The sequence below is a fragment of the Cribrihabitans neustonicus genome, assembly GCF_048820895.1.
In the GTDB taxonomy this organism is placed as follows: domain Bacteria; phylum Pseudomonadota; class Alphaproteobacteria; order Rhodobacterales; family Rhodobacteraceae; genus Cribrihabitans_A; species Cribrihabitans_A neustonicus.
The window spans coordinates 219,435-331,909 of the sequence record NZ_JBMERQ010000003.1; the positions used below are offsets into that span (position 1 = coordinate 219,435).

Annotated in this window: 104 protein-coding genes, 4 tRNA genes, 3 pseudogenes and 1 riboswitch (1 of these 112 only partly in view); of the genes and pseudogenes, 59 read left to right on the plus strand and 52 right to left on the minus strand. The window is 63.1% G+C overall.

Annotated features, from left to right (window positions below; all coding sequences use genetic code 11):
- Both ACOHWE_RS10530 and ACOHWE_RS10535 read right to left on the minus strand, forming a co-directional pair.
- Window positions 1-87, minus strand: the 5' portion of a protein-coding gene (locus tag ACOHWE_RS10530) for a peptidoglycan-binding domain-containing protein (protein ID WP_420666219.1). 456 nt of this gene lie to the left of the window's left edge; the window shows 87 of its 543 coding nt (coding positions 1-87); its start codon is at window positions 85-87; its stop codon lies beyond the left edge, outside the window.
- A 52-nt stretch (window positions 88-139) separates the two neighbouring features.
- Window positions 140-565 carry an OB-fold nucleic acid binding domain-containing protein gene (locus ACOHWE_RS10535; RefSeq protein WP_420666220.1) on the minus strand — a complete coding sequence of 142 codons (426 nt, stop codon included), beginning with the start codon at window positions 563-565 and terminating at the stop codon, window positions 140-142.
- 171 nt (window positions 566-736) lie between these two features.
- Between ACOHWE_RS10535 and ACOHWE_RS10540 the strand changes: the two genes are divergently transcribed.
- A complete protein-coding gene (locus ACOHWE_RS10540) occupies window positions 737-1,060 on the plus strand; it encodes a 2Fe-2S iron-sulfur cluster-binding protein (RefSeq protein WP_420666221.1) in 324 nt (107 codons plus the stop codon).
- On the plus strand, window positions 1,060-1,863 hold the full coding sequence (locus ACOHWE_RS10545; protein ID WP_420666222.1) for an FG-GAP repeat domain-containing protein: 804 nt from the start codon (window positions 1,060-1,062) through the stop codon (window positions 1,861-1,863). The genes ACOHWE_RS10540 and ACOHWE_RS10545 overlap by 1 nt, the downstream gene beginning before the upstream one ends.
- Before the next feature lie 173 nt (window positions 1,864-2,036).
- Here ACOHWE_RS10545 and ACOHWE_RS10550 read toward each other — a convergent pair whose 3' ends face one another.
- Window positions 2,037-2,915, minus strand: a complete 879-nt coding sequence (locus ACOHWE_RS10550) for a bestrophin family protein (RefSeq protein WP_420666223.1) — start codon at window positions 2,913-2,915, stop codon at window positions 2,037-2,039.
- A 248-nt stretch (window positions 2,916-3,163) separates the two neighbouring features.
- Window positions 3,164-4,429: a phosphoribosylamine--glycine ligase gene (gene purD, locus ACOHWE_RS10555; RefSeq protein ID WP_420666225.1), complete on the minus strand. Its 1,266-nt coding sequence runs from the start codon at window positions 4,427-4,429 to the stop codon at window positions 3,164-3,166.
- A 154-nt stretch (window positions 4,430-4,583) separates the two neighbouring features.
- Between purD and xseA the strand changes: the two genes are divergently transcribed.
- Entirely contained in the window at window positions 4,584-6,113 is a 1,530-nt protein-coding gene (gene xseA, locus ACOHWE_RS10560) for an exodeoxyribonuclease VII large subunit (protein WP_420666226.1), read from the plus strand.
- A 45-nt stretch (window positions 6,114-6,158) separates the two neighbouring features.
- On the opposite strand, the gene ACOHWE_RS10565 is transcribed toward xseA, so the two are convergent.
- Window positions 6,159-6,575: a hypothetical protein gene (locus tag ACOHWE_RS10565; protein WP_420666227.1), complete on the minus strand. Its 417-nt coding sequence runs from the start codon at window positions 6,573-6,575 to the stop codon at window positions 6,159-6,161.
- A 145-nt stretch (window positions 6,576-6,720) separates the two neighbouring features.
- On the opposite strand from ACOHWE_RS10565, the gene ACOHWE_RS10570 reads away from it, so the two are divergent.
- The 16 genes from ACOHWE_RS10570 (at window position 6,721) to ACOHWE_RS10645 (ending at window position 27,196) form a co-directional block, all read left to right on the plus strand.
- Window positions 6,721-7,377 (plus strand): lysoplasmalogenase family protein, encoded by a 657-nt coding sequence (locus ACOHWE_RS10570; protein WP_420666228.1) that lies wholly within the window; start codon window positions 6,721-6,723, stop codon window positions 7,375-7,377.
- 89 nt (window positions 7,378-7,466) lie between these two features.
- Window positions 7,467-8,651, plus strand: coding sequence for a signal recognition particle-docking protein FtsY (gene ftsY, locus ACOHWE_RS10575; RefSeq protein ID WP_420666229.1), 1,185 nt, complete (start codon window positions 7,467-7,469; stop codon window positions 8,649-8,651).
- A gap of 179 nt (window positions 8,652-8,830) precedes the next feature.
- Window positions 8,831-9,736: an EamA family transporter gene (locus ACOHWE_RS10580; protein ID WP_420666231.1), complete on the plus strand. Its 906-nt coding sequence runs from the start codon at window positions 8,831-8,833 to the stop codon at window positions 9,734-9,736.
- Window positions 9,737-9,783: 47 nt separating this feature from the next.
- Window positions 9,784-10,404 (plus strand): inner membrane-spanning protein YciB, encoded by a 621-nt coding sequence (locus ACOHWE_RS10585; protein ID WP_420666233.1) that lies wholly within the window; start codon window positions 9,784-9,786, stop codon window positions 10,402-10,404.
- Between the two features lie 70 nt (window positions 10,405-10,474).
- A riboswitch (SAM riboswitch) is annotated at window positions 10,475-10,553 on the plus strand.
- Between the two features lie 88 nt (window positions 10,554-10,641).
- A complete protein-coding gene (gene metZ, locus ACOHWE_RS10590; protein ID WP_420666235.1) occupies window positions 10,642-11,844 on the plus strand; it encodes an O-succinylhomoserine sulfhydrylase in 1,203 nt (400 codons plus the stop codon).
- 246 nt (window positions 11,845-12,090) lie between these two features.
- On the plus strand, window positions 12,091-13,224 hold the full coding sequence (folE2, locus tag ACOHWE_RS10595; RefSeq protein WP_420666237.1) for a GTP cyclohydrolase FolE2: 1,134 nt from the start codon (window positions 12,091-12,093) through the stop codon (window positions 13,222-13,224).
- 328 nt (window positions 13,225-13,552) lie between these two features.
- Complete coding sequence (locus tag ACOHWE_RS10600; RefSeq protein WP_420666238.1) at window positions 13,553-14,398, plus strand: hypothetical protein; 846 nt, start codon at window positions 13,553-13,555, stop codon at window positions 14,396-14,398.
- A 46-nt stretch (window positions 14,399-14,444) separates the two neighbouring features.
- Window positions 14,445-15,893 (plus strand): TrkH family potassium uptake protein, encoded by a 1,449-nt coding sequence (locus tag ACOHWE_RS10605; protein WP_420666240.1) that lies wholly within the window; start codon window positions 14,445-14,447, stop codon window positions 15,891-15,893.
- 122 nt (window positions 15,894-16,015) lie between these two features.
- Window positions 16,016-17,254 carry an aspartate kinase gene (locus ACOHWE_RS10610; RefSeq protein ID WP_420666241.1) on the plus strand — a complete coding sequence of 413 codons (1,239 nt, stop codon included), beginning with the start codon at window positions 16,016-16,018 and terminating at the stop codon, window positions 17,252-17,254.
- A gap of 279 nt (window positions 17,255-17,533) precedes the next feature.
- Window positions 17,534-19,774 (plus strand): phosphoenolpyruvate--protein phosphotransferase, encoded by a 2,241-nt coding sequence (gene ptsP, locus ACOHWE_RS10615; RefSeq protein WP_420666242.1) that lies wholly within the window; start codon window positions 17,534-17,536, stop codon window positions 19,772-19,774.
- Between the two features lie 219 nt (window positions 19,775-19,993).
- Window positions 19,994-22,288 carry a bifunctional salicylyl-CoA 5-hydroxylase/oxidoreductase gene (locus tag ACOHWE_RS10620; RefSeq protein WP_420666244.1) on the plus strand — a complete coding sequence of 765 codons (2,295 nt, stop codon included), beginning with the start codon at window positions 19,994-19,996 and terminating at the stop codon, window positions 22,286-22,288.
- On the plus strand, window positions 22,285-23,052 hold the full coding sequence (locus ACOHWE_RS10625; RefSeq protein WP_420666246.1) for an SDR family NAD(P)-dependent oxidoreductase: 768 nt from the start codon (window positions 22,285-22,287) through the stop codon (window positions 23,050-23,052). The genes ACOHWE_RS10620 and ACOHWE_RS10625 overlap by 4 nt, the downstream gene beginning before the upstream one ends.
- Entirely contained in the window at window positions 23,049-23,504 is a 456-nt protein-coding gene (locus ACOHWE_RS10630; protein WP_420666248.1) for a MarR family winged helix-turn-helix transcriptional regulator, read from the plus strand. Before ACOHWE_RS10625 ends, ACOHWE_RS10630 begins: the two co-directional genes overlap by 4 nt.
- Window positions 23,501-24,304, plus strand: a complete 804-nt coding sequence (locus ACOHWE_RS10635; protein WP_420666249.1) for an enoyl-CoA hydratase family protein — start codon at window positions 23,501-23,503, stop codon at window positions 24,302-24,304. Before ACOHWE_RS10630 ends, ACOHWE_RS10635 begins: the two co-directional genes overlap by 4 nt.
- A gap of 116 nt (window positions 24,305-24,420) precedes the next feature.
- A complete protein-coding gene (locus ACOHWE_RS10640; RefSeq protein WP_420666251.1) occupies window positions 24,421-25,581 on the plus strand; it encodes an acyl-CoA dehydrogenase family protein in 1,161 nt (386 codons plus the stop codon).
- Window position 25,582: 1 nt separating this feature from the next.
- The gene (locus ACOHWE_RS10645; RefSeq protein ID WP_420666252.1) at window positions 25,583-27,196 is read left to right on the plus strand and encodes an AMP-binding protein; all 1,614 of its coding nucleotides are present in this window, start codon (window positions 25,583-25,585) and stop codon (window positions 27,194-27,196) included.
- A gap of 74 nt (window positions 27,197-27,270) precedes the next feature.
- Here ACOHWE_RS10645 and ACOHWE_RS10650 read toward each other — a convergent pair whose 3' ends face one another.
- The 4 genes from ACOHWE_RS10650 to ACOHWE_RS10665 all read right to left on the minus strand — a co-directional run bounded on the left by ACOHWE_RS10650 (window position 27,271) and on the right by ACOHWE_RS10665 (window position 31,651).
- Entirely contained in the window at window positions 27,271-27,939 is a 669-nt protein-coding gene (locus tag ACOHWE_RS10650) for a DUF1236 domain-containing protein (protein ID WP_420666254.1), read from the minus strand.
- A gap of 314 nt (window positions 27,940-28,253) precedes the next feature.
- Window positions 28,254-28,985 carry a tryptophan-rich sensory protein gene (locus ACOHWE_RS10655; RefSeq protein ID WP_420666255.1) on the minus strand — a complete coding sequence of 244 codons (732 nt, stop codon included), beginning with the start codon at window positions 28,983-28,985 and terminating at the stop codon, window positions 28,254-28,256.
- Between the two features lie 75 nt (window positions 28,986-29,060).
- Window positions 29,061-30,617: a cisplatin damage response ATP-dependent DNA ligase gene (locus ACOHWE_RS10660; RefSeq protein ID WP_420666257.1), complete on the minus strand. Its 1,557-nt coding sequence runs from the start codon at window positions 30,615-30,617 to the stop codon at window positions 29,061-29,063.
- The gene (locus tag ACOHWE_RS10665; protein WP_420666259.1) at window positions 30,617-31,651 is read right to left on the minus strand and encodes a ligase-associated DNA damage response exonuclease; all 1,035 of its coding nucleotides are present in this window, start codon (window positions 31,649-31,651) and stop codon (window positions 30,617-30,619) included. Before ACOHWE_RS10665 ends, ACOHWE_RS10660 begins: the two co-directional genes overlap by 1 nt.
- Before the next feature lie 144 nt (window positions 31,652-31,795).
- Here ACOHWE_RS10665 and ACOHWE_RS10670 point away from each other — a divergent pair, with 144 nt between their 5' ends.
- On the plus strand, window positions 31,796-33,028 hold the full coding sequence (locus ACOHWE_RS10670; RefSeq protein ID WP_420666261.1) for a putative DNA modification/repair radical SAM protein: 1,233 nt from the start codon (window positions 31,796-31,798) through the stop codon (window positions 33,026-33,028).
- Window positions 33,028-34,503, plus strand: a complete 1,476-nt coding sequence (locus tag ACOHWE_RS10675; RefSeq protein ID WP_420666448.1) for a UdgX family uracil-DNA binding protein — start codon at window positions 33,028-33,030, stop codon at window positions 34,501-34,503. The genes ACOHWE_RS10670 and ACOHWE_RS10675 overlap by 1 nt, the downstream gene beginning before the upstream one ends.
- Here ACOHWE_RS10675 and ACOHWE_RS10680 read toward each other — a convergent pair.
- Window positions 34,500-35,336 carry a hypothetical protein gene (locus ACOHWE_RS10680; RefSeq protein ID WP_420666263.1) on the minus strand — a complete coding sequence of 279 codons (837 nt, stop codon included), beginning with the start codon at window positions 35,334-35,336 and terminating at the stop codon, window positions 34,500-34,502. The two genes, ACOHWE_RS10675 and ACOHWE_RS10680, sit on opposite strands and share 4 nt — an antisense overlap.
- 134 nt (window positions 35,337-35,470) lie before the next feature.
- On the opposite strand from ACOHWE_RS10680, the gene ACOHWE_RS10685 reads away from it, so the two are divergent.
- On the plus strand, window positions 35,471-35,668 hold the full coding sequence (locus tag ACOHWE_RS10685) for a CsbD family protein (protein ID WP_420666264.1): 198 nt from the start codon (window positions 35,471-35,473) through the stop codon (window positions 35,666-35,668).
- A gap of 195 nt (window positions 35,669-35,863) precedes the next feature.
- Window positions 35,864-37,114: a cation:proton antiporter gene (locus ACOHWE_RS10690; protein WP_420666266.1), complete on the plus strand. Its 1,251-nt coding sequence runs from the start codon at window positions 35,864-35,866 to the stop codon at window positions 37,112-37,114.
- Here ACOHWE_RS10690 and ACOHWE_RS10695 read toward each other — a convergent pair.
- From ACOHWE_RS10695 to ACOHWE_RS10710, 4 genes are all read right to left on the minus strand, one after another.
- Window positions 37,111-37,884: an ABC transporter permease gene (locus tag ACOHWE_RS10695; protein ID WP_420666267.1), complete on the minus strand. Its 774-nt coding sequence runs from the start codon at window positions 37,882-37,884 to the stop codon at window positions 37,111-37,113. The two genes, ACOHWE_RS10690 and ACOHWE_RS10695, sit on opposite strands and share 4 nt — an antisense overlap.
- Window positions 37,881-38,615, minus strand: coding sequence for an ABC transporter permease (locus ACOHWE_RS10700; protein WP_420666450.1), 735 nt, complete (start codon window positions 38,613-38,615; stop codon window positions 37,881-37,883). Before ACOHWE_RS10700 ends, ACOHWE_RS10695 begins: the two co-directional genes overlap by 4 nt.
- Before the next feature lie 27 nt (window positions 38,616-38,642).
- Complete coding sequence (locus ACOHWE_RS10705) at window positions 38,643-39,407, minus strand: transporter substrate-binding domain-containing protein (protein ID WP_420666269.1); 765 nt, start codon at window positions 39,405-39,407, stop codon at window positions 38,643-38,645.
- 69 nt (window positions 39,408-39,476) lie between these two features.
- Window positions 39,477-40,286: an ABC transporter ATP-binding protein gene (locus ACOHWE_RS10710; RefSeq protein WP_420666270.1), complete on the minus strand. Its 810-nt coding sequence runs from the start codon at window positions 40,284-40,286 to the stop codon at window positions 39,477-39,479.
- 93 nt (window positions 40,287-40,379) lie between these two features.
- On the opposite strand from ACOHWE_RS10710, the gene ACOHWE_RS10715 reads away from it, so the two are divergent.
- From ACOHWE_RS10715 to ACOHWE_RS10730, 4 genes are read left to right on the plus strand one after another with little or no spacing between them, the layout of a single operon-like run.
- On the plus strand, window positions 40,380-41,030 hold the full coding sequence (locus tag ACOHWE_RS10715) for a TetR family transcriptional regulator C-terminal domain-containing protein (protein ID WP_420666271.1): 651 nt from the start codon (window positions 40,380-40,382) through the stop codon (window positions 41,028-41,030).
- Window positions 41,027-42,214: a pyridoxal phosphate-dependent aminotransferase gene (locus tag ACOHWE_RS10720; RefSeq protein ID WP_420666272.1), complete on the plus strand. Its 1,188-nt coding sequence runs from the start codon at window positions 41,027-41,029 to the stop codon at window positions 42,212-42,214. The genes ACOHWE_RS10715 and ACOHWE_RS10720 overlap by 4 nt, the downstream gene beginning before the upstream one ends.
- Window positions 42,211-43,809, plus strand: coding sequence for a 5-guanidino-2-oxopentanoate decarboxylase (locus tag ACOHWE_RS10725; RefSeq protein WP_420666273.1), 1,599 nt, complete (start codon window positions 42,211-42,213; stop codon window positions 43,807-43,809). The genes ACOHWE_RS10720 and ACOHWE_RS10725 overlap by 4 nt, the downstream gene beginning before the upstream one ends.
- Window positions 43,810-43,815: 6 nt before the next feature.
- The gene (locus ACOHWE_RS10730; RefSeq protein ID WP_420666275.1) at window positions 43,816-44,598 is read left to right on the plus strand and encodes a dimethylarginine dimethylaminohydrolase family protein; all 783 of its coding nucleotides are present in this window, start codon (window positions 43,816-43,818) and stop codon (window positions 44,596-44,598) included.
- A gap of 41 nt (window positions 44,599-44,639) precedes the next feature.
- Here ACOHWE_RS10730 and ACOHWE_RS10735 read toward each other — a convergent pair whose 3' ends face one another.
- A complete protein-coding gene (locus ACOHWE_RS10735; RefSeq protein WP_420666276.1) occupies window positions 44,640-45,380 on the minus strand; it encodes a maleate cis-trans isomerase family protein in 741 nt (246 codons plus the stop codon).
- A 143-nt stretch (window positions 45,381-45,523) separates the two neighbouring features.
- On the opposite strand from ACOHWE_RS10735, the gene ACOHWE_RS10740 reads away from it, so the two are divergent.
- On the plus strand, window positions 45,524-45,973 hold the full coding sequence (locus tag ACOHWE_RS10740) for an Lrp/AsnC family transcriptional regulator (RefSeq protein ID WP_420666277.1): 450 nt from the start codon (window positions 45,524-45,526) through the stop codon (window positions 45,971-45,973).
- A gap of 86 nt (window positions 45,974-46,059) precedes the next feature.
- Here ACOHWE_RS10740 and thiD read toward each other — a convergent pair whose 3' ends face one another.
- Genes thiD through thiC form a run of 7 tightly spaced genes read right to left on the minus strand, consistent with a single transcriptional unit; the run spans window position 46,060 to window position 52,045 of the window.
- On the minus strand, window positions 46,060-46,764 hold the full coding sequence (gene thiD, locus ACOHWE_RS10745) for a bifunctional hydroxymethylpyrimidine kinase/phosphomethylpyrimidine kinase (RefSeq protein ID WP_420666279.1): 705 nt from the start codon (window positions 46,762-46,764) through the stop codon (window positions 46,060-46,062).
- Window positions 46,761-47,729: a ThiF family adenylyltransferase gene (locus ACOHWE_RS10750; protein ID WP_420666281.1), complete on the minus strand. Its 969-nt coding sequence runs from the start codon at window positions 47,727-47,729 to the stop codon at window positions 46,761-46,763. Before ACOHWE_RS10750 ends, thiD begins: the two co-directional genes overlap by 4 nt.
- Window positions 47,726-48,319: a thiamine phosphate synthase gene (locus ACOHWE_RS10755; RefSeq protein ID WP_420666282.1), complete on the minus strand. Its 594-nt coding sequence runs from the start codon at window positions 48,317-48,319 to the stop codon at window positions 47,726-47,728. The genes ACOHWE_RS10750 and ACOHWE_RS10755 overlap by 4 nt, the downstream gene beginning before the upstream one ends.
- A complete protein-coding gene (locus ACOHWE_RS10760) occupies window positions 48,319-49,086 on the minus strand; it encodes a thiazole synthase (protein WP_420666283.1) in 768 nt (255 codons plus the stop codon). Before ACOHWE_RS10760 ends, ACOHWE_RS10755 begins: the two co-directional genes overlap by 1 nt.
- A 1-nt stretch (window position 49,087) precedes the next feature.
- Window positions 49,088-49,285 (minus strand): sulfur carrier protein ThiS, encoded by a 198-nt coding sequence (thiS, locus tag ACOHWE_RS10765; RefSeq protein WP_420666284.1) that lies wholly within the window; start codon window positions 49,283-49,285, stop codon window positions 49,088-49,090.
- Entirely contained in the window at window positions 49,254-50,222 is a 969-nt protein-coding gene (locus ACOHWE_RS10770) for an FAD-dependent oxidoreductase (RefSeq protein ID WP_420666285.1), read from the minus strand. Before ACOHWE_RS10770 ends, thiS begins: the two co-directional genes overlap by 32 nt.
- On the minus strand, window positions 50,219-52,045 hold the full coding sequence (gene thiC, locus ACOHWE_RS10775; protein ID WP_420666287.1) for a phosphomethylpyrimidine synthase ThiC: 1,827 nt from the start codon (window positions 52,043-52,045) through the stop codon (window positions 50,219-50,221). The genes ACOHWE_RS10770 and thiC overlap by 4 nt, the downstream gene beginning before the upstream one ends.
- Window positions 52,046-52,510: 465 nt before the next feature.
- On the opposite strand from thiC, the gene bioB reads away from it, so the two are divergent.
- From bioB to ACOHWE_RS10850, 15 genes are all read left to right on the plus strand, one after another.
- Window positions 52,511-53,488: a biotin synthase BioB gene (gene bioB, locus ACOHWE_RS10780; RefSeq protein ID WP_420666288.1), complete on the plus strand. Its 978-nt coding sequence runs from the start codon at window positions 52,511-52,513 to the stop codon at window positions 53,486-53,488.
- A complete protein-coding gene (locus ACOHWE_RS10785) occupies window positions 53,488-54,627 on the plus strand; it encodes an 8-amino-7-oxononanoate synthase (protein ID WP_420666290.1) in 1,140 nt (379 codons plus the stop codon). The genes bioB and ACOHWE_RS10785 overlap by 1 nt, the downstream gene beginning before the upstream one ends.
- Window positions 54,624-55,250, plus strand: a complete 627-nt coding sequence (bioD, locus tag ACOHWE_RS10790; RefSeq protein WP_420666291.1) for a dethiobiotin synthase — start codon at window positions 54,624-54,626, stop codon at window positions 55,248-55,250. The genes ACOHWE_RS10785 and bioD overlap by 4 nt, the downstream gene beginning before the upstream one ends.
- Entirely contained in the window at window positions 55,247-56,545 is a 1,299-nt protein-coding gene (gene bioA, locus ACOHWE_RS10795; RefSeq protein ID WP_420666293.1) for an adenosylmethionine--8-amino-7-oxononanoate transaminase, read from the plus strand. The genes bioD and bioA overlap by 4 nt, the downstream gene beginning before the upstream one ends.
- Complete coding sequence (locus tag ACOHWE_RS10800; protein ID WP_420666294.1) at window positions 56,546-57,163, plus strand: pimeloyl-ACP methyl esterase BioG family protein; 618 nt, start codon at window positions 56,546-56,548, stop codon at window positions 57,161-57,163. It abuts the gene before it with no gap.
- Window positions 57,160-57,990, plus strand: a complete 831-nt coding sequence (locus ACOHWE_RS10805) for a methyltransferase domain-containing protein (RefSeq protein WP_420666295.1) — start codon at window positions 57,160-57,162, stop codon at window positions 57,988-57,990. The genes ACOHWE_RS10800 and ACOHWE_RS10805 overlap by 4 nt, the downstream gene beginning before the upstream one ends.
- A 170-nt stretch (window positions 57,991-58,160) precedes the next feature.
- Entirely contained in the window at window positions 58,161-59,129 is a 969-nt protein-coding gene (locus ACOHWE_RS10810) for an ABC transporter substrate-binding protein (RefSeq protein WP_420666296.1), read from the plus strand.
- Window positions 59,130-59,611: 482 nt separating this feature from the next.
- Window positions 59,612-60,577: an ABC transporter substrate-binding protein gene (locus ACOHWE_RS10815; protein ID WP_420666297.1), complete on the plus strand. Its 966-nt coding sequence runs from the start codon at window positions 59,612-59,614 to the stop codon at window positions 60,575-60,577.
- Window positions 60,578-60,587: 10 nt separating this feature from the next.
- On the plus strand, window positions 60,588-61,640 hold the full coding sequence (locus ACOHWE_RS10820) for a quaternary amine ABC transporter ATP-binding protein (RefSeq protein WP_420666299.1): 1,053 nt from the start codon (window positions 60,588-60,590) through the stop codon (window positions 61,638-61,640).
- Complete coding sequence (locus ACOHWE_RS10825; protein ID WP_420666301.1) at window positions 61,640-63,676, plus strand: ABC transporter permease; 2,037 nt, start codon at window positions 61,640-61,642, stop codon at window positions 63,674-63,676. Before ACOHWE_RS10820 ends, ACOHWE_RS10825 begins: the two co-directional genes overlap by 1 nt.
- A 263-nt stretch (window positions 63,677-63,939) precedes the next feature.
- Window positions 63,940-64,602 carry an NnrU family protein gene (locus ACOHWE_RS10830; protein WP_420666302.1) on the plus strand — a complete coding sequence of 221 codons (663 nt, stop codon included), beginning with the start codon at window positions 63,940-63,942 and terminating at the stop codon, window positions 64,600-64,602.
- Window positions 64,603-64,701: 99 nt separating this feature from the next.
- A complete protein-coding gene (locus ACOHWE_RS10835; RefSeq protein WP_420666303.1) occupies window positions 64,702-65,220 on the plus strand; it encodes a DUF2478 domain-containing protein in 519 nt (172 codons plus the stop codon).
- Between the two features lie 236 nt (window positions 65,221-65,456).
- The gene (locus tag ACOHWE_RS10840; RefSeq protein WP_420666305.1) at window positions 65,457-65,879 is read left to right on the plus strand and encodes a hypothetical protein; all 423 of its coding nucleotides are present in this window, start codon (window positions 65,457-65,459) and stop codon (window positions 65,877-65,879) included.
- Window positions 65,876-67,195 carry a relaxase/mobilization nuclease domain-containing protein gene (locus ACOHWE_RS10845; protein ID WP_420666307.1) on the plus strand — a complete coding sequence of 440 codons (1,320 nt, stop codon included), beginning with the start codon at window positions 65,876-65,878 and terminating at the stop codon, window positions 67,193-67,195. The genes ACOHWE_RS10840 and ACOHWE_RS10845 overlap by 4 nt, the downstream gene beginning before the upstream one ends.
- Before the next feature lie 15 nt (window positions 67,196-67,210).
- Window positions 67,211-67,432, plus strand: coding sequence for a hypothetical protein (locus ACOHWE_RS10850; protein WP_420666309.1), 222 nt, complete (start codon window positions 67,211-67,213; stop codon window positions 67,430-67,432).
- On the opposite strand, the gene ACOHWE_RS10855 is transcribed toward ACOHWE_RS10850, so the two are convergent.
- The gene (locus ACOHWE_RS10855) at window positions 67,429-67,752 is read right to left on the minus strand and encodes an H-NS histone family protein (protein WP_420666311.1); all 324 of its coding nucleotides are present in this window, start codon (window positions 67,750-67,752) and stop codon (window positions 67,429-67,431) included. The genes ACOHWE_RS10850 and ACOHWE_RS10855 overlap by 4 nt on opposite strands.
- Window positions 67,753-67,982: 230 nt before the next feature.
- Between ACOHWE_RS10855 and ACOHWE_RS10860 the strand changes: the two genes are divergently transcribed.
- Window positions 67,983-68,162 (plus strand): hypothetical protein, encoded by a 180-nt coding sequence (locus ACOHWE_RS10860; protein WP_420666312.1) that lies wholly within the window; start codon window positions 67,983-67,985, stop codon window positions 68,160-68,162.
- A gap of 98 nt (window positions 68,163-68,260) precedes the next feature.
- On the opposite strand, the gene ACOHWE_RS10865 is transcribed toward ACOHWE_RS10860, so the two are convergent.
- From ACOHWE_RS10865 to ACOHWE_RS10905, 9 genes and pseudogenes are all read right to left on the minus strand, one after another.
- Window positions 68,261-69,865, minus strand: a complete 1,605-nt coding sequence (locus ACOHWE_RS10865) for an RNA-directed DNA polymerase (protein ID WP_420666313.1) — start codon at window positions 69,863-69,865, stop codon at window positions 68,261-68,263.
- Window positions 69,866-69,924: 59 nt separating this feature from the next.
- Window positions 69,925-70,185, minus strand: a complete 261-nt coding sequence (locus ACOHWE_RS10870) for a hypothetical protein (RefSeq protein ID WP_420666314.1) — start codon at window positions 70,183-70,185, stop codon at window positions 69,925-69,927.
- Window positions 70,186-70,199: 14 nt separating this feature from the next.
- Window positions 70,200-71,006, minus strand: coding sequence for an antirestriction protein ArdA (locus ACOHWE_RS10875; RefSeq protein WP_420666316.1), 807 nt, complete (start codon window positions 71,004-71,006; stop codon window positions 70,200-70,202).
- Window positions 70,999-72,666: an AIPR family protein gene (locus tag ACOHWE_RS10880; RefSeq protein WP_420666317.1), complete on the minus strand. Its 1,668-nt coding sequence runs from the start codon at window positions 72,664-72,666 to the stop codon at window positions 70,999-71,001. Before ACOHWE_RS10880 ends, ACOHWE_RS10875 begins: the two co-directional genes overlap by 8 nt.
- A 314-nt stretch (window positions 72,667-72,980) precedes the next feature.
- Window positions 72,981-73,173 (minus strand): annotated as a pseudogene (locus tag ACOHWE_RS10885) (IS481 family transposase); the annotation flags it as partial.
- Between the two features lie 167 nt (window positions 73,174-73,340).
- A complete protein-coding gene (locus ACOHWE_RS10890) occupies window positions 73,341-74,348 on the minus strand; it encodes a DUF3616 domain-containing protein (protein WP_420666318.1) in 1,008 nt (335 codons plus the stop codon).
- A 113-nt stretch (window positions 74,349-74,461) separates the two neighbouring features.
- A complete protein-coding gene (locus ACOHWE_RS10895; RefSeq protein WP_420666319.1) occupies window positions 74,462-76,180 on the minus strand; it encodes a DUF2272 domain-containing protein in 1,719 nt (572 codons plus the stop codon).
- A gap of 261 nt (window positions 76,181-76,441) precedes the next feature.
- Window positions 76,442-77,089: a hypothetical protein gene (locus ACOHWE_RS10900; protein ID WP_420666320.1), complete on the minus strand. Its 648-nt coding sequence runs from the start codon at window positions 77,087-77,089 to the stop codon at window positions 76,442-76,444.
- 720 nt (window positions 77,090-77,809) lie between these two features.
- Complete coding sequence (locus ACOHWE_RS10905; protein ID WP_420666321.1) at window positions 77,810-78,598, minus strand: hypothetical protein; 789 nt, start codon at window positions 78,596-78,598, stop codon at window positions 77,810-77,812.
- 635 nt (window positions 78,599-79,233) lie between these two features.
- On the opposite strand from ACOHWE_RS10905, the gene ACOHWE_RS10910 reads away from it, so the two are divergent.
- On the plus strand, window positions 79,234-82,869 hold the full coding sequence (locus ACOHWE_RS10910; protein WP_420666322.1) for a M10 family metallopeptidase C-terminal domain-containing protein: 3,636 nt from the start codon (window positions 79,234-79,236) through the stop codon (window positions 82,867-82,869).
- Between the two features lie 28 nt (window positions 82,870-82,897).
- Here the strand turns inward: ACOHWE_RS10910 and ACOHWE_RS10915 are convergent, their stop codons facing one another.
- Both ACOHWE_RS10915 and ACOHWE_RS10920 read right to left on the minus strand, forming a co-directional pair.
- Window positions 82,898-83,047 carry a hypothetical protein gene (locus ACOHWE_RS10915; protein WP_420666324.1) on the minus strand — a complete coding sequence of 50 codons (150 nt, stop codon included), beginning with the start codon at window positions 83,045-83,047 and terminating at the stop codon, window positions 82,898-82,900.
- Between the two features lie 31 nt (window positions 83,048-83,078).
- Complete coding sequence (locus tag ACOHWE_RS10920) at window positions 83,079-83,648, minus strand: recombinase family protein (RefSeq protein WP_420666325.1); 570 nt, start codon at window positions 83,646-83,648, stop codon at window positions 83,079-83,081.
- Between the two features lie 153 nt (window positions 83,649-83,801).
- Here ACOHWE_RS10920 and ACOHWE_RS10925 point away from each other — a divergent pair, with 153 nt between their 5' ends.
- Window positions 83,802-84,155 carry a hypothetical protein gene (locus ACOHWE_RS10925; protein ID WP_420666326.1) on the plus strand — a complete coding sequence of 118 codons (354 nt, stop codon included), beginning with the start codon at window positions 83,802-83,804 and terminating at the stop codon, window positions 84,153-84,155.
- On the opposite strand, the gene ACOHWE_RS10930 is transcribed toward ACOHWE_RS10925, so the two are convergent.
- Complete coding sequence (locus ACOHWE_RS10930; RefSeq protein ID WP_420666327.1) at window positions 84,152-84,841, minus strand: hypothetical protein; 690 nt, start codon at window positions 84,839-84,841, stop codon at window positions 84,152-84,154. The two genes, ACOHWE_RS10925 and ACOHWE_RS10930, sit on opposite strands and share 4 nt — an antisense overlap.
- Before the next feature lie 652 nt (window positions 84,842-85,493).
- Here ACOHWE_RS10930 and ACOHWE_RS10935 point away from each other — a divergent pair.
- From ACOHWE_RS10935 to ACOHWE_RS10955, 5 genes and pseudogenes are all read left to right on the plus strand, one after another.
- On the plus strand, window positions 85,494-85,799 hold the full coding sequence (locus ACOHWE_RS10935; protein WP_420666329.1) for a hypothetical protein: 306 nt from the start codon (window positions 85,494-85,496) through the stop codon (window positions 85,797-85,799).
- A 30-nt stretch (window positions 85,800-85,829) separates the two neighbouring features.
- A complete protein-coding gene (locus ACOHWE_RS10940; RefSeq protein ID WP_420666330.1) occupies window positions 85,830-86,090 on the plus strand; it encodes a hypothetical protein in 261 nt (86 codons plus the stop codon).
- 271 nt (window positions 86,091-86,361) lie between these two features.
- Window positions 86,362-88,005, plus strand: a complete 1,644-nt coding sequence (locus tag ACOHWE_RS10945; RefSeq protein ID WP_420666331.1) for a type IV secretory system conjugative DNA transfer family protein — start codon at window positions 86,362-86,364, stop codon at window positions 88,003-88,005.
- Between the two features lie 306 nt (window positions 88,006-88,311).
- The gene (locus ACOHWE_RS10950; protein ID WP_420666332.1) at window positions 88,312-88,647 is read left to right on the plus strand and encodes a hypothetical protein; all 336 of its coding nucleotides are present in this window, start codon (window positions 88,312-88,314) and stop codon (window positions 88,645-88,647) included.
- A 45-nt stretch (window positions 88,648-88,692) separates the two neighbouring features.
- Window positions 88,693-89,706: pseudogene (locus tag ACOHWE_RS10955) on the plus strand (recombinase family protein); the annotation flags it as partial.
- Window positions 89,707-90,217: 511 nt separating this feature from the next.
- Here ACOHWE_RS10955 and ACOHWE_RS10960 read toward each other — a convergent pair.
- Window positions 90,218-90,301: transfer RNA gene (locus ACOHWE_RS10960), tRNA-Tyr, on the minus strand.
- 120 nt (window positions 90,302-90,421) lie between these two features.
- On the opposite strand from ACOHWE_RS10960, the gene rlmB reads away from it, so the two are divergent.
- The 3 genes from rlmB to ACOHWE_RS10975 all read left to right on the plus strand — a co-directional run bounded on the left by rlmB (window position 90,422) and on the right by ACOHWE_RS10975 (window position 92,469).
- A complete protein-coding gene (gene rlmB / locus ACOHWE_RS10965) occupies window positions 90,422-91,198 on the plus strand; it encodes a 23S rRNA (guanosine(2251)-2'-O)-methyltransferase RlmB (protein ID WP_420666334.1) in 777 nt (258 codons plus the stop codon).
- Window positions 91,199-91,318: 120 nt separating this feature from the next.
- Window positions 91,319-91,777 carry a YHS domain-containing (seleno)protein gene (locus ACOHWE_RS10970; protein WP_420666335.1) on the plus strand — a complete coding sequence of 153 codons (459 nt, stop codon included), beginning with the start codon at window positions 91,319-91,321 and terminating at the stop codon, window positions 91,775-91,777.
- Window positions 91,778-91,998: 221 nt separating this feature from the next.
- Window positions 91,999-92,469, plus strand: coding sequence for a CoA-binding protein (locus ACOHWE_RS10975; RefSeq protein ID WP_420666336.1), 471 nt, complete (start codon window positions 91,999-92,001; stop codon window positions 92,467-92,469).
- 80 nt (window positions 92,470-92,549) lie between these two features.
- Here ACOHWE_RS10975 and ACOHWE_RS10980 read toward each other — a convergent pair whose 3' ends face one another.
- The 3 genes from ACOHWE_RS10980 to hisA all read right to left on the minus strand — a co-directional run bounded on the left by ACOHWE_RS10980 (window position 92,550) and on the right by hisA (window position 94,481).
- Entirely contained in the window at window positions 92,550-92,867 is a 318-nt protein-coding gene (locus ACOHWE_RS10980) for a phosphoribosyl-ATP diphosphatase (RefSeq protein WP_420666337.1), read from the minus strand.
- Window positions 92,864-93,625, minus strand: a complete 762-nt coding sequence (gene hisF / locus ACOHWE_RS10985; RefSeq protein ID WP_420666338.1) for an imidazole glycerol phosphate synthase subunit HisF — start codon at window positions 93,623-93,625, stop codon at window positions 92,864-92,866. The genes ACOHWE_RS10980 and hisF overlap by 4 nt, the downstream gene beginning before the upstream one ends.
- 133 nt (window positions 93,626-93,758) lie before the next feature.
- Window positions 93,759-94,481 carry a 1-(5-phosphoribosyl)-5-[(5-phosphoribosylamino)methylideneamino]imidazole-4-carboxamide isomerase gene (hisA, locus tag ACOHWE_RS10990; protein ID WP_420666339.1) on the minus strand — a complete coding sequence of 241 codons (723 nt, stop codon included), beginning with the start codon at window positions 94,479-94,481 and terminating at the stop codon, window positions 93,759-93,761.
- 166 nt (window positions 94,482-94,647) lie between these two features.
- Between hisA and ACOHWE_RS10995 the strand changes: the two genes are divergently transcribed.
- A complete protein-coding gene (locus ACOHWE_RS10995) occupies window positions 94,648-95,043 on the plus strand; it encodes a DUF2147 domain-containing protein (RefSeq protein WP_420666341.1) in 396 nt (131 codons plus the stop codon).
- 2 nt (window positions 95,044-95,045) lie between these two features.
- On the opposite strand, the gene ACOHWE_RS11000 is transcribed toward ACOHWE_RS10995, so the two are convergent.
- The 3 genes from ACOHWE_RS11000 to hisB all read right to left on the minus strand — a co-directional run bounded on the left by ACOHWE_RS11000 (window position 95,046) and on the right by hisB (window position 97,113).
- Window positions 95,046-95,297 (minus strand): WGR domain-containing protein, encoded by a 252-nt coding sequence (locus ACOHWE_RS11000; protein ID WP_420666342.1) that lies wholly within the window; start codon window positions 95,295-95,297, stop codon window positions 95,046-95,048.
- Between the two features lie 532 nt (window positions 95,298-95,829).
- Window positions 95,830-96,468, minus strand: a complete 639-nt coding sequence (gene hisH, locus ACOHWE_RS11005) for an imidazole glycerol phosphate synthase subunit HisH (RefSeq protein WP_420666343.1) — start codon at window positions 96,466-96,468, stop codon at window positions 95,830-95,832.
- 57 nt (window positions 96,469-96,525) lie between these two features.
- Window positions 96,526-97,113 (minus strand): imidazoleglycerol-phosphate dehydratase HisB, encoded by a 588-nt coding sequence (hisB, locus tag ACOHWE_RS11010; protein WP_420666344.1) that lies wholly within the window; start codon window positions 97,111-97,113, stop codon window positions 96,526-96,528.
- 173 nt (window positions 97,114-97,286) lie between these two features.
- Between hisB and ACOHWE_RS11015 the strand changes: the two genes are divergently transcribed.
- Window positions 97,287-97,526, plus strand: coding sequence for an Lrp/AsnC family transcriptional regulator (locus ACOHWE_RS11015; RefSeq protein WP_420666345.1), 240 nt, complete (start codon window positions 97,287-97,289; stop codon window positions 97,524-97,526).
- Window positions 97,527-97,678: 152 nt separating this feature from the next.
- On the opposite strand, the pseudogene ACOHWE_RS11020 reads toward ACOHWE_RS11015, so the two are convergent.
- From ACOHWE_RS11020 to ACOHWE_RS11050, 7 genes and pseudogenes are all read right to left on the minus strand, one after another.
- Window positions 97,679-99,037 (minus strand): annotated as a pseudogene (locus ACOHWE_RS11020) (aminotransferase); the annotation flags it as partial.
- 164 nt (window positions 99,038-99,201) lie between these two features.
- Window positions 99,202-99,276 (minus strand) — tRNA-Gly (locus ACOHWE_RS11025).
- A 159-nt stretch (window positions 99,277-99,435) separates the two neighbouring features.
- Window positions 99,436-99,510, minus strand: a tRNA-Gly gene (locus ACOHWE_RS11030).
- A 90-nt stretch (window positions 99,511-99,600) separates the two neighbouring features.
- Entirely contained in the window at window positions 99,601-100,014 is a 414-nt protein-coding gene (locus tag ACOHWE_RS11035; protein ID WP_420666346.1) for a very short patch repair endonuclease, read from the minus strand.
- Window positions 99,999-100,901, minus strand: a complete 903-nt coding sequence (locus ACOHWE_RS11040) for a NaeI family type II restriction endonuclease (protein ID WP_420666347.1) — start codon at window positions 100,899-100,901, stop codon at window positions 99,999-100,001. The genes ACOHWE_RS11035 and ACOHWE_RS11040 overlap by 16 nt, the downstream gene beginning before the upstream one ends.
- A 57-nt stretch (window positions 100,902-100,958) precedes the next feature.
- The gene (locus tag ACOHWE_RS11045; RefSeq protein WP_420666348.1) at window positions 100,959-101,918 is read right to left on the minus strand and encodes a DNA cytosine methyltransferase; all 960 of its coding nucleotides are present in this window, start codon (window positions 101,916-101,918) and stop codon (window positions 100,959-100,961) included.
- A 133-nt stretch (window positions 101,919-102,051) separates the two neighbouring features.
- Window positions 102,052-102,126: transfer RNA gene (locus tag ACOHWE_RS11050), tRNA-Gly, on the minus strand.
- Between the two features lie 156 nt (window positions 102,127-102,282).
- On the opposite strand from ACOHWE_RS11050, the gene ACOHWE_RS11055 reads away from it, so the two are divergent.
- Entirely contained in the window at window positions 102,283-102,450 is a 168-nt protein-coding gene (locus ACOHWE_RS11055) for a hypothetical protein (RefSeq protein WP_420666350.1), read from the plus strand.
- Between the two features lie 125 nt (window positions 102,451-102,575).
- Here ACOHWE_RS11055 and ACOHWE_RS11060 read toward each other — a convergent pair whose 3' ends face one another.
- Window positions 102,576-106,016, minus strand: coding sequence for a pyruvate carboxylase (locus tag ACOHWE_RS11060; RefSeq protein WP_420666351.1), 3,441 nt, complete (start codon window positions 106,014-106,016; stop codon window positions 102,576-102,578).
- Between the two features lie 326 nt (window positions 106,017-106,342).
- Window positions 106,343-107,488, minus strand: coding sequence for an alpha-hydroxy acid oxidase (locus tag ACOHWE_RS11065; RefSeq protein ID WP_420666353.1), 1,146 nt, complete (start codon window positions 107,486-107,488; stop codon window positions 106,343-106,345).
- A 144-nt stretch (window positions 107,489-107,632) separates the two neighbouring features.
- Here ACOHWE_RS11065 and ACOHWE_RS11070 point away from each other — a divergent pair, with 144 nt between their 5' ends.
- A complete protein-coding gene (locus ACOHWE_RS11070; RefSeq protein WP_420666354.1) occupies window positions 107,633-110,002 on the plus strand; it encodes an ATP-dependent helicase in 2,370 nt (789 codons plus the stop codon).
- 376 nt (window positions 110,003-110,378) lie between these two features.
- On the opposite strand, the gene ACOHWE_RS11075 is transcribed toward ACOHWE_RS11070, so the two are convergent.
- Window positions 110,379-110,588 (minus strand): DUF1127 domain-containing protein, encoded by a 210-nt coding sequence (locus tag ACOHWE_RS11075; RefSeq protein WP_420666355.1) that lies wholly within the window; start codon window positions 110,586-110,588, stop codon window positions 110,379-110,381.
- 399 nt (window positions 110,589-110,987) lie between these two features.
- On the opposite strand from ACOHWE_RS11075, the gene ACOHWE_RS11080 reads away from it, so the two are divergent.
- Window positions 110,988-112,052, plus strand: a complete 1,065-nt coding sequence (locus ACOHWE_RS11080) for an Mrp/NBP35 family ATP-binding protein (RefSeq protein ID WP_420666357.1) — start codon at window positions 110,988-110,990, stop codon at window positions 112,050-112,052.
- The last annotated feature ends 423 nt before the right edge of the window (window positions 112,053-112,475 follow it).

Below are 112,475 nucleotides of genomic sequence, written 5' to 3' on the forward strand. Positions count from 1 at the left end.
CGTCAGCGCCGCCAGCAGCAGGACCGCCAGCGCGCCCTTCGGCAAGGCAGGCGGCAAGGGGCAGAGGGTGAATCGGCTCGGCGGCATGCGCGGGGTCCCGGGGGGCAGGCACGGCGCGCGCCTGCGGTTCGGCCGGACCCTAGCCCAGTTCCGGACCCGGCGCAAAGGCGGGATCGTCCTGCCGCCCCTGTTCGCTCAACAGGTGATCGAGCATCGGCGAGATGTCCTCAATGGATTCGGCGATCACATGGGTGACAGCATGCGCCCGCTGCAGCCGCCCGGTCACCCGCAGGAGACGCCCGGCAATCACCGCCCGGCGGAAGGTTTCGTAGATTTTGCGCCAGACAATCACGTTGACGATGCCGGTCTCGTCCTCGAGCGTGAGGAAGATCACCCCCTTGGCGGTGCCCGGCCGCTGCCGCAGGATCACCAGCCCGGCCACGGTAATGCGGGCGTTCTCCGGCGGCTCGCCCAGCCGCGCGGCGGGCAGGCAGGCCGGCGGGCGCGGCCAGGGGCCGCGCGGGGGCGGAACGGATACGGGCGGGAGCGGCGGTGCGGGCGGCATGGGGCCTCGGGGTGCGGGATGGTTGCGGGCGGGGACAGGCTGAGAACATATATAGAACATTTGCGCCGGGCGTCCAGCCGCGTCAGCCCGGGGTCGTAAATGGGACTGGCAGCGGCACGGCGGCTTGGCTACACAGTCCAGCAAGTACCGGAGAAGGGAAGAGAGCTGACGATGGCAAAGATCACCTATATCGAGCACAACGGCACCGAGCACGTTGTCGAGGTCGCCAGCGGGCTGACCGTGATGGAAGGCGCGCGCGACAACAACATTCCGGGCATCGAGGCCGATTGCGGCGGCGCCTGTGCCTGTTCGACCTGCCATGTCTATGTCGATGCCGCCTGGGTGGAGAAGCTGCCGGCGAAGGATGACATGGAGGAAGACATGCTGGACTTCGCCTACGAGCCCGACCCGGAGCGCTCGCGCCTGACCTGCCAGCTGAAGGTGACCGATGCGCTGGACGGGCTGATCGTGCATATGCCCGAAAAGCAGATCTGATGCGCAGGGAGGCGGGGGCGCGGCGTCTGCCGGTGCGCCCCTGGCTCCGCTCTGCCCGCCGCGCCGGGGCAGCGGCGCTCCTGTGGCTGACCGCTTCAGCGCTTCCGGCAGCGGGCGCCGAAACCCGCCGCTGCATCGAAGGCGGGGGGCAGTATCCGGCAAAGGCCTGCTACACAGGCAATCCGGAACAGGCGCCTTATGGCCACGGTGTGCTGGGCCGCACGCCCGAGTGGCAGCGGTTGGTCATTTTCCGCCCCAGGGGCGGGCAGCAGGAGATTTCGCAGCCGGATCATATCTTCGAGGACACCGCCCCGCGGCTCGCCGATGTGACCGGTGATGGCCGCCCGGAGATCCTGGCCGTGCAATCCAGCTTTTCTCTCGGCGCGAGGCTCGTGATCTATGGCCTCGAAGGCGGGCCGGAGCCGCTGGCCGCCACACCCTACATTGGCCGCCGCAATCGTTGGCTGGCTCCGGTGGGCGCGGCGGATCTGGATGGCGATGGCCATGTGGAGATTGCCTATGTGGACCGCCCCCATCTGGCGAAGGTACTGCGCATCTGGCGTTTCAAGGAGGGGGCTCTGACGGAAGTGGCGAGCCTCCCAGGCGTTACCAATCACCAAATCGGCCAGGAGGTCATAACCGCGGGCCTCCGGGCATGCGGCGCGGGACCTGAACTGCTGCTGGTCAGCGCGGATTGGAGAAGAATCGTCGCGGTCCGGCTGGCCGGCGGAGAGGCGGTTGCGCGGGAAGTCGGGCCGTTCCGCGCGGAGAAGGGCCTAAGCGGCGCGCTCGCCTGCCCGTAAGCGGTGCCTGCGTGGCGAGAGGGCCGAATGCAGGGAGTTTCCGGCAAATCAGGTTGGGCGCCAGGGCGGCATCAGCCTGAGCGGTCCGTCATGACAACCGAGCGCAGATGGCAGACCTGCCGGCCGCGCCCGCGCCAGGAAATGCCGGCCGGAGGCGCGGCAGGCGGCGCGCCTCAGTTCAGCACGTAGTTCGCAGGCCGCAGCGGCGGCGGATCCAGGTCCAGATGCGGCGCCAGCGAGATTTCCACTGTGCGGCGCATCGCGTCCAGCGGCAGCCCGTTGCCGGTGGCACCGAAGGGATGTGCGAGCTCCTCAGAAACCTCGGCCAGCCCGAAGAACACATAGGCCGCGATGGCAGTGAAAAGCGGTGTCAGCCAGCCCGCCGCGTCGAACAGAGCAAAGGGGATCAGAAGGCAGTAGAGATACGCCGTGCGGAACACCAGGAGCGAATAGACGTAAGGCAGCGGGGTTGCCGCGATGCGCTCGCAGCCTGCCTGCGCCAGGGAGAGATCTGCCAGCCGCTTCCCGAGAGCCTTGCGCCCGAAGCCGTCAGCGCCGGAGGCTGCAATCTCGGCCTCCATCCGGTCCAGTGCCGCGCAGGCGGAGCCAGGTGCGGGCTGCGGCAGGCCGGATGTCCAGGCGGCCGCCGCGCTGTCCAATGACAGGCCGCGCAGGTTCAGCCGGTGCAGGTGCAGGAAGGCCAGCGCCAGCCGCAGCAGGCGCCGGCCGCTGTCCTCGGAGGGAATGAAGATCGCCGTCTCCCGCCCCAGCGCGCGCAGCCCGGCTACCAGCTGGCCCCAAAGCCTGCGCGCCTCCCACCATCGGTCATAGGCGGCGTTGTTGCGGAACCCGAGGAACAGCGAGAGCGCCACGCCGAAGACGGCCATCGGCCCGGGGTCGAGGTGCGGCAGCGCGATCACGGCGCCATCGGCCCAGACCATCAGCGCGGCCAGGCCGGCCAGCGCAAGAATGCGCGGCAGGATACGCGGCAGGACGGATCCCTGCACCGCGAACAGGAGCTGAAACGCGCCAGGCTTTTCTCTCAGAATCATGCCGGTTTCCTTTGTTCCGTCCGGCTTCCAGGTGATAGGCATCAGGCCGGCGGCATATGGCTGCAAACGGCAGGTTGCGCGTGAATGCGGCATGGCAGCAGCCGCGCTCTGCTAAGGCTCTGCCGCGCAATGGTTCCGCCGGGCGCGCAAGCGCCCGGGCCACGGTTCAATTGCAAGGCCCTTCTGCCGGATGGGCCGACGCGGGCGGGGGCGCAACCGTTGCCGGAGGCGCGGCGATCAGGCGCGGATCAGCTCAGCGCCCGCCAGCCGATGTCCCGGCGGCAGAAGCCTTCGGGCCAGTTGATCGAATCCACCATCGCATAGGCGCGGTCGCGGGCTTCCTGCAGGCTGGCGCCGCGCGCTGTCACGTTCAGCACCCGGCCGCCCGCGGCCAGCACCTTGCCATCTTCGGCCCTGGTGCCCGCGTGGAACACCATGTTGCTGCTGTCCTCCGGCAGGCTCTCAAGCCCCTTGATCTCGGAACCCTTCTGGTAGGCACCGGGGTAGCCCTCGGCGGCCATGACCACGGTGATTGCGTGGTCTCCCGCCCAATTCACCCGCGCGCTGGCCAGGCGGCCCTCGGCCGCGGCGTGCATCAGATCAAGAGCTTGCGCGCCGAGGCGCATCATCAGCACCTGGCATTCGGGGTCGCCGAAGCGGACATTGTACTCCACCAGCCGCGGCTCGCCGTTCTGGATCATCAGACCGGCATAAAGCACGCCCTGGTAGGGCATGCCGCGCTCGGCCATCACCTTCATTGTGGGCTTCACAATCTCCTCGATCGCCTTCTCTTCGATTGCGGTGCTCAGCACCGGCGCGGGGGAATATGCGCCCATGCCGCCGGTGTTGGGGCCGCAGTCGCCTTCGCCCACGCGCTTGTGGTCCTGCGCGGTGCCGATCGGCAGCACCTCCTCGCCGTCCACCAGCACGAAGAGCGAAGCTTCTTCGCCTTCCATGAATTCCTCGATCACCACCTCGGCACCGGCCCCGCCGAAGGCGCCGCCGAACATCCCGTCAATCGCGTCGAGCGCCTCCTGCTCCTGCATCGCGACGATCACCCCTTTGCCGGCGGCGAGCCCATCGGCCTTGACCACAATCGGCGCGCCCTGCGCCCTTACATAGGTCTTCGCCGCTTCGGCATCGGTGAAATGGCCGTAACCTGCGGTGGGCGCGCCGGCGGCATCGCAAATCTCCTTGGTGAAGCGTTTGGAGGCCTCCAGCCGGGCCGCTGCCTCCGAAGGGCCGAAAACCAGGACACCTGCCTCGCGCAGCCGGTCGGCGACACCCGCCGCCAGCGGGGCCTCCGGCCCTATGATCACGAAATCGATGGCGTTTTCCTCTGCAAAGCCCGCTACCGCGCCGCCGTCCTCGATGTCGAGGCTCGCGCAATCGGCAATCTGGGCGATGCCAGCGTTGCCCGGCGCGACGATCAGCTTGTCGCACTTGGGGTTCTGCATCACCGCCCAGGCGAGGGCGTGTTCGCGCCCGCCGCCGCCGAGAATAAGGATGTTCATTGCCGCGCTCCGTTCTGCCGGCCGGGACCTGCCCCGGCGCCTTGCCGCCATTCCCCCCGGCCGCGCGGCCGGGGCTTGCCATGCTTGCGGCGGGTTCTATGCTGCGCGCCACTGCAAAACAAGAACCCCCAAGGCCGCAGGAGAGCAGAACCCCTTGTCCGACCTGTTTGATGACCCCCAGCCGGGACAGAACGCCCCCGAATTCACCGTTTCCGAGATCTCCGGCGCCGTAAAGCGCACACTGGAGGGCACCTTCGGCCGGATCCGGGTGCGCGGCGAGGTGGGCCGGGTGTTCAAGGCCCGCTCCGGGCACCTCTATTTCGACATCAAGGACGACCGCAACGTGCTGGCCTGCACCACTTGGAAGGGCCAGATCGCCGGGCTTTCCGTGGTGCCCGAGGAGGGGCTGGAAGTCGTCGTCACCGGCCGTCTCACGGCCTTCGGGGCCCAGTCCAAGTACAACCTCAATGTCGAGGAGGCCGCGGCGGCGGGGCAGGGCGCGCTGATGGCGCTTCTGGAGAAGCGCAAGAAGCAGCTGGAGGCGGAAGGGTTGTTCGCGCCGGCCCGCAAGAAGCCGCTGCCCTATCTGCCGCACATCATCGGCGTGGTCACCTCGCCCTCGGGGGCGGTGATCCGCGACATCCTGCACCGCCTGCGCGAACGGTTTCCGCGCAAGGTGCTGGTCTGGCCGGTGGCGGTGCAGGGCCGTACCTGCGCGCCCGAGGTGGCCCGTGCCATCGAGGGTTTCAACCGGCTCACGCCCGGCGGCGCGTTGCCGCGGCCCGATCTGATCATCGTCGCCCGCGGCGGCGGCTCGATCGAGGATCTCTGGGGCTTCAACGAGGAGATCGTCGCGCGCGCTGCGGCGGCCTCGGATATCCCGCTGATCTCGGCGGTGGGGCATGAGACCGACACCACGCTGATCGACTTTGTCTCCGACCGGCGGGCGCCCACTCCCACCGCCGCGGCGGAGCTGGCAGTACCGGTGCGGCTAGAGCGCTTGGGGTGGACGGAGAACCAGGGCGCGCGGCTGACCCGTGCCGCGGGCCAGGCGGTGCAGCTGCGCCGCCAGCGGCTGAGCGACCTCGCCCGTGCGCTGCCGCGCCCGGATACGTTGCTGGAAACTCCGCGCCAGCGGCTCGACCGGATCGCCACGCGGCTGCCGGATGCGCTCACCGCGGGGGTGCAGCGCCGCCGTCTGCACCTGAGCGAGGCCGCGGCCTCGCTGCGCCCTGCCACGCTGCGCGGGCTGGTACAAGCCCGCCGCGACCGGCTGCAGTACCTGTCCTCCCGGCTGAGCCTGCGGCCGATCCAGCGCGAGATGGCGCAGCAGAAAGACCGCATCGCCCAGCTCGGCCAGCGTCTGCAGGCGGCCGAGCGGATGCGCGCCGACCGCCGCCGCCAGAGCCTCGCCGCAACGGGCCGCCAGCTGGAGATCCTCAGCTACAAGGCAACGCTCGCGCGTGGCTACGCGGTGGTGCGTTCCCGAGGCGAGGTGCTGACGACCAGGGCCGCCGCCGCCAGCGCCGGTCCGCTGCAGATCGAATTTTCCGATGGCACGCTGGACCTGGACGGAAAGGCAGCGGGACCCGGCCCGTCCGGCACAGAGCCGACCAAACCTGCCGGAGAAGCGTCCCAACCTCCAAAGACCCCTCCCGAGGGCGGCCAGGGTTCGCTGTTCTGATCCGTGCTTGCGGGGCTGGCACGGTGCCCTGCCGCTCCGGGAGCCCTAAACCCCGGTGTCGGGCCCGTAGCAGAGCATTTTCTCACCGATATCTTCGGCCTCGTATAGTTCGGTCGCGTTGGGATCGTTCTCGAACCGCGCGGTCAGTCCGCGCGGGCTCAGCTCGAAGCTCCAGCACTGCGGCTCTTCGCGGTTGATGTAGATAAAGCAGATCTGGCCCGCGTCCTCGTACCAGCGGCCCTCCTGGCAATTGCCATCGAGGAAGGACCAAATCACCCGGCGGTCCGGCAGGTAGCGCTCCACTCCGTAAAGCGTGCCGCCGTAGCCATAGTAGAGCGTGCGCCCCTGCGTGTAGCGGTCAAACTCTTCGGCCCCCATCGGCGCCGCCACGGCGCGCCCGCCGCCCGGCCCCACCGGCCCAAGCAGCGCGGGAAGGAAGGGAATCAGCAACAGCCAGCGCATGAGCCCACTCTGCCAGAGCGCCGCGCCGTGGGCCAAGGACTATCGCCGCACGCGCAGGCAAGGCGGCTCCCGCAAGGTCACCTTTGACCCGCACTGCTTTGCCCGGGTTAGCTTGCCCCGCGCAAAGCGGCGAAGGAGGCAGGCAATGGAAGTATCGGCAGATCCCCGGATGCTCTGGGGTGGGGCGGCGGCGCTGGCGTTTTGGTACCTGCTTCTGGCAGCGCGCCCGCCGGGGTTCTGGCGCAGCGCCGCAAAAACCGGCGCCGTTCTGCTTCTGGCACTGGGTGCCTGGGCCTCCGGTGCGCCGGCTCCGCTGATTTCCGCGCTCGGCCTTTGCGCGCTGGGCGATCTCTTCTTGTCGCGCGACGGGGAGGGGGCTTTTCTCGCGGGTGTTGCAGCCTTTGCCGCCGGGCACCTTACCTATGCGGCGCTGTTCCTGACCCGGGACGCCAGCATGCCTGCGCGGATTCTGGAGCTTCCGGGGCTGGCGGCCGCCGCGGCGATGGTACTGGCCGGACTGGGGATGGCCGTGCTGCTTGCGCCCCGGGCCGGGCCGCTCAAGGGCGCGGTGCTGGGCTATGTCCCGGTGATCCTGGCAATGGGCTTTGCCGCACTGACCCTGCCCGGAGCCTTCGGCGCCGCCGTTTTTGCGGCCGCCTGCGCGTTCATGCTGTCGGACATCGTGCTGGCGTTCGAGACCTTCGTGCTGCCCCCGGCCCACCCCCTGCGGCGGGTCACCCCCTTCGCGGTCTGGGTGCTTTACTGGGGTGCGCAGGCCGGATTCACCGCCCTGTTTTCCTGACCCGCCCGCGCGCTTGCGCTTTGCACTCAGCCGGAAACCGCATTAGGTGAGGTGAAACCACCCTGCCAACCTTCTGTGCGGAGACCAAAATGGCGTTTTTCTCGAAGCTCAAGGACCGGCTGTTCAAATCCTCCTCCAAACTCGAGCAGGGGCTCGATGCGATCGTCGAGGAGGGAACGGCGGATGGCCCGGAGCAGGCGGCCGCGGCCCTGGCGGAGGCGCCTGCGCTGAGGCCGGAACAGCCCGCCCCGGCACCGGTCCCTTCCCCCGCGCCATCACCTGCGCCCGAACCGGAAGCCGCACCGGGTACCGCGCCCGCCCCGGCGCCGCAGCCGGCCCCCGCAGACCCCGCCCCGAGGCCTGCTCAGAAATCGCCCGCACAGAAATCGCCCGGGCTCCTCGGCCGCCTGATCGGCCGCGCCGCGCCGGAGGAGCCCCGCCGGGCGCTTGATGACGACATGCTGGAGCAGATCGAGGAGCTGCTGATCGCCGCCGACATGGGCGTCGACACCGCGCTGCGCGTCACCTCCAACCTGGCCGAGGGCCGTTTTGGCAAGCGCGTCTCCAGCCGCGAGATCAAGGAACTGCTGGCGCAGGAGATCGCCCGAATTATGGAACCGGTCGCCAAGCCGCTGCCGATCTACTCCAAACGCCCGCAGGTGGTGCTGGTGGTCGGCGTCAACGGCTCCGGCAAGACCACCACGATCGGCAAGCTCGCCAGCCAGTTCAAGGCGGCGGGCAAGCAGGTGGTGATCGCCGCGGGCGATACCTTCCGCGCTGCCGCGGTAGAGCAGCTGCAGGTCTGGGGAGAGCGCGCGGGCGTGCCGGTGCTGACCGCGCCCGAAGGCTCCGACCCGGCGTCGCTGGCGTTCGATGCGCTGACCAAGGCGCAGGAGGAAGGCGCTGACCTGCTGATGATCGACACGGCCGGCCGCCTGCAGAACCGCGCTGACTTGATGGAGGAGCTGGCCAAGATCGTCCGCGTGATCCGCAAGAAGGACGAAACCGCGCCTCACAATACACTTCTGGTGCTGGATGCCACCACCGGCCAGAACGCGCTGAGCCAGGTCGGCACCTTCCAGAAGCTGGCCGATGTCTCCGGCCTGGTGATGACCAAGCTCGACGGCACTGCCAAAGGCGGCGTGCTGGTGGCGCTGGCCGACAAGTTCGGCCTGCCGATCCACGCCATCGGGGTCGGAGAACAGATCGACGATCTCGCGCCCTTCGACCCGGAGGAATTTGCCGCCGCGCTTACCGGCCTGGAGAAATCTTGAGAACCCATTGCTCCGGCCGTGCCCGACCATTGGCGGCGGAGCGAAGCCGCGCAGAGGCCCGGCAAGATCCTGAGGAAAGCACGTCGTTTCTTCCAACCCCTTCCTCTTGCTGAAAATATCCCCAGGGGTCCGGGAGCAGGCAGCCCCCGGCGCACTAGTTTTGTACGAAGGCATTGAATTTGAGCGATTGGCTGATTTCCCTCGAAGGCACCCAGGCCGGGCAGCAGGTGGCGCTGTATCTCGCCGTGATGGCCGCCCTCCTGCACGCGGTCTTCGGGGCGCTGCAGAAGGGCCGCCATGACCCGTGGCTGTCGCGCGGGGCGATCGATTTCTCCTATGCCGCAATGGCGGCGCCATTTGCTTTCTTCGCAGTACCCTGGCCCGAGCCCCACATGTGGCTGATTTTCTTCGGAGCCTGGGTCATCCACGTGCTCTACAAGCTGTTTCAGGCGCTGGCCTATACCAAGGGCGCCTACACCGTGGTTTACCCGGTGGTGCGCGGCACCGGGCCGCTGTTTGCGGTGATCGGCGCCTACCTGCTGTTTGGCGAGACCTTCACGGTCACACAGTGGCTGGGCGTTGCGGTGCTGCTCGCCGGAATCTTCGGGCTCGCCATCTACAACTTCATTTTCCTGATTACCGCGCGGGAGACGCTGGGTATCGCCTTGGTGCTGGCAGTGATCACCGGGCTGTTCGTGGCGCTCTATACCACCTATGACGCCTACGGCATCCGGGCCACCGCCGACCCGTTCACCTTCCTTGCCTGGTTCTTCATGATCGACGGGCTGGTGTTCCCGGTTATCGCCTTTGCCCGCTGGCAGGGTATGGCCGAACCGCCCGCGCCGGGGCCGCTGATGGTTCGCGGCTTCTTCGGCGGGCTGGTGGCCTTTGCCTCCTTTGGGGCGATTATGCTGGCCACACGGCTCGACAAAGTGGGCGAGGCGGCGGTACTGCGCGAGACCTCCACCGTCTTTGCCGCGCTGATCGGCTGGCTGGTGCTGAAGGAGACCGTCGGCCCGCGGCGGATTGCCTTGATGGCTTTGATCGCGCTGGGCGCCGTGATAGTGGAAATGGGCAGCGCTTGAGCGCCGCCGGCAGCATGCAGACCGCCCGCAGCATATCAGGAGACCTAATGGCCGCCAAGAAGATCAACCCGACCCTCAAGATGGTCCTCGAACTGGGCCCGATCGTCCTGTTCTTCATCGGCTACCTGAAGCTGAAGGACGAGGTCTTCCTGCTCGGCGGAGAGGAATACCGCGGCTTCATCGTGGTGACCGCGGCCTTCATTCCGCTGATGATCGCCTCGACCCTGGCTTTGTGGAAGCTGACCGGGCACCTTTCCAGGATGCAGTTCGCGACGCTGGTGCTGGTGGTGCTGTTCGGCGGCATGTCGGTCTGGCTCAACGACGAGCGCTTTATCAAGATGAAACCGACGATGCTCTACCTGCTGTTCGGCGGGCTCTTGGGAGCGGGGCTTCTGCGCGGCAAGAGCTACCTCAAGGTTGTGATGGAGGAGGTGATGCCGCTCGAGCAGGAGGGCTGGATGATCCTGACCCGCCGCCTCTGCGGCTTCTTCCTGGCGCTGGCGGTGGCCAACGAGCTTATCTGGCGGTTGCAGAGCGAGGAGACCTGGGTCTATTTCAAGACCTTCGGCCTGCCGGTGGCGATGTTTGCCTTCTTCATGCTGCAAGGCGGGCTGCTGCAGAAATACGGCATCGAGGACGAGGAAGAGGAGGCAGGCCCGGCCGAATGAGCCGGCGCCTCCCGTACCGCGCGCGGCCTCTGGAGCTTGACGAAACCCGCGGCTGTGCGTATTGGGAACGGAGATTGACCGTGGCGATTTGTTACCGGATTGCGGGCCACGTTAAACATTCCCGCTAAAGAGGTCAGGACGTGAAGGACCCCCTTTCGCTTGGCCGATCGGGGGTTTTTTGTTGAAGCGCGTCCGGTCACTCCCGGCCGCCCGGCGCGCGAAGGAGACTGTGACGAGATGAGCGACAACGCAAGCAGCACCTGGAACAGCCGCACCAGCATGGTTCATGGCGGCACCCGCCGCAGCCAGTACAACGAGGTGAGCGAGGCGATCTTCCTGACCCAGGGCTTTGTCTACGACAGCGCCGAACAGGCCGAGGCGCGGTTCATCGAGACCGGCCCGGACGAGTTCATCTATGCCCGCTACGGCAACCCGACCGTGGCGATGTTCGAAGAGCGCATCGCCGCGCTGGAAGGGGCGGAGGACGCCTTCGCCACCGCCTCCGGCATGGCAGCGGTGAGCGGCGCGCTGACCTCGATGCTGAAGGCGGGCGACCACGTGGTGTCGGCCAAGGCGCTGTTCGGCTCCTGTCTCTATATCCTGGAAACCATCCTCGCCCGGTTCGGCGTCGAAGTGACATTTGTCGACGGCACCGACCTGGACCAGTGGCGCGCCGCGGTGCGCCCGGAGACCAAGGCTGTGTTCTTCGAGAGCATGTCGAACCCGACGTTGGAAGTGATCGACATCGCCGCGGTGGCTAAGATCGCCCATGCCGCAGGCGCCACCGTGGTAGTGGACAATGTCTTCTCCACCCCCGTCTTCTCCAACGCCATCGCGCAGGGCGCCGATGTGGTGGTGTATTCCGCGACCAAGCACATCGACGGCCAGGGCCGGGCCCTGGGCGGTGTGGTGCTGGGCACCCGCGACTTCATCCGCGGCACGCTGGAACCCTACATGAAGCACACCGGCGGCAGCCTCAGCCCGTTCAACGCATGGGTGATGCTGAAGGGTCTGGAGACCATCACGCTCAGGGTCAACGCCCAGGCCGAAACCGCGCTGAAGATCGCGGAAGCACTGGACAGCCACCCGGCACTGAACCGCACGATCTATCCCGGCCTCGCGTCCCACGCTCAGAACGCGTTGGTGCAGAGCCAGCTTGGCGGCAAGGGCGGCACCGTGCTGTCCTTGGACCTCAAGGGCGGCAAGAACGCCGCCTTCCGCTTTCTCAACGCGATGACTATCCCGGTGATATCCAACAATCTCGGCGATGCTAAGTCGATCGCAACGCACCCCGCCACCACCACCCACCAGCGCCTAAGCGACGAACTGAAGCAGGAGCTGGGTATTACCCCGGGACTTGTGCGCTTTTCGGTTGGCCTGGAGGACGCCGAAGACCTGATTGCCGATCTGAAGGCGGCGCTGCAGGCGGCGCAAGGCTAAGCCAGGCCGCCTGCCGGCAGCGATGGTTCACCTTTTGGAAATAACTCCTGTGATAGATTGGCCAAAAGGCGAAGCGGGGGCCGGCGCCCCCTACTGCCTGCAGCGTCCGGTTTGGGCGGTGCGGGGTCCGAATAGAAGCCATTCCTGCCGCATTTGACCGATCCGTTTTGAGTTTTGCGGCGTAACAGGGTAATACAGATGCCTGCCGGCTCCGTTCCGGGCCGGCCAGTGGAAGGACATGCGCCAATGAACATGCACCCCCGCGACGGCGGCGACTCCTCCGGACGTGAACACAGGGGACCCGGATCCCCCGACCGCGCCGCTGCAGCCGCCGCGCTGGACTTGCTGCGGGTCTGGGCGGCCAGCGCCAGCGAGACCGAGATTGCCGAGCTCCACCCGGCGGTGGCACGGCTCCTGCCGGGGCGCGCCGCCGCTAATTATCCGGAGCTGTCGCGCAGCTACCCCGCGGATTTCCGGGCTGGTGAGGCCTACCGTGCCACGCTGCCCGATTTGCAGAACGGCCCCACCAGCCTGATCCGCGGCGCCCGCCAGCAGATTCAGCATGTGGGGATTTCCAACTTCCGCCTGCCGATCCGCTTCCATACCCGCGACGGCGGCGATTTGACGCTGGAGACCAGCGTCACCGGCACCGTGAGCCTTGATGCCGAGAAGAAGGGCATCAACATGTCCCGCATCATGCGCTCTTTCTACAAGCACGCGGAGCGCACGTTCAGTTTCGAGGTGATGGAATCGGCGCTGGACGATTACCTCAGCGATCTTGACAGCCCCGACGCCCGGCTGCAGATGCGTTTCTCCTTCCCGCTGCAGGTCGAAAGTCTGCGCTCGGGCCTCAGCGGCTATCAGTATTACGACCTTGCGCTGGAGCTGTCGGACCATGACGGGGTGCGCGAGAAGATCATGCATCTCGACTATGTCTACTCCTCGACCTGTCCCTGCTCCCTGGAGTTGTCGGAACATGCGCGCCAGGCCCGCGGCCAGCTCGCCACCCCGCACTCGCAGCGTTCGGTGGCGCGGATTTCGGTACAATACGATCCGGACGGTCCCTGCCTTTGGTTTGAGGACTTGATCGACCATTGCCGCCGCGCCGTGCCGACCGAGACACAAGTCATGGTCAAGCGGGAGGACGAACAGGCCTTTGCCGAATTGAATGCCGCCAACCCGATCTTCGTGGAGGACGCGGCGAGGCTGTTCTGCGAAGCTCTGCAGAGCGATCCCCGGATCGGCGACTTCCGTGTCATTGCCAGTCACCAGGAAAGCCTGCACAGCCATGACGCGGTGAGCGTTATGACCCATGGCCCGCTGTTCAAGGCGGTGAGCCTTGATCCCAAGCTGTTTTCGACCCTGATTCATCAGGGCTGACCCGGAACGGAATGACCTCTGCGCCATGCCGCTCCGGGGGTAGGCGTAGATGCTTTCTGCGGCGGTTTTCCGCTTTTGCCGCGGCCGCTTCTGCGCTGCGGCATTTTTTATGCTGCCATGCGGAATTTCATGCTAGCCTGCCTTGGAACCGGCCGGGAATCCCCGGCGGGTTCCAATGGGGAGCCGATGCAGATGTGTTCGCGACCAACTGCCCGCAGCCGCCCTGCCTCCACATGCGGGGGCCGGCGGCCTGCTTCCCGCCGCTTGCCGGCCGCCGGACTCCGTATCGCGGCCAGGCGGGCCAAGTGCTAGATGTAAGGAGTATCGAATGACCCGCTCTCACGACCCCGAGGGGCTCTCTTTCCCGGCGCACCAATGGGCAGGCTACGCGGCCGGCGCGCAGATGAAGCTGTGGCGCCAGCTGGCCGAGGCTGCCATCGAAGTGCCTCTGCAGCAGATCCGGCTTGCGCACAGCCTTTTTGACGTGCAGCGCAGATTGATGGGATTCCCGGTGCCGCAGCAGCAGGGAGATGCGCCCGCGCGCGCAGAGCAGGCCTCTGTGGCGGCCACCGCTACCCCGGCCGCAAAGCCCGAAGCAGCGCCGGCCGCCGCGAAACCTGCGGCGCGCAAGCCCGTGAAGCGCAAGCCCGCTGCCCGCAAGACTGCGCGCCCGGCCGCAGCAACCGCGGCCACTACGGCACGGGCCGCAGAGGTTAAGCCTGCCGCCGGGAGCCCGTCCCGCAAAAGCTCCGAACCGGCTGCCAAGACCGCCGCGTCCAAGGCCGCCAAACCCGCCGGAAAGGCACCGGCGAAAAAGGCACGTGCTGGCGAAGCAAAGCCACAGACGGCCAAGCCCGCTGAGACCAAAGCGTCCAAGCCTGCAGAGGCGAAGGCAGCAGAACAGCCGAAGCCCGCGGCGGCCAAACCCGCCGCTTCCGCCGCGCCGGAACCTGCAGCGGCGGCCAAAACCGGGCGGGGGGCTGCCAGCACCGCAGGCGAGGATGCCATTGCCAGAGCCGCGGCCGCGGTTGCTTCCGCAACCACGAAGCCGGCGCAAGCGGCCCTGAATGGCAGCGAGGCCTCGCAAGCCAAACCCGGCCGCCCGCGCCAGCCCTCGGCACTGCCGCAGATGCCTGAGCGCAACGGCGCCAAGGACGGCGGCAACGACGGCTGAGCGGCAGGCTTGACAGTTCCGGCGCGCGGGCCCAACGCTGCGCGCCATGTTGGATCTGCGCCCGGTCGGGTATGTCATCGGCCTTCTGGTCGTCATTCTGGGAGCCACGATGGTCTTCCCGCTGCTGGTCGATCTCTATGATGGCCAGGGCCAGTGGCCGGTGTTCCTGCAAAGCATGGTCTTCACCGTGCTGGTCGGCGGGCTCCTCGCGCTCAGTTGCGCCAATGGCGTGCGCGAGGGGCTGAGCATCCGCCAGACCTTTCTGCTGACCACCACGGTCTGGCTGGCGCTGCCCCTGTTCGGGGCGGTGCCGCTGATGCTGGGGGCGACGGAGCTGCGCTTTGTCGATGCCTTCTTCGAGGCGATGTCGGGGCTGACCACTACCGGCTCCACGGTGATCACCGGGCTGGACAGCTTGCCGCGCGGTCTCCTTTTGTGGCGCGGCATCCTGCAGTGGCTGGGCGGCATCGGCATCATTGTTGTGGCGATGGTGTTCCTGCCCGAGCTGCGGGTCGGCGGTATGCAGATCTTCAAGTCCGAAGCTTTCGACACGATGGGCAAGATCCTGCCCCGCGCCCAGGCCATCGCCAAGCAGATCTCGCTGATCTACGTGGGCCTGACGCTGGCTTGCATGCTGGTCTACACGTCTCTGGGGATGGGGGTCTTCGACGCGCTGGTGCATGCGATGACGACATCCTCCACCGGCGGGTTCTCAAACTACGACGCGTCCTTTGGCACGTTTTCCGGCCCGCCCGAATATGCCGCTGCGGTTTTCATGATTCTCGCCGCTCTGCCATTCGTGCGCTACGTGCAGCTTCTGAACGGACATGCGGCGCCGTTGTACAGGGACAGTCAGGTCCGCACTTTCTTGATATCCATCGCTCTGCTGGTCAGCGTCACCGCCGCCGTATTGACCTACGTTTTCCCGCATCACCCCGAGCAGGCTCTGCGGGAAGCCCTATTTAATATCACCTCGATCATATCCGGCACCGGATATGCCAGCGTGGATTACATGGAATGGGGCAGTTTGCTGATCATGATCTTCTTCTTCGTCGGGTTGATAGGAGGCTGCGCGGGCTCGACGGCCTGTTCGGTAAAAGTATTCCGATACCAGATCCTGTTTTCCGCGATAAAGGTGCAGATCCTGCGCATCCGTTCGCCCCACGGTGTCTTCGTCCCGCGCTTCGACGGCCGCCCGGTAGGCGCGGACGTACTGAGCTCTGTAATCTCCTTCTTCATGTTCTTCGTCCTGACGCTTGGCATGATCGCCCTGGCGCTTGCGCTGACCGGGCTGGATTTTGTGACCGCCGTATCGGGGGCGGCCACGGCGGTGGCAAATGTCGGCCCCGGGCTGGGCGACATCATCGGCCCAGCTGGCAATTTTTCCACGCTGAACGACCCCGCCAAATGGATCCTGAGCGCGGCCATGCTGATCGGCCGGCTGGAGCTGATGGCGGTTTACGCGATCCTCACCGTCCGCTTCTGGCGGGCCTGAGGCGCGCGCCCCGGAGCCGTGAGGCCTCCGTGTATCGCTACAATGCGCCGCTTGCTCTTGCAGGGCGGCTCGCATAAGAGGCTCTGGATTATAACCCGCAAGCGCAGGGAGACGATTTCCTTATGCCCGTACTTGTGATGAAATTCGGCGGCACGTCGGTCGCCAATCTGGACCGCATCCGCCGCGCCGCAAAACGCGTCGGCGTTGAGGTGGCCAAGGGCTATGACGTGATTGTCATCGTCTCTGCCATGTCCGGCAAGACCAACGAGCTGGTCGGCTGGGTGGACGAGACCTCCCCGCTTTATGATGCGCGCGAATATGATGCCGTGGTGTCCTCGGGCGAGAACGTCACCGCGGGCCTGATGGCGCTGACCCTGCAGGAGATGGATGTCCCGGCGCGCAGCTGGCAGGGCTGGCAGGTGCCGCTCAAGACCAACTCGGCCCACAGCCAGGCCCGGATCGAGGAGATCCCGCCGGAGAACATCACCCAGAAGTTCAACGAGGGCATGAAAGTCGCGGTGGTCGCGGGTTTCCAGGGCATCAGCCCCGAAGGCCGCATCACCACGCTGGGCCGGGGCGGCTCGGACACCACGGCAGTCGCCTTTGCGGCCGCCTTCGAAGCTGAGCGCTGTGATATCTACACCGATGTGGACGGCGTCTACACCACCGACCCGCGCATCTGCGACAAGGCCCGCAAGCTGGACCGGATCGCGTTCGAGGAAATGCTGGAACTGGCTTCTCTCGGCGCCAAGGTTCTGCAGACCCGCTCCGTCGAACTGGCGATGCGCTACAAGGTGAAACTGCGCGTGCTGTCCAGTTTCGACGAACAAACCGACGAGGCCGGAACCCTGGTCTGCGACGAGGAGGAAATCATGGAATCCAATGTTGTGGCCGGTGTGGCCTATTCCCGTGACGAAGCCAAGCTGACCGTGCAGTCGGTGGCCGACCGCCCCGGCATCGCGGCCACCATCTTCACCACGCTCAGCGACGCGGGAGTGAACGTCGACATGATCGTGCAGGACATCTCGGAAGAGGGCCGCACCGACATGACCTTCTCCTGCCCGACCGACCAGGTCGCGCGCGCGGAGCAGGCTCTGATGGCGATCAAGGACAAGGGCGAGCTGAACTATGCCGAGCTGCTGGCCGACAAGAACGTCGCAAAGGTTTCGGTCGTGGGTATCGGCATGCGCTCGCAGTCGGGCGTGGCGGCCAAGATGTTCAAGGTGCTGTCGGATGAGGGCATCAACATCAAGGTGATCACCACCTCGGAAATCAAGATCTCGGTGCTGATTGACCGCAAGTATATGGAGCTGGCCGTGCAGGCGCTGCACGACGCCTTCGAGCTGGAAAAAGCCGGCTGAACGCCGCCGCATGCAGCCTCCGGAGACCAGAACCACAGCATAGGCGCCGTCAGGGCGCCTTTCTTTTGCGTGGCCGGAGCCGTGCCGGACGGTTTCTGCGCTGCGGCACCGTTTGCCGCCCAAGCTGGCGGCAGGACTGCAAAAAATCTTGGACTTTTTTCGCCGGGGTGGGACAAGTGGGTGGAGGAGAGACGGCTGGCGCACTACTTTGGGCGGTGCCCGCACAGGCACGGATTGTGCAGCTGAGGCGGAAGTGCGGTAGCCGGGGAAAGGGTGGCAATGGCTGAAACGATGGAATCCGAGAGCAGGAAGCTTCTGGTCCGCCTGCGCGAGGCTATGGCGGGCGATGACGCCGGCCAGGCCCGGCTGAACAAGATCACGCATTTGATCGCGGACAGCATGGGTACCGAAGTTTGCTCGGTCTATCTCTTCCGCGATGACGAGACTCTGGAGCTCTGCGCCACCGAAGGCTTGAACCTCGAATCGGTGCACCAGACCCGGATGCGCATCGGCGAAGGCCTGGTGGGCCGTGTTGCCCGGTTTGGCAAAGTCATAAACACCCCTGACGCTCCGCATGCCAAGGGTTTCCGCTACATGCCGGAGACCGGGGAAGAGCGTTATTCCTCTTTCCTCGGCGTGCCGATCCAGCGCCTGGGCGAGATGCTCGGCGTGCTGGTCGTCCAATCCAAGGAAGCGCGCGAGTTCTCCTCCGATGCGGTCTATGCCCTGGAAGTCGTGGCCATGGTGATCGCGGAGATGACGGAACTGGGTGCCTTTGTGGGCGAGGGCGCGGCACTGTCGCCGCTGCACCAGCAAGCCGTGATGATCCATGCGACCTCGGCGCAGGAAGGCGCCGCGGAAGGCCACGTCTGGCTGCACGAGCCGCGCGTCATCGTGACCAACCCGATTGCCGATGATCCTGACCGCGAGCTGGAGCGGCTTACTGCGGCAGTGGAAGAGCTGCGCGTCGGCGTCGACAAGATGCTGGAGGTCTCCCGCTCGGGCGATTCCGAACAGCTGCAGGTGCTCGAAGCCTACCGGATGTTTGCCAACTCCAAGGGCTGGATGCGGCGCATGGAAGAAGACATTGCCCGCGGCCTCAGCGCCGAAGCCGCGGTGGAGAAGGAACAGTCGCAGGCGCGTTCGCGCATGGCACAGGTGCAGGACGCATACCTGCGGGAACGTCTGAGCGACTTGGACGACCTCTCTAACCGCCTCTTGCGGATTCTGACCGGGCAGGGCTCCAACACCGGCGCCGAGCTGCCCGACGATCCGATTCTGGTCGCCCGCAACATCGGCCCCGGCGAGCTGCTGGAATATGGCCGCTCCCTGCGCGGCATCGTGCTGGAAGAAGGCTCGGTCGGCTCCCATGCCGCCATCGTGGCCCGGGCACTGGCGATTCCGCTGGTCGTGAATGCCAAGCGCATCACCACCGAGGCGCTGAACGGCGATCACCTGATGGTCGATGGCGACCAGGGCGTCGTGCACCTGCGCCCCGAGGACACCGTTGTCAGCGCCTTCCGCGACAAGATCGCTATGCAGGCCAAGGCGCAGGAGCGCTACGCCTCGATCCGGGACTGCCCCGCCGTCACCCGCGACGGCCAGCGCATCAACCTGATGATGAACGCCGGTCTGATGGCGGATCTGCCCTCTCTCGATGGCTCCGGCGCCGAAGGGGTGGGGCTGTTCCGCACCGAGCTGCAGTTTCTGGTGCGCAACCAGATGCCGAAACGCTCGGAGCTGGTGGCACTCTACCAGCGGGTGCTGGATGCCGCCCACGGCAAACCGGTGGTTTTCCGCACGCTGGACATCGGGTCGGACAAGGTGCTGCCCTACATGAAGCCCACGGACGAGCCGAACCCGGCACTGGGCTGGCGCGCGATCCGGGTCGGGCTGGACAAGCCGGGCATTATGCGGATGCAGCTGCAGGCGCTGATCCGCGCTGCCGACGGGCGGCCCCTGACGGTGATGTTCCCATTCGTCGCCCAGTTCGAAGAATACCGCGCTGCCCGTGCCGAGGTCGAAAAGACGCTGGAGCGGGAGCGCATCCTGGGCCACCCGCTGCCGTCGGAGCTGAAGGTGGGGGCGATGCTGGAGACGCCCTCGCTCGCCTTTGCGCCGCAGAAGTTCTTCGACGAAGTCGCCTTCCTGTCGATTGGCGGCAACGACCTCAAGCAGTTCTTCTTTGCAGCCGACCGCGAAAATGAGCGGGTGCGGCGGCGCTACGATACGTTAAACGTCAGCTTCCTCAGCCTGATCGAACGTATCGTGGAGCGCTGCGGCATCTCCGGCACTCCGCTCAGCTTCTGCGGCGAGGATGCGGGGCGCCCGATTGAGGCGGTCTGCCTCGCGGCCATGGGCATCCGCACGCTGTCGATGCGCCCGGCTTCCATCGGACCGGTGAAATCGCTGCTTTTGCGGGTCCATCTTGGCGAACTGCGTAAGATCATCGCCGACGCCCGCCACCGGGGCGATCAGGCGGTGCGCCCGGCGGTGATGCAGTACCTGCGCGAGCTCTGACCTTATGGCCCGTGCTGGTGCTGGCGGGGGCGGAATGATCATCAGAAGGGAAGAAACCGGGCCGCGGCACAGCCGCGTGCCCGCTTCCTGCGTGGGATTATCCGCGCATCCCACGGACCGGCCCGCTTTGTTTCAAGCATGAAATTTTAAGCTTGAAGTTTTAACCGGCCGCCTTATCCTGCTTCGCAACGGAAATGCGGATCGCAGAGAGGGAGTGCCATGAAGATCGCCTGTCTAGGGGGAGGGCCCGCCGGGCTGTATTTTGCCATTTCCATGAAATTGCGCCAGCCCGATGCCGAGGTCACTGTGATCGAGCGCAACAAGGCTGACGACACCTTTGGCTGGGGCGTTGTGCTTTCGGATGACGCGCTGGAGAACCTCAGCGCCAACGATCCGGTCAGCGCAGCGGCGATCCGCGAGAACTTTGCCTATTGGGATGACATCGCGGTGGTGCGGGGCGGTGAGCGCGTGGTTTCGGGCGGGCATGGTTTTGCGGGCATCGGGCGCAAGAAGATGCTGCTTCTGCTGCAGGACCGCGCGCGCGAACTGGGGGTTGATCTGCGTTTCGAGACGGAGGCGAAAACCGCGGCCGAATATCAGAAGGACTATGACGTGGTGGTGGGCTGCGACGGCCTCAACTCCCGCGTGCGCACCGAGTTTGCCGAGCACTTCAAGCCCGACATCGACGTGCGGCCCTGCAAGTTCATCTGGCTGGGCACCAAGCAGAAGTTCGACGACGCCTTCACCTTCATCTTTGAAAAGACCAAGCACGGCTGGATGTGGATCCACGCCTATCAATTCGACAAGGACACCGCGACGGTGATCGTGGAATGCTCGGCCGAGACCTGGGAGAAATGGGGTTTCGAGGGTATGTCCAAGGCGGAAATCATCCGTACCTGCGAGGAGATCTTCGCCGATCACCTGGGCGGCCATGAGTTGATCTCCAACGCCGCCCACTTGCGCGGTGCGGCGGTCTGGATCAATTTCCCCCGCGTGCTTTGCGAAAAATGGCACCACGAGAATGTGGTGCTGCTGGGCGATGCCTCCGCTACCGCGCATTTCTCGATCGGGTCGGGCACCCGGCTGGCCTTTGACAGTGCCATCGCGCTCGCGGAATTCCTGACCACCGAACCGACGCTGGAACGTGCTTTCGAGCGTTATCAGGAGGAACGCCGCCTCGACGTGCTGCGCCTGCAATCGGCGGCGCGCAACTCGCTTGAGTGGTTCGAGGAGGTTGAGCGCTACCTGGGCATGGACATGGCGCAGTTCAACTACTCGCTGCTCACCCGTTCGCAGCGTATCAGCCACGAGAACCTGCGCCTGCGCGATGCAGACTGGCTGAAATCGGCGGAGAAGTGGTTTCAGAACCGGGCCGGCGCGCCTGCCGATGCCCCGGTGCGGCCGCCGATGTTCGCGCCCTTCAAGCTGCGTGACATGGCGCTGAAGAACCGCATCGTGGTCTCGCCGATGGCACAGTACAAGGCGGAGGACGGCTGTCCGACCGACTGGCATCTGGTGCACCTGGGCGAGCGCGCCAAGGGCGGCGCCGGGCTGGTATACACCGAGATGACCTGCGTCAGCGCCGAAGGCCGGATCACACCGGGCTGCCCCGGTCTCTACGCGCCGGAGCATGAGGCCGCCTGGAAGCGCATTACCAGCTTCGTGCATGGAGAGACGCAGGCCAAGATCTGCTGCCAGATCGGCCACTCGGGCCGCAAGGGCTCGACCAATTTGGGCTGGGAAGGCATGGACAAGCCACTGGACAGCGGCAACTGGGAGATCCTCTCGGCCTCCGCGATTCCGTGGTCGGATGAGAACGCAACCCCACGCGCGATGACCCGTCAGGACATGGATCAGGTCACGGATGATTTCGTCTCCGCCGCCCTGATGGCCCAGCGTGCGGGCTTCGACATGATCGAGCTTCACGCGGCGCATGGCTACCTGATCTCCTCCTTTATCTCGCCCGTGTCCAACATCCGTGATGACGAATACGGCGGCAGCCTGGAAAACCGTCTGCGCTACCCGCTTGAGGTCTTCGCCGCCATGCGCGCGGTCTGGCCGGTCGGCAAACCAATGTCGGTGCGGATCTCGGCCAACGACTGGGTCGGCGAAGATGGTGTGACTCCCGAAGAAGCGGTGGACATCGCCAAGGCCTTCACCGAAGCGGGTGCCGACATCATCGACGTCTCTGCCGGCCAGACCACGACGGCGGCAAAGCCGGTCTACGGCCGCATGTTCCAGACCCCGTTCTCGGACCGCATCCGCAATGAGGCGGGCATCGCGACCATGGCGGTGGGCAACATCTACGAGGCCGACCACGCCAACTCGATCCTGATGGCGGGGCGGGCCGATTTGGTTGCCATCGCGCGCCCGCACCTGGCCGATCCCTATTGGACCCTGCACGAGGCCACCCGCATCGGCGACCGCCACGCCAGCTGGCCGCTGCCCTATGAAGCGGGCCGCGATCAGGCCTGGCGCCTGGCCGACCGCGAGGCAGAGGTGATCCGCGCATGAGCACGGCGGAAAATATCGCGGGCCGCCATGTGGTGATCTCCGGCGGCGGCTCCGGCGTGGGGGCGGAGCTTGCGGCGCAGTTTGCGCAAGCGGGCGCGTGCGTCACCATCCTCGGCCGCCGGCTGGACGCGCTGGAGGAGGTGGCCGCGCAGACCGGCGCGCATGTGGAAGTCTGCGACGTCACTGACCGCGCGAGCCTTGACGCCGCCATCGCCAGCGCGGTGGAGGCGCTAGGCCCGGTGCAGATTGCAATTGCCAATGCCGGTGCCGCGCCCTCCAAACCCTTCGAGCGGATGACAACGGGCGATTTCGAGGCGGCACTGGACGTGAACCTCACAGGGGTGTTCAATTTGTGGCAGGCGTGCCTGCCCGGCATGAAAGACACAGGCTGGGGGCGGCTTATCGCCATCGCCTCCACCGCGGGGCTGAAGGGTTACCCCTATGTCTCGGGCTATTGCGCAGCCAAGCACGGTGTCGTTGGGCTGACCCGCGCGCTCGCGGTGGAGCTTGCCCGCACCGGCGTCACCGTGAACGCGATCTGCCCGGGCTTCATCGAGACCCCCTTGCTGGAACGCTCGATCCGCAACATCGTGGAGAAGACGGGCATGAGCGAGGAGAAGGCCGCCAAGTCCCTGCGCGCGGGCAACCCGCAGGGCCGCTTCATCCAGCCGGGCGAAGTCGCCTCAGCGGCGCTGTGGCTGGCTAGCGAGGGCGCGGGCTCGGTCAATGGCAGCGCGCTGCCGGTTACCGGAGGTGAGATTTGAGCGATACATCCAAAGACAGGCTGCGGCTGTGGCTGAAGGTGCTGAAAGCGACCCGCGCGGTGGAAAGCGAGATCCGCGAGAACCTGCGCAACGACTTCGCCACCACGCTGCCGCGCTTTGATGTGATGGCGGCGCTGATGCAGCACGAGGACGGGCTGAAGATGAGCGAGTTGTCCGGCGTGCTGAAGGTCTCCAACGGCAACGTGACCGGCATCGTGGAGCGGCTGGTGGAGGACGGCCACGTGCTGCGTGAGAAGGTCGCGGGCGACCGCCGCGCAAGCCGCGTCCGGCTGACCGGGCAGGGGCGGGAGGAATTTACCCGCCAGGCCGCCGCGCACGAAGCCTGGATCGACCGCATTTTCCAGGACGTGAGCCACGAGGACGCGCAGCGGGTGGCTGCTGCATTGGATGCGGTCGCCCGCCAGACCGGCAAGGGGGAAAAGGACAGATGATGAATACCGATACCAAGCACTTCCTGTGCAGCATCGAGGGCGGCATCGCTACCGTCGCGCTGGACCGGCCCGAGCGCAAGAACCCGCTCACATTTGACAGCTACGCCGAGCTGCGCGACTGGTTCCGCGACCTGCACTACGACGATAGCGTAAAAGCGGTGGTGTTCTCGTCGAACGGCGGCAACTTCTCCTCGGGCGGCGATGTGCATGACATCATCGGGCCGCTGACCAGGATGAGCATGAAAGAGCTGCTCGCCTTCACCCGCATGACTGGCGATCTGGTCAAGGCGATGGTGAACTGCGGCAAGCCCATCATCGCCGCCATCGATGGAATCTGCGTCGGTGCCGGCGCGATCATCGCGATGGCCTCGGACATCCGGATCGCGACGCCGGAAGCCAAGACCGCCTTCCTGTTCACGCGGGTCGGGCTCGCGGGCTGCGACATGGGCGCCTGCGCGATCCTGCCCCGCATCATAGGTCAAGGCCGTGCGGCCGAGCTGCTGTATACCGGCCGCTCGATGAGCGCCGAGGAGGGCGCCGCCTGGGGCTTCCACAACAAGCTTGTGCCCGCGGCGGAGCTGGCGGGCGCGGCGCGGCAATGGGCCGAGCGAATCGCGGCGGGCCCGAACTTCGGCCACATGATGACCAAGACCATGCTGGCGCAGGAATGGTCGATGTCGATCGAGCAGGCGATCGAGGCCGAGGCCCAGGCGCAGGCCATCTGCATGCAGACCGCGGATTTCGAACGCGCCTACCATGCCTTCGTGAACAAGGACAAACCGGTCTTCGAGGGCGACTGAGGCGTGACGTAAAGGGCTTTCGCGCCGGAGGAGGGCGCGGGAGCCTCCGGCGGGGATATTTCGGGCAAGAGGAAGACCTGTGTGCAGGTCGCGACGGCCCAAGGGAGGAGAATATAATGGCGGACAAGAGCTTTCTGAGCTGGCCGTTCTTCGAAGACCGCCACCGCGCGCTGGCGGCAGAACTGGACGAGTGGGCCGCGGGCGCGCTTGCGGGGATCGACCATTCCGACACCGATGCCGCCTGCCGGTCGCTGGTGGCGGCGCTGGGCGAGGCGGGCTGGACCCGGCACAGCGGAGCGGAGGCGGGCGAGAGCCTGGATGTGCGCACGCTCTGCCTGATCCGTGAAACGCTGGCACGCCATGACGGGCTCGCGGATTTTGCCTTTGCCATGCAGGGGCTGGGGACCGGGGCGATCTCGCTCTTCGGCACGCCTGAGCAGCAGGCTGAATGGCTGCCGCTCACCCGCGCGGGCAAGGCGATCTCCGCCTTTGCGCTGACCGAGCCGCAGTCGGGCTCGGATGTCGCGAACTCCACCATGACGGCAGAGCCGGATGGCGATCATTACGTGCTGAACGGCGAGAAGACCTGGATCTCCAACGGCGGGATTGCCGATGTCTACACGCTGTTTGCCCGCACCGGCGAGGCCCCGGGCGCTAGGGGGCTGTCGGCCTTCATCGTTCCCGCCGGGCTGCCGGGGTTCGAGGTGGCAGAACGCCAGCAGGTGATCGCGCCTCATCCCTTGGCGACGCTGCGCTTCACTGACTGCCGGATCCCGAAATCTGCGCTCTTGGGCCAGCCCGGCGCGGGCTTCAAGATCGCGATGTCGGTGCTCGATGTGTTCCGCTCCACCGTGGCAGCCGCGGCGCTGGGCTTTGCCCGCCGGGCGCTGGACGAAGCGCTGGCTCGGGTCTCCACCCGGCAGGTCCAGGGTGCGCCCTTGTTCGACTTGCAGATGGTGCAGGGCCATATCGCCGACATGGCCCTGGATGTGGATGCCGCGGCGCTGCTGGTCTACCGTGCCGCCTGGGCCAAGGACTCCGGTGCGGCGCGTGTCACCCGCGAGGCCGCGATGGCAAAGCTGTTCTCCACCGACCAGGCGCAGCAGGTGATCGACAAGGCGGTGCAGCTGCATGGCGGCGACGGCGTGCGTTCGGGCCAGAAGGTGGAGGAGCTTTACCGCGATATCCGCGCGTTGCGCATTTACGAGGGCGCTTCGGATGTGCAGCGCGTGGTGATTGCCCGGCAGACGCTGGGCGCTTTCCAGGGAGGGCAATGAGATGCTGGGACCGTCTGCCCACGAGGATACTTTCACGCGCGACAACCTGCCGCCTGCGGAGCAATGGCCCGAGTTCCTGCTCGACGGTTTCGACTACCCCGAGCGGCTCAACGCCGCTGTGGAGCTGACCGACGCGATGGTTGCCAAGGGCTTTGGCGACCATACCGCGCTGATCGGCAACGGCCGCCGCCGCACTTACAAGGAACTGAGCGACTGGACCAACCGGCTGGCGCGCGCGCTGACCGAGGATCTGGGCGTGAAGCCCGGCAACCGGGTGCTGATCCGCTCCGCCAACAACCCGGCAATGGTGGCCTGCTGGCTGGCCGCGACCAAGGCGGGGGCGGTGGTGGTCAATACCATGCCGATGCTGCGTGCCGGAGAGCTGTCCAAGATTGTCGACAAGGCCGAGATCAGCCATGCCCTCTGCGACACCCGGCTGAAGGACGAGCTGGTTGCCTGCGCCAAGACCTCGAAGTTCCTGAAGACGGTGGTGGGCTTTGACGGCACCTCCAACCACGACGCCGAACTGGACCGGCTGGCGCTGCAGAAGCCGGTGACCTACGAGGCGGTGCCAACGGGCCGGGACGACGTGGCGCTTCTGGGCTTCACCTCGGGCACCACCGGATCGCCCAAGGCAACGATGCATTTCCACCGCGACTTGCTGATCATCGCCGACGGCTACGCCCGTGAGGTCCTGGACGTGCAGCCGGAGGATGTTTTTGTCGGCTCGCCGCCGCTGGCCTTTACCTTCGGGCTCGGGGGGCTCGCAATCTTCCCGCTGCGCTTCGGGGCGGCCGCGACGCTCCTGGAGAATGCCTCCCCCCCGAACCTGATCGAGATCATCGAGACCTACCGCGCCACCGTCTGCTTCACCGCGCCCACCGCCTACCGGGTGATGCTCAGGGCGATGGAGGAGGGGGCGGACCTATCCTCGCTGCGGGCCGCCGTGTCCGCCGGGGAGACGCTGCCCGCGCCGGTTTACGAGGACTGGATCGCCAAGACCGGCAAGCCGATGCTGGACGGGATCGGCGCCACCGAGATGCTGCATATCTTCATCACCAACCGCTTCGACGATCACCGCCCGGCCTGCACCGGCAAGCCCGTGGCCGGCTACCAGGTCAGAGTGCTGGATGCGGACGGCAACGAGGCGCCGCGCGGCGAGGTGGGGCGGCTTGCCGTGAAGGGGCCGACCGGCTGCCGTTACCTCGCTGATGACCGGCAGGCGGAGTACGTGCGGGACGGCTGGAACGTCACCGGCGACAGTTTCGTGATGGATACCGACGGCTACCTGCACTTTGCCGCGCGCAACGACGACATGATCGTTTCGGCCGGCTACAACATCGCGGGGCCGGAGGTGGAGGCGGCGCTGCTGGCGCATGAGGCGGTGGCCGAATGCGCGGTGATCGGCGCGCCGGATGACGCGCGGGGCGAGATCGTCGAGGCGCATGTGGTGCTGGCGGAAGGCCACACAGCCTCGGATGCGCTGGTCAAGCTGCTGCAGGATCACGTGAAGGCGACGATCGCGCCCTACAAGTATCCGCGGTCGGTGGTCTTCACCGAGGCGTTGCCGAAGACCGAAACCGGCAAGATACAGCGCTTCCGCCTGAAGCACTGACGCCCCGCGCAAGGGCAGGGCGGCGTCACGAAAAAGGGCAGCGCACTGGCGCTGCCCTTCGGTTGTCTGCTGCGTTAGCGGACGATGTGAACCACGGTGCGGTTCTCCGCTTCGACCAGTACGGGAACGTTGTTCACGTAGACGTAGCGGTACTCGGAGTCCGGGATTTCCTTCAGTTCCACGGTTTCCGGCAGCTGCACGCCGGTTACCACTTCACCTTCCAGGTAGACTGGCTCGACTTTGTTGGTGCGCACGTAGCTCACCACCTCCTCGGCCGGTTCGGCCAGCGCACCTGCGGTGCCGCCGATGATAGCGCCTGCTGCAGCGCCAACCGGGCCGCCGATCAGCGCGCCTGCGACTGCGCCGACGGTGCCGCTGCCGGCCACGGCGCCTGCGTGGTCTTCATTCTCGTAGGTCACGGTGCCGGTCTCGATGGTGGACTGGCTCGAGACCACGGGCACGAAAGTCTGGGTTTCAGCTTCTGCGTCTGCGCCGCCGAGGTACTCGCCGTAGGCCCAGCCGGTGGTGCCGTCATAGGTCACCTTGCACCATTTGCTGTCTTCCAGGCAGCCTTCGATGTCGGCGCTGGCGTCCTTTGTGATCACGCCGATCACTTCATGCTGGGGACCGGGGCCTGCGCGCAGGTTCAGGTCGGTCACGGCCATGGCGGAGGTGGCAGCCAGACCCGGGCCCGCAACAAGGGCCAGAGCGGAGGCGGCGAGGGTAAGGAACTGCTTCTGCATTGGTTTTCTCCTTTTGACTTCTCAGGACGGCAGGTTTTGCGCCGTTGCCGGGGGACAACTTCGCAAGACCGGGAGAGTTCCAAAGAATGTGTGCGCAGAGGAGGGCTATCAGCGGGAATCGCCGCACCGAAGGGCGGTCCAAGCGGCATGCTGCCGGTTCCCGGGACTATGGGCTGCCTTTACGCGCGACTGACGGCAGCAGCCCGTTGCCCGACGGGCTGTGAGCGCGGCCGGGCGGGTGCGGGCTTGCCCGCTTTCTGCGGTGCCGGGGGGCAGATCGAGCGGGCCGGCCAGCCCGAAACGCACAGCCAGCTTCAGGCCGGGGCTTGCCGGGCGTGCCGCACCACTCCGATTATTGCGCGCGCCGTAAGCAGTAAGAGGCCAAGCGCCGCCAAAACCTTGACAGGCTGGCTGTGGCCATCGGCTGCGTGGCCCACCAGGAGCGCAAACAGCGCCCAGCAGACCGCCGCGGTATAGGTCCAGGCAACGGGCCGCAGCGTCTGCACGATCACCGTCACCGCCAGCACCAGGGCGAGACAGAGGATGGCGGCAGCTTCCGCTCCCATGAGGCCGAAACCGGGCAGAACGATGCTGAGGGATACGCCCGAGGCTGCTGTCAGCCAGCCTGCGTAAAGCCCCACAGGCCCGCGTTTCCAGATCCTGTTGTGGATGTTGGCGCGCAGCACTGCGGCAATCGCGCCCGCCGTCATCAGCAGGATCATCACCGTCGCTGCTACCGGCGCGCTATTGGCGGCCGGCAGCCAGAATATCCCGAGCGCCAGGCTCAAGGCGAGGGGTTGACGCATCCGGTGCCAATTGCCGCTGCGTGGCGCTTTCCACGCCCCATAGCCCGCGCCGGCCAGCAGCCACAGGTAAATCAGCCCCCAGATCGAGAAGGCCCAGCCCGCCGGCTGCATTGGCGGGTTGGGCTGCGGGTAGGGCAGCTGTTCGGCGGAATATCCGGCGAAACCGCCGGTGAAGTAGGGCGCAAGCGCAAAGGCCAGCGCCAGAAAAAATACGCCATAGGCCAGGATCTTACGGGTCATTCCTGCTCCTCTGTAGGACCGCTTTCCGCGCTGCCGCGCCGTCTGCCTCCAGGGACGTAGCCTAGGCACGATTTCCTAAAGCAATTCTTTCAGTTCCGCCAATGTCCCGGCTTCTGATGCTGGTTTATCGCTGCGTATGCGGTTGATGCGGGGAAACCGCATGGCGACGCCGCTCTTGTGGCGGGAAGAGCGGTTCAGCCCCTCGAAGGCCACTTCCAGCACCAATTCCGGTTTCACGGCCCGCACCGGCCCGAATCGGTCGGTGGTGTTGTTGCGGACGAAGCGGTCGAGCGCTTTCAGCTCGGCATCGGTAAAGCCGAAATAGGCCTTGCCCACTGGCACCAGCGCCTCGCCGTCCCAGACCCCGAAGGTGAAATCCGAGTAATAACCCGAGCGCTTGCCGTGGCCGCGCTGGGCATAAAGCATCACCGCATCGACCAGCATCGGGTCCCGCTTCCACTTATACCAGTAGCCGCGCTTGCGCCCCGCAAGGTAGGCGCTGTCGCGGCGCTTGAGCATCACGCCCTCGATCACCGTCTCGGGCGGCGCGGCGCGCAGGGCCGCGAGTTCCTGCCAGGTGGCAAACGCCAATGGCGGCGAGATGTCGATGCGGGGGGAAGCGAGCTCCGCCACGCAGGCGTTAAGCGCCCGCAGCCGCGCCTCCAGCGGCTTGCCCCGCAGATCCTCGCCGTTCCAGACCAGGAGGTCATAGGCCCGAAGCGCGGCGGGATGGCTTTCCAGTAGCGACTTGCCCACCCGCTTTCGGCCCAGCCGTTTCTGCAAGTCGCCAAAGGCCGCGACCTCGCTGCCCCGCCTCACCAACAGTTCGCCGTCCAGCGTGCCGGAGAAATCCAGCGCCTCCGCAAGGTCGGGGAAGGCGGCCGAGATATCTTCGCCCGTGCGGGTATAGATCCGCCGCACGCCGCCGTCGTTGCTGGCCTGGACCCGGATGCCGTCCCACTTCCATTCCGAGATGAACTCGGCAGGCTCAAGCGTCTCCAGATCCTTTTCAGTGATGGGGGTGGAGAGCATCACCGGCCGGAATGGCGCCGCCGCGAGGCTTACGGGTTTTTCGCCGCCGTCGAGCCAGGCGAACAGCGGCCGGTAGGGCGGGGTGAGGGCGTGCCACAGTTCCTCGATCTCCTCCACCGCGACGCTGCCGTATTCGGCAAGCGCCGTCCGTGCCAGCCGCCCCGAGACGCCGACGCGCAGGCCGCCGGTGGCCAGTTTCAGATAGGCGTAACGCTCGGAGGGCAGCAGCGCCCCGAGCCGCCGTTCGATCAGCGCCGGCAAGGCGGCCTTTGGCGTGGCGGACAGTTCAGCCACCGCGTCCGGGAGGGTCAGTGGCACGGCTTCTGCCTGCTGCGGCCAGATCAGCGCAACGGTCTCCGCCAGATCACCGACAAATTCATAAGACAGCCGGAAAAGCTCGGGATCGGTGCGCTCCGCAACCAGCGTGCGGAGCAAGGAGGGCGTCACTTGCCGAAGGTTCAAATCCCCAGTGAAAGCCGCCAGAGCGTAGCCGCGCGCCGGGTCGCCCATCGAGGAGAAGGCGGTTTTCAGATGCGCGATCTTGCCGTTGCGCGACGGGGTGAAAGCAAGCTGCTCAAGAAGGCGGGCGAATTCCTGCATTACTCGGCCTCGTCTTCGTAACCGACCAGCCGCAGCGGCCGCGCGGCAATCTGGTTCAGCGCGCACCAGCGCACCAGCGCGTCCTCCCGCCCGTGGGTGACCCAGACCTCCCGCGGGGCGAGCTCCTTGATAGTGCGGGTGAGGCCGGTCCAGTCGGCATGATCGCTCAACACCAGGGGCAACTCCACTCCGCGCTGGCGGGCCCGGGCGCGCACCTGCATCCAGCCGCTTGCGAAGCACACCACCGGATCCGGGAAGCGCTGCGCCCAGGCGGCGGCAAAGGCGGATGGCGGCCCGAGGATGATTTGCCCTTTGAAGGCGTCCTTGCCGGTCTCCGCAGTGGCGGGGCGCAGCTCCCCCAGTTCGATCCCCTGCGAGATATAGTAGTCGCACAACCGTTGCAGCGCGCCATGCAGATAGACGGGCTTGTCCCAGCCAGCCGCGCGCAGGAGCGCGATCACCCGCTGCGCCTTTCCAAGCGCATAGGCCCCGACGAGGTGGCAGCGTTCCGGCTGGGCTGTGACAGACGTGAGGAGTTTTGCAATTTCTGCCATTGGGTCAGGGTGGTCGAAGACCGGCAGGCCGAAGGTCGCTTCCGTTACGAAAACATCGCAAGGGGCGGGCTCGTAAGGCGCGCAGGAGGGATTCTTGTCGCGGGCATAATCGCCGGAGACGGTGATCCGCGTCGCTCCGTCGCTCACTGTGATCTGACAGGAACCGAGCACATGCCCCGCAGGGGTGAAAGTGGCGGTGACGCCGTTCACCTGCACGGGGCCGTCAACCGGGATGGCTGTCTCGCAAAAGGCCTCGCCATAACGGATTGCCATGATGTCGAGCGTTTGGCGGCTGGCCCAGACGGTGCCGTGGCCTGCACGGGCGTGATCGGCGTGGCCGTGGGTGATCATCGCGCGCGGCACCGGATTCATCGGATCGATGTAAAAATCGCCGGGGGGACAATACAGTCCGGCAGGCCGGGGGTGCAGCAGCGCTGCGGGATCCGCCCTTTCCGCGTTTGCTGGGCCTGACTGGGCCAAATTGCACTCCTTCCCGGACGTGCGGCCTTTGCCCCGCTGTGCGGCCGCCCTGTCCTGGACTAACGCCGAAGCCGTGCGCAGGTTCCGGCCGGATGACGCACAGGGCAATTGCCTTTGCCTAAATGAGAACATATAGAGAACAGCATGGCACGTCAAACCTTACAACAGAAGCTCGAGATTCTGGCGGATGCGGCAAAATACGACGCCTCCTGTGCATCCTCGGGCACCGAAAAACGCGACAGCCGAAGCGGCGGGCTTGGCTCAAGCGGCGGCGCGGGCATCTGCCACGCCTATGCGCCCGACGGGCGCTGCATCAGCCTTTTGAAGATCCTGATGACGAACTTCTGTATCTACGACTGCTCCTACTGCATCAACCGGGTGTCCTCGGACGTGACCCGGGCGCGGTTCAGCGTCGACGAGGTGGTGAAGCTCACCATCGAGTTTTACCGCCGCAATTATATCGAGGGGCTGTTTCTTTCCTCCGGCATCATCCGCTCGCCTGACGATACGATGGGGGACATGGTGCGCATCGCCCGCAAACTGCGGGAGGAGGAGAACTTCCGCGGCTACATCCACCTGAAGACCATCCCCGATGCCGCGCCTGAGCTGATCGCCGAGGCGGGCCGCCTGGCAGACCGGCTGTCGATCAACGTGGAGCTGCCCACCGATGATGCCGTGCGCCGCCACGCGCCGGAGAAGAACCCGGCGCAGATCCGCAAGGCGATGGGTGAGGTGCGTCTGCGCCGCGAAGGCGCGAAGGAGACCAGCCACCGCGGCAAGCGGCCGCCGCGCTTTGCGCCCGCCGGACAGTCGACGCAGATGATCATCGGTGCAGATGGCTCTAATGATGCGGCGATCCTGGGGCAATCGGTGCGGCTTTATTCCAGCTACAAGCTGAAGCGGGTCTACTACTCCGCCTTCTCGCCGATCCCCGGCAGCTCGGCCCGGCTGCCGCTGGTGCGCCCGCCGCTGGTGCGCGAGCACCGGCTTTACCAGGCCGACTGGCTCTTGCGCTTCTACGGTTTCGGGCTGGAGGAGATCACTTCCGCCGCGCCGGGCGGCAACCTGGACCTGCACCTCGACCCCAAGCTGGCCTGGGCGCTGGCGAACCGGGCGCTGTTTCCGCTGGATGTGAACCGTGCCAGCAAGGAGATGCTCCTGCGAGTGCCGGGGTTCGGCGTGAAGACGGTGGACCGCATCCTCGCCACCCGCCGCCACCGCAGCCTGCGGTATGAGGATATCGCCCGAATGGGCGCTTCGATGAAGAAGGCCCGCGCCTTCATCACCGCGGGCGGCTGGACCCCGGGCGGGCTCACTGACAGCGCGGACCTGCGCGCGCGGTTTGCCCCGCCGCCGGAACAGCTGAGCCTGTTATGATGCAGCGCGCCGTTCTGCCCAGGATCGGCACTGCAGAGGCGTGGCGCGCTGCGGCGCGCGGGTTCCTGGCGGCGGGCGTTCCGCCCTCCGGCATCCTCTGGCGCAGCGCGGCGGAGGAGGGGGATGCGTCCGGCCCACCCGCGGCGGGGGACCTTTTCGCAGGCGCCGCTCCTGCCGCAGCACCGGCGGGGGAGGGCGTGGCAAGTGTGCCGCGCAGCTTTCTGGCGCTGGCGAACAGCGTGGTCTGGCATAGCGATCCGGAGCGGTTTGCGCGGCTTTATGCTTTCCTCTGGCGCCTGCGGGAGGCGCCTTGGCTGATGAGCGACCGCGGCGATCCCGGTCTCGCCCTGCTGCGGCGGATGGAGAAGGGTGTTCACCGCTGCCAGCACAAGATGAAGGCCTTCGTGCGCTTCCGCGAGGTGGGCAGCCCTGAGGCCCCGCGCCGCGCCTTTGCCGCCTGGTTCGAGCCGGAGCACCACACGGTGGAGCCCACCGCCGCCTTCTTTGCCCGCCGCTTCGGCGACATGGACTGGCGTATCCTCTCGCCGGACGTGAGCGCCATTTTCGAGGGCGGCACGCTGCGCTTCGAGCCGGGCCAGCCCCGGCCCGGCTTGCCGGAGGACGCGAGCGAAGCGCTGTGGCTCACTTACTTCCGCAGCACCTTCAACCCGGCGCGGCTGAACCTCCGGGCGATGCAGTCGGAAATGCCGAAGAAATACTGGAAGAACATGCCAGAGGCCGCGGCGATCCCGGAGCTTGCCGCGTCCGCCAGCGAACGGGTGCGGGCGATGGCGGCCGCCGCGCCGGTGCCGGTGCCTGCGCGTGCCGCCCGCATCCAGGCGCAGCTGCCGCCGGAGCAACCCGCGTGGCAGGGCACCGGTGGAGAGCTGGCCCAGGCCATCCGTGGCTGCATCCGCTGCCCGCTCTACCGCGACGCGACTCAGGCGGTGCCGGGGCAGGGGCCGGAGAATGCCGCGCTGATGATTGTGGGCGAGCAGCCGGGCGATCAGGAGGATCTTTCGGGCCTGCCGTTCACTGGGCCCGCCGGGCAACTGCTGGACCAGGTGGCGGCGCGCGCCGGGCTCGACCGCAAGGCCGCTTATGTCACTAATGCGGTCAAGCACTTCAAATTCAAGCCGCGCGGCAAGCGGCGTCTGCACGAGCGTCCGAATGCAGGCGAGGTGGCGCATTGTAAATGGTGGCTGGACGCCGAGCTCGCTCAGGTGCGGCCCCGGCTGGTGCTGGCGCTGGGCGCCACCGCGGCGGGTGCGCTTCTTGGCGAGGGCAGCAGCCTAAGATCCCGGCGCGGCACGGTGGAGCATACTGCCGCCGGCCTGCCGGTTCTGATCACTTTCCACCCGGCTTTTCTGCTGCGCCAGCAGTCCGCCGGGGAACGGCAAGCTGCAGAGGCGCTTTTCGAGGCCGACCTGCGCCTGGCCGCGCAGATGCTGTCCGGGGCCGGCAGCACCGCCTAGCCCATCCCGCGGCGCGCGCCTTTTTCTTTCCAGATGTAGCCCTGGGACCAGACCGCCAGAGCATCCAGGTAATCGTCATCCGATCTGCAGTCCCCAGCATCGAAATTCGGAAGCCCGCTCAGAATCACCCGCAGCCCGGTGAGGTTGCCCTTCTCGGCATGCCAGGCGCGGGCAAAGCGCAGCAGGCCCTCGGGCAGGCGGCGCTGCGCGTCGGCAGTGGAAAAATAGAGCGCATGCGGCTGGCTGTGCAGGTTTGCGGTCAGCTTCGCCAGAGTGTCCAGCATACCGCTGCGGTCCTGGCCCAGCTCGGCCTGCGCCTCCGCCGCGGCCAGGAAAGCCCGGCCCAGAGTCACCGACTGGGTGGTGTTCAAGACAAAGCTTACCGACAGCGTCAGCACTACCATGCCGTTTACACCCACCACCACCGAGATCAGCGCCCACAGCGGCCCGCCGGGCTGCACTATGCCGCCGCCCAGTGTTGAAAGCGCCTTGCCCACATAAGCAAGGTCCAGCGCCGGGCCGGCGGGCTGCTTGCCCTCGGTGAGAACCACCGCCTCCGTCGCAGCCTGAAACACCAGCAGCCAGCCAAGTGCGACCATGACAATCCAGAACACTGCGATCGAAGTCATAACTAGCGGCCCGATCGCGGTGCGGCTCCAGCCCGCCGATGGCAGGATCCTGGCAAGCCCCTTCCAGACCACCGCCGCCACCCAGCGGGATGGCAGCTTGCGGTCGGTGATACCAGTGGTGGTCAGAAGGAAGTCCGCCGCTGCAAATAGAAGTACGGCAAGTCCGGCCAGAGCAAAGATCATCGTCCCTCCCTCCAGCACCACTGTACTGCCTCCCGCCGGGACGCCCCACAGGCACCAGACAAATTGTGAAACCTGCGGAACTCTCGCCCAGGAAGATCGTTAATTCAATGCGAACAACGGCCGGTGCAGCCGGCTGCGGGCAAAAGGAGACAGCCATGAACTGGGACGAAGTCCAAGGCAAATGGAAAGAAATGAAAGGCAACGTGCGCTCCAAATGGGGCGAGCTGACCGAAGATGAGGTCGACCAGGTTGCCGGTGACCGCGAGGCGCTGGAAGGCAAGATTCAGCAAAAATACGGCCGCAGCAAGGAAGAGGCGCGCCGCGAGGTGGATGATTTCATCCGTACGCTCTGAGCGCAGCGGATTCAGGCAGACGGGCGGCCGCATCGGTCCGCCCGTTTTCTGATTCAGCAAGCTTGGCGAGGCTGGGTTCAGCAGGGTTGGCGGCGCTGAGTGCAGCCAGGGCCTCGGCAGGCGGCGGGGGACAAGCGCGGCCCGGCTTGTTAGGCTCGGCGGGGACTAGCCGGAATTTCCCATTGCGGAGGATTGATGGACGCGCATTCCCTCTTCGAATTCTCTCCCTATCACATCCTGATGGCTGGCGTGGGGGCGGTGATCATACTCGCCCACTGGGTGCCGCGGTTTTTCTCAACGCGTGAGCCGGTGGCGGCGCCGCTTCTGATCCTTCTAGGTATGGCGCTTTATCTACTGGTGCCGCAATTCCCGGCGCTGCCCGACCCGCGCGCCACCCCGAAACCCTGGGAGGTGGTGAGCGAGCTGACCGTGTTGGTAGCGCTCTTTGCCTCCGGCCTGAGGCTCGATGATCTGCGTCCTTGGAAGAAATGGGGCCGGACGCTCCGGCTTCTGCTGGTTGGCATGCCGCTTACCATATTGGCCGCAGCGCTCCTTGGGCTCGGCCTTGCGGGCATGACAGTCGCGGGCGCGCTCCTGGTCGGCGCGGTACTGTCCCCGACCGACCCGGTGCTTGCCGGCGACGTGCAGGTCGGCCCGCCGCACGAGGGCGACGAGGAAACCGTGCGCTTTACTCTCACCACCGAAGCCGCGCTGAATGACGGGCTCGCCTTTCCCTTTGTCTACCTTGGTCTTCTGGTTGCCGCCGAGGGGCTGAACCCGGCGGGCTGGATCGGCGAATGGCTCCTCGTGGATGTGGCCTACCGGATCGGTGTCGGGGCCCTGATGGGCATTGGGGGCGGCTGGGTGCTGGCTCAGATCCTCTTCGTGATCCCCAGCCATTCTGTCCTTGCCAACACTGGCTCCGGCGTGGTGGCTCTCGCCGGGGTGCTTCTATGTTACGGCACCACCGAGCTCGCCGAGGGCTATGGCTTCATTTCGGTTGCCACGATGGGGCTGACACTGCGGCGGGTGGAAAGCGACCACCGGTTTCACCGCCGCCTGCACGATTTCTGCACCACCATCGAACATGCGCTGACGGCAATTCTGCTGGTCGGCCTGGGCTGCGTGCTGCCGGTCTTGTTCAGCGAGCTCACGCCTGGATTGGTGCTGTTTGCAGTGCTGATGATCGTCCTTGTTCGCCCCTTGGCGGGCTGGCTGTCGCTCGCAGGCAGCCGGCTGGAACGCAACGACCGGCTGGTGGTCTCGGTCTACGGGGTCCGCGGGATCGGCTCGATCTACTACCTCTGCTACGCGGGGCTACACATGGAGTTCGTGAACGAGGCACAGATCTGGGCGCTGATCGGGCTTACCATACTGCTGTCGACCATGCTGCATGGGTTCACCGTGAGCCATGCGATGAAATACACGTCGCATCCCCCGCGCTAGCGGGCAGGCACCTGCTGCTCCAGCCGCCGGAAGGCCAATGAGATCAGCCCGGCAACCGCCATGTAGAAGGCTGCCAGCAGCAACAGCGGCTCATAGACCACGAAGGTATCGGCCCGCACCCGGGAAGAGACCGCATAGATCTCGATTACCGTTATGGTGGCGACCAGGGGGGTGGCCTTGAGCTGCAGGATGGTCTCGCCGCCGAGTGTCGGCAGCACGTTGCGCACCGCCTGCGGCAGCCAGATCCGGCGGAACATGGTGAAGCGCGGCATGCCGAAGGATTTCGCCGCCTCCAGCTGCCCCTTCGCGACGCCGGAAAACGCCCCCCGCATTACCTCGCCCTCATAGCCCGCGTAGGAGAGGGTCAGCGCCAGCACAGCATAGGGCCAGGCCTGCCGCAGGTAGGGCCAGAGCTCAGACGAGCGGATCCATGGGAACTGCGGGAACAGCGAGCCCAGCCCATAATACAACAGCCAGATCTGCAGAAGCAGCGGCGTGCCCCGGATTACGGTGCAAAAGGCGCGGGCCGGAGCGGCCAGGTACCAGGGCCCAACCGCCTGCGCGAGGCCCAGCGGCACCGCGAGCAGGAAGCCGAGCACCGTGGTCACCGCCAGGATCCAGACCGTGCGCCACATGCCTTCCAGGATCAGCGGCGCATAATCCGGTATCCAGTCCCAGCGCAGGGAGAGAGCGCACCAGATGACGAGCAGCGCAAACAGCGCCAGCAGCACGATCCGGTGCGGCTGAAGGAACTCCCGAACCCCGTTCATCCGCGCGCCTCCTTCAATGAGGGCTGGCCGCGGCGTGCCCATTTCTCGATCCGCGCAAATACCGCGCCGGAGCAGAGCGTCACCAGGAGATACAGCGCGCCCGCGGCAAGGAAGAAGGTGAAGTACGCCCGCGTGCTGCTGGCTGCCTGGCGGGTCTCCAGCGTCAGTTCGGAAAAGCCCACGATGGCTAGGAGCGCGGTGTCCTTGGTGGCGATCAGCCAGAGGTTCGCAAGCCCCGGCGTGGCAAAGGCCATCATCGCCGGGATGGTGACCCGGCGCATGATCATCAGACCGGGCATACCATAGGCCCGCGCCGCCTCGATCTGGCCCGCAGGCACCGCCTGGATCGCCCCGCGCAGCACTTCGGTGGCATAGGCGCCCTGCACGACACCCAGGACCCAGATCCCCGCGGCGACGCCGCTGATCTCCACCCGGCCGCCGCCCATCGCGGCGGACAGTTTATTGATGAGGTCACTGCCCACGTAATAGAGGATCAGGATCAGCACCAGTTCCGGTACCGCCCGGATCACCGTGGTGTAAATGGCGAGAAGGTCGCGCGTGACCTTCCCGCCATAAAGCTTGCCATAGGCCCCCAACAGCCCGATCACCAAGCCCACCCCGAAGGCGCCAAAGGCGATTTGCAGGGAGTTGGCCAGCCCGCGCAGCAGGTTGGCCCCCCAGCCGGGCGGCGAGAGCGACAGAAGTTCTGCACTGCGGGCCAGGCCGAGCATGTCGAGGACGGTATTCACAACAGCGCCTTAGTAGATGCTGGTGGTGAAATACTTGGCGGTGATCGCCTCATGGGTGCCATCGGCGAGGATTTGGGCGATGCCCTTGTTCAGCGCCTCGCGCAGGGCATCGTCGCCCTTCCGCACGCCCGCGCCGACGCCGCGGCCCAGAATCGCCGGATCGTCCGCGACGGCGCCCTTGATTTCGCAGCAGCCGCCCGCATCCGATGCGACGAAATCCGCCATCGCGATGCTGTCGGCCTGGGTTGCGTCGATGCGGCCGGCAAACAGGTCCTGGTTGGCCTCGTCCTGGGTCTGGTAGACGCGCAGCTCGGCGTCCTTGAAGTACTGCTGGGCATAAGCCTGGTGGATGGTGGCGGCCTGGATGCCGACGACCTTCCCGGCAAGCGACGCCGGGGTGGGCTCTATATCCAGAGACTTGTCCGCCACGATCACCGCAGGCGTGTTGTAATAGGGATCGCTGAAATCGATGGTCTTCATGCGCTCCTCGGTAATCGACATGGAGGCCATGATGGCGTCGATCTGCTTGCCCGTCAGCGAGGGAATAATGCCGTCCCAGGCGACCGGCGTAATCACACAATCGAGCTCGGCGGCCTTGCAGACCGCGCCGATCACCTCGATCTCCCAGCCGGTCCAGTTGCCTGCGGAATCGGGCGAGGCGAAGGGCGGGTAGGGTTCCGCGGCGATGCCGATCTTGACCTGTTCGGCGGCGGCGGCGCCCGCGGTAAGGGCTGCTGCGGCGGTGGCCGCGCCCAGAAGTGCCTTGAGTTTCATGGTATTCTCTCCCTGTTTTATGGTCTTGGTTGTTATCGGTCTTTTGTCGTGTGCGCGCCGGGCACAGCGTCAGTGCATCGAGGCCAGGAACTTCTGCAGCCGCGCTGACTTCGGGTTGCCAAAGACGTCCTCGGGCGCGCCCTGTTCCTCGATCCGGCCCTGGTGCAGGAACACCACGTGGTCGGCGACTTCGCAGGCAAATTTCATCTCATGCGTGACCAGCAGCATTGTGCGCCCTTCGGCGGCGAGCCCGCGGATCACCTGCAGCACCTCGCCGACCAGCTCGGGATCCAGCGCCGAGGTCGGCTCGTCGAACAGCATCGCCGAAGGGTCCACCGCCAGCGCCCGCGCAATCGCCGCGCGCTGCTGCTGGCCGCCCGAGAGATAGGCCGGGAAACTCTCCTCCCGGCCTTCCAGTCCGACGCGGGCGAGCAGGGCGCGGGCGCGTTCGATGGCCTCGGCGCGCGGCACCTTCAGCACATGCACCGGCACTTCGATCACGTTTTCCAGAAGCGTGCGGTGAGTCCACAAGTTGAACTGCTGGAACACCATCGCGAGCCGGGTGCGGATGCGCTCGATCTGGCGCCGGTTGGCGGGCGTCCCGTCGGCCCGCATCGCCACCTCCTCGCCGCCGATCACGATACGGCCCGCGCTGGGTGTTTCCAGAAAGTTGATGCAGCGCAGCATCGTCGACTTGCCCGAGCCGCTGCCGCCGATCACCGCCACCACGTCGCCCTTGCGCGCGGCGAGCGAGACGCCCTTCAGAACCTCCAGCGTGCCGAAAGATTTGTGAAGCCCTTCCACCCGGATCGCCTCTTCCCGGGAAGCTGGGTCTTCGATGGGCTCTGACGGCGGCGCGGCTCTGGCGGCGATGGGCATCTTCCGGCTTCCTCACTTTTCGGCTTGTAGTAAGGCCTGCCTCCAGTAATTATGCAAGTGTATAATTTCTCCGGCCCGCGAAAGGACCAGCCCGTGAGCGAAGACCGCCGCAAATTCAGGCGCGAGACGCCGGAGCAGCGCAAGCTCGCTCTGATCGAGGCGGCATTGGCGCTGGTGGCGGAAAAGGGTGTGCGGGGCGCGACCGTGCGCGCCATTGCGGAGCGGGCGGAGGTCACGCAAGGGCTGATCAGGCATTACTTTTCCTCCAAGGAGGAGCTGATCGCCGCCGCATACGAGCATCACATGACCTTCATGACCGATCTCACCGCAGCGCCGGCCGCCGCCGGAGGCGAGCGTTCGGCCCGGGACCGGCTGGCGGCCTTTGTGGTGGCCTCCCTGACGGCGCCGGTGGTGGATCCGCGCTCGATCGCGCTCTGGGCCAGCTTCCTCAACAAGGTGCAGCATGATCCGCAGATGCGGGCGACACACGCCCGCACCTATGCCGATTTCCGCGGCCGCCTCGGCGCGCTGGTCAGCGCGGCGCTGGAAGAGGCCGGCCGTCCGCCCCCGCCAGCGCAAGCGCATCGGCTTGCCATCGCCTGCAACGCGGTGATCGACGGGCTGTGGCTCGAGGGGGGCGCTTTGCCAGAGGCGTTCGAGCCGGGCGAGCTGCCGGGCATCGGACTCGATTCGATCGGCGCAATTATTGGACTCGACTTGCAACAGAGGGCGGAACGGCCATGAGAACGACTGCGATAACCGAACGCCTGGCGGGGCTGGGCGGCGACAAGTGGGAAGTGCATCTGAAGGCACGCGCGATGGCTGCCGCGGGCGCCGATGTGATCGAGATGACAATTGGCGAGCCGGATGTGGCGACCCCGCCCGAACTGATGCAGGCCGCCATGCAGGCGATGCAGGCCGGGCGCACCGGCTATTCTGACGGCCGCGGCGAGCTCGGCCTGCGCGAAGCGCTTGCAGAGTACTACACCTGCAGCCGCGGCCGCGCCTTCACTCCCGGCAACGTGCTCTGTTTCCCCGGCACGCAGACTGCACTCTACGCGGTGATGGCAGGCGTCGCCGGGCCAGGGGACGAGGTGCTGGTCGGCGATCCGATGTATGCCACCTACGAGGGCGTGGTGCGGGCCTCCGGTGCCGAAATGGTGCCGGTGCCGCTCCGCCCAGAGGCGGGCTTCCGCATGCAGGCCGGGGATCTCGCCGCCCGCATCACGCCGCAAACCCGCGCCATCCTGCTCACCACGCCCCACAATCCCACCGGAGCGATCCTTACGCCGGAGGATGTGGCCGAAATCGGCGCGCTCGCGCGGGAGCATGATCTCTGGATCATTTCGGACGAGGTCTACGAGCAGCTGATTTTCGACGGCGCCGCCTTCACCTCGCCGCTTGCCGATCCAGACCTGGCGGAACGGGTGATCGCGGTCTCCTCGATCTCCAAGTCCCACGCTGCGCCTGGCTTCCGCAGCGGCTGGTGCATCGCGTCCGAAGCCTTCTGCAACGCGCTGCTGCCGGTTTCGGAGACCATGCTGTTCGGCAATCAGCCCTTCATCGCGGACATGACCGAACAGGCGGTGCGCGAGGGCTCGCCCGTTGCCGCGGGAATGAGTGCGCGCTTTGCCGCCCGCGCAGGCCAACTGGCGGATCGGCTTGAGCGTGACACCGGCTTCACCGTGCACCGCCCCGATGCGGGGATGTTCGCGATGATCGACGTGGCATCCACCGGCCTCACCGGCGAGGCCTACGCGCTGGATCTGTTGGAAAACGGCGGCGTTGCGGTGATGCCCGGCGCGTCCTTCGGGGAAAGCCTGCCAACCTGGGTGCGGGTGGCGCTGACAATCGATGACGGGAAATTCGCCGCGGCACTCGACCGCATCGTGGCGCATGCAGAAGAACTGAAAAGGAAGGCGGCATGACGAGCACCGGCGAAGCACTGGTGGCCGCGCTGAAGCAACGCGGGGCGGACACCGTTTTTGGGATCCCGGGCGTACACACGGTGGAGCTCTACCGCGGGCTCGCGCACTCCGGCTTGCGCCACGTGACGCCGCGCCATGAACAGGGCGCGGGCTTCATGGCGGATGGCTATGCGCGGGTTTCGGGCAAGCCGGGGGTGGCTTTCGTGATTACCGGGCCGGGACTCACCAATACGCTCACGGCGATGGCGCAGGCGCGCGCTGATTCGGTGCCTATGCTGGTGGTTTCCGGTGCAAACCGGCAGGCGAGCCTGGGCCGCGGGTTCGGTCATCTGCACGAGCTGCCGGACCAGCATGCGCTGGCTTCCACCGTGGCGCTGGTGTCTGAGCATGTGGCGGCGCCTGATGACCTCCTGCCTGCGCTGGAGCGTGTCTTTGCCTCCTTTGCGGACGGCCGCCCAGGCCCGGCCCATATCCAGATACCGCTGGATGTGGCGGGAGAACCGCATGAAGCGGCCCCGGTAGAGAGCCGGCCCGCCCGTGCCGGTCCCGATCCGGCCCTGCTGGAACAGGCCGCCGCGCGGCTTGCCCGGTGCAAGCGGCCGGTGATCCTCGCCGGCGGCGGCGTCCGGCGCGACGGTGCGGCGCTCAGGGCGCTGGCCGAGCGGCTGGACGCGCCGGTGGTGCAGACGGTGAACGCCCGCGGCGTGATGTTCGGCCATCCGCTGGGCGTGCCCGCAAGCCCGAGCCTTGAAGCCGTCCGCGGCCTGATCGCGGGCGCCGACGCGGTTCTGGCGCTTGGTACCGAGCTCGGGCCCACCGACTACGACATGTACGACACCGGCCGGATGCCGGCCTTGGGCGCGCTGATCCGCGCCGATGTCTGCCCCGCGCAGCTCTCCCGCCATCCAGCCGAGGTCGCGATCGAAGCGGCAGCCGCGACGGTGATTGAGGCGCTTCTTGGCCTGCTGCCCCAGAATCCTGCGAGCCACGGCGGCGCCGGCCGAGCCGCCCAGGCCCGCGGCGCGGCGCTTGCGGAGATCGGCCCGGAGTACCGTACGCTGGTTGCCATACTGGAAGCGATGCGCGACGCGGTGCCCGGCGCGCTGATGGTGGGGGATTCCACCCAGCCGGTTTATGCGGGTAACCTCTATTACGATCACGACCGCGCGGGCGGCTGGTTCAATGCCGCCACCGGCTATGGCGCGCTAGGCTATGCGATCCCGGCCGCAATCGGCGCTTCAATTGCCGACCCCGCAGCGCGGGTGGTCTGCCTGGCAGGTGACGGTGGCGCGCAGTTCTCCCTGCCCGAGGTGATGGCGGCGGTGGACGAAAACCTGCCCGTCACCTTCGTGATCTGGAACAACTGCGGCTACCGCGAGATTGCCACCTCGATGCAGAACGCTGGTGTCAGCGTGGTCGGCTGCGACCCGACGCCGCCGGATTTCCAGGCCGCCGCCGCCTCCTTCGGCATTCCCTACAGCCGGTGCGATGCCGCACCGGAGGCCGCTGCCGATGCGCTGGCCGCCGCCGCGCGGCTGGACGGCCCCAGCATCCTGGAAATCACCGCGCCGCAATTTCAGCCCGCAAAGGATTGATCCCAAATGACCAACCCCGCCATCGACTTCACCCGCGCCATCATTCGCCGCCCGGCGCCGTCCATCGTCGACGGTCTGCGCGCCGAGGACACCGGCACCCCGGACCTCACTGCCATGCTGAAGGCGCATGAGACCTACGCCGCCGCGCTGAAAAGCACCGGCGCCGAGGTGATCGAACTGCCGCCGCTGGCGGACTTCCCCGATGCGGTCTTTGTCGAGGACACCGCGCTTTGCCTGCCCGAAGGCGCGGTGCTGATGCGCCCCGGCGCGCCTTCGCGGCTGGGCGAGGTGGCGGAAATGGCCCCCGCGATCCGGGCCTGCTTCGACGACGTGCGCCAGATCCGCGGCCCCGGCCATATCGAGGGCGGCGACATCCTGTTCACCGGCCGCGAGGTGCTGGTCGGCCGCTCCGCCCGCACCGATGCGGCGGGGGTGGCCGAACTGGCGGAAATCTGCGCCGAATGGGGCCGGCCCCTGCGCGAGGTGTTCACGCCCGAAGGCGTCCTGCACTTCAAGACCGACTGCTCGCTGATGGATGTGGATACGGTCCTGGCGACCCGGCGGCTCGACGCCTCGGGCTGTTTCGAAGGCTACCGCGTGCTGCACGTGCCTGAAGGCGAGGAGGCCGCGGCCAATGCGATCCGTTTCAACAACCTGGTGCTGATGGCGGCGGGTTTCCCGCGCACGGCAGAGATGCTGAGACGCGAGGGCTATGAGGTAGTGGAGATCGACAACACCGACTGCGCCAAGCTGGACGGCGGCATGTCCTGCCTGTCGCTGCGGTTCTGAGGTCAGGGAAGGCGGGTTGCCCGGATGCCCGGCCGCCCCGCTCAGGCCAGCAGCCGGCCGAAATCCGGGCGCCGGTCCTCAATGCCCGCCAGCCGCAGCATGTGCCAGGCCAGCGCCTGGTTGCTGGTGAGAACAGGCAGGCCGGTTTGCGCCTCGATTTGCGGGATCACGTCCAGGCAGCGCAGGCTGGTGCAGGAGATCACAAGCGCGTCGCAGGCGGCAGCCTCCGCGACGTGCAGGACACCCGCGGCGATGGCCTCCGGCGTGATCCGGCCCACCACCCGGTCGTCCTCGGCCTCGAAGGAGCCGAAGGCCGCGATCTCGAAACCGGCTTCCACCAGCCGCTCCCGCAACCGCTGCGAGACTTCAGCCGCATAGGGGCTGAGAAACCCGAGCCGCCGGACTCCCAGGTGCTGCCCGGCCGCGATGAGCGCCGCCAGCGGGTCAGTCACGCGGGCCTCCGGGCAGGTGGAGCGGATGGCGCGGGCGACGTTATCGGACCCGATCACCGCCGCCGCCGAGGTGCAGCCATAGCCAATCACACCGCGCGCGGCCGGCCCTGGCAACAGCCCTGCTGCCGCGGGCAGATCCGCTGCCATGCAGGTCAGAGTCTCCTGGCTGATGACCGGCGCCATCGGGATGCGGCTGTGATAGAGCGCAACCCCCGGCAGCCGGGTCAGCCGGGCGCTTTCCGCTTCCAGAGTCTCGTCCGCCGCCAGCACGATGAGCCCGAGCGCCGCCCGAGCGCCCAGCCCTGCATCCGTCTCATATTCCAGCCGCATTTGCCGTCTCCCGCCTGCTGCCGGCCTGCTTGCGCCGGGCCTGTTGCAAGAATACCGGACATCCCGGCGGCAGGATGGTAGGATACCGGCATTGCGCGACGGAATTCATCGCCCGGCAGCTTGCTTGCGAGGAGGAACGGAATTTGGATGCCAAGGACCAGGAGATCCTGCAGCTAGTGCAGGAGAACGCCCGCCTCACCGCCGAGACCATCGGGCAGGATGTCGGCCTGTCGCCCGCGGCGGTTCAGAAGCGGCTGCAGAAGCTGCGCGCGAGTGGCGTGATCGAGCGCGAGATCGCGGTGCTGAATCCGGCCAAGCTGGGCCGGGAGATGACAGTGATCGTGGAGGTGGTGCTGGAGCGCGAAAGCCGTGCGCATCTCGACGCCTTCAAGCGCCGCATGCGCCAGGCTCCAGCGGTGCAGCAATGCTACTACACCACGGGGGAGGCGGATTTCCTGCTCATCCTGACGGTTGCGGACATCAAGGAATACGAGGCGTTCACGCAGGATTATTTCTTTGATGAATCCAACATCAGCCGCTTCAAGACTTCGGTCGTGATGGACCGGGTGAAGGCCACCCTGAACGTGCTCTGACGGGCGGGGTGGGGCGCATGCTGGCGCGCTGAAAGCACGAATGCCGATCGCCGGTAACGGCTTTCTGCCCGCCCCGCTGGTGCGGTTTAGCCCGCAAGCCAGCGGCGGACCGCGGATTTGGCAGCGCGGCAGGCTTCTGCCAGAGTTTCGCCTTTGGCCAGGTGGCAGGCAATGGCGGTGGCGAGGCTGCATCCCGTACCGCGCCGCGACACTGCCAGCCGCGGCGCGGCAAAGACGTGCTCTTCGCCGCTGGCCGTGAACAAATGGTCGGTGCTGTCGCGCCCCGCACCGTGCCCGCCCTTGACCAGAATCGCCTGCACGCCCTCTGCCAGCAGCGTCTCCACCTGCGCCTCCATGCTGCCGCCGCGGCCGGAGAGTTCCGCAAGCTCCGGCAGGTTCGGGGTGATCAGGGCGGCCCTCTGCAACAGACCGTTAAAGCCGTCCGCCGGCATCAGGTCTCCCCCCGAACTCGCCTTCAGTACCGGGTCGAGGACCAGCGGGATCTCAAGTGGCAAAACCGCTGCCAGCGCCGCGGCCAGCGCCGGCGAGCCGATCATGCCTGTCTTCACCGCCCGCGGCCCGGGCGCGGTGGCAAGCGCGGCGAGGGCCTGGGCAGCCACCTCCTCGGGGGCAGCCGGGTAGACCGCTTCCACCGCGCAATCTGTCTGTGCCGTCACCGCGGTCACCACCGGGCGCAGCGAAACATCCAGTGCCGCCGCCATCGCCGCATCGCGGGTGAGCCCGGCACCGCCGCTGGAATCGGTGCCGCCCGCCGCCAGGATCGCTGTCATGCGGCCGTTCCGGCAGCGAGCAGGGCGAGGTTCTCATAGCCCGCCGCGCGCAGCTCTGCCGCGGCCCTCCAAGCCCGCAGGCCTGACTGGCAGCAGAGCACGATGCGCTTGTCGCGGGGCAGGGCGGCAGCGGACAGCGCTTCCCGCGGCAGCCGCAGCGCGCCGGGCACCGCGGGTTTCGGGGCCTCGGAGGGATCGCGCAGCTCCACCGCCAGATCCTCCGGAGTAAGCAGCGTGGCGGCGGTGAAAGGCAGGGGGCTGGAGGGCTCGCTGGCTTGGTCGAAACGGAAACTGCCTAACTCCAGCGATGCAAGACGCAACGTGAACATTTGCCCGAGTGGCGAGGGCGTCTGCCCCAGCAGGACCTGCAGGGCCATCTGGGCCTGCAGCGCGCCGATAGTACCCACCGCAGGCCCCATCACCCCGGCGCTGGCGCAGGTCGCGGCCTGAGCGGGCAGATCCGGGAACACGGCCCGCAGGGACGGCGCGCCGCCGCAGAAGCCCCCGGCATAACCGCTTTGCCCCAAAACCGAGGCCGAGATCAGCGGTTTTCCCTGCGCCAGGCATTCGTCTGACAGGATGTAGGAGACCGCGAAACTGTCCGCCGCATCCACCACCAGATCGGCATGGCGCACCGCCTGGCCCGCGTTGGCGGCATCGAGCGCGCGGGCGTGCGGGTGCAGCCGCACGCCCGGGTTGGCGGCAAGCAGGCGGCGGCGGGCGGCCTCAGCCTTGTAGGCGCCGATGTCCGCCATGGCGTAGAGCGGCTGGCGGTGCAGATTGCTCTCCTCCACCAAGTCCGGGTCCATTACGGTGATCTCGCCCACCCCGGCACCGGCCAGATATTGCAGCACCGGGCAGCCGAGCCCCCCGGCGCCAACGACCAGCACATGCGCACGGGCGAGCCGGGCCTGGCCTTCAGGGCCGACCTCGGGCAGCGCCGTCTGACGCGCGTAGCGGCTCATGCCCGGCAGGCCTCGACCCAGAGCCGCGTGCGCGCCTCGGGGTCCTCAGCAGTCTGGATGTCAGTCACCACCGCGGCGCTGTCGGCGCCCGCGGCAAAGACCCCGGGCAGCCGCTCCGGCGTGAGGCCGCCAATTGCGACCAGAGGTGTCGTGCCTGCCATTTGCTTCCAACGCTTAACCCGCTCCAGACCCTGCGGCGCCCATTTCATCTGCTTCAGGCGCGTCGGGTAGACCGGCCCCAGTGCCACGTAATCGGGGCCGGCCGAAAGTGCGCGCTCCAGCTCCGCTTCGTCATGGGTGGAAAGGCCCAGCCGCACGCCCTTGCGGCGCAGCGCGGCGAGGTCGGCGGTGTCCATGTCCTGCTGGCCGAGGTGAACAAAGCCGCAGTTCAGGTCCAGAGCGGCCTGCCAGTGGTCGTTCACCACAAGCCGGGAGTTATGCACCGCGCAGAAGTCGCGGGCGCGGGCAATCTGGCGGCGGACTTCGGCCTCCGGCTGATCTTTTATCCTGAGCTGCACCAGCTTCACGCCATGCGGCACCAGCAGCTCCAGCTGGCCGACGTGGCCCACGATCAGGTAGAAGCGCTCCATTACGCCAGCTCCGCCAGGCCCAGCACCGGGGTCGAGGGCACCGCCATGTCGCGCCGCTCCATCGGATCGGCCAGGAAGCCCGCGCGGCCCGCTTCGATCGCCTGCGCCATCGCTGCCGCCATGCGCACCGGGTCGCCCGCTTTTGCCACTGCGGTGTTGAGCAAAACCGCGTCCATCCCCAGCTCCATCGCCTGTGCGGCGTCCGAGGGCCGCCCTATGCCGGCATCGACGATCAGCGGCACACAGGGAAAATGCGCCCGCATGGCGCGCAGGGCGTCCGGGTTGCGCAGGCCCTGGCCCGAACCGATCGGTGCGCCCCAGGGCATCAGCACCTCGCAACCTGCTTCCAACAGCTTCTCCCCCACCACCAGGTCGTCAGTCATATAGGGAAAGACCTCGAATCCCTCGCTGCTGAGAATGCGCGCCGCTTCGACCAGCCCGAAGACGTCCGGCTGCAGCGTGTCGGCATGGCCGATCACCTCCAGCTTGATCCAGGGCGTTGCAAACAGCTCGCGCGCCATATGCGCCGTGGTCACCGCCTCTTGCACCGAATGGCAGCCCGCGGTGTTGGGCAGGATGCGGCAGCCGGTTTCCTTCAGGAGCTCCCAGAACCCCGCGCCCGAGCCGCCCGCGGTCTCGCGCCTGAGCGAGACGGTGACGATATCCGTGCCGCTGGCCTCGATCGCGGCGGACAAAGTGGCAGGGGAGGGGTATTGAGCCGTGCCCAGCAGCAGGCGCGAGGTAAGTTCGTGTCCGTAAAGCTGCATCTCAGCCTCCCTGCATCGGCGCCAGCACTTCCAGCCGGTCGCCCTCGGCGAGCGGCGTGTCGCCGCGCCGCTCGTAAGCCACAAACTGGCCGTTCAGCGCCGTGGCGGTGGCGGAACTGGCGAAGCCCAGCTCGTCCAGCGCCGCGGCCAAAGTGGCTGCGGTGATCTCAAAGGGTTGCGCGTTCACGTATATCTTCATCGCAGATCTCCGGTATCAGGCGGTCCGCCACTTGGGCGGCAATTGCGGGGGCCAGCAGGAAGCCGTGCCGGTAAAGCCCGTTGAGGTAGAGCGTGCCGTCCTTCTCCAGCACCATCGGCAGGTTGGCGGGGAAGGCGGGTCGAAGACCCGCGCCGGTCTCCACTACTGCCGCCTCGGCAAGGCCCGGGTGCAGGGCAAAGGCGGCGCTCAGCAGCTCGCTGAGCGAGCGCAGGCTTATGGGCCGGTCCGAACTGCTCTCGATCATGGTGGCGCCGATCATGTAGCGGCCCTCACCGCGGGGAACGAGGTAAAGCGGCATCCGCGGGTGCAGGAGGCGCAGCGTGCGGGTGATCTCCACTTCGGGGCAGTGCAGCACCGCCATCTCGCCGCGCACCGGGCGCAAGGACGGCAGCCCCCCCGCCATGCCGGTGCAGTCGAGCGTCACGCCCCGGGGCGCCGGGGTGGCGAGGCGGATCTCCACCCCCATTTCCTGCACCTTGGCCGCCAGATCGTTGAGCGCGCGGCGCGGGTCCAGGTGTGCTTCTTCCGGAAAGTGCAGCCCGGTGGCGAAGCGTCCGGCAAGCGCCGGTTCCAGCGCGGTAATCTGCGGTTCGCGCAGCAGCTGGAAATTGGCGGTGCGGCGGGCAAAGCGGGTGAGTTCGCCGCCGTCGCGGGCAGGTGCCACCACCAGCGTGCCGCGCCTGTGGACCGGTGTGATCCTGGCCCACCAGCCGAAGGCGCGGCTGCCGAGGGTGATCACCTCCTCCTCCGCGCTTTCCCGCTCGCACCAGGGCGAAAGCATGCCGCCGGCAAATCGCGACACGCTGTCTGCGCCCAAGGTATCGCTGCGCTCATAGACGGTGACCGCCGCACCCCGCTGCGCCAGTTCATAGGCGCAGGCGAGGCCCGCAAGGCCCGCGCCCGCGATGGTGATCATTCGGCCGGCTCCGCTGCCTCGGCTGCGGGGACGTACAATTCACCGCCCTCGCGGAACTTGGCGGCCATTGCCTCCATCCCCTCCTTCTGCGCCTCGGCGCGGATATCGTGGCTGATCCGCATGGAGCAGAACTTGGGCCCGCACATGGAACAGAAATGCGCGACCTTGTGGGCTTGTTTCGGCAGGGTCTGGTCGTGGAACTCGCGCGCGGTGTCCGGGTCGAGCGAGAGGTTGAACTGATCCTCCCAGCGGAACTCGAACCGCGCACGGCTCAGCGCATCATCGCGGCGCTGGGCGCCGGGCAGCCCCTTGGCGAGATCGGCGGCATGGGCGGCGATCTTGTAGGTGATCACCCCGATCTTCACGTCGTCGCGGTCGGGCAGGCCCAGGTGTTCCTTGGGGGTGACGTAACACAGCATCGCGCAGCCGAACCAGCCGATCATCGCCGCCCCGATGCCACTGGTGATGTGGTCATAGCCCGGCGCGATGTCGGTGGTCAGCGGCCCCAGCGTGTAGAACGGCGCCTCGTGGCAACACTCAAGCTGCTTGTCCATGTTCGCCTTGATCTTGTGCATGGCGACATGGCCCGGCCCCTCGATCATCACCTGGCAGTCCTTGGCCCAGGCAATTTTGGTGAGCTCCCCAAGTGTCTCCAGCTCGGCAAACTGCGCCTCGTCATTGGCGTCGGCGATGGAGCCGGGGCGCAGCCCGTCGCCCAGCGAGAAGGAAACATCATACTGGCGGCAGATGTCGCAGATTTCCTCGAAATGCTCATACAGGAACGATTCCTTGTGGTGATGCAGGCACCACTTCGCCATGATCGAGCCGCCACGCGAGACGATCCCCGTCACCCGGTTCACCGTCATCGGCACCATGTGCAGCCGCACGCCCGCGTGGATGGTAAAGTAATCGACGCCCTGCTCCGCCTGCTCGATCAGCGTGTCGCGGAACACCTCCCAGGTCAGGTCCTCGGCGATGCCGTTCACCTTCTCCAGCGCCTGGTAGATCGGGACTGTGCCAATTGGAACCGGCGAGTTGCGGATGATCCATTCGCGGGTGTTGTGGATGTTGCGCCCCGTCGAGAGGTCCATCACCGTGTCGGCCCCCCAGCGGATCGCCCAGACCAGCTTGTCGACTTCCTCCTCCATCGAGGAGGTGACAGCGGAGGTGCCCATGTTGGCGTTGATCTTCACCTTGAAATTGCGGCCGATGATCATCGGCTCAATTTCCGGGTGGTTGATGTTCGCAGGGATGATGGCGCGGCCGGCGGCGATTTCCGAGCGCACGAATTCCGGCGTTACGTAGTCGGGAATATTGGCGCCCCAATCATGGCCATCCCTGTGGCACGGCGACAGCTCGCGCAGCTGGTTCTCGCGGATCGCGACGAACTCCATTTCCGGCGTGATGATGCCTGCGCGGGCATAGGCCAGCTGGGTCGGCGCCTTGCCGCCCGTGCCGCGCAAGGGGGCGGGTTTCACCGGGAATTCCGGCACCAGCCGGTCGCCTTCGACGAATCCGTTGTCCTCGGGCTTCACGTCGCGGCCGCGGTATTCCTCCACATCGCTGCGCGCCAGGATCCAGTCGCGGCGCAGTGCCGGAAGGCCCTTGCGGATCGAGATCTCCGCCTCCGGGTCGGTGTAGGGACCGGAGCTGTCGTAGACCGGCAGCGGCGGCTCGCCCGCGGTAGGGTGGGTGGAAATCTCCCGCATCGGCACGCGGATCTGCGGATGCAGGCTGCCCGCGACGTGGATCTTGCGGGAGGCGGGCAGCGGCCCGGCCGTAATTTTCGGGGCGGGCGTGCTGCCTTCGGTCCGGATGGTCATGGTGGTGCTCCTCAAGCCGTTCACTCAAAAAGACACCAGGTGAGGTTTGGCTGGGAAACCTGCGGGCCGGGCCGGCGTGCCGGGGCCTGCGAGACGGAATGCACCTGCGCTGCGGCAACCCCACGAACAGGGGGCGGTGCGGTCCTAGCTTCCTACGCCAGTGTCAACTGGGTCAGGTTCTAAGGGTCGCGCCGCCGGCCCGGAGTTGCCCCGGACCCGTGCGCCTCTCAGTCCCCTTGGCGGGACTCCCCTGCGTGGCTTAAGGCCTAGGGGAGGCGGGGCGGTAGCGTCAACAGGTATTTTTGTAGATAGTTTTTTCCCTACGATATCATCGCGATACGTGGTTTTTCGCTGCGCCTTTGGCCTCCAGTATTTGCCCGCTTGCAAGCGGGATCGAAAATTATCTATAAAAATCCAAACGCCGAGGCGCTGCGCGCCGCGCGGTTCAAGCCAACAGGAGACAGTATGCTGGACGCAGCCCCCATCCGTACCGACTGGACCCGCGAGGAAGCGGAGAAGATCTACAACCAGCCTTTGATGGACCTGCTGTTCCAGGCCCAGAGCGTGCACCGCCAGCACTTCGACCCGAACCAGGTGCAGAAATCCAAGCTCTTGAGCATCAAGACCGGAGGCTGCGCCGAGGACTGCGCCTACTGCTCGCAGTCGGCGCGCAATGGCGCCAAGCTCTCCGCCTCCAAGCTGATTGAGGTGGAACGGGTGATTGCCGAGGCCCGCAAGGCCAAGGAAGGCGGCGCCACGCGCTACTGCATGGGGGCGGCCTGGCGCTCGCCCAAGGACCGCGACATGGCGGCGCTGGAGGCCATGGTGCAGGGCGTTAAGGCGCTGGGCATGGAGACTTGCATGACGCTCGGCATGCTGGACGACGACCAGGTATTCCGCCTGCGTGATGCCGGGCTCGACTACTACAACCACAATATCGACACCTCCGAGCGCTACTACTCCGAGATCATCACCACCCGCACCTTCGCCGACCGGATTGACACGCTGAACCGGGTGCGCGAGGCGGGAATCAAGGTTTGCGCCGGCGGCATCGTCGGCATGGGCGAACAGCAGATGGACCGCATCGACATGCTGCTGGCGCTCGCGACGCTGGAAGAACACCCGGATTCGGTGCCGGTGAACATGCTGATCCCGATTGCTGACACACCGCTTGCCGATGTTGCGAAGCTCGACTCGATCGAATTCGTGCGCACCGTGGCGCTGGCCCGCATTCTGATGCCGAAGAGCCACGTCCGCCTCTCCGCGGGCCGCACCGACATGTCGGACGAGATGCAGGCGATGTGCTTCTTCGCCGGGGCCAACTCGATCTTCGTGGGCGACACGCTGCTCACAGCGGACAACCCCGAGGAAGACAAGGACCAGCAGCTGTTCGACCGGCTCGGCATCACCGCGATGGCCGCCGGATGTGACGGCAGCCGCTGATGGCGGGCGCGTTCCCGAGGCATGAACGCGGGCTGGAGGAGCTGCGCGCACGCGGGCGCTACCGGCAGCTGATGCCGCGGGAAGGGCATGATTTTGCCTCCAACGATTACCTCGGCCTTGCGGGCAGCGATGTGCTGCGCGCCGCCGCAGCGGATGCGCTCGCCCGCGGCGTGCCGGTGGGCGCGGGCGGCTCGCGGCTTTTGCGCGGCAACGACGGCGAGCACCAGCGGCTGGAAGCCGAGGCCGCCGCCTTCTTCGGGACCGAAGCGGCGCTGTTGATGGGCGGCGGCTTCAACGCCAACCTCGCGATCTTCTCCACCTTGCCGCAGCAGGGCGATCTGGTGCTGCATGACGCGCTGATCCACGCCAGCACCCACGACGGTATGCGGCTAGGCCGGGCCGAGACCCGCAGGTTCGCCCACAACGACGCGGAAGACGCCGCCGCGGTGCTGCGCGACTGGCGCGCGGGCGGCGGGGACGGGCAGGTCTGGATCGCGGTGGAGGCGGTCTATTCCATGGACGGCGACCTCGCGCCGATTGAGGCTTTGCAGGCGCTGGCCGAAGCCGAGGACGCGGTGCTGGTGGTCGACGAAGCTCATGCCACCGGCGTCTTCGGCGATCAGGGCCGCGGCCTGGCGCACGGGATTGCGCAGCACCCCCGTGTGCTCACTTTGCACACCTGCGGCAAGGCGCTGGGCGTGTCCGGCGCGCTGATCTGCGGGGCGCAGGCGCTGATCGAGACCCTGATCAACAAGGCCCGCGGCTTCATCTACGCAACCGCTCCCTCGCCGCTGAATGCAGCACTTGTGCGGGCGGCGCTGAAGGAGCTGGCGGGCAATCCCACCCTGCGCGAGCGCGCCTGGGAAAATATCCGCCACGCCCAGTCCGAGGCGCAGCGGCTCTGCGGGCAGGAAGGCTGCCAAAGCCAGATCCTCCCCATCCCCATCGGCGGCGACAAGCGCACCATGGCGCTTGCGGCGGCAATGCAGGCGGCGGGCTACGACATCCGCGGCATCCGACCGCCCACCGTGCCCCGCGGCACCGCGCGGCTGCGGCTGCCCATCACCCTCAATGTCACCCCCGGGATCATCACCGGGATGTTCGAAACCCTCGCAATCCAATTGGAGGCCGCCGCATGAGCGCAGTCATCGTGACCGGAACCGACACCGGCATCGGCAAGACGGTCTTTTCCGCCGGGCTGGTGCAGGCGCTCCAGGCCACCTATTGGAAGCCGGTGCAATCGGGACTGGAGGAGGAAACCGACAGCCAGATCGTCCGCCGCCTTTCCGGCCGTCCGGCGCTGACCGAGGAATACCTGCTGCAGCTGCCCGCCTCGCCGCATCTGTCGGCCGAGGCCGAGGGGCGCGAGATCGACACCGCGAACCTGCGCCTGCCTGAGGTGGAAGGCCCCTTGGTGGTCGAGGGTGCGGGCGGTGTCATGGTGCCGCTGAACCGGCGCGAGCTTTACATCGACCTATTTGCCGCTTGGGGCGCGCCGGTGATTCTCTGTGCCAGCACCCGGCTCGGCACCATCAACCATTCGCTCCTGTCGCTGATCGCACTGCATGATCTGGGCTGCCCGGTCACCGGCATTGCCTTCATTGGCGACGCCGCGCCGGAGGTGGAGGAAACCATCATCCAGTTCGGCAACGTGCCGCACCTGGGGCGGCTGCCGCGGCTGGAGGCGCTCACGCCTGAGACGCTGGCAAAAGCCTTTGACGAAAACATCAACCTGGACCTGATCCGGGAGGCGCTGGCATGAGCGCGTCGAGGCTAAGCCCGCTGGAGTTTGACCAGAAACATCTCTGGCACCCTTATACGAACGTGGAGAGACCCGGACCCACCTACGTGGTGAAGGAGAGCGAGGGCCTCTATCTGACGCTGGACGACGGCAGCCGCCTGATTGACGCGATGTCTTCCTGGTGGTGCATGATGCACGGCCACCGCCATCCGGCCATCACCGGCGCCATCCGCGCCCAGCTCGACACGCTGCCGCATGTGATGTTCGGCGGGCTGACCCATGATCCGGCAATCGATCTGGGCCGTAAGCTCCTGGAGATCACGCCCGAAAGCCTCACCCGCATCTTCTACTGCGACAGCGGCTCGGTTTCTGTCGAGGTGGCGATGAAGATGGCGGTGCAGTACCAGCACGCGAAAGGGTATCCGGGCCGCAGCCAGTTCGCCACCATCCGCTCGGGCTACCACGGCGACACCTGGAAGGCGATGAGCGTCTGCGACCCGGACACCGGTATGCACCATCTGTTCCAGGGCGCGCTGAGCGTGCAGCATTTCGTCTCCCGCCCGCCCATCCGCATCCGCGAGGACTGGGTGGACGACCCGGCCCGCAACGGCCTGGGCGAGCTGCGCGCGGTGCTTGAGGCGAACGCAGAAAAGATCGCCGCTTTCATCCTTGAACCCGTCGTGCAGGGCACCGGCGGCATGTATTTCTACCACCCCGAATACCTGAACCAGGCGCGTGCGCTGTGTGACGAGTTCGGCATCCTGCTGATCTTCGATGAGATCGCCACCGGCTTCGGCCGCACGGGTGAGCTCTTCGCGACGGACTTCTGCACGGTGGAGCCCGATATCATCTGCCTCGGCAAGGGGCTCACTGGCGGGCATATCTCCTTTGCGTGCACCATGACCAGCGACCGTGTCGCGGAAGGCATCGGGGGCGGCAATCCGGGCATCTTCATGCACGGGCCGACCTATATGGCAAACCCGCTTGCCTGTGCCGCGGCCAAGGCGTCGCTCGACCTCCTCACCGGGCAGGACTGGCGCGGCACGGTGGCGGCGGTAGCCGAGCAGATGGCGGCCGAGCTGGCGCCGGCGCGTGATCTGCCCAATGTGGCCGATGTGCGGGTGCTGGGCGCAATCGGAGTGATCGAGATGCGGCACCGCGTCTCTGCCGATGCGGCGCACGCGCGGGCCAAGGAGATGGGGGTCTTCCTGCGCCCCTTCGGCAACAACATTTATTGCATGCCGCCGTTCGTCACCGGCCCCGAGGCGCTGAGCGAGATCACAGCAGGCATGCTGCGCCTGGCAGGGGAGCTGTAGGTGGAGGTCCGCTGGCTCAAGCAAGAAGGGGCGGAGGAGGCCATCGTGGTATTCGGCGGCTGGGCCATCGGGCCGGAGGTCTTCGATCATCTCAAAGGCCCGGAGGATATACTTTTTGTAAGCGGTTACAGTGACCTGCGTGCCGATCTGCCTGATCTCTCCTCCTACCGGAGGGTGCGGCTCCTGGCTTGGTCTTTCGGCGTCGCCTCATATGCCCATTGGCAGCAGGGCAGGGCGGATCCGTTTGCCGCCAAGGTGGCGGTGAACGGCAGCCTCCAGCCGGTCAGCCGTGCCGCAGGCATCGCGCCGCTGACCTTCCGCAAGACCGCCGAAAACCTCAGCCTCGACAGCTACCAGCAGTTCCTGACGCGCGCCTTCGGTGTTCCGCAGCCTGCGCGAATGCTCGACGTGGAGGCGCGCCGGGCCGAGCTGATCGCGGTGGAGCAGCGCGGGGACGCGCCACGGCTGCCCTTCGACCGCGTCTGGATCAGCGAGGATGACCGGATCTTCCCGCCGGCAAGCCTTTCCCGCGCCTGGGCCGGCCTGCCTGTGCGCCGCATCAAGGCCCCGCATGTGCCCTTTGCCCATTTCTCCGCCTGGGAGGAGCTGTTTCAATGAGAGACGTCCCCGCCCTTCAGACAGGCGCCCCGCAACCCGCTAGCCCGGCACAGTCCGGCTTCGACCAATCCCGTGTGCGGCAGAGTTTCCGCCGCGGCCTAAGCAGCTACCACCGCCACGCGACCGTTCAAGCCGAGATTGCCAGCCGTCTTGCCGCGCTTCTGGCGGACCAGGGCGCGCCCCGCCGGCTGGACGCTGCGCTGGAGTTCGGCTGCGGCACTGGCCATCTTACCGCATCGCTGGCAGAGCGGTTTGAGATCGGCCGTCTCACTCTCAATGACCTGGTGCCGGAGGCCGCCGCCGCGACAGCCCGCGCCGCGCGGCCGCATTACGGCGCGCTGGATATTCTGCCCGGCCCGGTAGAGGCGCTGCCGTTGCCTGCCGGGCTGGATCTGATTGCCTCGGCGTCGACAGTGCAATGGTTGGATGATCTGCCCGCGCTCATGGCGCGGCTCACGGCGCATTTGCGCCCGGGCGGCTGGCTTGCGCTTTCCGGGTTCGGCCGCCGCCAGTTCCGCGAGCTGGCAGCGCTTGGCTCCAATGCGGCGGCGCCCAGCTATCTGGATGCGCGGGAATGGCCTGCGATTCTGCCGGAGGGGCTGCGGCTCGTAGCCTTGGAGCAGCGTCCTATGGTCTTGGAATTCGGGAATATCCGCACCTTGCTGCGCCATCTCAGGCTGACTGGCGTCAACGGCAACGCGCGCCAGGGCTGGAGCCGGGCCAGGCTGCGCGAATTCGAGGCGGCGTATCAGGAACGCTTCGGCCGCGGGGGGCGCCTGCCGCTGAGTTATGATCCGGTCTGGCTGGTGGCCCGCAAGGAGGCCTGACGCTCCCGCCGATTTTTGCGGGGGATTTGCAAAATGCGGCGTAGTGCTGCGGATTTGCGCAGTATTCCGTTGCGTCCGGTTATCCTTTGTCAATCTCGCAAGGCTAGTTTCCCAGCAGGCGCGCGCCGCACCGGCCGCGGCTGTCATCTGGTACTACGGGAGAGACATTAATGAATTTCAAGGGGTTTGCGCTGGCGGTGGCGGCGGCGGTGCTGGCATTGCCTGCAGCGGCCGCGGATCTTGGCGATGTGAAGACGCCGATCCGCCTGGCCCTCAACAACTGGACCGGGCAGCAGATCTCCAGCTACATCGTGGGCGGGATGCTGGAACATGCGGGCTACACTGTCGAATACGTGGAAGCCGATCCCAACGGTATGTACGTGGACATGGCAACCGGAGGCCTGCACGCCGCGGTGGAGGTCTGGACCACCAGTTCGCCCGAAGCCTACTACGCCGCGCTGGAAGAGGGCAATGTGGTCTCCCTTGGCGACATGGGGCTGGAGGCGCGCAATGGCATCGTCTACCCCGCCTTCGTGTCGCAAATGTGCCCGGGCCTGCCCAAGTGGGAGGCGCTGCGTGACTGCGCGCACATTTTCTCCAAGGACGGCAAGGGCCCGAAAGGGCGCTACCTCGGCTACCCGGCCACCTGGGGCTCCCCGGGGGCGGACCGGATGCGCGCGCTGGAGCTGCCCTTCGAGTATGAGGTCGCCGAGTCCGAAGCCGCCATGATTGAGGAGTTCCGTGCCGCGATGACGGAAAAACGCCCGGTTATCGCTACCTTCTGGCAGCCGCACTGGGCGATGTCCTCCTACGCGCTGCAATTCGTGCGCCTGCCAAAGCCGGAACCTGCCTGCCACAGCGACCCCGCCTGGGGCCCGAACCCGAATGCCACCGGCGATTGCGACATCGTGCGCGGTGGCGTGGTGAAGGCCGGCTGGGTCGGCCTGAAGGACAAGTTCCCGGCTGCGCATCAGATCCTCAGCAACTTTACACTCAGTATCTGGGATCAGCAGCCGCTTCTGGGCATGGTGGACGTGAAAGGCGAATCCCACGCGGGTGCCGCCGCTGGCTGGCTGGCGGTCAACCGCGCCAAATGGGAGCCTCTGGTCGACAAGGCTACCGGCAAGTCCGGCACCTGAGCCTCCCGCCGCGCTCTGGCGCCTGCTGAGTCAGGCCCGCGGGCCGGAGGCGCGGCTGTGTCCCGGGCCTGCCGGGGAGGCGCAGCGGCCAAAACGGAAACCGCTTCCAGGAATGGGGGCGGTTTTTTCCGCGTCGCTGCCATACAGTGGTCCGGAAGCAGCCGGCCGGGGCGAAGCGAAGTCCCATGTCCGGCCGCCATTCTTGGCCCAGCGGTCCAATATTTGAAGCGCCGGTCAGAAAATCTGGGTGGAGGTGCCGTTTTTCGCTGGCAAACTGCCGCAAATCGGTCGAGAACTTGTGCAGGCCGCAGCCACAGTTGGCAGACAGGCTGACGCGGGCGCAAGGCCGGAACAGGAGACAAGCCGCCAGGATTGGGCTGCAGCGCCTTTGCACATTGTGGAGCCGCAGGCTCCGGCAGCAGGAGACAGGGCCGTTCCGTACCGAGGCTCGTTAGACTGGCGGCAACACAGGGAGAGATTTGATGAAATTGAACGCATTTGCCGCCGCTCTGGGCGCCACCGCGCTGAGCGCCGCCGCTGGCCTCGCCTCTGCGGCTGAGCTGGGCGATACCGGCACGCCGATCAAGCTGGCGCTGAACGAATGGACCGGCCAGCATGTGACCACCCATATCGCGGGCGAGATGCTGAAGGCTGCGGGCTATGACGTCGAATATGTCTCCGCCGGCATGATGAACCAGTTCCAGGCGATTGCCGACGGCGACATCCACGCGACGCTGGAAATCTGGTCTTCCAACGTATCCGACGAATACGCCAATAAGGTGGAGGAGGGCACCATCGTCGAGCTCGGCGACCTTGAGCTCGACGCCAAGGAAGGCATCGCTTACCCCGCGCATGTCGCGGAGCTTTGCCCCGGTTTGCCGGCCTGGGAAGCGTTGAAGGACTGCGCGCCGCAATTCGCCACCGCCGAAACCTTGCCGCAGGGGCGCCTGGTGGATTACCCGGCTGACTGGGGCACCCCTGGCGCTGACCGCATGGCGGGGCTGGAGCTGCCCTTCAAGGCAGTGCCCGCGGGATCCGAAGCGGCCCTTATCGTCGAGCTGCGTGCCGCCACCGAACGCAAGACGCCGCTGCTCATCACCTTCTGGCAGCCGCATTGGGCGATGTCGGCCTATGACGTGAAATTCGTTGAGCTGCCCCCGGGCGACGAGGCCTGCTTCACGGATCCGGCCTGGGGCCCGAACCCCAATGCGGTGAACGATTGCGACTTCTCTCCCTCGCGCATTTTCAAGGCGGCTTGGGCCGGCATGGAGGAAAAGTGGCCCGCGGCCTATGAGATCCTGTCGAACTACACGCTCTCGGTCGAGGACCAGCAGCCGATGATGGGCGCGGTCGACGTGGACGGGGGCAAGGTCGAAGAGGTTGTCGCCGAGTGGATGGCCGCCAACGAGGAAAAATGGCGCCCGGTGGTTGAGGCTGCAACCGAGTGAGCGCCGCCCAGTGACCGCTACGGATACACCTGCCATCACCTGCCGGAACGTCTGGCAGGTGTTTGGCCCCAACGCGGACAGCGCCCTGAAGGCGGCGCTGTCCCGGCATGATACCCCCGCCGCCGCCGCGGAGGAGTTGCGCGGCAAGGGGCTGATCCCGGCGGTGCAGGATGCGTCCTTTGACGTAAAGGAAGGCGAACTGTTTGTGATCATGGGGCTGTCGGGCTCCGGCAAGTCCACCCTTATCCGCTGCATCTCGCACCTTTTGCATGCCACCGGCGGCGAAATCCGCATCGACGGCGAGAACATCGTCGAGGCCAGCCCCAGGCGGCTGATCGAGCTGCGCCGCAAGAAGCTGGGCATGGTGTTCCAGCATTTCGGCCTGTTTCCGCATATGACAGTGGCCGACAACGTGGCCTACCCGCTGAAGGTGCAGGGCGTGCGCCGCAAGGCACGGCTCGCGAAGGCGCAGGAGGTGATCGACCTCGTTGGCCTTGGCGGGCGCGAGGGCAACTACCCGCGCGAGCTCTCCGGCGGCCAGCGCCAGCGGGTCGGCATCGCGCGCTCGCTGGTGGCGGACTGCTCGGTCTGGTTCCTCGACGAGCCCTTCTCGGCGCTCGATCCGCTGATCCGGCGTCAGCTGCAGGACGAATTCCTGGAGATCCAGGCCAAGCTGAAGACCACCATCGTCTTCATTACCCATGACATCAACGAAGCGCTGAAGCTTGCCGACCGCATTGCCATCATGCGCGATGGCAAGATCGTGCAGATCGGCACCCCGGCCGATATCGTGCTGCGCCCGGCGGATGACTACGTGCGCGAGTTCTCCAAGGATGTCGCCAAGGGCCGTCATGCCCGCGTCGCCTCCGTCATGCAGGCGGGCGAGGGACTGGCCCATGGCGCCGACGATCCGGGCCTGCGTCAGGACATGACCCTGGATGCGGCCCTCGCGCGCTGCATGGAGCTATACGAACCGGTGCCAGTACGCGGAGCCGACGGGCGGCTGGTCGGGGTGGTGAACCCTGCCGATCTCGCTGCCGCCCTGCAGGTGGAGCAGGGCTGATGGCTGCGGTGACCAAGGGCGCCTGGGCTGCGCTGCTCGCGGCGGCCGTGGGCGCGCTCTGCCTGGTGCTGGAAGGCGTGGCGCCGTGGCTGTGGAAATTTCCCGCCGCCTGGGTGCTGCCTGCGACCGAATGGGTGGGCGCGGGGCTGGAATGGTTCCTGGCGCTGATCAAACCCGCCGCGCGCGGCTTTTCGGCGCTGATGTTCTATCCGATGGACTGGGCCAATGCACTGCTGAGCCACACACCCTGGCCGCTCCTGATCGCCGCCACCGCTGCGCTCGGCTGGATACTCGGCGGGCTGCCAATGGCGCTGATGGTGCTGGTGGGGCTGGGGTTCGTGCTCGCCTCAGGGTACTGGCCCGAGAGCATGAACACGCTGGCGCTGGTCGCGGTCTCCGTGCCGCTGGCGCTGATCCTGGGCGGCGGGATCGGCATCCTTGCGAACGAGATGCCGCGCCTGCGCAAGCCGGTGCAGGCGGTGCTGGACGTGATGCAGACGGTGCCGACCTTTGCCTATCTCACGCCGCTTCTGGTGCTGTTCGGCTTTGGCCCCGTGGTCGGCCTCATTGCGTCCGCCATCTATGCTGCGCCGCCGATGGCGCGCAATGTGCTGTTGGGGCTGGAGCGGGTCGAGCCGGAGATCAAGGAAGCCGCCGTCATGGCCGGCGGCACCCGCTTTCAGCAGCTGTTCCAATGTGAAATCCCCTCCGCCGGGCAGCAGATCATGGTGGGCGTCAACCAATGCCTGATGGCAGCCTTGTCGATGGTGATCATCGCGGCGGTGATCGGCGGCTTTGACGACATCGGCTGGGAGGTCCTGCTGACCATGCGCAAGGCGCAGTTCGGCCAGAGCCTGCTGGCAGGCTTGGTGATCGTGGTCTTTGCCATCCTGATCGACCGGATGAGCGGCACGCTGACCCAGGACCGCCGCAAGCGCCATGACCGCCGGGTGGCCTGGGGGATCCTTGGCGCCGGGGTGCTGGCGACGCTGGTTCTGTGGGACAGCGCCCAGGCACCGGGCCGCTATGCTCTGTTCGATCCCGTGGCGGACCAGGTGGATGCCGGGCTTTCCGCCTGGACGACCGCCCATGCCGCCACGCTCACGGCGGTGAAGAACAGCGTGATGTTCTATGTGCTGCTGCCGCTCCGGATCGGGCTGGATCAGTCGGTGCTGCCGTTCACCTGGGGGTTCTCCTGGACACCCGCGATGAGCCTTGGACTGTTTGCCGCCGGGGGCGTGGCGGCGGTAGCCTGTGCGCTGCGCGGCCGCCTTGCGCTCGGGCTCCTGCTGCTGATCGCGGCCGGGGTGCTTGAAACCGGAATTTCCCAGCTGCCCTGGCCCTTTGTTCTGGCAGGGGCGGGCGCGCTGGCGTGGGTCGCGGGCGGGCGCTCTCTGGCGCTGATGACAGTGATCCTGCTGACGACGATCTTGGTCTCGGGGCTCTGGGAACGGGCGCTCTTGTCGCTCTATCTCTCCGGCGCCGCAGTCTTTGCCTGCGCAGTGCTGGGCGGGGGCATCGGGCTTCTGTCCGCGGTCTCGCCCATGGCCTGGCGGATCGTGCGGCCCATCTGCGACATGCTGCAGACGATCCCGCTTTTTGTCTTCCTGATCCCGGTGCTGATGGTGTTCCAGATTGGCGAGTTCTCGGCTTTCCTCGCGATTATCGCCTATGCCATCGTGCCGATGATCCGCTACACGCGGCACGGGCTGACCGCGACGCCCGAGGAAATGATTGAGGCCGCCACCGCCGCCGGTGCCACCCGCTGGCAGATGCTGAAGGATATCCGCGCCCCTTATGCGGCTCCCTCGATCCTCTTGGGGCTGAACCAGACGATCCTTTATGCCTTTGCGATGCTGGTGATCGCCGCGCTCATTGGCACAACCGGCCTCGGCCAGTCGATTTACCTCGCGCTGGGACAGGCGGATGTGGGGCTTGGCATCTCCGCCGGGGCGGCGATGGCGATCCTCGCGCTGATCGCCGACCGAATGGTGCAGGGCTTCGCCGAGGAGCGGCGAAGGGCCCTGGGGCTGTGAGGGCCCGAGGGTGAGATCGTTCAAAGGGCGCCCCCGCGGCGCCCTTTGCATCCTGGTTCCGGCTCATCCCGGCGCGGAACAAGGCCGAAAGCCGCCGCGCATCGCCGGCGCCCCTAATGCGGCGGCGATTTGGCGGAGGCAAAGTCCCTCGCGAGGGCGTACGGGCTTGGCCGGGATAAACTTCCAGCTAAGCCCCTCCGGATCGTCCCCCGCGCGCCGTCGGTGCACGTATCTGAAACCAAACTATCGGCAGGAGGTGCCGCATGGGCGGCTGGTTCGAATTCATTGCGGCTTTGCTGCTGTTTCTGGCGAGCCACGCCATTCCGGTGCGTCCGCCGCTGCGCCCTTGGCTCATCGCGCGGCTGGGGCTGAGGGGCTACATTCTCGGCTACAGCCTGCTGTCTCTGGCAATTCTCGCCTGGCTGATCGGCGCGGCGGCGCGGGCGCCCTATATGGGCATCCTGCCGCCCTGGGACGTGTTGCGCTGGGTGCCGCTCCTGGTGATGCCTTTCGCATGCCTGTTTGCAGTGGCTGGGGTGTGCGGACAGAACCCGCTCAGCTTCGGCGGCGCAGGCCCGGGCAGCTTCGACCCGGCCAAGCCCGGGGTGCTGGCGGCCAGCCGCCACCCGTTGCTTGCGGCCATGGCGCTCTGGGCCGGGGCGCATCTGCTGGCCAACGGCGATCTGGCGCATGCGCTGCTATTCGGCCTTTTCGCGGGCTTTGCTTTGGCAGGCATGGCAATGATCGACTGCCGCAGGCAGGGCGAACTGGGGCAGGCGGAATGGCTGCGCCTCAGCCGGGATACCGCATGGTTCAATCCCGCCCGTCTGCGCCCTTCGGGCTCGCAGGCGGCGCTGGCAGCGGGGCTGTTTCTGGTGCTGCTGGCGCTGCATACCCCGGTTATCGGCCTCCCGCCGTTTCCATGAGGCAGGGAGGGGGATTGACCCCGGCATCGTTTTACCTGCCAATGACTCACCCCGCTCAACCCCGTCCGGCGGGTCCGGCGGCTACAGGAGAAGAGACTTATGCACCTGTCCTATGTGATGACCGAGGAACGCGGCGCCACCGACCGGCTGCTGACGGATCTCGCGGCTGAACTGCAAGCGCGCGGGGTGCGTCTGGCGGGCATCGTGCAGACCAACACGGAATGCCATGACAGTGCGCTCTGCGACATGGATGTGCGGGTGCTGCCGGGGCAGCAGATCATCCGGATTTCGCAATCGCTCGGCCCCGGCGCGCGCGGCTGCCGGCTGAACCCTGAGGCGCTCGAGCAGGCGGTGGCGCTGGTCACCGCATCGCTGCACGCGGCCCCCGCGCCGCAGCTGCTGATCGTCAACAAGTTCGGTAAGCACGAGGCCGCGGGACGTGGCCTCAGACCGGTGATCGGCGAGGCGCTGGCGATGGGTATCCCGGTGCTCTCGGGTGTGAACAGGATGAACCTGGAGGCCTTTTGCGCATTCGCAGATGGCATGGCCGAGGCCGCGCCCACCGACCTGGAGGCCCTCGCCGTCTGGGCCGGAAAGGCCGTGGCGGAAACCGCCTGACACTGGAAAAGCTTACTCGGAACAGCAGTTTAGCCCGCATTCCGATGCGGGCTCTTTTTGCCGCCTGCAAAACCGTGGCAGTAACCGCGGTCTCGGGGCTGTACCACCATCAACCATCAATATATAGGGGAAGATGGTGGACCTAACTGGAGAAGAATCGAACCAATTGTTCGATATCCTTCAGGACTGGGAACGCCATCTCGCATCTTTTGATCGTAATGATCTGAGGTGCGACGATGACGAATTCGCACCATAATTTCAACGATCTAGCGGCAAAGCCCGCCAAAGAGCGCAAAAAACGCGAAGCGCCGTTTTCGCTGCGTTTGACCTTTGAGGAACGCGCCAAGCTCGAAGAAGCGGCCAACGGCGTGCCTCTGGGCGCATATATCAAGGCCGTGCTATTCGCGCAGGATCTCCAGAAGGTGCGGCGCAGGAATACCAACCCTGTGGCTGATCATGAGGCTCTGGGGCGCGTTCTGGCGGCTCTGGGGCAATCACATCTCTCCAGCAACCTCAATCAGCTCGCCCGCGCCGTAAACACGGGCACGCTGCCTGTCCATCCTGAAATCGAATCCGAACTGCGTGAGGCCTGTTCTGATATCGCCAAAATGCGTGCGGCGCTGATCGAGGCGCTTGGCCTCGATGGAGGCGGCGCATGATCCTCAAAGGCAATCAGCGGGCACATGGCAAGGAACTGGCGCGGCATTTGCTGAATGACCGCGACAATGACCATGTGGAGCTGTTCGATCTGCGCGGCTTTGCCGCCGATGACCTGACGGGCGCGATGCAGGAATGTGAAGCGGTGGCGCGCGGTACGCGCTGCCAAAAGCATCTGTTCTCCCTCAGCCTCAACCCGCTGGAACATGAAGATGTGCCAGTGGGGGCGTTTGAAGCGGCCATTGCCCGCGCTGAAACCTGCCTTGGGCTAGAAAATCAGCCCCGCGCCATTGTCTTCCATGAAAAGGAAGGGCGCAGGCACGCCCATGCCGTTTGGTCGCGGATCGACGGCGAGCAGATGAAAGCGATTGAGCTTCCCTACTACAAAACCCGCCTGAATGAAATCTCACGGGAGCTGTATCTGGAACATGGCTGGCGCATGCCGGACGGGTTCAAGGACAAGAAAAACCGCGATCCTCTATCCTTCACGCTGGCGGAATGGCAGCAGGCCAAACGTACCAAGCAAGACCCGAGAGAGGTCAAATCCCTGATCCGGGAATGCTGGAGCGGATCAGATGACCGCAAGACCTTTGAGGCGGCACTCAACGGGAATGGCTATTGGCTTGCCCGTGGTGACAAACGCGGCTTTGTGGCGGTGGATTGGCGCGGTGAGGTGTATTCGCTCGCCCGCTGCACTGGAGCGAAAACGAAAGAGCTCAAAACCCGCCTCGGTGATCCGAAAGAATTGCTGTCAACGGATATGGCAAGAGCGCATTTGGCGGCGCAGCTTACGCCCAAACTCAAGGCCTGGGCGAAGGAGGAACGCGCCAGAGCTGAGAAAGCTAATCTTGCGGCCAAGTTCCAGCGCGACCAGATGGTGCAGCGCCAGCGCAAAATCCGCGATGATCTGAAACGCAAGCAGCAGCAACGCTGGCTTACTGAAGAAAAAGCGCGCGCGGCCAGAACGCCGACAGGCATACGCGGGCTCTGGGGCTGGATCACGGGCAAGAACCGTAAAATCCGCCAAGAAAACGAGGCCGAGATTGCCCGCGCGCAGAGCCGCGACCGCACCGAAAGGCAAGACATCATCCGCAAGCAACTGGCCGAACGGCGCACATTGCAGCGGCAAATGAAGCTGGCTCGGGAAAAACAGCAGGCCAAGCTGCAAGAGCTGAACCGCGATGTGGCGCTAGCCATGAAGCTGCGCAAAGTGCCGGAAACCCGGCCAAAGCCAAATTGCGGGCGGGAGCGCGGTTCTGATCATATGCGCAGCCGTGACCGCTCCCGTGGCCGCGATGACGATTATTCACCCAGCTAGAGAAAGGAGACTGTCATGAGACATACAATAATGCTGAACCTGAAAGAAAAGCACGCTGCTATGCTCGATGAGATGAGCGGCTTTTACTGTGATACGCCCGAAGACATGCTGCGTCTTGCCATCGAATGGGCGTATGTCGTCTTCCGTAAGGACGAGCTGGACGCATTGCAGGAGTGCTTTGACTTCAAAGATGCAGCCCGCAAAAAGCCGGAAGACGACGATCTGATCCCGTTTTAGATTTCCAGGTCTTCGATGGATTTCCCGGCTTCCAGAGCGGCGTGAACCCATGCGGGTTTACGCCCGCGTCCGCTCCAGGTCTGGGACGGATCTTCTGGATTGGCGTATTTGGCGGCAGCTTTCGTGCTGGACTTACGCCCCTTGCCACCATGCAAGGCAATCACGTCCTCGAATGACACGCCATGTTTTTCGGCAACGGCCAGAATTTCAGCATAGGCGTTTTGCTTGGCTTCTTTTTCCACTTCTACCTTGCGGGCTTCAATGTCTTTGGCCAGCGCGTCCAGCTCCGCCGGGCTCAGTCCAGTCAGATCAATTCCCATGTGTTCCTCGCGTTTTTGTTTGCTCGGTCAAAGCAGAAAAGAGGTTTTGAGGCAAGCGCTTGCCGCTATAACGCCGTGCAAACGTGCATAAAATCGCACAGGTGATTTCTCTCCCCTTCCTTCCAATCAAGAGCAGCCGCCCACCATCAGGCCTTTATGAGCCGAGGATGATGGGGACGGGGCCGAAAGGCCCTGATGGTCGGGGCCTCCTTGATCTAAAGGAGGAGAGAATGAAACTCACCACACGATTTGAAGCCGCAAAGCTCAGCGATAACGAACTGCGCGGCCTGCTGCGCAAAACCTTCAACGCTCTGGCCGCCAGCGCCCCAAACACACCGGAACGCTGGAATGCTCTGGCAACACTGGAAGCATTGCAGGCGGAGTTGAATGCACGGGTGCAACTCCATTAGTCTTAGCTGAACGCTCAAGCATGATTATAGGTTAACAAATTGAACTCAACGAGATACGATTGGAAATCGTCGCTATTTCGTCGCATCGGTGTTCGCTCCTAAAAGCCAATGTCTGGCAAGTTTAGGAAGTCGTCTTCGTCACCTTCGTCATCGTACCCGTACCTTGTTCGGCTAATCGCCCTCTTGTTTTGAACCTTGATGCTGTCAATATGTTGATTGAAGTCGATAAGTTTAATTTCTTTCTTTGCCAGGTAGTCAAACTCAGAAGCAAAGTCACCTGAAAATTTTGCGCCGGAAAACCCTTGGGCGCGCGCAACAAGGTTGACCAGCCAATTTGCATCCATAGTGCTGAGACTGTTTCCTAGCCCTAGTTTCGGCTTTCGCTTCAAAATTCCATCAACGTGAGCTTGGACAAGAAGAGCTCTTATGTGTGCATTTCTGGATTTGGTTAACTCCTCGATCATCGGTATGGGGAGATCGATTCCACACACAATCAGCAACCACACCATCCAAAGGACTTCATGGTGATGATTTAATGCCAAGCTGCGCCCGACAATGATCTCGGCTACAGAAAGCCACCCTTCATTGTCGATTGGCTCCCCAAGTGCGACCCGCTTCGCTACAAGAAGGCACGCATAATCAATAGCGTGAGGATGTTTTTGAACTATTCGTTGAATGTTATTCTCTACAAACTCCCAGTGAGCAGAGTTATATACTCGTCCTTCATCGAATGAACGGAACAAGATTTTTATAGGGCTGTCAGATCCGCTGTCTTTGGCCGCGTCAATGGCTTCACATATAGCGCGTTCAATCTTGTCATAGGTATTATTGAAAGGGCCCCGATTGGGCATATGATCGCGCAGCCGCTGCGCCCATAAATCGTTGATCGGCTCCAAGCTCGAGTATATTTTCGTCTTGTGATCATTCAGATTCAATTCGTATGTCGCCAAAACTTCGCGCAAATGTGAAAGTACGGACTGAGCATCATGCTCGGTTCGCAAGCCGATGTAATAGTCATCGACGTGCCTGACCGCCCCAACAATCGTGTCGCCTACGGCGCTATCCAGCTCGTGGTCAATTTTTGATAGGATGAATTCGGCAACTAGACGGTAGGCATCTGGTCCAACCAGAACACCGCGTGTATTTCCTCGCTGCGCATTGCGAACAAAAAAATCTAGAGCGTTAAAGCGGATTGCCGTAGAGTCTTTGTTTGTGTCGCCCTTAGATTCTTCAATTCCATGTGCTGCCCAAGCAATAGAATGGGTGTAGATGCTAGGAAAACACTGTGCGATGTCAGCTTTTAGAATAAAGGGAGCGTACCGAAGGTTTTTGGACGTATGCTTTGAAAGTTCCGATAGAGATGGCACCTTTACAGCACGCTCGGCTCCCTCGTCCATTCGCTTGGGTATACCTATTGAGTAGTTTGACAGCTCATAATTTTTTTCGAATTTTTTCCAGTTTTTCCAAATGAAGCTGGAAATATGGAAGTATGATACGATATTTGGCGTGCCAAAGAAGCGACGGCTACCATCGTGTTTGGTACCACTGTAACGAACATATTCGGTTTTTCGTTCGTGAAACTTCTTCCCGTCTAGATTCGCAACTAGGCCGTGGAATGCCCGCTTTGCGTCATTGGAGACAAAGCAAGGTGGTAACGTTTCAGGGTATAATCCTGAGTTAATGAGGTGAAATCTGGACTTCATCGTCGCAGGTAAGCAACTTGTGATGGTTTTTGCAAGAAGGATTTCGTGAATTTGGTGTTTTAAAACAAAGACATCTGCGCGCAGTTCCAGCCGACACGCTTGGCCTCGCAGTCCAGCCAGTCCGTGACATAGGCCAACGCTCCGCCATACTCGGCCACGCTTCCGACGGCGATGAAATGTGATCTATAGCCAGTTGCACTAACGGGTATTGAGAAGCGAGGATCGAACCGTAGTTCGATATGATCGGCCATGCCGAGCCAATTTGGTGTGTAGGTGATGTTTAGCTCGATCCCGCGCCATATGATGTTGTAAACTTCCATGTCTTGCAACTCCGTCATCGACACGCATAGACGAGGGTTTCGCCCGCGATTTCGGTTTCGGTGAAGTCCACAGCCAGATCACGGGCGATGGCGTCATAATCAATGTAGAACCGCAAGGATTCAGGGATGTCGCCGTAAAGCCCTTCCTCCACGAACATTTCTGCTAGTTCGCGTATACTGGTCGCAGGGTAGATTTCCACGTCGAAACGGCGCGGGTCTGGGTCAAACTCATACCCGCACTCACCGACCGCAATGATGATCACCTGCTTGTCGTGATTGTCCAGTTCTTCCACCAGCTCGAAATACTGCGGCAGGTTGGCTTGATTGATGCCGATGGCGGTGGCCAGTGCGCAATCAATGGCCTCGCCGTCAATGAACTGGATTTCAAACTCCTCGACCTTCTGGCCGTAGTCGTTCCGCAGGGCTGCGGCATTGGTTTCGTAATCAGCCATGTCCTCGAAATAGAAGCCAGTGGCGGAGATGTCGTAGGGCTGGGCAAACAGGAGAGTCATAACGTCCTCGCTTTCTTTAGGTTGAAGGCGAAGCCGTCCTGATGACCCCGCGCTTGAACCTCTGCCCAGCGGCGAGCGTCCCAATAAAAAAGCCGCGCATGCGCGGCTTCGGGACGTCTCGATCAAACCTTCCGGTGATGGGTCAACATCTTCTCGGGAGACCGCGATAGCGGCGGCAAGACGATTGACCCACAGCCGCCAGGCGTCAACGGATTTGATGCAAGCTGAAAGAACAGGTTCCAAGCGTGCCAGGGCACGCGTCAGATTAAGGGTGGCGGCATCCCTGCCGCCGACATCCAGTTCATGCAAACTCGAATTGCAACTGACCGATCCCCAACTCTCTTTGAATAAGTTCTTTGGTTTTTGCAGAGCGGAATACGCGATAGTATGATTGCGTATGGTGCTCCTTGGCAATCTTTGAGATAATCTCATGAGCCTGAGAGATGTACGTGTCGAATTGATCTTCAGGAGGAACATCAAGGCCATTCGCATTTGCTAACAGCTTCATGCAATACATTAGGTGCCATTGAGCATAGCCAATAAACTCATTGTCCCCCTCGGTGATGTTTCCGCCTCGCATTGTGATTAGGTGATCATCCCTATATTCGCTTACATACATATAGAGCTTTGCCACCCTTACCAGATAGTTTGCATCCAAGCTCTCCGAGAATACACGGCTATACTGGTTTCCAAAAATTTCATCAGACACGGTCTTGGCTTGATGAGGCTCCTCCAAGTGGTAAGCGACAATTGCTTGCCCCAGCTTTAGGGAGTCCACTTTTGGTTTGTTACCATGTGTTTCAAACTGGTTCTTTTTCCGTTCATAAAGGAGCCCGTTATCGTCAAATACTGCTCCTATCTTCTTCTGAATTTGGTCATTTGCTTTCAGATCCCGTGGGGCAATCCTTGCTTGGCTGTTCGTAGCAATGGCAATCTTTTCTGAAATGTCACCCCTGCTAGAAGCGAAAATCTTTACCAGCAATATAACTTGGCCAATTTTCTCCGGCCGCTTCTTAAAGGCGTTGTACAGAGAGTAAGATGTTTGCGCGCCGTTCACGATTTGAAAATCGGAAAGCTTGATCTTAGACCCCCTAACAGGTTGATGCGAAAAATCTTTCGCAATTATAGTTATCCCGTTGTTTAGATACCAGAACAAATGGTTGTCATCTGATAGCGCGCTGTTTTGAATTTGTCGATTAAATCCGCCTTCAAGTCCCAAATATCCTCTGATGTTCTCATCAAAGAGGTGCCTTTTTATTGAATCTCCCTCGGGTGAGGAAATCATTTTGATGTATGAGGCAGCGTCTACATTCGCAATCAAACCTCGAATATCACAGTCGATGCGCTCAAATTTTTGCACATCGATACAATCTAGCACACCGTCTTCTCTAGGCCTGCTGTCGGAAGAAAGGAGGCTAGTAATAGTCCAAAATGGAATCTCCTCAAAGGATACCATATCGTACTGTCGGCAAAATGCAGATAATCTCTGCTTCTCCAAATCAATCAACGGAAGCGTGTTGGAAACAAGGAATATCCGAAAGAAAATGGTCTTTCCCTGCTCAATGAGCCTCCATATATCGTTAATTTTTGCCGCAAGTACAGAGTTTACACTGTTGAGGAGACCGTCAGTTCTGTTTGCGACATCTGTTATTAGCGATATTAACTTGTCGATTTCGGAGCCGGGAAAATTCTTTCCAGCGTTCTTGACTGATTGTGCGTACTTGCTTTGAACTATGGAAATATATGCTGATCCACCTTCTTCACGGATATGGATTGCATCAGCGCCGCGATCATTCCCGCCATCAGTGATGAGGGAGGAGATTTCTTCGTCGGACCGAGGGAACAGGGTCTCAAGAGACATGTACAGAAAACCAAACCCTTTTTCCTTTGCGCCAATACGGTTGAGTACACGTTGTACCTTCCCATCGATCATAGAAAATTCTAGCTGAGTGATCTTTCTGTTGGTCATGTGTAGAGCTTGCTCAAAGTGTAAGATTGAACTGATACTTCACCTTAACGTTGAGGAGTTCAACCGTCTCTTGTTGAGTTTCAGGAGTTTTCAACTACGCTATTGGCTGGCAGCTCTTGAAGGGGTGCTCAACTGCCAACCAAATGCTTCCCCTCCCCTGCGCGGCAACACATAAGTGCGCTCAATCCAGAAGCAGGTCAGGCGAGGCTAAAACGTTCAAAAGCCAAGATTTTGAACACAGAATGGCCGAGCCCATGAGTTGAAGCTCTCACAGATGAACTAGGGGTTTAGACCCGCGGTTTGGTGGCTCGGATCAGGGCGGTGGAACGCGCCACTTTCGAACCTTTCCGGGCGTCTTCGACGCGCTCCCGTTGGCGCCACTTGGCCGCGGTCTTGACGTTGATACCGAGCTTCCGGCTCAGCGCCGCGTTCAAGGCCTGCGATCGTTGTATGAGAGCTCGGATGGCGTGCGTGGTCCGTGGCGCTGCCGCGAAGAAATTGTCCCATAGGACATCCATGTGATGATCACAAATTGGTAGACCACCACACCCCGGGTCTAAACAGCTAAGCTAGTCTAACAAGAGGTCGCGGAAACCTGGTAAAACTGGAACATTTTTTGTCCGAACAAGCGCCGATGCTCAAGTGTCTTCAGTCGCGTCTGTATTAAGGACTTTCTATCTCCTAGATAGCATGCGGGCCCGAAAAAATACATTATCAACTTCGCCTTCCTCAAAAATATCTTTGCAATCCTTCACATCTCCGTTCTCACTTTGACGCGCTTGAGAGCCATCATCGCTCATCACTAGCCAATTTGAGCCAACCTGGACCAGTGCCTCAGGATGAAGATCGTGGTTTGTGGGAATGCCAAATGGCTCGGGACTACCTTGCCCATCCCATGAAAAGAACGAAAAACTTCCGTTAGACGACACAGGGCCTGAACTGATTATTAACCCGTCATTACTCCAAACCATATCTCGAATACCACGATCGTTAAGCTGGAGCTGGGAGACCGAAGAAACGGACCAAGATTCATCTTCAGGAAAAATTTCTGCAATCAAAGCGTGCCCAGTGGTGCCTCCCGGCTGAGACAGGGGTGCTCTAAAGCCTAGCATGATACTACCATTAGGCCTAACCGACATACCCTCGATATTCAAACCACCTTCTTTTGGCGCGGTTTTCAAAATTTCATTCGTCAAAATCTCTGAAAGATCAGGGTGTGCTAGAAGAACCGGCAGCATGTCGTACTGCCGAGAAACAATACGCATATCCGACAAATCACGCGAGGGCACGTTGGTTGCAAAAAACACTCTTCGGCTTACGCGCTTCTTACCTTTCTTGCTGCGACTATGCGAGCCAATCCACCAAAGCCTATTTCCATGTTTGGCTATTGCTTCAAAATCAATTTCAGGTTCTTCGAGGTCAAGCGAAAGGAGGTTGCCTAAATCAAAGGAAGCAATTGGAGCGCCGCCCCAGATGTCGAAGCTATGGACTATATTCGTCTCGTCATTTGCAACAAGTAAAGTTGTTCCGTCGATACGAATGGCTGCTGACCCATCGCAAATTCCGAAATATTTGATGGAGGCTGTTTCTGTCCAGGAACTTTCGGAGTTTTCCGCCATTGCCCGCACCGCAGGAAACAGGAACAATATACAGCTTGCAATGATTGCTCTTTTCAAGTTCATAATATTTCTCATCGATTCTTGCGAAGTCTAGTTGAGCAGCTTCGAGAATCTAGACCGCCCAACTTAACGATTGCCATTGAAGTGTGAAGCAGGAAGAATCCTACCTATTCCATTTAAACGTTCAGAAGCTGTTTGGACTTTGGTCGAAATTGATTTTTCATGATCGCAAAAAGTCGACGCTCGTCAGTCATCAGGCCGTTAACATCACGCCTGAAAGTCTTTGTCTCAACTGAGACACCAAATCCATTGCTTGCTGCATTGGCTACGTTGCCGCCGAGAGTGACAACTGCACGGTCCCTAACTGCAATAATGATATCAGCGTGGCTGGGAAATCTGCTTTTGGTTTCAGCTTGGTCGTATGTGGTTTCGTTTTTACCTCTCCATTGGCAAAGTATGTCACCAACTTGAGGTTTAGCTTCATCAAGGCGATATCCCCAAAAATCACGCTCTCGACCAAGAACTCTATTCTGAATGGATTCGTGTATGTATGTTGAATGCCTTATGTCAAATTCAGTACGTTCGTAACCAGCATTCTCCAAAATCCAAGAAATAAAGGCGGCCGACCAAAACCAATCCCTGTCCTTGCCCGTAAGGTTGGGGTATCCACGCGCAGTCCACATCTCATTTATATAGTCGCTGTAAGGAGATCTGTACTCAACACCGTTACCTTTGTCGAAGCGAATCCATTCACTTACTGCTTCCTGAATTGCGCGCTCAATCTTTGGCCTCTCATTTTTTCTCAGATACTTAGAAAAGAGATATCCTTCAATTTCCTCGCCATCCACTGCTACAGTTGCCTTTACATAGCCGTTAGCCATTGGTCCTTCGATGACGATGGCACTTGCTCCGTAGTCTAAGCTCTGCAGTACGTTATCGTCTGAACCAGCGTCAGGCCTCGAGCGGAATTTGAGGCCTTCAGCTGCAACCCAATGCAGTCCAGCATGATCAAAGTTGTGCGCTTGCGCAGGGGGCGTTTCAGGTTTTTTTCCCTCATAGTCCCCCTCTCCAACTTTCGCACTTCTCAAGCTACCTTCAATATCAAATGATGAAATCTGTACTTCCATATTTTTTGACATCGCCTTGTCGGCCGCAAAATTCCACCAGTTAACCCCTGCAAGTACACGGTACTCATCGAAGTCTTGAAGAAACTCTTCTAATTTTTCTTCAGCTCTTGTCTGTGTCCATCCAGAATGCTCTCCCCAATACGCCTGCCCTGTCAAGACCAGAGGCTTACTGACCACTTTACTCCAGTGGTAAATGCAAGCGCGTGCATAATCGGCCGCATTTTTTAAACGAAGCCCCTCTATTGGCGTTTGGTTCAACATCTTCTGGTTTGGATACCAAAACCAATACACTTGAGGAGCAAAATAATCTGCATACTCATCTAGGGCAGACATGATATCGGGCTCATGCCAGTTGATATAACCGAACGAAGAAACGACAAATGATCTATGCTCAATAGCTGAGCGAACTTCGCGCCCAAACATTTTGGATTTTGCCGCGTTCCAAGATGCACCGCTTACGCCATTCTCTATGTCAGCGATATAACTGTCCGGATCAAACTCCAAAAGTGCGTCTCTAACATTTTTGACGTCTCGTCTCACATCATTTCCGTCGCACCACCCCCACACTCCAACAGATATATTTTCAGAACGGAAAGCATCAATAAGCCTCTTATTTGATTTAACCTTCCACAACCCGTTCTTGTTGTGCCCACGGATCCATGCATGAGACATGCCCATGTTCAATAGTGCACGTGTTACACTTTTTTCTGAACCAAACTTCTGTAAAGCATAGTCCGGGTTGTAGACAAAAGTTCCGTGACCAAACATAGCATCCCTCTCCTTGGACTATTTCAATTTACATTCAAGTTCCCTGCTCGGATCATTTGCTTCTATCTTGCGCGTGGATTAAATAATTCTTCTCAGAATTTTGCATCCTGCGTCGCATTTTCTCTTCAACGCATAGAAGAAACTCCGCCTCGAGAATGGGATGCTACGGTCCCGATTTTAGAGAATTTTCTAAACCGACTCCTCAAGTTTTGCGAATTTATTTTAACCGTCAGTCGCCGAACTGGACTTCGACTTCTCAGCCTATGTGAGTCCAACACAGTCGAGGATCTTTCGCTTGAACTCCTCTAGGTTTAGGGAAAGAGTTCTGCCGGTCTTCGGTTGCAAAGAAAGCGTCTGAGGTGTTTCCACCTCTACCGAGGTTCGGTATTGCGCGAGTAACGCAGAGTAGCTTTGCGGCTCCCTATTTAGATCAGAACGCAGAGCAATTCTGATGCTATTGAAACCTCGTGCCAATACCGCATTTACATTCGGGTCATTAGCAGAACTGATGGGGCTAGCTTCCGCAACAATGCAATACTGGCGATTTGCAGCTCGCGTAAGAGCATTCCTTGCGTCAACTGGGTTGAAGTGACCCACCACTTGCCCACCAGCTACACCTGCTACGCCAGCTCTGAGTATGCTTTGGTCAGATGCTCCATTTATGACGGCAGTTGCGGCCCCTGCAGCTAGTACAATTGTTGCGACCGCCACAGCATCTATTCCTGCAGAGACTTTATCCGCTGCAAGTAGATACCCATTTCCGACGGCCAATCCCTTGCTAAGTATAGCATCAGTGCTGTTAAGGGCAAAATAATCGCCCCCTACACTTTCGATTTCGCTGATATTAACTCTGCTAACGCACCCTGACAGTATCAGAGCGGTACAAATCACAGTGATTTTCTTGATCATCGCCAACAACTCACACGCAAAACCAATCCAACAATTCCGGATATCTTCGAGAAATCCGGAATTCAATAAACGCGACCGCGATTCTGTTAGTCTTACACGTTAACATAGTTTAAAAAATACCTCAACGTGTCGTGATCTGAGGGGGGAGGCCGTTACTCCGTCTAGGCTGTTTGCAATGCAAGTAATAGATTGGAGAGAGATCTGATCTTCCGGAATATTCAGACGAGACAACGGCCATGCCATGCTCGCTTCCAATCCGCGCAGGGGTGGCCAGGGTACCACAGGGGCAGGAACGCCCTTTGGTCTCGATGAAGTCGTCAAAGGGGCATCGGGGGTAGCAAGAACGCTCCCCTGATTGGTGATCAAACGGTCAGTCGTTTGTGCATGGTTCGGTGTAGGTGGAGAGGCACGTCTCCAAGTCCTGCGAGTGGTTTCAAGGGGCGCGATAGCCCTTTGATCGATGGGATGGTTCCAAGGTAAGGGCAGCAATGAAATGCTCCCTTCCTGGTCCCCATGAAATGGTGGTGATTGAACGGCCACGCGTTCTCCTGGCTCTGGAATGGGTTCGTATATCCTGGATGAGCCAGCCGCCGGAGGGATGCAACGGGAGCGCGCAGCGGGCTCCCTTGCCAAGAGGTGGTGGTACTACCACCAACATCTTGCCGTGGCTCTTAGCTGCAATTTGCGGTGTTTAGACAGATTTAATGCGGCGCAACATGATTAAGTGCTAATGTGCTGCACTCGCGCATGCTCGAGTGGCTGTGATGGATCAAGGTTCCAATAGTTCAGGGCTTCCATAACTTCATTGCGAGGGTAGTGTTGCCCTGCCTGTGACAGATCTCTGCGGATAGCGTTCCAGCGTCGTTGGGCGGAACTGCGAATATCGGCGTTGATTTGCATGACACCTGGCGGCTGAGGGTCGTTGCTCTTCTTCGGCCAGCTCGCAGGGTAGGAGCTCCAGTTCGACCAGCTATCAAGGGCGAAATTTGTGCCACTTTGACTATCGTGATCGCACTGCCAGCCATAGAGGTTCCGTGCACAAATCCTGAGCATAGCCTTCACTTCCGGGATGGCATCAGTGAAGGCCTTGAGCGGCATTGGTAGGAGAACCATGTTCGCAACACAGGAAAAAAAGCGCCTGTCCTGAACCACAGCGTTTGTTTCTTGATAGCGGGCATCATCAACACCCCACAGATGGCAGCACGTCCAGTCTTTGCGACCATCCGAACGCAAACCCAAGGCATGGGTCAGGGCTTTGTTCGCGTTTGAATTGCCTTCTTGCTTATGTACCGATTGGCCAGTTTGGCGATTGGTGTTCATCTGCGGTTCAGTCCAGTTGGACTTGTAGAAGTGAACATTACGCGCGAACTCGGGATACCAAACTGGCAATAGTTCAAACGTCACCGGATCGACCCAACGAGCAGTCCGCTCAATCAATCGCATCGCGTCCTGCAATGAAAGCTCCGACATAAGAGCATCAATGCCATTGGGTAGAGATGTTCTGCTCATTTAGCGCTTCTTTGTTTTTCAGCTTTGCTTTCAGGAGAGTATCCACAGCAGTATACGCCTGCAACCAGTAATTTATTTCAATTGAAAAATTGCACGCGTATGATGCTTTGTTTCATAGGGGGTATTTTGAAAAACCTATTTAAGTTATTGTGAGCGTTTTGCTCTATCTTTGGGGCTGGTGATTTTGACCTGGCTCGCGGAGCGAGGGGAGGTCTCTAATATATCAGACCACTTGAAGGGGGCAGTGTTAAACGTCAATCCAAGCCATAGCAATAAAAACTTGCAAAAAATAGAATGGAGTAGATATGAGTAGAAGGCTTTTAATTGTGGTGCTGATTTTTTGTTTGTTGATTGTTGCGGGTGTAATCGTCTGGTTCTCTGGTAGTACGACGGAACATACGCGACCTCAAGCGAAGATGCTTGTCGGGAAGGGCTACGATTTGAAATGAACAGGACAAAAATCGTTGTCTTGACGTTTGCCATTACGATTGTCGTTTTGGTTGCGCTCTGGTTCCTGTCGGGTAGTAGGCAAGGGGACGGGATGGGGCAAGCAAAGATGCACGCGGGAATCCTGCGGAGCTATGATGGACGAATTGTCGAGTAGGTTTTTTATTTTAAAATATGGGAGAATATAAGTGACTACATATAATGATTACCAAAATATACTTTTTTCAACGAACTGGACTGGAGGTGCCGGTCAAAGCGGATTGCCAAATCCGAACAGTGACGACCGTGCCGAAATTGAACAGGATGGCAATGGTGTCTGGCAGTTCTATTACTATATTTTGGCGAGCCTGTCGGATATGTACGATCTAGGTTATTATGATACGCCCAACGATGATTACCTGAGTGACGGAAATTATGACCGGGAGTATGATGAGATTCCAGGTGGCAATGATCCCGGTGTTGTAAATTCTAATCAACTCGCAATTTTGTCGTCGGTTATGAGTTCCAGCATTTATGGTGTAAGTTTTGAAGATGTGGCAACGGTAAATTTTAACAGTGGCTCGACCTCTACCGCTGATATTACATTTGGGGCGACAACAAGCGGGCAAGGTATTGGGTCAACAGTGGCCGGATACACCTTGGGATATAATGGGACCGGTACAGAGTTGAAACATGGAGATGTATGGTTAAACAAAGACTTTGACGGGGATGGTAATGGGAACCATGATTGGGTAACTAGTGATAAGGGCTCCGTTGCTTACGCTGCGGTACTGCACGAAATTGGACATGCACTTGGGTTAAGTCACACCGACAACACTCCGGCAATCGATAGTCAAAAATTTTCGGTTATGTCCTACAACCTGATGGCTGGGATGGATCCAGTTGGGGCGAACAACGAAGTTACGCCGTTTGGACTTCAGCTACTAGACATAGCGGCCATACAAGAAATTTACGGGCGAAATTGGGATACACGCGGTGTGGATGATCCGCTGACAACAACAGTGAATGAGGCCAATACAACGTATTCAAAGGCGACAGCATTCGCCTCGACACGTCCGAACGATGCATTCATCTATACGATCTGGGACGGGGCTGGTGAAGATACGATTGACGCATCCGCGTACACCAATTCCCTAGGTTCTGTAATCGATCTTCGCCAAGGAGAATTCAGTTCCATCGGGTACGATGCAGTAGGCGGTAGCGCGCAGGACAATGTGGCGATTGCCTATCATGCGATTATCGAGAACGCGATTGGTACGGCAAATAGCGATATCTTGATTGGAAATGCCTGGGACAACGATATTCAGGGCGGCGATGGTGATGACCGGATATTCGGTGATGGTATGACGCTGGATGACGATAGCTTGGTTGGACAAATTTACGACAACGATGATGGTTACGGTGCCGATCCTAGCGAGCACGACAGCAACAATCCGGGCAGTGCCGCAAACACCAATGACAGTGGTGACGATACGCTGAACGGTGGTGCGGGCGCGGATCACATCTATGGCGGTGCGGGCGTCGATACTTTGACTGGCGGTACCGGGGATGATGTCCTTGTCGGCGGTATCGGAAATGACATCTACGTCTACAACAGTGGTGATGGTCACGATACGATTGATGAGGACTGGTCGGAAACGAACGAGATTAGCTTTGGCGCTGGCATAAACGCCTCAACCCTCACTTACTCCGAAGATGGGGATGACCTGAAAATCGTGCTGGACGCATTAAACAGCATTACGTTGAAGGACTACTTCATTCAGTCCGGCACGTTCAGCGACGACATATCTTTCGATGATGGATCATCGGTCGATATATTGGGCAGTGCCTCAGGTAATGTGTATGGGAGCAACGATGGCGACCTGATCGTCGGCGGCGCTGGGGCGAATACTCTAGTCGGCTACTTGGGGAACGACACGATTTTTGGTGGCACGGGGGATGACATCATTCATTCTGGCGTGACCTCTGGGACGCTCTATGGCGGAACGAGCGAGGATACTATCTTTGCTGGTTCAGGAAACGACTACATTGTAGCGAACATGGGATCTGACACAGTGTTCGCGGGTGAAGGCGATGATGAGATAGACAGTTTTGGCGGTGGTCATTTTGATCTTGGTTCAGGCAATGATGATCTTGATTTCTGGACGCCAGCGGCCGCAAATTCAATCAGCGCCAATGTCAATATGGGCAGTGGGAATGACAACTTTCTATCCGGCGTAGGATTTGCAACGGATTCGTACTCCGTCGAAGGTGGCTCTGGCGATGACACCTACTCCATACGCTCAGGCACTTTCGCTATTACTGATAGTTCAGGCAATGAAAATTATGGAATAGGAAACTCTTCTTATACGCCTGAATCAGTGTCAATCAACGATACTACGGGCTTCGACTTTATTCGCCTTGACTACTTTGGTCTTAGCCAGATTGCATCCTCGCAAAATGGCAGTGATCTTGAAATTGATCTCAATGGAAGCGATTTGATCATAGAAGACTACTTCACTTCTTCAGATACTATAGAATACATTCGACTAAGCGGAACAGACTTTTTTGATTTGGCGTACCTTGCCTCCGGCGATACGATCATTGCGGGCAACAAAGCTCAGAACGATAGTTTGCACGGCACTTCTTCAACCGAAATCCTGCTTGGTTTCAGTGGCAACGATACACTCGTGGGCTATGCGGGTTCCGACACCCTGGACGGCGGGACAGGCAACGACACTCTCTCCGGCGGTGCGGGGGATGATGTGATTGATGGTGGAGATGGAGATGATACCGCCAGCTATGCGGCTGCTGCGGCTGGAATTTACGCTAGCCTGACGAGCGGTACGGCCACAAATGATGGTGATGGTGGTTCAGACACGCTTTCCAATATCGAGAACCTGACGGGCTCAGCGCATAGCGACACGATTTACGGTGATGGCGGCGTGAATACCCTGGACGGCGGCGCTGGCGCGGACGTGCTATCCGGTCAAGGTGGCAACGATACGCTGAATGGTGGCGACGGGAACGACACGCTCAACGGCAATGACGGTGATGATACCCTCAATGGCGGTGCTGGCGCGGATTATCTCTGGGGGCATGCTGGCGATGATACGTTGAATGGCGATGCTGGCGGCGATGTTCTGGTCGGCGGCGATGACGGCGACACGCTGTATGGTGGTGACGACGATGATGTCATGTACGGGGATGGTAATTCCCTGGATGAATCCACTTATACAGATTCAGGATCGGATACACTGATTGGTAACGGTGGTAACGACTACATGTATGGTGGTCGTGGCAACGACTTCCTTTACGGTGACGATCAGGCTGATGTGCTTTATGGCGGCTCGGGTAATGACTACCTCGAAGGCCGGGGTGGCGACGATACGCTGTATGGCGATGGAGGAACCTCTTACAGCTACACAGGTGATGATGAGCTGAACGGCGGTGCCGGACAGGATGATCTGTATGGTCAGAACGGTGATGATACGCTCTGGGCTGGTGAGGGAGCAGACTTGCTCTATGGCGGTGCAGGAGCCAACACATTTGCAGTTTACGAGACCGCCGGAAACAACAATGACATGGCCTTTGCCATGGACTGGAACACGGGCACAGGGAACAAGATCGATATTTCTGATCTTCTCAGCGGGTATGATCCATTAACGGATACGTTGAGCGATTTTGTGAGCGTTGTAGTCGGCGCAAACACAACGATACAGGTGGATCGAGACGGCGCAGGCTCGACCTATAGCGTCGATAATGTGCTGAGACTGCAAGGCATATCCAGCTTCGAAACCAACGTGGATACGCTGGTCAGCAACGGAACGCTCTTGGTGGCCTAGTGGCTACCTGGAGCGCTTCATGAGCGTTCTACCGTCCCTCATTCATCCATTGATCCATGGTGAGTTGTTCCACGGCGGTGAGGACTTCCGCGCGTATTTCCGGTTTGCGGATGGCTGTGTAGGCCAGAACGAGGCGGAATAGTTCCTCCGGGGTGATGTCGTAAGATGATTGTATCATTGGTTTTTCCTTTCGTTTGATGTGTGATCCTTCATGCCAGCCCCTCGCGCTTTATGGCGCGTTGCAGGGTGATGCGTGAAACGCCCAGCAGATGGGCGACATAGCGGCAGGGATAGCCATTCTCCGCGATGTCCTCATGCGCCTGATGCACGGTTTCCTTATCCAGCTTGGGCGGCCTGCCCAGGCGTTTGCCGTTGGCTTTGGCCGCCGCCAGCCCTTCACGGGTGCGCCGCGCCAGAATACGCCGCTCAAACCGCGCGAAAGCGGCGATGAGCGTGTAGAACAGCTCGCCTTCCTCTGTGGCCGTATCAAAGCTCATCTGGGCGATGCGCAGGTGAATGCCGCGCTCCCGCAACTGATCCGCCGTGATCAGCGCGTCAATTGTGGACCGGAACGCGCGGTCCAAATCCCAGACCAGAAACGTATCACCGGGTTTGAGGCGAGATATCGCGGCTTCAAACACCGGGCGGTGACGCGCACCTGCGGATAAATGCTCGACATGAAATTCATCGCAAAGATCACGCAGGCCATAGGCCTGTCGATCTGTGGATTGCTCGCGGGTGGAGACGCGCAGATAAGCGATAGTGCGGGGTTCAGCCATGGCTTGTTGCTCAAAAAGGAACCTTTTCGAGCATGGCCTGATATTCGGCGCTGAGTGGCGTTTTTCGGCTGTTTTTGCCCGTATTACCGGGCTCTCCCTTAATACCAAATTCATTGAATCCCGTAAATCTGTGTTGGTCAAAATCCTTCGATTATGATCGCTCGCAAGAGATTGTTTGCAAAAGGAATTCTAATCGCGCTTGTGCTCTGTCCACAGCTTTCTGCTGCGAACGGGTTCACCAGCGCCGATGTGCTGGAATGGGAGCAAAGCGCACAGGACAGCTACTTCAACACCTCAGTGGGGATGGTTGCCGTGGTCGGTACTCAGACGAATTTCCCTGAGAACATCGTTGAATGCCTGAATGCGTGGTATTGGCCGAACGGTTCGGTAAATGCGGATAGTAACGCGTCAATACGCGAAGCCATGGAGCGGTTCCCAACACTTCACCCTCAAGCCATCGTTCTTGCTGTCATTGAGCGGGAATGTGGGTCGTTCAAACGCCCTTAGAGCTTGGGAACTTCGATGATCTCCGGCGCGGCAGTTGGAGCCGCTGCAACAGCAGGTGCGGTGTTTGTGTAAGCTGCCAACCGCGCATCAACATTGGCTCCAATTTCCTCCGCGCGGTTCTGAAAGCCCGTCATGCCGTCTTTAGCGATTGGTTCGTCCTGATCGGCCATGCGTTCCTGCATATCGCCAATCTCGGCCTGTCCGGTGTGAATGTCATTTTCCAGCTCTGACAGGCCATGCACGCGCTCGGCAGCGGCGCGCATATCATCGTATGTTGGTTCGTCACCGCGCCAGACGATGCTTTCCGCCAGGTCTGCATCCACAGCTGTGCCGTCCTCGTAGCGGATATTGCCGTCCTGATCCTGAAACACGGCAGCGCCATCCGGCAGGCGGGCAGCGCGGGTCATGATGTCCAGCATGGCCTCGTCAGCTTCGGCCTTGAGCTGGTGTACCTTTTCCAGCGCGCCATCCAAACGGGTTTGCGCATCGCGTAGCTTTTCTTCGGTCTCACGGTAGAGCGCAGCGTATTCCGGGTCGTTCTGCATGAGGAGCTGGAGATTGGTGAGCATGGCGGCGCGTTCTTCACGCTGCTTGGCAACTTTTTTGGGATCGCGGTCGCCACTGGGGAGGAAGCGTCCCATGCGGCCAACATCGCGCCCGGCCATTTCATTGTTGAAATCGTCCATGTCCTGAGCGCGCCGTTTGTCCCGCTCAGCCTGCCTTACATCCTCATCGCCGTTGCCAGAATTCATAGCAATATCATAAAGGTATTAGGTTAATTCGGCGTTAAGATGGGTTAGCGAGCGCGTGGTTGTAAGCCTGTCGCTCGTAGCGGAAATCCGGTCTCTCATGCAATTGACTGCGAGCGATCATCCAATCTCAACTTGAATGTTACCGCCCCCTCGGAGTTTCCTTGGATCACGAAGGGGCGATCCAAGACCTTAGCAAAATCTGACGTGTTTGCGGTGAAAACCGCCCTCCGAAACATCGTGTTCGGCAATGGCTGAGGCATGCCTGAAGAAATGAAAGGAGAAGCTCATGGCGAACTACCTCAATACGGCAAGGGGGACGGCGATTAACCGCGCCGGAATATTGTCGTCCCGGTTCGGTCGCAGCAAAAAATAAAAAAATTACCCTGCATTTACAGAGGGTTGAGAGAAAAATTTTGTGCGTTCCTTGTAGGTGAGTCACTGACGACACTAAGACTTGGGTAACACAGACAGAAACGCTGGGCTGAAACAGCGTCAAAATCAAACCAAAAAAGCGAATGCCCTTGGGCTGAACCGTCCGTGTTCAGCAATGGCGGAGCTTTGTCTGAAGAAATGAAAGGAGAAACTCATGATGATGAACCCCCAGAACGGCAAAGGGGGCGGTGACGATGAGAGGCGAGATTTCTTCGCTATTCTCTGCGCCCTTGCGGCGGCATTCCTGTGGGCACATCCCGCCTACAAAATGTCCATTGAGTGGTTCCGTGAAATCGCCGTGCAGAACTACGGATATAGCTATCTCAAGCTGTTTGAGACGGCCTATTGGGCTCTGCTGCATCTGGTGATTTTCGGTGCCACGCGTATCGCGGTGCATTGGGCGCTGATCATGATCATCACCAATATCGGCTACCGCTTCCTGATGTCTAACATCGGCTAACCCTCTTAAAAAAAAGGAAAGTAAAAATCCATGACTATCAAACCGCGCAAACCCTTCAAGCTTTGGCTGAAAGAAACCCTCAATAAGGCGGGTCAGGTTAATCTGGTGTGCTCTGGCATTGGCGGTGCCCTCTTCTGGTACAGCGATGTCGAAGTGATCCGAAGCTATAGCATCGTCTTTAGCCTCTCCACGTTTGCCTTTGGCGTGCTCTGCTTCTACGCGGCCAGCAAGCTCAAGCCGAAAAGGCGACGGCTAATTACCCAATCCGAAATTGATGACTGGCGCATGTAAGCGCCAGTTCTCCCAAACGCCAATTCAGGAAAGGCCAGCCCCATGGAAAATCCGCAGGACAACGCCGCCGAGAAGGTCGTCGTCATCGTCAAGATAGAGCGGGCGACCGAGCCGCAAGGTTTGTCGGCCACTCGATCTTCTGGGCACTGAGGCTTGGCTTCATCTGCCTCGCCATCGGCTTCTATGCCCGTGTCTACTTCTAACATGCCCTGCTGACGGTTCCGCGACCTGCGAGTGCGCCAGCTATTCCTTGAATATGGAGTGACCCACGATGAACCACTATCAGGAAACCCCTTTCGGCTCAGCCCGCTTTGCCACGCCGCAAGAGGTGCGGGGAGCATTTCGCGGCAAGGGCGGCTTGCCGATTGGGTTCCACCATGGCCGCCAGCTTTTTCATGATCAGCAAGCAGGCGCGCTTCTGATCGGCGGCGCTGGCTCGGGCAAGTTCACTACTGTGCTTTCCCACCTGTTGGCCGCTCCTGGGCGCAAGGGAGGCCCGCAGCGTGTGCTGGCGGTTGATCCCAAGGGGGAGATGGCAGCGGTGATCGGCCCCGGTCTCGTACACATGGGGGCGCATGTCTACTACGTGAACCCGTATCACCTGCACGGCCTGCCGAACCACGCCTTGAATATCTACAACCACCTGAGGCCGGACTCGCCGACGCTGGTGGCGGATACACGGCGTGCGGCACGGACATTGCTGCCGGAAAGCGGCGGCGGTGATGCCAGGTTCTTTGAGCAGAAGGCGCAGAACTGGGCTGATCCATTGATCCGGGGGCTTGTGCATCGGGATGGCAGCGTTTCACCGCGCAGCCTTTATGAACTGATCAGCATGATCCGGGCCGAACCCGAAGGCTGGGCGCAGATGGCCGAAACCATGGCTGCGCTGGGTGAGCCGGATTTGGACACAGCCTTCCGCGAAATGCTCGACATGGCGAAGCACAGCCGCAAGACTTATGACTCCGTTCTCAGCGAGATTACCAACGCAGTCGCGTTCATGAACGATCCGGCGTTGCAGCAAAGCTTTGTCGGTGAGGATGAGGCGGATTTCACGCTGGATGTGCTGACCGAAGACAGCCAGCGCCCGGTGTTTGTTTTCCTGATGATGCCTGCCGAACTCATCGAGCAGAACGCGCCGCTCATCCGGCAGTGTTTTTCGACCTTGCGCACCTTAAAACAGCGCAAGCCCGGCGCACCGACGGTCAATCTTGTGATTGATGAAGCAGCGCAGCTTGGCCGGTTCCCGGAGCTTTCCGAGTTCTACGCCATTGGCCGGGGCTTTGGCCTGTGTCCGCTCTGCGTCTATCAGGACTTGGGACAAATCCGCCAAAACCTCGGCCCGACAGGTGCCATGACTCTACAAGCCAATGCTGACGTGGAAATCTATCTCGGCGGCGGGCTGTCTGATCTGGAGACCGCGCAGCATCTCAGCCGCAAGCTGGGGCAGCAGACGCTGGCCGTTGATGACCCTCTGACACAAGCCCGCGCAGCCAAGGCCAGGCGCGAAGCGTTACACGGCATTCTGTTCGAGGGGCAGGACGCGCTCAAGACGGGCATGGCCTTGCGGCATCTGGATATGGAGATGGCGCATAAGCGCAAACAAGCCCGCGCCCTGATGAGCCCCGATGAGATCCTGACCATGCCCTTAAACAAGGCCCTCATCTGGGCGTCCGGCTACGGCATCCGCCCGTTTCTGGCAGACAAGGTGCCGTATTACACGATCCGCCGTTATGCGGGGCGGTATTTCCCGAACCCGTATTTTGATCGGGATATGGAGCGCGTGAAGGTGCGCGGTTTCTGGGGCGCGCGCTATCGCCGTGTGATCCGCGAGGCTGCGCCTGCGCGCTACCGGGACTTCCCGCAATACCGCTCCGGTGAATGGAGCTTCATCAAGGGCTATCGCCCCAAAACGTAACGCTGGCGGAGGCTTCACGCCTTACGAGCCCACAACAAGAGAACGCGAGGTTGATTTGCATAATGCAACCCAAGGATGTTATTATGAAAATATACAAAAGACGTAACTCCCGCGTTGAGCGCTGGATAGACGCGAAGAGGTTCACATCGGGGTCTGATCCGCCGATGTGAGAAGCCAGAGCGCATGACCGCGTAAGGCGGCAATTGCGCCAACAAATAAGCACCAGATCAAGACACGTCCTGGCCGCGCGGGGTTCCTGCGTGAACCGATTGCTGCGGCCTGATGAAACGCTGAAAGGGAATTTCGATGGACGGAAACAGCGAGAACACCATCACCAAAGCCTTCAATGAGGCGATCTCGGCCAATCTGCGGGGGCGCAATATCTACATTGATGTCGAAGCATACCAGCACATGCTGGACGGCTCTGGCCTGACGGGCGGGCAGAAACAACAAGTGCTGGAGTCGATCTGGCACTGCATGGTGTGCTTTGTGGATGCAGGCTTTGCCGTGCAGCCGCTGGAGCCTGCCTGTGGACAACTTCAAACTTCACGGGATGAAGGCGACAAGAATAGCTCCAATGCGCTACACTGCGCAGGAATTCAGAAAGACGAGGACACAAATAACGCGCCAGAGGCCGGGTAACGGGCGGGCGCGAGAAAGGCAGGAGTCATGAAACACGACATTGCAATGCCCCGAGACAACCCTGTGCAGAAGGCTTTGATCTACTGCCGGGTCTCGGACAAAAAGCAAAAGACCGAAGGCCATGGCCTGGAAAGCCAGGAACACCGCTGCCGCCAGCATGCCGATGAGCGCGGCTATGCGGTTGAGATGGTGTTCACCGATGATTTTACGGGCGGCGGTAATTTCATGAACCGCCCTGCGATGCGGGCTCTACTGGCCTATCTCGATGTGCAGAAAGACGAAAGCTATGTGGTCATCTTTGATGATCTCAAGCGTTTCGCCCGTGACACGCGCTTCCATTGGGATTTGCGTGAGCAGTTAAAAGCAAGACGTGCCAGCATCGAGTGCCTGAACTTCCGGTTTGAGGAAACGCCTGAAGGCCGCTTTGTCGAAACTGTGTTTGCCGCCCAGGGCCAGTTGGAGCGTGAGCAGAACAGCCGTCAGGTGTCCCAGAAGATGAAAGCGCGCGTCGAAAAAGGCTATTGGGTATTCCATCCGCCTATGGGCTACCGCTATGCCAGCGACAAGTTGCACGGTAAGATACTGGTGCGGAATGAGCCTGTCGCCTCGATCCTGGCCGAAGCGCTGGAGGGCTACGCTCACGGGCGGTTCGGATCGCAGGCCGAAGTGAAGCGCTTTCTGGAATCCAAGCCGGAGTTCCCGAAAAGTGGTGCCAGCGGTTATGTCCATCCCTCCAAGGTCAAAGACATCCTGATGAAGCCCATCTATGCGGGCTATATCGAATTCAAGGACTGGGACGTTTCCTTGCGCAAGGGGCATCATGAACCACTGATTTCCTTTGCCACGTATGAGCGCATTCAGCGGGTTCTGAACGGTCATATCTACGCTCCGGCACGCAAGGACATCAGCGAGGACTTCCCGTTGCGGGGTTTTGTCCTCTGTGATGATTGCGGTGAGGCGATGACCTCGTGCTGGTCGAAAGGGCGGGCGAAGCACTATCCCTACTACCTCTGCGACACGCCGGATTGCGCTTCCAAGCGCAAGTCCATCCCGCGTGCAAAGATCGAGGATGGGGCAGAGGCGCTGCTGCGCTCTTTGCAGCCCGCACAGCAGCTTTTTGCGATTGCCAAGGCGATGTTCACCGATATGTGGAACATGCGCCTCACGGAGGCTCAGAACGCCAAGAGGGCGCTCGAAACCCAGATTAAGGACACCGAGAAACAGATCGAAACCACGCTGGACAGGCTCATGGATGCGTCAAGCCCATCGGTGATCTCAGCCTATGAAAAACGGGTCGAAAAGCTGGAGCGTGAGGCCATCAAGCTGCGTGAACAGGCCGATCAAACGGTGCCGCCAGAGGGCAGCTTCGAGGAGTTTATCGAACACGCGCTGACGTTCTTGGCAAGTCCTTGGAAAATCTACGAAAAAGGCGACTTGCTGCTGCGGCGAACTGTGCTGAAGCTGGCCTTTGCAGAGCCACTTCGGTTTAGCAGATTTGAAGGCTATCGAACCGCGAAAACCACCTTTCCCTTCAAGGTGTTAGCGGAGTTTTCATCCCAAAAGAGCGGGATGGTGGGCGACCTTGGAATCGAACCAAGCGTGCGTCTCCGCGAGGGAGTTACAGTCCCCTGCCACACCTTGCGGCCTGTCGCCCACTGTCAGTTGCGTGTTGCACCTGATGTGGAGGCGTGATTACTAGCAGGCCAAACGGGCGTCAACCGGAAAATCGAAAGTTTTTTTCCGCGCCCCCGAATTCTTTCTGCCGGAGTGCGCAATGCCGAAAAAACCCAAGTGGGTCGTCGAAAAGGAACAGGCCCGCAAGGCCGGGGCAGCCGAAACCGTGTGGCTGTTCGGGCTGCATGCTGTGCGCGATGCGCTGGTCAATCCGCGCCGCGAGAAACTGCGCCTCATCGTGACCCCAAACGCGCAAGCCAAGCTGGAAGATGCCATCGCCGAGGCCGGGATCGTGCCCGAGCTCGCCGACCCGCGCAGGTTCACTGCGCCGCTGGATCCGCAGTCCGTGCACCAAGGCGCAGCGCTGGAGGTCAAACCGTTGAACTGGGGCGGGCTGGCCGAGAACTGCATCGGCGCCGAGGCACCTCGGGTCCTGCTTCTGGACCGGGTGACCGACCCGCACAACGTCGGCGCCATCCTGCGCTCGGCCGAGGTGCTGGGCGCGAGCGCGGTGATCGGCACCCGCCACCATTCGGCGCCGGAAACCGGCGCGCTCGCCAAGACAGCCAGCGGCGCGCTGGAGCGCCAGCCCTACCTGCGCATGCGCAATCTGGCCGATGCCATCACCGAATTGCAGGCCATGGGCTTCCTGGTGCTTGGACTGGATGGCGAAGCGGAGGAGACCATCGAAAGCGCCGTGGAGGGACGCAAGGACCGCCCCGTGGCGCTGGTTCTGGGGGCCGAAGGCCCGGGGCTGAGGCAGAAGACCAAGGAGACTGTGGACCGGCTGGTGAAGATCGATGCGGCCGGCGGCTTCGGATCGCTGAACGTCTCCAATGCGGCTGCCATCGCGCTCTACGCCTCCCGCGCGCACTGAGGATGGCCCCGCGGCCTCGCGGGGCGTCACAGCACCATCACAACTGCGTATGCGGCCTTTGCAAGGCGCTAGGCTTGCGGCACAGTCGGCAGGCTTATCGTTGATGTAACGGAGAAAGACGTGATCCTGCGCCCGCTGCTGCTGGCTTTTGCCCTAATTGGATTTTCCGTACCGGAACCTTCTGCGGCGGAGGCGCATCCGGTCACGGTGTTCTCCGCCCGCGAGGGTGTGGCAATCGGCGGCTATGACGTGGTCGCTTTCTTCGAACGCGGCGAGGCCCGGCGAGGCCGCCGCGGCAATGCGGTGATGTGGAAAGGCGTGATCTGGCGCTTTTCCTCCGCACGCAATCAGGCCCTCTTTGAGGCCAACCCTCGGGCTTACGCCCCGGCCTTTGGCGGCTATTGCGCTTATGCGCTGTCGCAGGGGCGTCTGCGGCGGGGCGATCCGCGCATCTGGACCATTTTCAGCGGCGAGTTGTACCTGTTGAACAATCCCGACGCCGCGGACCGCTGGCGCGGCAACGCGGCACCGCTGATCACCGCGGCAGCGGCGCATTGGCCTGCGATTCTGCGCGAGTAGAACGCCGCCCGGCCCGTCACCTCACATTGTCGTGAAGGGGGCTTTTATTTTTTCAACTGTGGCGCATATTCAATAGTGACTGCGGTCTGGAACCACCGCAGATCTTTTTCACTGTCCCTCGTTCCATAACTTGCGCCCGGCCACACGCCCGGGCGCATTTTTCTTCTCCGCCCCGCTGTTCCCGCTTTGCCAGCCCGCGTGGCGCGGCTAGGCTCGCGGCCATGACCGACTACAGCGACGACCTTTTGAAAAAAATCCTTCAGCGCACCCGTACGGTGGCGGTGGTGGGCGTATCAATGAACCCGGTGCGGCCCAGCTACTACGTGGCGCGATACCTGGGCCTTAAGGGCTTCCGGGTCATCCCGGTCAACCCCGGCCACGCAGGCAAGCCGCTGTTCGGCGAAACCGTGCGCGCGAGCCTCTCGGAGATCAGCGAGAGGGTGGACATGGTCGACATCTTCCGCCGCTCCGAAGCCGTACCCGGAATTGTCGACGAAGCGCTGGCAGCCTTCCCGGACCTGCAGACCATCTGGATGCAAATCGGCGTGGAACACGCCGAGGCTGCTGCCAAGGCGGAGGCACGGGGCGTTACGGTGATCCAGAACCGCTGCCCCAAGATCGAATACCAGCGCCTGTTCGGCGAGCTGCGCATGGGCGGCTTCGCCACCGGGATCATCTCTTCGAAACTGTGAGTGCGCGGGCCGGCGCAGGCACTCCTGGCCGCCCGGCATCGCCGCGGCGGAGGGACCTCCCGGGCTGGCCCGGATGGCGCTCAGCTCTCGGGGCGCGACGCCTTCTCGGCGATGCCGCTCAGGCCCTGACGCTCGGCGAGAACAGCGAGCACGTCCGCCAGCGCCACATCGCGTGACGCCAGCATCACCAGGAAATGATACAGGACATCGGCGCTTTCGGACGCAAGCTTCTCGCGGTCGCCCTTCACTGCTTCGATGATGGCCTCGATGGCCTCTTCGCCGAATTTCTCGGCGCATTTTTCCGGCCCCTTGGCAAGCAGCTTGGCTGTCCAGCTGGCGTCCGGATCAGCGCCTTTGCGGGTTTGGATGGTGGCTTCAAGCCGGTCAAGCACACTCATTGCAGCCTCATCGGAATGCCAGCCGCGGCCATGTGTTCCTTGGCTTCCTGGATTGTGTACTCCCCGAAGTGGAAGATCGAAGCCGCCAGCACCGCGCTTGCGCCGCCTTGGGTTACGCCCTCCACCAGGTGGTCCAGGGTGCCCACGCCGCCGGAAGCAATCACCGGCACGTCGACTGCGTCCGAGATCGCTCGGGTAAGTGGCAGATTGAAGCCCGACTTGGTGCCGTCGCGGTCCATCGAGGTGAGCAGGATCTCCCCCGCGCCTTTCTCCGCCACCAGCCGGGCGAACTCTACCGCATCAATGCCGGTCGGCTTGCGGCCGCCGTGGGTGAAGATCTCCCATTTACCGGCGGAGACCGTCTTGGCGTCGATGGCGCAGACGATGCACTGGCTGCCGAACTGCGCCGCGGCCTCGGCGATGACTTCGGGGTTTGCGACGGCGGCAGAATTGAACGAGACCTTGTCGGCCCCTGCCAGCAGCAGCGCCCGCACGTCTTCCTTGCTGCGCACCCCGCCGCCCACGGTCAGCGGCACAAAACACTGCTCGGCGGTGCGGCGCACCACGTCGAACATGGTGCCGCGGTTTTCGTGGGTGGCGTGGATGTCGAGGAAGCAGATCTCGTCCGCGCCCGCGGCGTCATAGGCCTTGGCTGATTCCACCGGGTCGCCCGCATCGCGCAGGCCGACGAAGTTGACGCCCTTGACCACGCGGCCATCGGCGACATCGAGACAGGGAATGATACGGGTCTTCAGCATGGAAAGCCTTATGGCGGGATTTTGCGCGGCGGGAAAGGGGATTTGCGGTGAGGGAAGGAGAGGGGGCGTTGCCCCCTCGCGCCTGGCGGCGCTCACCCCCAGGGTATTGGGGGTCAGAAAGTGGCTCCGGGCCTCAGCCTTTCAGGACGGCGAGCGCCTCGGCCAGGTCAATGGCGCCATCATAGAGCGCGCGGCCCGAGATCGCGCCGTTGAGCGGAGCGCCGCAGGACTTGAGCGCGCGCAGATCATCGAGCGAGGAGACCCCGCCCGAAGCGATCACCGGAATCGAGACCGCGTTGGCGAGCGCCGCGGTGGCCTCAACGTTCGGTCCTTTCATGGCGCCGTCGCGCATGATGTCGGTATAGATGATTGCGGCAACGCCCGCATCCTCGAAGGAGCGCGCGAGGTCGGTGACCATCACGTCGGTTTCCTCGGCCCAGCCCTTGGTGGCGACCTTGCCGTTGCGGGCGTCGATGCCGACCGCCACCTTGCCGGGAAACTCGCGCGCCGCTTCCCGCACCAGGTCCGGGTTCTCCACCGCCACGGTGCCGAGGATCACCCGGGCAAGACCCTTGCCGATCCAGCGCTCGATCGTGGCCATGTCGCGGATGCCGCCGCCCAGCTGCGCGGGAACCTGGCACTGCCTGAGGATCTCCTCCACCGGGGCGGCATTGACCGGCTCGCCTGCGAAGGCACCGTTAAGGTCCACGAGGTGCAGCCATTCACAGCCCGCTTCGACGAACTCCAGCGCTTGGGCGGCGGGGTTGTCGTTGAACACGGTGGTCTTGTCCATGTCGCCATGCAGGAGTCGCACGGCCTGGCCATCCTTGAGGTCGATTGCGGGATAGAGGATCATCTGCGCTTTCCTTGCCAATGCTGCTGCACCCGCGTTTTGCACAAGCCGGGCCGGGATTGCAACGCGACCCGAGGTCAGCCTTGCCCGGTTGCGGAAACCCGGCACAGACTGATGGCGTGAGGCGGGCCGCATCGGGACGGCTGCCCGCAAACAGGGAGAAGACAGCATGAAACGAATGGCAGCGGCACTGGCGCTGGCGGCAGGGCTGGCCGGGATGGCGGGCGCGGCGGTGGCAGACCCGGTTCTGGGGACCTGGAAAACCCAGCCCGATGACGGCTCCTACGCCTATGTGCAGATGGAGACATGCGGGGCCGCGGTCTGCGGCAAGATCGCCCGGACCTTCAACGCCTCCGGCGAATATCAGTCGCCCAATATCGGCAAGACGCTGGTGATCGACATGGCGCCGCAGGGCGATGGCGCTTATGCGGGCAAGGTCTGGCGGCCCTCGAACGGCAAGATCTACATCGGCAAGATGGACCTCGCGGGGAATACCCTGGCGCTGCGCGGCTGCGTTGCGGGCGGGCTGATCTGCTCCAAGCAGACCTGGAGCCGGGTGAAATAACCCTAGAGCAGCCCCAGCTGCACCGGGATCGGCACGAAGCCCTGGCTCACCTGCCGGTCCCGCGCGGCCTCGAACAGCTGAAGCGCCTCGGCGTGGCTGGCGAAATAGGCCCGCTTCTGCTGCCCGCCCGCCGCGCCGATCGGCCCCGAGGCGCGCTCCACGCACCACTCGCCGAACAGCGTCCGGCTCAGCTGCAGGACGCAGTAGCGGTGGCGGCCGCCGTGGTGATCAAATTTTTCGAAGCGGATCTGCACGGGTGCGGGGGGCCTGGCGTTACGGAAATCGGGTCCGCCCCATATGCCTTCTGTCCGCCGCCCTGTCCATCGCTGACGATGGGGCGGCGCGGCTGACGCCGCTGCTGCCTGGAATTTGTGGCAGGGATGTCAGGGTTCGCCGATATACTGGCCGCGTGCGGGGTAGTCCTTCTCGACGATGAAATTCACCGCCGAAGCCTGCTCGTCCACGGGCGGCCGCGCAAATGGCATGGTCCGAACGCTGCCGAAATAGAGCGTCTGGTCCGCTCAGCCGAGAGCTCGAAGGTGCCGCCGCTGAGGAGCGGCAGGTTAAGGTCCGGGGTCTTTTGGCGGGGATTCAGCATCGGGATCTCCGTGATTCACGCGATGCCGTCTTGCCGCAGGATCGGCGGCGGGCCGGGAGCGCGAGTGCCGCAGGGTCACCCGAAAGTGATCCGCCGCGCGTAGGGGCTGCGGCGGATCGCAGAGGCATTTTGGGCGCAGGGCGGCGGTGTCCCTTGCCGCCGCCGGAAGCGCGTGTCCGAGGTGCGGCTCAAGGCGTCCAGCTCAGGAAGTTGGCAATCATCCGCAGCCCGACGTGCTGGCTTTTCTCCGGGTGGAACTGCATCCCCAGCATGGTGCCGCGGCCGATCACCGCGGTCACGTCGCCGCCGTATTCCGCATGGGCCAGACGCTCGGCCGGATCGGACACCCGGAAGTGGTAGGAATGCACGAAATAGCAGTGATCGCCGCTCTTGATGCCGTCGAACACAGGGTGCGGGTGGTCGATCACCAGGTCGTTCCAGCCCATGTGCGGCACCTTGAGCGCCGGGTCAGAGGGTGTGATCTTAACCACGTCGCCGCCGATCCAGCCGAGACCGGGGGTTTCCTCGTATTCATGCCCAGTGGTGGCCATCAGCTGCATGCCGACGCAGATGCCGAGGAAGGGCCGGCCCTTCTGCTCGACCGCTTCCACCATGGCTTCGTAGATGCCCTTGTGGCCGCGCAGCTCGGCCGCGCAGGCAGGGAAGGCGCCGTCGCCCGGCAGCACCAGCCGGTCGGCCCGCGCCACCACATCGGCGTCCGAGGTCACCACGACCTCGCCCGCACCGGTCTCGCGCGCCATGCGCTGGAACGCCTTTTCGGCGGAATGCAGGTTGCCGGACTCGTAGTCGATGATGGCGGTCAGCATGGCGTGTGTCTCCGGTATTCGAATGATGGTCCGGCCCGCGGGCGGGCCGGTGCGGCCTCAGAGCGCGCCCTTGGTGGAGGGGATCGCATCGGCCTTGCGCGGGTCGGTCTCCACCGCGAGCCGCAGGGCGCGGGCGGCGGCCTTGAAGGCGGCCTCGGCGATGTGGTGGCTGTTGAACCCGTGCAGCTGGTCGATGTGCAGGGTGATCCCTCCGTGGGTGCTGAGGGCCTGGAAGAACTCGCGCACCAGCTCGGTGTCAAACGTGCCGATCTTCGGGGCTGGCAGCGCAGCGTTCCAGATCAGGAAGGGCCGGCCCGAGAGGTCGAGCGCGCAGCGCACCTGCGCGTCATCCATCGGCAAGTGGCATTCGCCATAGCGGCGGATGCCCTTCTTGTCCCCAAGCGCCTGCACCAGCGCCTGCCCCAGCGCGATGCCGGTGTCCTCGACCGTGTGGTGGTCGTCGATGTGATAGTCGCCCTTGGCGCGGATCTTCATGTCGATCAGCGAATGCCGCGCCAGCTGGTCCAGCATGTGGTCGAAGAAGCCGACCCCGGTCTGGTTGTCATAGATCCCGGTGCCGTCGAGGTTGATCTCGACCGAAATCTCGGTTTCCGCGGTCTTGCGGGTGATCTGGCTGGTGCGCATCTGCGGTCCGTCCTTGCTGTCCTGCGCCGCGCTTATAGGGCGGGCGCGGGGGGCGGCTCAAGTGCCGCGCGGCCGATTTGCCCGATCTGTTGCGCGGTCCCGGCGCACGGGATTGCGCCCGCCCGCGCCCCATGCCAGCTTGTCAAGCAAAGGAACCCTTTCGAGAGGCGCATATGTCGACCTGCGTATTCATCCAGATCCGCTGCAAGCCCGGCACCACCTACAAGGTGGCCGAGGAGATCGCGCTGCGCGAAATCCACTCCGAGCTCTATTCCACCAGCGGCAACTTTGACTTGCTGATGAAGCTCTACATCCCGTCGGACCAGGATGTGGGCAAATACATCAATGACCACCTGCTGGATATTCCGAACATCGAGCGCTCACTCACCACGATGACCTTCAAGGTGTTCTGAGGTCTGGATGCGAGGCTCTGCCTCGCGCTCCGGGGTATTTCGGGCCAGAAAGTGAAGAAAGGGGCGGCCCGCTTGGCGCCGCCCTGCTTTCTGTCCTCAAATACCCTGGGGGAATTGGCCGCAAGGCCAAGGGGGCAAAGCCCCCATGACCCTCACCCCTCCAGGACGCCGTCCGATTCCAGCTCGTCATACGCGCGGTCCACAGCCCGTTTGGCGCGGCTCAGCATCTCGTCCACCTCTGCCCGGGTGATGATCAGCGGCGGGCAGAAAGCAAGCGCGTTGCCCGCCACCGCGCGCAGGATCAGGCCTTCCTCCTGGCAGGCCTTCACTGCCGCCGCGCCGCCCTTGCCGCCGGGGATGGTCGCGCCGGTGGTCTTGTTCGAAACCAGCTCCAGCGCCGCGATCAGCCCCTTGCCGCGCACCTCCCCGACCAGCGGGTGGCCTTCGAAGATCTCGCGCAGCTGCGCCTGCATGTAGGCGCCTACATCGGCTGCGTGGTCAAAGATGCGGTCGCGTTCGTAGATTTCCAGTGTCTTAAGCGCGGCGGCGCAGGCGGCGGGGTGGCCGGAGTAGGTGTAGCCATGGCCAAACACCCCGACCTCGTTGGTCTGCTCCACCATCGCCTCATACATCCAGCCGGGGATCACCGCAGCCGAGATCGGGAAATAGGCGGAGGACAGCTGCTTGGCAAAGCTCATCAGGTCCGGCTTGATGCCCATCGTGGTGCAGCCGAAATCAGCGCCGGTACGGCCGAAACCGGTGATCACCTCGTCGGCCCAGACGAGGATGCCGTGCTTGCGCAGGAGCGATTGCAGTTTCTCATAGTAGCCTTCTGGCGGCACGATTACACCCGATGCGCCGGTGATCGGTTCCACGATCATTGCGGCGATGGTGTCCGGGTCCTCAGCCAGAATCTGCTGTTCCAGATTGTGAATGATGCGGTCAACAAACTGCTCTTCGGTCTCATTGCCCCGGCGGCCGGTGTAGTAGTGCGGCGCGTCCGAGCGCAGGATCGAGAGCGCCTCCAGCGGGGCGTCGAAATGCGCGAGATTTGCTGGCAGCGAGGTCAGCGAGCCTGCCGCTACGGTGACGCCGTGGTAGCCGCGCTCGCGGGTGATGATCTTGCGCTTCTCCGGCTTGCCGATGGCGTTGAAATAATAGCGCAGCATCTTGTAGTGGGTGTCGTTGGCGTCCGATCCGGAATTGCCGAAGAAGAAGTAGGCATCTTCCACCGGCACCATGGCTTTCAGCTTCTCGGCAAGCTGCATCACCGGCTTGTGGGTCTTACCGCCGAAAGTATGCGCAAAGGGCAGCGTGCTGAGCTGATCGGTGATCGCCTGAATCACCTCCGCATTGTTGTAGCCGAGCGAGGTGCACCAAAGACCCGCCAGCCCCTCGATGTACTGGTTGCCGTCCGAATCGTAGACGTAGATACCTTCGCCGCGCTCCAGGCAGAGCTGCTCGGTCGCAGTGAAATTGGTAGTGGGATAGATGACTGGGGCCATGGCTGCACTCCTGAGGCTGGCCGCGCGCGGGCGGGACTTCTTTGGGGGTTAGCTTTGGCGGGAAAGCGAGGGGACGTCAAAGGAATTTGATCAAAAAACTTCGGCCGGAAAGGCGGCGGGGGTCGAACGCGAAAGGCCGCCCCGGAGGGCGGCCTTTTCGGAAGTCCAAATGGAGCGGGCGATGAGATTCGAACTCACGACCCTTACCTTGGCAAGGTAATGCTCTACCCCTGAGCTACGCCCGCGCTGCCATTCGGTGAGGCGGTGAATAGGAAAAACCGCCGCCGCCTGCAAGCGGAAAATGACCGGGCGCCGGATTTTCCGCAGCGCGCCCGAAGCAGAAATCGCGGGCTGCCCAAAACAGCAAGGGCCGCCCTGGAGGGCGGCCCTTTCGCTGGTCCGAATGGAGCGGGCGATGAGATTCGAACTCACGACCCTTACCTTGGCAAGGTAATGCTCTACCCCTGAGCTACGCCCGCGCTGCCGTTCGGTGAAGCGGTGTTTAGGCAATCCCGCAAGGGGCCGCAAGCGGAAAATTTGCCTCTTGTGCGGGAAAACCGCAAACCTGGTCAGGCATCCTTCGCGAGGAATTCCAGCAGGCGGCTGCGCAAGGCATCGAGGTCCTTCGTCTCGCATTCCCAGACCGTCAGCACCTGCCAGCCCGACCCGGTGAGGGCGGCCAGATGGGTGGCATCGCGTTCCACGTTGCGCTGCAGCTTGGGCTCCCAGTAGTCCCGGCGTGAGGCGGGGATACGCCCGGCGCGGCAGCTGTGCTGGTGCCAGAAGCAGCCGTGCACGAAGATCACCTTGCGGCGCGGGCCGAATACCAGGTCGGGCTTGCCGGGCAGGTCCTTGCGGTGCAGCCGGTAGCGGTAGCCGAGCCCGTGCACGATCCGCCGCACCAGCATTTCGGGCTTGGTATCCTTGGCGCGGATCTGCGCCATGTTGGCGCTGCGCCGCTCAGGTGTCAGCTTGTCGGCCACGGCAGGGCATGTCCGGATTGTTCGGCCATGCGCGCATGATAGGCGGTGTCCACCCGGCAGGAAATGAATTCGGCATTGCCGCAGGGCGGCAGGCCAAGCGCCTTGATCAGCTGGGTGTCGTACTGGCCGGAGAGCAGCAGGATGCCGGCGCGGGCCAGAATGTCCCGGGTGCCGCGGCCATTGTCCGAGCGTATGCGGCGCATGAAGTCTTTCTGCTTGGCCACCGCCTCCACCACGTCGCGGGAAATGGCGCGGCGCTGCACCAGGCGGAAGAGCGAGGCCATGCGCTCGTTGCCGGTTTCGCCCGCGAAGATCTGGCTGACCGCGTCCTCGGGCACCGTGCGCCAGAAATTGGCCGGGTAGGGGTGGTCCTGCAGCAGCCAGAGGATATTGGCGAACCCCTCCGCCGCCACGGCGCGCTTGGCGTCCTTGTTCTGGCTGCGGGTCAGATAGGCGGGGCGGGCCAGGATCAGCCCGAGGTAGCAACGCGCCCTGGTCTCGTCAGCCGCAACCAGCAGGCAGGGCGCGTCCAGTGCCTCGGTCGGAATCATCCAGGTGCTGCCCATCGTGTGCTTGATATCGACGTCCTGCCCGAGGATCTCTGTATCAAGCCGGCCGGGGCGCAGTTGCAGGAGCGCGCGCAGTTCGATCTCCACGCGGGTGCCAATATAGGTCTTTTCCGTCTTTTCCAGCTCGTCATAGCTGCGCCGCCCGGTCTTGGGCGTCATAATCACGTTGTCGATGCAGTCGCGCAGCATCGCCGGGAACGCCTCGGCCAGCGCCAGGGGGCCGCCCGCGCGCCGGGTGACCTCGGCCGCAAGCTGTGACAGGAGGGGGAAGTCCGGATGGCCGGGGGTGACCCGGCTGGGCGGAAGTTTCTGTTTCAATGCGTGTGTCCTAGCCCGGTCGGCAGGCCAGGCAATGCAGCGGCCCTGAAAGGCGCCTCAGGCCCGCACGGCATGAAGCTTCGGCTTGGCAATCGCCGCCCTCAGCTCGCGCGCGACCGCCTCCGCCACCGGCGGCGGGAAGGCGTTGCCGACCTGGCGGTAGGCGTTGGTTTTGGCGCCAGTGAAGTGCCAGGCGTCCGGGAAACCCTGAATGCGCGCAACCATCCGCACGGTGAGCCGCGGCATGTCGTTGTGGAACGGGTCGGGCGCCTCATAGGCGATGGTGCGCCCTTCGACGCCCAAGGCCGCCCAGGCGCGGCGTGCGCGGGTCGGGCCCAGATCCGGGCCGCCGTGTTTCTTGGAGCCGCCGACGATGGTGGGTGCGATCTCGTCCGCCTTGGCGGCCCAGTCCTCGGCGCCGCGCCAGCCGCGTTCCTTCATCAGGTCCAGAAGCGTTTCGCCAACGGTGCGGGGATTGTGCGGCAGCGGCTCGGGCCAGTTGAACTGGCCTGCGAATTCCTTACGCAGCGCCACAATCGCCACCCGGGGCCTGAGCTGGGGCACCCCGAAATCGGAGGCATTCAGGAGGCGCCAGTCGGTCTCGTAGCCCAGTTTGGAGAGCTGCTTCTTCAGCTTCTCGCGGTAGTCGTGGAACACCGCATCCAAAAAGCCGCGCACATTCTCGATCATCACCGCACGGGGCCGGGTGGCATCGACAATTTCGATCGCGTCATCGAAAAGATTGCGCTCGTCTTTCTCGCCAAGCTGCTTGCCCGCCACGGAAAACGGCGGGCAGGGCAGGCCGCCTGCCAAAAGGTCGATGCCCTTGTAATCGCCCGCAACCTCCTTGAACTTGCGCACGTCCTCTTCCAGCACGTTCCACTTGGGCCGGTTGTGGCGCAGGGTGGCGCAGCAATGCTTGTCGATTTCGACCAGTGCGGTGTGGCCGAAGCCGGCCTTCTCGAGGCCCAGGGCTTGGCCGCCCGCCCCTGCGCAAAGTTCTACCGATGTCAGCATGCCGTCCTGCCCGTCCGCTCCCGTTCTTGCTCTGTTCCTAGCGGCATTGGTGATTCCGCACAAGGCTCAGGCTAGGGGTTATTCCTGAAACACGAAAGGCCACCCGATCGGGTGGCCTTTTCGCCGGTTCGAATGGAGCGGGCGATGAGATTCGAACTCACGACCCTTACCTTGGCAAGGTAATGCTCTACCCCTGAGCTACGCCCGCGCTGCCATTCGGTGAGCGCTGAGATAGGCGCTTGGCGAGCCAGCTGCAAGGAAAAAAATCGTGCCCTCTGTAAAAAAACTGGGGCCTGCTGCGACGGAAACTGCTCCCCCGGGCGTGGAAGGCCGCAAAAGTTGGAGACAGCGAAAGGGAAAAGTCATGGCCGCGAAGGATATGCTGCGGATCGCTAGCCTGGCAGCGGCAATAGCCTTAGGCTTCACGCTGCCGGGGAAGGTGCAGCTGGGCAGGGCCCAGGGGTTCGAAGACCTGGGACCGCCATCCGAAGCGGCGGTGGCGCTGCCGCAGGCAGCGGGGCAAAAGGTCTGATCCCGGTTGCCCCGTTTTCCCACGCAAGGTCCGGTTCCTTCCAGCGGCAGTTCTTTGCCCGCGTAGAAAAGGCGCCGTGCCCTTGGACACGGCGCCTCTCTCAGGGCGGTTGACCGACCGGGGCTTTATTCAAGCTCGACCAGCAGGTCTTTCGCGTCAATCTGGGCCCCGGGATGCACGTGCACGGCGGTGACCACAGCGTCGCGTTCGGCGTGGATGCCGGTCTCCATCTTCATTGCCTCGATGGTCAGCAGCAGATCGCCTTCCTTCACCGTCTTGCCCGGCTGCACCGCCACCGTGGCCACAACCCCCGGCATCGGGGCACCCACGTGGTTCGGGTTGCCGGAATCCGCCTTCGGGCGCACCTCGGCCGAGGCCTTGACCAGCCGGTTGGGCACCCGGATCACCCGCGGCTGGCCGTTGAGTTCGAAGAAGACTTTCACCTCACCCTTCTCGTCGGTGTCGCCGATCGCCTGCAGGCGAATTTCCAGCGTCTTGCCTGGGTCGATCTCGGCGGTGATCTCCTCGCCCGGCTCCATGCCGTAGAAGAAGGTCCGCGTGGGCAGGGTGCGCACCGGCCCGTACTGGCGGTGGCGGCCCATGTAATCGAGGAAAACCTTGGGATACATCAGGTAGCCGTTCAGATCCTCGTCATCGACCTTGTAGCCATCAAGCTCCTTGGACAGCTCTTTGCGGGTCTTCTCCAGGTCCACTGGCTGCAGATGGGCGCCGGGGCGCTCCAGGTTCGGGGTCTCGCCTTTCAGCACCTTCTTGACGATCCCTTCCGGGAAACCGCCCGGCGGCTGGCCGAGGTTGCCGCGCATCATGTCCACCACCGAGTCAGGGAAGGAGACGTCGGTCTTCGGATCCTCCACCTGGGCCCGGGTCAGCCCCTGGCTCACCATCATCAGCGCCATGTCGCCCACCACCTTGGACGATGGCGTCACCTTCACGATATCGCCGAACATCTGGTTCACGTCGGCATAGGTGTGCGCCACCTCGCTCCAGCGGTCCTCCAGCCCCAGCGAGCGCGCCTGCGCCTTGAGGTTGGTGAACTGGCCGCCGGGCATCTCGTGCAGGTACACTTCGGACGAAGGCGCCTGCATGCCGGATTCGAAGGCCGCGTAATGGCCCCGCACGTGATCCCAGTAGTCCGAGATCTCGCGCACCGCGGCAATGTCGAGCCCGGTGTCGCGGTCGGTGTGGCGCAGCGCCTCCACCACGGTGCCGAGCGTCGCCTGCGAGGTATTGCCGGAGAAGGCATCCATGGCGCAGTCAACCGCATCGACGCCCGCCTCCGCGGCGGCAAGGATGGTGGCGACGGCCACGCCTGCGGTGTCATGGGTGTGGAAGTGGATCGGCAGGCCGACCTCTTCCTTCAGCGCCTTGATCAGCTGGCGCGCGGCGACGGGCTTCAGGAGGCCCGCCATATCCTTCAGCCCCAGCACATGCGCGCCTGCGGCTTCCAGTTCCTTGGCCATGCCGACGTAGTATTTCACGTCGTACTTGGCGCGCGCCGGGTCGTTGATGTCGCCGGTGTAGCAGATGGTGCCTTCGCAGATCTTGCCGCTCTCAATCACCGCATCCATCGCGACGCGCATGTTCTCCACCCAGTTCAGGCTGTCGAACACGCGGAAGACGTCGATGCCCTTGGCGGCTTCCTTCACGAAGAACTGCACCACGTTGTCAGGATAGTTGGTGTAGCCCACCCCGTTGGAGCCGCGCAGCAGCATCTGGGTCATCAGGTTCGGCATCCGCTCGCGCAGGTCGCGCAGGCGCTGCCAGGGGCATTCCTGCAGGAAGCGGTAGGCCACGTCGAAGGTGGCGCCGCCCCAGCACTCGACCGAGAACAGCTGGCTGAGGTTCTGCGCATAAGCCGGGGCCACCTTGATCATGTCGTGGCTGCGCATGCGCGTTGCCAGCAGCGACTGGTGGCCGTCGCGCATGGTGGTGTCGGTGATCAGCAGCTGGCGCTGCGCCTTCATCCAGTCGGCAACCGCCTGGGCGCCCTTCTGCTCCAGCAGGTTGCGGGTGCCGTAAGGCGTGTTGCCCGGCTCCACCTTGGGCGCGCGCGGCTCTTTCAGGTCCGGGGAGGGTGCTGCGCGGCCCTCGGTCTCCGGATGGCCGTTCACCGTGATGTCGGCGATATAGGTCAGCACCTTGGTGCCGCGGTCGCGGCGCTTCTTGAACTGGAACAGCTCCGGCGTCTCGTCGATGAACTTGGTGGTGTATTCATTCGACAGGAAGGTCGGGTGCTTCAGCAGGTTCTCGACAAAGGCGATGTTGGTGGACACACCCCGCACCCGGAACTCGCGCAGGGCGCGGTCCATGCGGGCAATCGCCTTCTCGGGTGTCGGCGCCCAGGCGGTGACCTTGGTCAGCAGCGAGTCGTAGTAGCGGGTGATCACCCCGCCCGCGTAAGCTGTGCCGCCATCGAGCCGGATGCCCATGCCGGTCGCCGAACGGTAGGCGGTGATACGGCCGTAATCGGGAATGAAATTGTTGAGCGGGTCCTCGGTGGTCACACGGGTCTGCAGCGCGTGTCCGTTGAGGCGGATGTCGTCCTGGCTGTTCTTGCCGGTGGCCTCGGCCAGGGACTTGCCTTCGGCGATCAGGATCTGCGCCTGGACGATGTCGATGCCGGTCACCTCCTCGGTGACGGTATGCTCCACTTGCACCCGCGGGTTCACCTCGATGAAATAGAAGTTGCCGCTTTCCATATCCATCAGGAACTCGACGGTGCCTGCGCACTCATAGTTCACATGGGCGCAGATCCTGCGGCCCAGATCGCAGAGCTCCTCGCGCTGCGCATCGGTGAGGTAGGGCGCGGGCGCGCGCTCGACGACTTTCTGGTTGCGGCGCTGCACCGAGCAGTCGCGCTCCCACAGGTGGTAGATCTCGCCGTGCTTGTCGCCGAGGATCTGCACCTCGACGTGGCGGGCGCGGGTGATCATCTTTTCAAGATACCCTTCGCCGTTTCCGAAGGCGGCCTCCGCCTCGCGGCGGCCTTCCAGCACCTTTTCTTCCAGCTCCTTCTCGGAATAGATCGGCCGCATGCCGCGGCCGCCGCCGCCCCAGCTGGCCTTCAGCATCAGCGGATAACCGACCTCTGCCGCTTCCTTGCGGATCGCGTTCATGTCGTCGCCCAGCACCTCGGTCGCGGGGATCACCGGCACCCCGGCTTCGATCGCCACTCGCCGGGCGCTGGCCTTGTCGCCAAGCGCGCGCATGGTTTCCGCCTTGGGGCCGATGAAGGTAATGCCGTTGCGGGCGCAGGCATCGACAAAATCCGGGTTCTCCGACAGCAGGCCGTAACCGGGGTGGATCGCATCGGCGCCGCTTTCCTTGGCGACGCGGATGATCTCGTCGATCGAGAGATAGGCCGCTACCGGTCCCAGACCCTCGCCGATGCGGTAGGCTTCATCGGCCTTGAAACGGTGCAGGCCAAGTTTGTCCTCTTCGGCGTAGACAGCGACAGTGCGTTTGCCCATCTCGTTGGCGGCGCGCATTACGCGGATCGCGATCTCGCCACGATTGGCAATCAGGATTTTCTTGAAGTCGGTCATGTCACCCTCGGGGTCCGTGCAAGTTTGTGCAGTGTTAGGCGGATCATATCGGGACGTACATCCGCAGTTCTGGGTATTTCCGGCATGATTGGGCTCTCAAGCGGCCTGTTGGTTGCTTCTCGCCCTGCGAATTCCGGCCGGCAGCGCAGGAGGGCACCCCAGTGCAAGGGGCCGCCTTCGCAGGAATGTTGCGGAAACCTTACAGCCGCGTCACGTTTTTGTAACCATTTTCGCCGCGTTGCAGCGAAAAATTTCGCTCTGCGCTGCGGCATTTCGGCGCGTTTCTTGGGCAAATGGGAGAAATGCGTCTCAATAGCGCCCGAATTTCAAGCCAAGGGCCTCACCTTGAGGTTGCGCGCTTCCATTAGGCTGGACAGGCCAAGCTGGCCCATGTTGGCTTGCAGATCACGGGCCAGCACATCGGCCAGATGGGCGGGGCCAACGGCGCCGAGCGCTGCCAGCGCGTAGTGGAAGGCGCGGCCCAGCATCACAAAATCCGCCCCCAGCGCCAGCGCGCGCAAGATGTCCAGCCCGGTTTCGACGCCGCTGTCGAAGATCACCGGCAGATCCACGGCCTCCCTGACTTCCGGCAGCAGATCTATCGCGGCGGGGCAGCCGTCGAACTGGCGGCCGCCATGGTTGGAGACCCAAACTGCATCTGCGCCTGCCCTTTGCAGGCGTCGAGCATCCTCCGGGCGCAGCACCCCCTTCACCACCAGGCGCCCCTGCCAGTTTCGCCGCAGCCAATCCACATAGTTCCAGTCCGGCGATGTTCGCAGCAGGTAGCCGATGTGCTCAGTGGAGGGCAGGCTGGCGCGCGGCGCACTGATGTACTTTTCGAGCGTGCGCATCCGCGGCATCCCCTGCCGCGCCATTCCCAGCGCCCAGGCCGGCCGCCGCGCCACCTGCGCCAGCAGCCGGGGAGTAAGCCGCGGCGGCTGGGTCAGGCCGGAGCGCGTCTGCCGCTCCCGGCGCGAGGCCACCGGCACGTCCACCGTCAGTACCAGCGTTCCGAATCCCGCCTCCCGCGCACGTGCCAGGAGGTCGGAGCGGATCGCCTCGTCCTTGGGCGGGTAGAGCTGGAACCAGCCATGCGCGCCCAGGTCGGGTGCCAGCTCCTCCGGCGTGCGGCTGGCCACGGTGGAGAGGCAATAGGGCAGACCGGCCTGCGCCGCCGCGCGCGCCAGCAGCCGCTCGGCATCGGGCCAGATCAGGCCCGACATGCCCACGGGCGCAATGCCGAAGGGCAGGGCCAGCGCCTCTCCCATCAGCGCCACCGACAGGTCCGGCTGCATCGGCCCGTGCAGGATCGAGGGCAGCAGCCCGATCAAGTCCAGCGCGCTGCGGTTGCGGGCCTTCGCCGCCTCCGCCCCGGTTCCGCTGTCGAGGTAGTCCCAGACAAAAGCGGGCAACCGCTGCTGAGCGCGCGTCTTCAGGTCGGAAAGGCCGGGGTAACGCTGATGCAAATCCATGCCCGCATTAGCAGTGCCTGCCTTGCAATTGTCCAGCCCCGCGCAGACGGCCGCAGCGGCCGTTCTGGCAGAGCCCGGAAGGGGTGTGAACAGAGTGTGAACGTCCCCTTTCCGCCGCCGCTGAATCACGCTAGGATCACGGCCATGAGCAGTTTTGACGAAATGGACGCCTTCGAAGGCGCATCATTGTCGGCCCGTGCCATGCAGGCGCGGCCGATGCCGTATCTGGACAGCCTCAACCCGGCGCAGCGCGAGGCGGTCGAATGCCTCGACGGGCCTGTCCTGATGCTTGCTGGTGCGGGCACCGGCAAGACCAAGGCGCTGACCGCGCGGATCGTGCATCTGCTGAACACCGGCCGCGCCCGCCCGAATGAGATCCTGGCGGTGACCTTCACCAACAAGGCGGCGCGTGAGATGAAGGAACGCGTCGGGGCCATGCTCGGCCAGGCAATTGAGGGGGTGCCATGGCTTGGCACTTTCCACTCGATCTGCGTGAAGCTGCTGCGCCGTCATGCCGAGCTTGCCGGGCTGAAGTCGAATTTCACTATCCTGGACACCGACGACCAGATCCGCCTCTTGAAGCAGCTGATCCAGGCTGCAGGCATCGACGACAAGCGGTGGCCCGCGCGGATGCTCGCGGGTATCATCGACGACTGGAAGAACCGCGCGCTCACGCCCGGGAAGGTGCCTGCGGCCGATGCCGGCGCCTACAATAACCGAGGGCCCGAGTTTTATGCCCTCTACCAGGCCCGGCTGAAGGAACTGAATGCGGTCGATTTCGGCGACCTGCTTCTGCATATGGTCTCCATCTTTCAGGAAAACCCGGACGTGCTGGAGCAATACCAGCGCTGGTTCCGCTATATCATGGTGGATGAGTACCAGGATACCAACGTCGCTCAGTATCTCTGGCTGCGGCTGCTGGCGGGGGCGCACAAGAACATCTGCTGCGTTGGCGACGACGACCAGTCGATCTACGGCTGGCGCGGCGCCGAGGTCGGCAACATCCTGCGCTTCGAGAAGGACTTCCCCGGCGCCAAAGTGGTGCGGCTGGAACAGAACTACCGCTCTACCGGCCATATACTCGCCGCCGCTTCCAACGTTATCCGCGGCAACGCCGGGCGGCTGGGCAAGGAGCTTTGGACCGAAGCCGGCGATGGCGAGAAAGTCCGCCTGATCGGCCATTGGGATGGCGAGGAAGAGGCCCGCTGGATCGGCGAGGAGATCGAGGCAATGCAGCGGGGCACCCGCGGGCAGGCGCCGCTGGGGCTAGACCAGATGGCCATTCTTGTCCGCGCCTCGCACCAGATGCGCGCGTTTGAGGACCGCTTCCTCACCATCGGGCTGCCGTACCGGGTGATCGGCGGTCCGCGCTTTTACGAGCGGATGGAGATCCGCGATGCGATGGCCTATTTCCGCGTCGTGGTCTCGCCCGACGACGACCTGGCGTTCGAGCGTATCGTCAATACCCCCAAGCGCGGGCTGGGCGACAAGGCGCAGCAGACCATTCAGGGCATCGCCCGCGAACACGGTGTGCCGCTCCTGGAAGGCGCGCGCCGCGCGGTGGAGGGCGGCCATATCAAGGGCAAGGGTGCCGGTGCCCTGCGCGAACTGGTCGAGGGCATCGCGCGCTGGGGCCGTATGGCCGGTGACGCCGACATGACCCATATGGAACTGGCCGAGATCATCCTCGACGAGTCCGGCTACACCGCCATGTGGCAGAACGACAAGACGCCCGAGGCGCCCGGCCGGCTGGAAAACCTCAAGGAACTGGTGAAGGCGCTGGAGGCCTTCGAGAACCTGCAGGGATTCCTCGAACACGTCAGCCTGGTGATGGACAACGACCAGCAGGACGCCGATCAGAAGGTCTCGATCATGACTCTGCACGCCGCCAAGGGGCTCGAGTTTCCCGCCGTCTTCCTGCCGGGCTGGGAGGACGGGCTGTTTCCCTCGCAGCGTTCGATGGATGAAAGCGGTCTCAAGGGTTTGGAAGAGGAGCGCAGGCTGGCCTATGTCGGCATCACGCGGGCCGAGCAGATCTGCACCATTTCCTTCGCTGGCAACCGGCGGGTGTTCGGGCAGTGGCAGTCGCAGCTGCCCTCCCGCTTCATCGACGAGCTGCCGGAGGAACACGTGGAGGTACTGACGCCGCCCGGGCTTTACGGCGGCGGCTACGGCGCCGCAGCCCCCGGCGCAGCGATAGGCGGCGGGGAAGTGAAATCCCGTATCGAGGAACGCATGGCCGCGGCTGACGGCTACAACTCGCCGGGCTGGAAGCGGATGCAGGCGCGCGCGGGCCAGCGGGGCTTGAGCCAGCCGAAGGAAAGCAAGCATCAGGTGATCGACCTCACCGCGACTTCCAGCTTCACCCTGGGTGAGCGGGTGTTCCACCAGAAGTTCGGCTATGGGGCCATCACTGGCATCGAAGGCGACAAGCTGGAAGTGGATTTCGAAAAGGCGGGTGTGAAAAAGGTCGTTGCCCGCTTTGTCACCGCAGGCGACGACGTCCCGTTCTGAGCCACAGTCTGGCATCTTGAAGGATCGGATCGCGCAGCGATCCGATCCGGGCGCTTGGGCGGCGGGCAGCACGCTGCCCACGCGCCACCTCTTCCTAATAAAATAGCACAAGACGGCACCCGCGCGCGGGCTGCAAGCGGCCGTGGGCCGGTATGTCACTGCGTGGGGAGAGGGTGAAAAACAAGAAACGGCGGCGCCCAGGGAGGAGGAGGGGGCACCGCCGTTCTGTCTAGCACCGGAGATCAGGGAGGAGGAGATCCCGATGCATTCGTGCCCGGCTTTACGCCGGTATAGGGTGCGGTGGCATCAGGGAGGAGGAGGATGCCACCGCGTAGTGCAGGCCCTCAAGGGAGGAGGAGTGAGGACCTGATCTCTATTAGTTGTGCTCGTAGGCGGCCTGGTAGGCCACACGTTTAATATCCGACCGGCTCAGGCCGAGGTCAGAAAGCTCACGGCCGCTCAGGGCGGAGAGCTCGCTGACGGTCTGGCTGTAGAGCCGGTAGCGGTTCACCTTGACCATCAGCGCCTGCAGCCAGCCGAAGGGTGCTGCGGGTTTCGCCAAGCTGATCTGTTGTGTCGCTGCCATCGGTCTATCCTCAGTCAGTCTGTTCCGTTGCTGCGCCGTGGCGCCGTTTCTTGAACACCAATTTAAGGAAATCCCGGGGCGGGACAATCCCGTGCCTCGTCATTGCTGCTATGCAGCATTTGCATGGGTGACCCTACGTATGCCATTGGAAAGCTGCGGCAAATTTGGGCGGCTTGAACGCGGCTGCCGGGTATTGCGGCAGGAGCGGGGCGGCTGGCGCGGCTGCGGCCCCCTGAGGCGCCGGCCCGCGCCAGCTGGCGGGCGGTCATTTCTCGGCCGGTTGCGGCTGCTTCGTGGTGAGCGAATCCTTTATTGCATCGGCGCGGGCCGGTCCGTACTGCGCTTTCGCGCGGGCCGCCACGCGCATATATATGGCGCAAGCAAAGCAGGAGGGCGCAAATGCCGGTCACTCAGGAAGATATACACGCTGCGCTGGAGCGGCTGGCACTGCCCGATGGCGGTACGCTCGTGTCGCGCGATATGCTGCGGGCGCTCAGGATCGAGGACGGGAGAGTCAGCTTCGTGATCGAAGCGCCGAACCCCGAGGTTGCCAAGCTGATGGAGCCCCTGCGCAAGGCGGCGGAAGCAGCGGTGCTGGCGCTGCCGGGCGTAACCGGAGTAAGTGCCGCGCTCACCGCCCATACACCTCAGCCGAAGGCGCCAAGCCTGAAGATTGGCGGCCATGCCAAGCCGCAGGCCGGGCCAATGAAGCCCGCAGGCGTGCAGCGCATCCTGGCGGTGGCATCGGGAAAGGGCGGGGTGGGGAAATCCACCGTCGCCTCCAACCTCGCGGTGGCTCTCGCGAGGCAGGGCCGCAAGGTCGGACTCCTGGATGCCGATATCTACGGGCCGAGCCAGCCCCGGATGATGGGCGCCAAAGGCCGGCCCGCCAGTCCCGACGGCAAAACCATTGAGCCGCTCCACGCCCATGGCGTGACGCTGATGTCGATCGGTTTCATGCTGGAAGAGGGCAAGGCCGTGGTCTGGCGGGGGCCTATGCTGATGGGCGCGTTGCAGCAGATGCTGGGCCAGGTGAATTGGGGCGAGCTTGATGTGCTGATCGTCGATCTGCCCCCCGGCACCGGTGATGTGCAGCTGACCCTCTGCACCCGCGCCGAAGTGTCGGGAGCCATCGTGGTCTCGACGCCGCAGGACGTGGCGCTTTTGGATGCCCGCAAGGCGATGGACATGTTCAAGACGCTGGACACGCCGGTACTGGGGCTGATCGAGAACATGTCCTTCTTTACTTGCCCGGACTGCGGCGGCGAACATCACATCTTCGGCCATGGCGGCGTGGCGGCCGAAGCGGAGGTATTGGGGCTGCCGCTCCTGGGCGCGCTGCCCATCGACCTCGAGACCCGGCTGGCGGGCGACGGCGGCACGCCGGTGGCGGCGGGCGAAGGAGCAATGGCGGAGGCCTATGCCCGCATCGCTGCCGGGCTTATCAAGGGCGGCATGGCCTGATCTGCCGCCTTCTTCTCAGGTTGGAAGGGCCCGCTTTTTGGCGGGCCTTTGGCTTTCGGTGAGGCTGTGCCGCGGTAAATCCCCTGCTGAAATGGAGGTTCCGGCGGGGCGCGCAGCGGCGCGCGGCGGTCTTCGGTCGTCTCCAATTCCGGGAGGGAATTCCGATCTTCCTCCGCGTCTTCGCGCGAAAGGCTCCGGGCGGGCGGGAATTCATGGCACTGGCGGGAAACCGCGGGGCAATTGGGAATTTATGGGCGGCATGGGAAATCGTGGCCCATCTGCGCGGCTTCCCGCCGCCGGCGCATGCGAATCATCCGAAGATCCGACGGTTTAGGCAAATTTACGCTCTTCGCAGTACGGATTTCGGAACATTTGCCGAACATTTCCCTGTTCCGGGAGACGGAAGTTGGAATCGCGGGAAAC

Bases quoted from the DNA above. Each gene is read 5' to 3' on its own strand.
- ACOHWE_RS10550 (WP_420666223.1), bottom strand. From the start codon at position 2,915: ATGATTCTGAGAGAAAAGCCTGGCGCGTTTCAGCTCCTGTTCGCGGTG.
- ACOHWE_RS10635 (WP_420666249.1), top strand. From the start codon at position 23,501: ATGATGAATACCGATACCAAGCACTTCCTGTGCAGCATCGAGGGCGGC.
- ACOHWE_RS10570 (WP_420666228.1), top strand. From the start codon at position 6,721: ATGGAAGTATCGGCAGATCCCCGGATGCTCTGGGGTGGGGCGGCGGCG.
- ACOHWE_RS10860 (WP_420666312.1), top strand. From the start codon at position 67,983: ATGAAACTCACCACACGATTTGAAGCCGCAAAGCTCAGCGATAACGAA.
- ACOHWE_RS10935 (WP_420666329.1), top strand. From the start codon at position 85,494: ATGATGATGAACCCCCAGAACGGCAAAGGGGGCGGTGACGATGAGAGG.
- ACOHWE_RS10890 (WP_420666318.1), bottom strand. From the start codon at position 74,348: ATGAACTTGAAAAGAGCAATCATTGCAAGCTGTATATTGTTCCTGTTT.
- ACOHWE_RS11055 (WP_420666350.1), top strand. From the start codon at position 102,283: ATGGCCGCGAAGGATATGCTGCGGATCGCTAGCCTGGCAGCGGCAATA.
- ACOHWE_RS10705 (WP_420666269.1), bottom strand. From the start codon at position 39,407: ATGAAACTCAAGGCACTTCTGGGCGCGGCCACCGCCGCAGCAGCCCTT.
- ACOHWE_RS10815 (WP_420666297.1), top strand. From the start codon at position 59,612: ATGAAATTGAACGCATTTGCCGCCGCTCTGGGCGCCACCGCGCTGAGC.
- ACOHWE_RS10720 (WP_420666272.1), top strand. From the start codon at position 41,027: ATGAGAACGACTGCGATAACCGAACGCCTGGCGGGGCTGGGCGGCGAC.
- metZ (WP_420666235.1), top strand. From the start codon at position 10,642: ATGAGCGACAACGCAAGCAGCACCTGGAACAGCCGCACCAGCATGGTT.
- ACOHWE_RS10735 (WP_420666276.1), bottom strand. From the start codon at position 45,380: ATGCGGCTGGAATATGAGACGGATGCAGGGCTGGGCGCTCGGGCGGCG.
- ACOHWE_RS10700 (WP_420666450.1), bottom strand. From the start codon at position 38,615: ATGCTCGGCCTGGCCCGCAGTGCAGAACTTCTGTCGCTCTCGCCGCCC.
- hisH (WP_420666343.1), bottom strand. From the start codon at position 96,468: ATGCTGACCGCCATCATCGACTACGAGTCCGGCAACCTGCATTCCGCC.
- ACOHWE_RS10660 (WP_420666257.1), bottom strand. From the start codon at position 30,617: ATGCAGGAATTCGCCCGCCTTCTTGAGCAGCTTGCTTTCACCCCGTCG.
- rlmB (WP_420666334.1), top strand. From the start codon at position 90,422: ATGCCGAAAAAACCCAAGTGGGTCGTCGAAAAGGAACAGGCCCGCAAG.
- ACOHWE_RS10690 (WP_420666266.1), top strand. From the start codon at position 35,864: ATGGACGCGCATTCCCTCTTCGAATTCTCTCCCTATCACATCCTGATG.
- ACOHWE_RS10880 (WP_420666317.1), bottom strand. From the start codon at position 72,666: ATGACCAACAGAAAGATCACTCAGCTAGAATTTTCTATGATCGATGGG.
- ACOHWE_RS10825 (WP_420666301.1), top strand. From the start codon at position 61,640: ATGGCTGCGGTGACCAAGGGCGCCTGGGCTGCGCTGCTCGCGGCGGCC.
- ACOHWE_RS10625 (WP_420666246.1), top strand. From the start codon at position 22,285: ATGAGCACGGCGGAAAATATCGCGGGCCGCCATGTGGTGATCTCCGGC.
- bioB (WP_420666288.1), top strand. From the start codon at position 52,511: ATGCTGGACGCAGCCCCCATCCGTACCGACTGGACCCGCGAGGAAGCG.
- ACOHWE_RS10620 (WP_420666244.1), top strand. From the start codon at position 19,994: ATGAAGATCGCCTGTCTAGGGGGAGGGCCCGCCGGGCTGTATTTTGCC.
- hisF (WP_420666338.1), bottom strand. From the start codon at position 93,625: ATGCTGAAGACCCGTATCATTCCCTGTCTCGATGTCGCCGATGGCCGC.
- thiS (WP_420666284.1), bottom strand. From the start codon at position 49,285: ATGAAGATATACGTGAACGCGCAACCCTTTGAGATCACCGCAGCCACT.
- ACOHWE_RS11045 (WP_420666348.1), bottom strand. From the start codon at position 101,918: ATGCTGACATCGGTAGAACTTTGCGCAGGGGCGGGCGGCCAAGCCCTG.
- ACOHWE_RS10915 (WP_420666324.1), bottom strand. From the start codon at position 83,047: ATGATACAATCATCTTACGACATCACCCCGGAGGAACTATTCCGCCTC.
- ACOHWE_RS10610 (WP_420666241.1), top strand. From the start codon at position 16,016: ATGCCCGTACTTGTGATGAAATTCGGCGGCACGTCGGTCGCCAATCTG.
- ACOHWE_RS10695 (WP_420666267.1), bottom strand. From the start codon at position 37,884: ATGAACGGGGTTCGGGAGTTCCTTCAGCCGCACCGGATCGTGCTGCTG.
- ACOHWE_RS10605 (WP_420666240.1), top strand. From the start codon at position 14,445: ATGTTGGATCTGCGCCCGGTCGGGTATGTCATCGGCCTTCTGGTCGTC.
- ACOHWE_RS10870 (WP_420666314.1), bottom strand. From the start codon at position 70,185: ATGGAAGTTTACAACATCATATGGCGCGGGATCGAGCTAAACATCACC.
- ACOHWE_RS10710 (WP_420666270.1), bottom strand. From the start codon at position 40,286: ATGCCCATCGCCGCCAGAGCCGCGCCGCCGTCAGAGCCCATCGAAGAC.
- ACOHWE_RS10730 (WP_420666275.1), top strand. From the start codon at position 43,816: ATGACCAACCCCGCCATCGACTTCACCCGCGCCATCATTCGCCGCCCG.
- ACOHWE_RS10940 (WP_420666330.1), top strand. From the start codon at position 85,830: ATGACTATCAAACCGCGCAAACCCTTCAAGCTTTGGCTGAAAGAAACC.
- ACOHWE_RS10980 (WP_420666337.1), bottom strand. From the start codon at position 92,867: ATGAGTGTGCTTGACCGGCTTGAAGCCACCATCCAAACCCGCAAAGGC.
- thiD (WP_420666279.1), bottom strand. From the start codon at position 46,764: ATGACAGCGATCCTGGCGGCGGGCGGCACCGATTCCAGCGGCGGTGCC.
- ACOHWE_RS10670 (WP_420666261.1), top strand. From the start codon at position 31,796: ATGGCACGTCAAACCTTACAACAGAAGCTCGAGATTCTGGCGGATGCG.
- ACOHWE_RS10805 (WP_420666295.1), top strand. From the start codon at position 57,160: ATGAGAGACGTCCCCGCCCTTCAGACAGGCGCCCCGCAACCCGCTAGC.
- ACOHWE_RS10675 (WP_420666448.1), top strand. From the start codon at position 33,028: ATGCAGCGCGCCGTTCTGCCCAGGATCGGCACTGCAGAGGCGTGGCGC.
- ACOHWE_RS10725 (WP_420666273.1), top strand. From the start codon at position 42,211: ATGACGAGCACCGGCGAAGCACTGGTGGCCGCGCTGAAGCAACGCGGG.
- ACOHWE_RS10645 (WP_420666252.1), top strand. From the start codon at position 25,583: ATGCTGGGACCGTCTGCCCACGAGGATACTTTCACGCGCGACAACCTG.
- ACOHWE_RS11070 (WP_420666354.1), top strand. From the start codon at position 107,633: ATGAGCAGTTTTGACGAAATGGACGCCTTCGAAGGCGCATCATTGTCG.
- ACOHWE_RS10840 (WP_420666305.1), top strand. From the start codon at position 65,457: ATGACGAATTCGCACCATAATTTCAACGATCTAGCGGCAAAGCCCGCC.
- ACOHWE_RS10600 (WP_420666238.1), top strand. From the start codon at position 13,553: ATGACCCGCTCTCACGACCCCGAGGGGCTCTCTTTCCCGGCGCACCAA.
- ACOHWE_RS11080 (WP_420666357.1), top strand. From the start codon at position 110,988: ATGCCGGTCACTCAGGAAGATATACACGCTGCGCTGGAGCGGCTGGCA.
- ACOHWE_RS10950 (WP_420666332.1), top strand. From the start codon at position 88,312: ATGGACGGAAACAGCGAGAACACCATCACCAAAGCCTTCAATGAGGCG.
- ACOHWE_RS10905 (WP_420666321.1), bottom strand. From the start codon at position 78,598: ATGAGCAGAACATCTCTACCCAATGGCATTGATGCTCTTATGTCGGAG.
- bioA (WP_420666293.1), top strand. From the start codon at position 55,247: ATGAGCGCGTCGAGGCTAAGCCCGCTGGAGTTTGACCAGAAACATCTC.
- ACOHWE_RS10830 (WP_420666302.1), top strand. From the start codon at position 63,940: ATGGGCGGCTGGTTCGAATTCATTGCGGCTTTGCTGCTGTTTCTGGCG.
- hisB (WP_420666344.1), bottom strand. From the start codon at position 97,113: ATGCGCACCAGCCAGATCACCCGCAAGACCGCGGAAACCGAGATTTCG.
- ACOHWE_RS10535 (WP_420666220.1), bottom strand. From the start codon at position 565: ATGCCGCCCGCACCGCCGCTCCCGCCCGTATCCGTTCCGCCCCCGCGC.
- ACOHWE_RS10785 (WP_420666290.1), top strand. From the start codon at position 53,488: ATGGCGGGCGCGTTCCCGAGGCATGAACGCGGGCTGGAGGAGCTGCGC.
- ACOHWE_RS11060 (WP_420666351.1), bottom strand. From the start codon at position 106,016: ATGACCGACTTCAAGAAAATCCTGATTGCCAATCGTGGCGAGATCGCG.
- ACOHWE_RS10930 (WP_420666327.1), bottom strand. From the start codon at position 84,841: ATGGACGATTTCAACAATGAAATGGCCGGGCGCGATGTTGGCCGCATG.
- ACOHWE_RS10685 (WP_420666264.1), top strand. From the start codon at position 35,471: ATGAACTGGGACGAAGTCCAAGGCAAATGGAAAGAAATGAAAGGCAAC.
- ptsP (WP_420666242.1), top strand. From the start codon at position 17,534: ATGGCTGAAACGATGGAATCCGAGAGCAGGAAGCTTCTGGTCCGCCTG.
- ACOHWE_RS10995 (WP_420666341.1), top strand. From the start codon at position 94,648: ATGAAACGAATGGCAGCGGCACTGGCGCTGGCGGCAGGGCTGGCCGGG.
- ACOHWE_RS10855 (WP_420666311.1), bottom strand. From the start codon at position 67,752: ATGGGAATTGATCTGACTGGACTGAGCCCGGCGGAGCTGGACGCGCTG.
- ACOHWE_RS10845 (WP_420666307.1), top strand. From the start codon at position 65,876: ATGATCCTCAAAGGCAATCAGCGGGCACATGGCAAGGAACTGGCGCGG.
- folE2 (WP_420666237.1), top strand. From the start codon at position 12,091: ATGAACATGCACCCCCGCGACGGCGGCGACTCCTCCGGACGTGAACAC.
- ACOHWE_RS11065 (WP_420666353.1), bottom strand. From the start codon at position 107,488: ATGGATTTGCATCAGCGTTACCCCGGCCTTTCCGACCTGAAGACGCGC.
- ACOHWE_RS10545 (WP_420666222.1), top strand. From the start codon at position 1,060: ATGCGCAGGGAGGCGGGGGCGCGGCGTCTGCCGGTGCGCCCCTGGCTC.
- ACOHWE_RS10835 (WP_420666303.1), top strand. From the start codon at position 64,702: ATGCACCTGTCCTATGTGATGACCGAGGAACGCGGCGCCACCGACCGG.
- ACOHWE_RS10810 (WP_420666296.1), top strand. From the start codon at position 58,161: ATGAATTTCAAGGGGTTTGCGCTGGCGGTGGCGGCGGCGGTGCTGGCA.
- ACOHWE_RS10640 (WP_420666251.1), top strand. From the start codon at position 24,421: ATGGCGGACAAGAGCTTTCTGAGCTGGCCGTTCTTCGAAGACCGCCAC.
- ACOHWE_RS10865 (WP_420666313.1), bottom strand. From the start codon at position 69,865: ATGAAGTCCAGATTTCACCTCATTAACTCAGGATTATACCCTGAAACG.
- ACOHWE_RS10760 (WP_420666283.1), bottom strand. From the start codon at position 49,086: ATGCAGCTTTACGGACACGAACTTACCTCGCGCCTGCTGCTGGGCACG.
- ACOHWE_RS10920 (WP_420666325.1), bottom strand. From the start codon at position 83,648: ATGGCTGAACCCCGCACTATCGCTTATCTGCGCGTCTCCACCCGCGAG.
- bioD (WP_420666291.1), top strand. From the start codon at position 54,624: ATGAGCGCAGTCATCGTGACCGGAACCGACACCGGCATCGGCAAGACG.
- ACOHWE_RS10650 (WP_420666254.1), bottom strand. From the start codon at position 27,939: ATGCAGAAGCAGTTCCTTACCCTCGCCGCCTCCGCTCTGGCCCTTGTT.
- thiC (WP_420666287.1), bottom strand. From the start codon at position 52,045: ATGACCATCCGGACCGAAGGCAGCACGCCCGCCCCGAAAATTACGGCC.
- ACOHWE_RS10850 (WP_420666309.1), top strand. From the start codon at position 67,211: ATGAGACATACAATAATGCTGAACCTGAAAGAAAAGCACGCTGCTATG.
- ACOHWE_RS11015 (WP_420666345.1), top strand. From the start codon at position 97,287: ATGTCGACCTGCGTATTCATCCAGATCCGCTGCAAGCCCGGCACCACC.
- ACOHWE_RS10770 (WP_420666285.1), bottom strand. From the start codon at position 50,222: ATGATCACCATCGCGGGCGCGGGCCTTGCGGGCCTCGCCTGCGCCTAT.
- hisA (WP_420666339.1), bottom strand. From the start codon at position 94,481: ATGATCCTCTATCCCGCAATCGACCTCAAGGATGGCCAGGCCGTGCGA.
- ftsY (WP_420666229.1), top strand. From the start codon at position 7,467: ATGGCGTTTTTCTCGAAGCTCAAGGACCGGCTGTTCAAATCCTCCTCC.
- ACOHWE_RS11075 (WP_420666355.1), bottom strand. From the start codon at position 110,588: ATGGCAGCGACACAACAGATCAGCTTGGCGAAACCCGCAGCACCCTTC.
- ACOHWE_RS10750 (WP_420666281.1), bottom strand. From the start codon at position 47,729: ATGAGCCGCTACGCGCGTCAGACGGCGCTGCCCGAGGTCGGCCCTGAA.
- ACOHWE_RS10945 (WP_420666331.1), top strand. From the start codon at position 86,362: ATGAACCACTATCAGGAAACCCCTTTCGGCTCAGCCCGCTTTGCCACG.
- ACOHWE_RS10540 (WP_420666221.1), top strand. From the start codon at position 737: ATGGCAAAGATCACCTATATCGAGCACAACGGCACCGAGCACGTTGTC.
- ACOHWE_RS10975 (WP_420666336.1), top strand. From the start codon at position 91,999: ATGACCGACTACAGCGACGACCTTTTGAAAAAAATCCTTCAGCGCACC.
- ACOHWE_RS10925 (WP_420666326.1), top strand. From the start codon at position 83,802: ATGATCGCTCGCAAGAGATTGTTTGCAAAAGGAATTCTAATCGCGCTT.
- ACOHWE_RS10565 (WP_420666227.1), bottom strand. From the start codon at position 6,575: ATGCGCTGGCTGTTGCTGATTCCCTTCCTTCCCGCGCTGCTTGGGCCG.
- purD (WP_420666225.1), bottom strand. From the start codon at position 4,429: ATGAACATCCTTATTCTCGGCGGCGGCGGGCGCGAACACGCCCTCGCC.
- ACOHWE_RS10900 (WP_420666320.1), bottom strand. From the start codon at position 77,089: ATGATCAAGAAAATCACTGTGATTTGTACCGCTCTGATACTGTCAGGG.
- ACOHWE_RS10655 (WP_420666255.1), bottom strand. From the start codon at position 28,985: ATGACCCGTAAGATCCTGGCCTATGGCGTATTTTTTCTGGCGCTGGCC.
- ACOHWE_RS10585 (WP_420666233.1), top strand. From the start codon at position 9,784: ATGGCCGCCAAGAAGATCAACCCGACCCTCAAGATGGTCCTCGAACTG.
- ACOHWE_RS10895 (WP_420666319.1), bottom strand. From the start codon at position 76,180: ATGTTTGGTCACGGAACTTTTGTCTACAACCCGGACTATGCTTTACAG.
- ACOHWE_RS10755 (WP_420666282.1), bottom strand. From the start codon at position 48,319: ATGGAGCGCTTCTACCTGATCGTGGGCCACGTCGGCCAGCTGGAGCTG.